The sequence below is a fragment of the Rosenbergiella nectarea genome (assembly GCF_900111105.1).
In the GTDB taxonomy this organism is placed as follows: domain Bacteria; phylum Pseudomonadota; class Gammaproteobacteria; order Enterobacterales; family Enterobacteriaceae; genus Rosenbergiella; species Rosenbergiella nectarea.
Map to the genome: position 1 here is coordinate 2945 of NZ_FOGC01000003.1, position 115343 is coordinate 118287.

Annotated in this window: 113 protein-coding genes, 1 tRNA gene and 7 pseudogenes (1 of these 121 cut by a window edge); 60 read left to right on the forward strand and 61 right to left on the reverse strand. The window is 47.1% G+C overall.

Features of this window, described 5'->3' with window-relative positions; genetic code table 11:
* The 4 genes from BMX14_RS04580 to BMX14_RS04595 form a co-directional block, all read left to right on the forward strand.
* Positions 1–489 (forward strand): S-type pyocin domain-containing protein (locus BMX14_RS04580; RefSeq protein WP_177173083.1); only part of this gene is annotated, 489 nt, incomplete at its 5' end.
* Between the two features lie 60 nt (positions 490–549).
* The gene (locus BMX14_RS04585) at positions 550–696 is read left to right on the forward strand and encodes a CPCC family cysteine-rich protein (protein WP_230527294.1); all 147 of its coding nucleotides are present in this window, start codon (positions 550–552) and stop codon (positions 694–696) included.
* 146 nt (positions 697–842) lie between these two features.
* Positions 843–1154, forward strand: a complete 312-nt coding sequence (locus BMX14_RS04590; protein WP_092673482.1) for a hypothetical protein — start codon at positions 843–845, stop codon at positions 1152–1154.
* A 4-nt stretch (positions 1155–1158) separates the two neighbouring features.
* Positions 1159–1356, forward strand: a complete 198-nt coding sequence (locus tag BMX14_RS04595; RefSeq protein WP_092673484.1) for a CPCC family cysteine-rich protein — start codon at positions 1159–1161, stop codon at positions 1354–1356.
* A gap of 379 nt (positions 1357–1735) precedes the next feature.
* Here BMX14_RS04595 and BMX14_RS16370 read toward each other — a convergent pair.
* From BMX14_RS16370 to BMX14_RS04610, 4 genes and pseudogenes are all read right to left on the reverse strand, one after another.
* Positions 1736–1822: pseudogene (locus BMX14_RS16370) on the reverse strand (tyrosine-type recombinase/integrase); the annotation flags it as partial.
* 180 nt (positions 1823–2002) lie between these two features.
* A tRNA-Asn gene (locus BMX14_RS04600) sits at positions 2003–2078 on the reverse strand.
* A gap of 114 nt (positions 2079–2192) precedes the next feature.
* Positions 2193–2771 (reverse strand): DsbA family protein, encoded by a 579-nt coding sequence (locus BMX14_RS04605; RefSeq protein ID WP_092673487.1) that lies wholly within the window; start codon positions 2769–2771, stop codon positions 2193–2195.
* Positions 2772–2849: 78 nt separating this feature from the next.
* Positions 2850–3611 carry a YciK family oxidoreductase gene (locus BMX14_RS04610; RefSeq protein ID WP_092673490.1) on the reverse strand — a complete coding sequence of 254 codons (762 nt, stop codon included), beginning with the start codon at positions 3609–3611 and terminating at the stop codon, positions 2850–2852.
* A 136-nt stretch (positions 3612–3747) separates the two neighbouring features.
* Between BMX14_RS04610 and sohB the strand changes: the two genes are divergently transcribed.
* The 3 genes from sohB (at position 3748) to cysB (ending at position 8888) form a co-directional block, all read left to right on the forward strand.
* Positions 3748–4791, forward strand: a complete 1044-nt coding sequence (sohB, locus tag BMX14_RS04615) for a protease SohB (protein ID WP_092673493.1) — start codon at positions 3748–3750, stop codon at positions 4789–4791.
* 344 nt (positions 4792–5135) lie between these two features.
* Positions 5136–7733, forward strand: coding sequence for a type I DNA topoisomerase (gene topA / locus BMX14_RS04620; RefSeq protein ID WP_092673496.1), 2598 nt, complete (start codon positions 5136–5138; stop codon positions 7731–7733).
* 180 nt (positions 7734–7913) lie between these two features.
* On the forward strand, positions 7914–8888 hold the full coding sequence (cysB, locus tag BMX14_RS04625; RefSeq protein WP_092673499.1) for an HTH-type transcriptional regulator CysB: 975 nt from the start codon (positions 7914–7916) through the stop codon (positions 8886–8888).
* 366 nt (positions 8889–9254) lie between these two features.
* Here cysB and ribA read toward each other — a convergent pair whose 3' ends face one another.
* Positions 9255–9848 carry a GTP cyclohydrolase II gene (ribA, locus tag BMX14_RS04630; protein WP_092673502.1) on the reverse strand — a complete coding sequence of 198 codons (594 nt, stop codon included), beginning with the start codon at positions 9846–9848 and terminating at the stop codon, positions 9255–9257.
* 126 nt (positions 9849–9974) lie between these two features.
* Between ribA and BMX14_RS04635 the strand changes: the two genes are divergently transcribed.
* From BMX14_RS04635 to yciH, 5 genes are all read left to right on the forward strand, one after another.
* Entirely contained in the window at positions 9975–10691 is a 717-nt protein-coding gene (locus BMX14_RS04635) for a phosphatase PAP2 family protein (protein WP_177173085.1), read from the forward strand.
* Between the two features lie 134 nt (positions 10692–10825).
* Positions 10826–11095, forward strand: a complete 270-nt coding sequence (locus tag BMX14_RS04640) for a LapA family protein (protein ID WP_092673508.1) — start codon at positions 10826–10828, stop codon at positions 11093–11095.
* Between the two features lie 44 nt (positions 11096–11139).
* Positions 11140–12306 carry a lipopolysaccharide assembly protein LapB gene (gene lapB / locus BMX14_RS04645; RefSeq protein WP_092673511.1) on the forward strand — a complete coding sequence of 389 codons (1167 nt, stop codon included), beginning with the start codon at positions 11140–11142 and terminating at the stop codon, positions 12304–12306.
* Positions 12307–12435: 129 nt separating this feature from the next.
* Complete coding sequence (pyrF, locus tag BMX14_RS04650) at positions 12436–13143, forward strand: orotidine-5'-phosphate decarboxylase (RefSeq protein WP_092673513.1); 708 nt, start codon at positions 12436–12438, stop codon at positions 13141–13143.
* Positions 13140–13463 carry a stress response translation initiation inhibitor YciH gene (gene yciH / locus BMX14_RS04655; protein ID WP_092673516.1) on the forward strand — a complete coding sequence of 108 codons (324 nt, stop codon included), beginning with the start codon at positions 13140–13142 and terminating at the stop codon, positions 13461–13463. The genes pyrF and yciH overlap by 4 nt, the downstream gene beginning before the upstream one ends.
* A 39-nt stretch (positions 13464–13502) precedes the next feature.
* On the opposite strand, the gene osmB is transcribed toward yciH, so the two are convergent.
* From osmB to BMX14_RS04700, 9 genes are all read right to left on the reverse strand, one after another.
* Positions 13503–13721: an osmotically-inducible lipoprotein OsmB gene (gene osmB, locus BMX14_RS04660; protein ID WP_092673519.1), complete on the reverse strand. Its 219-nt coding sequence runs from the start codon at positions 13719–13721 to the stop codon at positions 13503–13505.
* A 272-nt stretch (positions 13722–13993) separates the two neighbouring features.
* The gene (locus tag BMX14_RS04665; RefSeq protein WP_092673522.1) at positions 13994–15928 is read right to left on the reverse strand and encodes an exoribonuclease II; all 1935 of its coding nucleotides are present in this window, start codon (positions 15926–15928) and stop codon (positions 13994–13996) included.
* A gap of 146 nt (positions 15929–16074) precedes the next feature.
* Positions 16075–16863, reverse strand: coding sequence for an enoyl-ACP reductase FabI (gene fabI / locus BMX14_RS04670; RefSeq protein ID WP_092673524.1), 789 nt, complete (start codon positions 16861–16863; stop codon positions 16075–16077).
* Between the two features lie 131 nt (positions 16864–16994).
* The gene (gene sapF / locus BMX14_RS04675) at positions 16995–17798 is read right to left on the reverse strand and encodes a putrescine export ABC transporter ATP-binding protein SapF (protein ID WP_092673527.1); all 804 of its coding nucleotides are present in this window, start codon (positions 17796–17798) and stop codon (positions 16995–16997) included.
* A gap of 2 nt (positions 17799–17800) precedes the next feature.
* Positions 17801–18793, reverse strand: a complete 993-nt coding sequence (gene sapD, locus BMX14_RS04680; RefSeq protein WP_092673530.1) for a putrescine export ABC transporter ATP-binding protein SapD — start codon at positions 18791–18793, stop codon at positions 17801–17803.
* On the reverse strand, positions 18794–19684 hold the full coding sequence (gene sapC / locus BMX14_RS04685) for a putrescine export ABC transporter permease SapC (RefSeq protein WP_092673533.1): 891 nt from the start codon (positions 19682–19684) through the stop codon (positions 18794–18796).
* On the reverse strand, positions 19671–20636 hold the full coding sequence (sapB, locus tag BMX14_RS04690; RefSeq protein ID WP_092673536.1) for a putrescine export ABC transporter permease SapB: 966 nt from the start codon (positions 20634–20636) through the stop codon (positions 19671–19673). Before sapB ends, sapC begins: the two co-directional genes overlap by 14 nt.
* Positions 20633–22261 carry an ABC transporter substrate-binding protein SapA gene (gene sapA, locus BMX14_RS04695; protein WP_092673538.1) on the reverse strand — a complete coding sequence of 543 codons (1629 nt, stop codon included), beginning with the start codon at positions 22259–22261 and terminating at the stop codon, positions 20633–20635. The genes sapB and sapA overlap by 4 nt, the downstream gene beginning before the upstream one ends.
* A gap of 251 nt (positions 22262–22512) precedes the next feature.
* Positions 22513–23469 (reverse strand): sigma 54-interacting transcriptional regulator, encoded by a 957-nt coding sequence (locus BMX14_RS04700; protein WP_092673541.1) that lies wholly within the window; start codon positions 23467–23469, stop codon positions 22513–22515.
* Between the two features lie 160 nt (positions 23470–23629).
* Here BMX14_RS04700 and pspA point away from each other — a divergent pair, with 160 nt between their 5' ends.
* The 7 genes from pspA to tyrR all read left to right on the forward strand — a co-directional run bounded on the left by pspA (position 23630) and on the right by tyrR (position 29308).
* The gene (gene pspA / locus BMX14_RS04705; RefSeq protein WP_092673544.1) at positions 23630–24295 is read left to right on the forward strand and encodes a phage shock protein PspA; all 666 of its coding nucleotides are present in this window, start codon (positions 23630–23632) and stop codon (positions 24293–24295) included.
* A 35-nt stretch (positions 24296–24330) separates the two neighbouring features.
* On the forward strand, positions 24331–24558 hold the full coding sequence (gene pspB, locus BMX14_RS04710; RefSeq protein ID WP_092673546.1) for an envelope stress response membrane protein PspB: 228 nt from the start codon (positions 24331–24333) through the stop codon (positions 24556–24558).
* Positions 24555–24917, forward strand: a complete 363-nt coding sequence (pspC, locus tag BMX14_RS04715; protein ID WP_092673549.1) for an envelope stress response membrane protein PspC — start codon at positions 24555–24557, stop codon at positions 24915–24917. Before pspB ends, pspC begins: the two co-directional genes overlap by 4 nt.
* A gap of 39 nt (positions 24918–24956) precedes the next feature.
* Positions 24957–25208, forward strand: a complete 252-nt coding sequence (gene pspD, locus BMX14_RS04720) for a phage shock protein PspD (protein WP_371316057.1) — start codon at positions 24957–24959, stop codon at positions 25206–25208.
* Positions 25189–26580: a YcjX family GTP-binding protein gene (locus BMX14_RS04725; RefSeq protein WP_092673552.1), complete on the forward strand. Its 1392-nt coding sequence runs from the start codon at positions 25189–25191 to the stop codon at positions 26578–26580. Before pspD ends, BMX14_RS04725 begins: the two co-directional genes overlap by 20 nt.
* A complete protein-coding gene (locus tag BMX14_RS04730; protein ID WP_092673555.1) occupies positions 26577–27635 on the forward strand; it encodes a YcjF family protein in 1059 nt (352 codons plus the stop codon). The genes BMX14_RS04725 and BMX14_RS04730 overlap by 4 nt, the downstream gene beginning before the upstream one ends.
* Positions 27636–27745: 110 nt before the next feature.
* Complete coding sequence (gene tyrR / locus BMX14_RS04735) at positions 27746–29308, forward strand: transcriptional regulator TyrR (protein ID WP_092673558.1); 1563 nt, start codon at positions 27746–27748, stop codon at positions 29306–29308.
* A gap of 108 nt (positions 29309–29416) precedes the next feature.
* Here the strand turns inward: tyrR and BMX14_RS04740 are convergent, their stop codons facing one another.
* Entirely contained in the window at positions 29417–29671 is a 255-nt protein-coding gene (locus tag BMX14_RS04740) for a Txe/YoeB family addiction module toxin (protein WP_092673561.1), read from the reverse strand.
* On the reverse strand, positions 29668–29919 hold the full coding sequence (yefM, locus tag BMX14_RS04745; RefSeq protein ID WP_092673564.1) for a YoeB-YefM toxin-antitoxin system antitoxin YefM: 252 nt from the start codon (positions 29917–29919) through the stop codon (positions 29668–29670). Before yefM ends, BMX14_RS04740 begins: the two co-directional genes overlap by 4 nt.
* Before the next feature lie 162 nt (positions 29920–30081).
* On the opposite strand from yefM, the gene BMX14_RS04750 reads away from it, so the two are divergent.
* The 5 genes from BMX14_RS04750 (at position 30082) to BMX14_RS04770 (ending at position 34629) form a co-directional block, all read left to right on the forward strand.
* A complete protein-coding gene (locus BMX14_RS04750) occupies positions 30082–30636 on the forward strand; it encodes a hypothetical protein (RefSeq protein WP_230527296.1) in 555 nt (184 codons plus the stop codon).
* Positions 30637–31003: 367 nt separating this feature from the next.
* Entirely contained in the window at positions 31004–31288 is a 285-nt protein-coding gene (locus BMX14_RS04755; RefSeq protein WP_092673567.1) for a hypothetical protein, read from the forward strand.
* 45 nt (positions 31289–31333) lie between these two features.
* Positions 31334–33058 carry a lipase family alpha/beta hydrolase gene (locus BMX14_RS04760; RefSeq protein WP_177173086.1) on the forward strand — a complete coding sequence of 575 codons (1725 nt, stop codon included), beginning with the start codon at positions 31334–31336 and terminating at the stop codon, positions 33056–33058.
* 95 nt (positions 33059–33153) lie between these two features.
* Positions 33154–34122, forward strand: coding sequence for a T6SS immunity protein Tli4 family protein (locus tag BMX14_RS04765; protein WP_230527298.1), 969 nt, complete (start codon positions 33154–33156; stop codon positions 34120–34122).
* A 183-nt stretch (positions 34123–34305) separates the two neighbouring features.
* On the forward strand, positions 34306–34629 hold the full coding sequence (locus BMX14_RS04770; RefSeq protein ID WP_092673573.1) for a darcynin family protein: 324 nt from the start codon (positions 34306–34308) through the stop codon (positions 34627–34629).
* 528 nt (positions 34630–35157) lie between these two features.
* Here the strand turns inward: BMX14_RS04770 and BMX14_RS04775 are convergent.
* Positions 35158–35607: a GNAT family N-acetyltransferase gene (locus tag BMX14_RS04775; RefSeq protein ID WP_092673576.1), complete on the reverse strand. Its 450-nt coding sequence runs from the start codon at positions 35605–35607 to the stop codon at positions 35158–35160.
* Positions 35608–35798: 191 nt separating this feature from the next.
* A complete protein-coding gene (gene tpx / locus BMX14_RS04780; RefSeq protein ID WP_092673579.1) occupies positions 35799–36302 on the reverse strand; it encodes a thiol peroxidase in 504 nt (167 codons plus the stop codon).
* A gap of 160 nt (positions 36303–36462) precedes the next feature.
* On the opposite strand from tpx, the gene BMX14_RS04785 reads away from it, so the two are divergent.
* Positions 36463–38070 (forward strand): peptide ABC transporter substrate-binding protein, encoded by a 1608-nt coding sequence (locus tag BMX14_RS04785; protein WP_092673582.1) that lies wholly within the window; start codon positions 36463–36465, stop codon positions 38068–38070.
* A gap of 79 nt (positions 38071–38149) precedes the next feature.
* A complete protein-coding gene (gene zntB, locus BMX14_RS04790) occupies positions 38150–39133 on the forward strand; it encodes a zinc transporter ZntB (RefSeq protein ID WP_092673585.1) in 984 nt (327 codons plus the stop codon).
* A gap of 228 nt (positions 39134–39361) precedes the next feature.
* On the opposite strand, the gene ttcA is transcribed toward zntB, so the two are convergent.
* Entirely contained in the window at positions 39362–40300 is a 939-nt protein-coding gene (gene ttcA, locus BMX14_RS04795) for a tRNA 2-thiocytidine(32) synthetase TtcA (protein ID WP_092673588.1), read from the reverse strand.
* Between the two features lie 252 nt (positions 40301–40552).
* On the opposite strand from ttcA, the gene BMX14_RS04800 reads away from it, so the two are divergent.
* Positions 40553–40822 carry a putative hemolysin gene (locus tag BMX14_RS04800; RefSeq protein WP_092673591.1) on the forward strand — a complete coding sequence of 90 codons (270 nt, stop codon included), beginning with the start codon at positions 40553–40555 and terminating at the stop codon, positions 40820–40822.
* A gap of 23 nt (positions 40823–40845) precedes the next feature.
* On the opposite strand, the gene BMX14_RS04805 is transcribed toward BMX14_RS04800, so the two are convergent.
* Positions 40846–41835: a 2-hydroxyacid dehydrogenase gene (locus BMX14_RS04805; RefSeq protein ID WP_092673594.1), complete on the reverse strand. Its 990-nt coding sequence runs from the start codon at positions 41833–41835 to the stop codon at positions 40846–40848.
* 147 nt (positions 41836–41982) lie between these two features.
* Between BMX14_RS04805 and BMX14_RS04810 the strand changes: the two genes are divergently transcribed.
* Both BMX14_RS04810 and BMX14_RS04815 read left to right on the forward strand, forming a co-directional pair.
* Positions 41983–44604 (forward strand): YdbH family protein, encoded by a 2622-nt coding sequence (locus tag BMX14_RS04810; RefSeq protein ID WP_092673597.1) that lies wholly within the window; start codon positions 41983–41985, stop codon positions 44602–44604.
* Positions 44601–44840, forward strand: coding sequence for a YnbE family lipoprotein (locus BMX14_RS04815; protein WP_092673600.1), 240 nt, complete (start codon positions 44601–44603; stop codon positions 44838–44840). The genes BMX14_RS04810 and BMX14_RS04815 overlap by 4 nt, the downstream gene beginning before the upstream one ends.
* A gap of 27 nt (positions 44841–44867) precedes the next feature.
* On the opposite strand, the gene BMX14_RS04820 is transcribed toward BMX14_RS04815, so the two are convergent.
* A complete protein-coding gene (locus BMX14_RS04820; protein WP_092673602.1) occupies positions 44868–45461 on the reverse strand; it encodes an FMN-dependent NADH-azoreductase in 594 nt (197 codons plus the stop codon).
* Positions 45462–45712: 251 nt separating this feature from the next.
* On the opposite strand from BMX14_RS04820, the gene hrpA reads away from it, so the two are divergent.
* Positions 45713–49615, forward strand: coding sequence for an ATP-dependent RNA helicase HrpA (gene hrpA, locus BMX14_RS04825; protein WP_092673605.1), 3903 nt, complete (start codon positions 45713–45715; stop codon positions 49613–49615).
* 13 nt (positions 49616–49628) lie between these two features.
* On the opposite strand, the gene BMX14_RS04830 is transcribed toward hrpA, so the two are convergent.
* The 5 genes from BMX14_RS04830 to rstA form a co-directional block, all read right to left on the reverse strand.
* The gene (locus tag BMX14_RS04830; protein WP_092673607.1) at positions 49629–50441 is read right to left on the reverse strand and encodes a trypsin-like serine peptidase; all 813 of its coding nucleotides are present in this window, start codon (positions 50439–50441) and stop codon (positions 49629–49631) included.
* Between the two features lie 252 nt (positions 50442–50693).
* Positions 50694–51152: an acid resistance repetitive basic protein Asr gene (gene asr, locus BMX14_RS04835; RefSeq protein ID WP_092673610.1), complete on the reverse strand. Its 459-nt coding sequence runs from the start codon at positions 51150–51152 to the stop codon at positions 50694–50696.
* Between the two features lie 125 nt (positions 51153–51277).
* A complete protein-coding gene (locus BMX14_RS04840; RefSeq protein ID WP_092673613.1) occupies positions 51278–52762 on the reverse strand; it encodes a carboxypeptidase M32 in 1485 nt (494 codons plus the stop codon).
* A complete protein-coding gene (gene rstB, locus BMX14_RS04845) occupies positions 52759–54084 on the reverse strand; it encodes a two-component system sensor histidine kinase RstB (RefSeq protein WP_092673616.1) in 1326 nt (441 codons plus the stop codon). The genes BMX14_RS04840 and rstB overlap by 4 nt, the downstream gene beginning before the upstream one ends.
* Complete coding sequence (gene rstA, locus BMX14_RS04850) at positions 54081–54809, reverse strand: two-component system response regulator RstA (protein ID WP_092673619.1); 729 nt, start codon at positions 54807–54809, stop codon at positions 54081–54083. The genes rstB and rstA overlap by 4 nt, the downstream gene beginning before the upstream one ends.
* A 161-nt stretch (positions 54810–54970) precedes the next feature.
* On the opposite strand from rstA, the gene BMX14_RS04855 reads away from it, so the two are divergent.
* Positions 54971–55378 carry a hypothetical protein gene (locus BMX14_RS04855; RefSeq protein WP_092673621.1) on the forward strand — a complete coding sequence of 136 codons (408 nt, stop codon included), beginning with the start codon at positions 54971–54973 and terminating at the stop codon, positions 55376–55378.
* Between the two features lie 39 nt (positions 55379–55417).
* Here the strand turns inward: BMX14_RS04855 and BMX14_RS04860 are convergent, their stop codons facing one another.
* From BMX14_RS04860 to BMX14_RS04885, 6 genes are all read right to left on the reverse strand, one after another.
* Entirely contained in the window at positions 55418–56809 is a 1392-nt protein-coding gene (locus BMX14_RS04860) for a basic amino acid/polyamine antiporter (RefSeq protein ID WP_092673624.1), read from the reverse strand.
* Positions 56810–57019: 210 nt separating this feature from the next.
* On the reverse strand, positions 57020–57973 hold the full coding sequence (ydgH, locus tag BMX14_RS04865; RefSeq protein ID WP_092673627.1) for a DUF1471 family protein YdgH: 954 nt from the start codon (positions 57971–57973) through the stop codon (positions 57020–57022).
* Between the two features lie 169 nt (positions 57974–58142).
* Positions 58143–59063, reverse strand: a complete 921-nt coding sequence (gene uspE / locus BMX14_RS04870) for a universal stress protein UspE (protein WP_092673630.1) — start codon at positions 59061–59063, stop codon at positions 58143–58145.
* Positions 59064–59187: 124 nt separating this feature from the next.
* The gene (locus tag BMX14_RS04875; RefSeq protein WP_092673633.1) at positions 59188–59940 is read right to left on the reverse strand and encodes an FNR family transcription factor; all 753 of its coding nucleotides are present in this window, start codon (positions 59938–59940) and stop codon (positions 59188–59190) included.
* Positions 59941–60333: 393 nt separating this feature from the next.
* Positions 60334–61275 (reverse strand): LysR substrate-binding domain-containing protein, encoded by a 942-nt coding sequence (locus BMX14_RS04880; protein WP_230527300.1) that lies wholly within the window; start codon positions 61273–61275, stop codon positions 60334–60336.
* Positions 61276–61382: 107 nt separating this feature from the next.
* Positions 61383–62585: a sugar transporter gene (locus BMX14_RS04885; protein WP_092674240.1), complete on the reverse strand. Its 1203-nt coding sequence runs from the start codon at positions 62583–62585 to the stop codon at positions 61383–61385.
* Positions 62586–62943: 358 nt separating this feature from the next.
* Between BMX14_RS04885 and bioD the strand changes: the two genes are divergently transcribed.
* Positions 62944–63621, forward strand: coding sequence for a dethiobiotin synthase (gene bioD / locus BMX14_RS04890; RefSeq protein WP_230527302.1), 678 nt, complete (start codon positions 62944–62946; stop codon positions 63619–63621).
* 34 nt (positions 63622–63655) lie between these two features.
* Here the strand turns inward: bioD and BMX14_RS04895 are convergent, their stop codons facing one another.
* From BMX14_RS04895 to ydfG, 3 genes are all read right to left on the reverse strand, one after another.
* Positions 63656–63931 carry a DUF1161 domain-containing protein gene (locus BMX14_RS04895; RefSeq protein ID WP_092673642.1) on the reverse strand — a complete coding sequence of 92 codons (276 nt, stop codon included), beginning with the start codon at positions 63929–63931 and terminating at the stop codon, positions 63656–63658.
* A gap of 15 nt (positions 63932–63946) precedes the next feature.
* Positions 63947–64282: a DUF1283 family protein gene (locus BMX14_RS04900; protein WP_092673644.1), complete on the reverse strand. Its 336-nt coding sequence runs from the start codon at positions 64280–64282 to the stop codon at positions 63947–63949.
* Positions 64283–64361: 79 nt separating this feature from the next.
* Complete coding sequence (ydfG, locus tag BMX14_RS04905; protein ID WP_092673647.1) at positions 64362–65108, reverse strand: bifunctional NADP-dependent 3-hydroxy acid dehydrogenase/3-hydroxypropionate dehydrogenase YdfG; 747 nt, start codon at positions 65106–65108, stop codon at positions 64362–64364.
* A 173-nt stretch (positions 65109–65281) separates the two neighbouring features.
* Between ydfG and guaD the strand changes: the two genes are divergently transcribed.
* A complete protein-coding gene (gene guaD, locus BMX14_RS04910) occupies positions 65282–66598 on the forward strand; it encodes a guanine deaminase (protein WP_092673650.1) in 1317 nt (438 codons plus the stop codon).
* Here the strand turns inward: guaD and hpxO are convergent.
* Positions 66595–67752: an FAD-dependent urate hydroxylase HpxO gene (gene hpxO, locus BMX14_RS04915; RefSeq protein ID WP_092673653.1), complete on the reverse strand. Its 1158-nt coding sequence runs from the start codon at positions 67750–67752 to the stop codon at positions 66595–66597. The two genes, guaD and hpxO, sit on opposite strands and share 4 nt — an antisense overlap.
* 176 nt (positions 67753–67928) lie before the next feature.
* On the opposite strand from hpxO, the gene eco reads away from it, so the two are divergent.
* On the forward strand, positions 67929–68414 hold the full coding sequence (gene eco / locus BMX14_RS04920; protein WP_092673656.1) for a serine protease inhibitor ecotin: 486 nt from the start codon (positions 67929–67931) through the stop codon (positions 68412–68414).
* A gap of 39 nt (positions 68415–68453) precedes the next feature.
* Here eco and BMX14_RS04925 read toward each other — a convergent pair whose 3' ends face one another.
* Both BMX14_RS04925 and BMX14_RS04930 read right to left on the reverse strand, forming a co-directional pair.
* The gene (locus tag BMX14_RS04925) at positions 68454–69650 is read right to left on the reverse strand and encodes a c-type cytochrome (RefSeq protein ID WP_092673659.1); all 1197 of its coding nucleotides are present in this window, start codon (positions 69648–69650) and stop codon (positions 68454–68456) included.
* On the reverse strand, positions 69647–71542 hold the full coding sequence (locus BMX14_RS04930) for an NAD(P)-binding protein (protein ID WP_092673661.1): 1896 nt from the start codon (positions 71540–71542) through the stop codon (positions 69647–69649). The genes BMX14_RS04925 and BMX14_RS04930 overlap by 4 nt, the downstream gene beginning before the upstream one ends.
* Before the next feature lie 287 nt (positions 71543–71829).
* Between BMX14_RS04930 and BMX14_RS04935 the strand changes: the two genes are divergently transcribed.
* Positions 71830–72561: an SDR family NAD(P)-dependent oxidoreductase gene (locus BMX14_RS04935; protein WP_092673664.1), complete on the forward strand. Its 732-nt coding sequence runs from the start codon at positions 71830–71832 to the stop codon at positions 72559–72561.
* Positions 72562–72596: 35 nt separating this feature from the next.
* Here the strand turns inward: BMX14_RS04935 and BMX14_RS04940 are convergent, their stop codons facing one another.
* Positions 72597–73295, reverse strand: coding sequence for an acetolactate decarboxylase (locus tag BMX14_RS04940; RefSeq protein WP_092673667.1), 699 nt, complete (start codon positions 73293–73295; stop codon positions 72597–72599).
* A 608-nt stretch (positions 73296–73903) separates the two neighbouring features.
* Here BMX14_RS04940 and BMX14_RS04945 point away from each other — a divergent pair.
* From BMX14_RS04945 to BMX14_RS17150, 3 genes and pseudogenes are all read left to right on the forward strand, one after another.
* Complete coding sequence (locus BMX14_RS04945) at positions 73904–74362, forward strand: STM2901 family protein (RefSeq protein ID WP_092673670.1); 459 nt, start codon at positions 73904–73906, stop codon at positions 74360–74362.
* The gene (locus BMX14_RS04950) at positions 74356–74649 is read left to right on the forward strand and encodes a DUF1493 family protein (RefSeq protein WP_092673673.1); all 294 of its coding nucleotides are present in this window, start codon (positions 74356–74358) and stop codon (positions 74647–74649) included. The genes BMX14_RS04945 and BMX14_RS04950 overlap by 7 nt, the downstream gene beginning before the upstream one ends.
* Before the next feature lie 35 nt (positions 74650–74684).
* Positions 74685–74840: pseudogene (locus BMX14_RS17150) on the forward strand (STM2901 family protein); the annotation flags it as partial.
* Positions 74841–75732: 892 nt separating this feature from the next.
* Here BMX14_RS17150 and BMX14_RS04955 read toward each other — a convergent pair.
* Both BMX14_RS04955 and BMX14_RS04960 read right to left on the reverse strand, forming a co-directional pair.
* Positions 75733–76104, reverse strand: coding sequence for a hypothetical protein (locus BMX14_RS04955; protein ID WP_092673676.1), 372 nt, complete (start codon positions 76102–76104; stop codon positions 75733–75735).
* 21 nt (positions 76105–76125) lie between these two features.
* A complete protein-coding gene (locus BMX14_RS04960) occupies positions 76126–76524 on the reverse strand; it encodes a hypothetical protein (protein WP_092673679.1) in 399 nt (132 codons plus the stop codon).
* Between the two features lie 402 nt (positions 76525–76926).
* Between BMX14_RS04960 and BMX14_RS16780 the strand changes: the two are divergent.
* A pseudogene (locus BMX14_RS16780) lies at positions 76927–77246 on the forward strand (SDR family oxidoreductase); the annotation flags it as partial.
* Between the two features lie 45 nt (positions 77247–77291).
* Here the strand turns inward: BMX14_RS16780 and yjjJ are convergent.
* The 7 genes from yjjJ to rutR all read right to left on the reverse strand — a co-directional run bounded on the left by yjjJ (position 77292) and on the right by rutR (position 84984).
* A complete protein-coding gene (yjjJ, locus tag BMX14_RS04970) occupies positions 77292–78596 on the reverse strand; it encodes a type II toxin-antitoxin system HipA family toxin YjjJ (RefSeq protein ID WP_092673681.1) in 1305 nt (434 codons plus the stop codon).
* Positions 78597–78659: 63 nt separating this feature from the next.
* Entirely contained in the window at positions 78660–79571 is a 912-nt protein-coding gene (locus BMX14_RS04975; RefSeq protein WP_092674243.1) for a LysR family transcriptional regulator, read from the reverse strand.
* A 98-nt stretch (positions 79572–79669) separates the two neighbouring features.
* Positions 79670–80179 (reverse strand): SRPBCC family protein, encoded by a 510-nt coding sequence (locus tag BMX14_RS04980; protein ID WP_092673684.1) that lies wholly within the window; start codon positions 80177–80179, stop codon positions 79670–79672.
* Positions 80180–80441: 262 nt separating this feature from the next.
* Positions 80442–81491 carry a glycosyltransferase family 9 protein gene (locus tag BMX14_RS04985; RefSeq protein ID WP_092673687.1) on the reverse strand — a complete coding sequence of 350 codons (1050 nt, stop codon included), beginning with the start codon at positions 81489–81491 and terminating at the stop codon, positions 80442–80444.
* Between the two features lie 154 nt (positions 81492–81645).
* Positions 81646–82818 (reverse strand): MFS transporter, encoded by a 1173-nt coding sequence (locus BMX14_RS04990; protein ID WP_092673690.1) that lies wholly within the window; start codon positions 82816–82818, stop codon positions 81646–81648.
* 122 nt (positions 82819–82940) lie between these two features.
* Positions 82941–83969 (reverse strand): NADP-dependent oxidoreductase, encoded by a 1029-nt coding sequence (locus BMX14_RS04995; protein WP_092673693.1) that lies wholly within the window; start codon positions 83967–83969, stop codon positions 82941–82943.
* 382 nt (positions 83970–84351) lie between these two features.
* Positions 84352–84984: an HTH-type transcriptional regulator RutR gene (gene rutR, locus BMX14_RS05000; protein ID WP_230527304.1), complete on the reverse strand. Its 633-nt coding sequence runs from the start codon at positions 84982–84984 to the stop codon at positions 84352–84354.
* A 261-nt stretch (positions 84985–85245) separates the two neighbouring features.
* Between rutR and BMX14_RS05005 the strand changes: the two are divergent.
* Positions 85246–85515: pseudogene (locus tag BMX14_RS05005) on the forward strand (pyrimidine utilization protein A); the annotation flags it as partial.
* A gap of 32 nt (positions 85516–85547) precedes the next feature.
* On the opposite strand, the gene BMX14_RS16550 reads toward BMX14_RS05005, so the two are convergent.
* Together BMX14_RS16550 and BMX14_RS16785 are read right to left on the reverse strand one after the other, a co-directional pair.
* Positions 85548–85781 carry a hypothetical protein gene (locus BMX14_RS16550; RefSeq protein WP_177173087.1) on the reverse strand — a complete coding sequence of 78 codons (234 nt, stop codon included), beginning with the start codon at positions 85779–85781 and terminating at the stop codon, positions 85548–85550.
* A 258-nt stretch (positions 85782–86039) separates the two neighbouring features.
* The gene (locus tag BMX14_RS16785) at positions 86040–86180 is read right to left on the reverse strand and encodes a type 2 periplasmic-binding domain-containing protein (protein WP_230527344.1); all 141 of its coding nucleotides are present in this window, start codon (positions 86178–86180) and stop codon (positions 86040–86042) included.
* Between BMX14_RS16785 and BMX14_RS16790 the strand changes: the two genes are divergently transcribed.
* Both BMX14_RS16790 and BMX14_RS05015 read left to right on the forward strand, forming a co-directional pair.
* Positions 86152–86466, forward strand: coding sequence for a 3-methyl-2-oxobutanoate hydroxymethyltransferase (locus tag BMX14_RS16790; RefSeq protein ID WP_230527306.1), 315 nt, complete (start codon positions 86152–86154; stop codon positions 86464–86466). The two genes, BMX14_RS16785 and BMX14_RS16790, sit on opposite strands and share 29 nt — an antisense overlap.
* Entirely contained in the window at positions 86366–86614 is a 249-nt protein-coding gene (locus tag BMX14_RS05015; protein WP_092673699.1) for a hypothetical protein, read from the forward strand. Before BMX14_RS16790 ends, BMX14_RS05015 begins: the two co-directional genes overlap by 101 nt.
* Before the next feature lie 16 nt (positions 86615–86630).
* Here the strand turns inward: BMX14_RS05015 and BMX14_RS05020 are convergent, their stop codons facing one another.
* Complete coding sequence (locus BMX14_RS05020) at positions 86631–87545, reverse strand: bestrophin family protein (protein ID WP_092673703.1); 915 nt, start codon at positions 87543–87545, stop codon at positions 86631–86633.
* A gap of 101 nt (positions 87546–87646) precedes the next feature.
* Between BMX14_RS05020 and BMX14_RS05025 the strand changes: the two genes are divergently transcribed.
* Both BMX14_RS05025 and BMX14_RS05030 read left to right on the forward strand, forming a co-directional pair.
* Entirely contained in the window at positions 87647–88012 is a 366-nt protein-coding gene (locus BMX14_RS05025; RefSeq protein WP_092673707.1) for a hypothetical protein, read from the forward strand.
* Positions 88009–88542: a helix-turn-helix transcriptional regulator gene (locus tag BMX14_RS05030; protein WP_092673710.1), complete on the forward strand. Its 534-nt coding sequence runs from the start codon at positions 88009–88011 to the stop codon at positions 88540–88542. Before BMX14_RS05025 ends, BMX14_RS05030 begins: the two co-directional genes overlap by 4 nt.
* Before the next feature lie 5 nt (positions 88543–88547).
* Here BMX14_RS05030 and mdlD read toward each other — a convergent pair whose 3' ends face one another.
* The 3 genes and pseudogenes from mdlD to BMX14_RS05045 form a co-directional block, all read right to left on the reverse strand.
* Positions 88548–89852, reverse strand: a complete 1305-nt coding sequence (gene mdlD, locus BMX14_RS05035) for an NAD(P)-dependent benzaldehyde dehydrogenase MdlD (protein WP_092673713.1) — start codon at positions 89850–89852, stop codon at positions 88548–88550.
* A gap of 102 nt (positions 89853–89954) precedes the next feature.
* Positions 89955–90254, reverse strand: coding sequence for a hypothetical protein (locus BMX14_RS05040; protein ID WP_092673716.1), 300 nt, complete (start codon positions 90252–90254; stop codon positions 89955–89957).
* A gap of 186 nt (positions 90255–90440) precedes the next feature.
* Positions 90441–90641, reverse strand: a pseudogene (locus BMX14_RS05045) (TetR/AcrR family transcriptional regulator); the annotation flags it as partial.
* A 7-nt stretch (positions 90642–90648) separates the two neighbouring features.
* On the opposite strand from BMX14_RS05045, the pseudogene BMX14_RS05050 reads away from it, so the two are divergent.
* A pseudogene (locus BMX14_RS05050) lies at positions 90649–90936 on the forward strand (metal ABC transporter solute-binding protein, Zn/Mn family); the annotation flags it as partial.
* On the opposite strand, the gene BMX14_RS05055 reads toward BMX14_RS05050, so the two are convergent.
* Positions 90937–91701 carry an SDR family NAD(P)-dependent oxidoreductase gene (locus BMX14_RS05055; RefSeq protein ID WP_092673721.1) on the reverse strand — a complete coding sequence of 255 codons (765 nt, stop codon included), beginning with the start codon at positions 91699–91701 and terminating at the stop codon, positions 90937–90939. It lies immediately after the preceding pseudogene.
* A 177-nt stretch (positions 91702–91878) separates the two neighbouring features.
* Here BMX14_RS05055 and gloA point away from each other — a divergent pair, with 177 nt between their 5' ends.
* From gloA to BMX14_RS05095, 8 genes are all read left to right on the forward strand, one after another.
* Positions 91879–92406, forward strand: a complete 528-nt coding sequence (gene gloA / locus BMX14_RS05060) for a lactoylglutathione lyase (RefSeq protein WP_092673723.1) — start codon at positions 91879–91881, stop codon at positions 92404–92406.
* Positions 92407–92431: 25 nt separating this feature from the next.
* A complete protein-coding gene (locus BMX14_RS05065; protein WP_092673726.1) occupies positions 92432–93898 on the forward strand; it encodes an aldehyde dehydrogenase family protein in 1467 nt (488 codons plus the stop codon).
* 53 nt (positions 93899–93951) lie between these two features.
* On the forward strand, positions 93952–94848 hold the full coding sequence (locus BMX14_RS05070; protein WP_092673729.1) for an AEC family transporter: 897 nt from the start codon (positions 93952–93954) through the stop codon (positions 94846–94848).
* 17 nt (positions 94849–94865) lie between these two features.
* Positions 94866–95735 (forward strand): LysR family transcriptional regulator, encoded by an 870-nt coding sequence (locus BMX14_RS05075; protein WP_177173088.1) that lies wholly within the window; start codon positions 94866–94868, stop codon positions 95733–95735.
* A 103-nt stretch (positions 95736–95838) separates the two neighbouring features.
* Complete coding sequence (locus tag BMX14_RS05080; protein WP_092673734.1) at positions 95839–96282, forward strand: DUF2231 domain-containing protein; 444 nt, start codon at positions 95839–95841, stop codon at positions 96280–96282.
* Complete coding sequence (locus BMX14_RS05085; protein ID WP_092673737.1) at positions 96279–97583, forward strand: PQQ-dependent sugar dehydrogenase; 1305 nt, start codon at positions 96279–96281, stop codon at positions 97581–97583. Before BMX14_RS05080 ends, BMX14_RS05085 begins: the two co-directional genes overlap by 4 nt.
* A gap of 74 nt (positions 97584–97657) precedes the next feature.
* Positions 97658–98581 (forward strand): glutaminase B, encoded by a 924-nt coding sequence (gene glsB, locus BMX14_RS05090; RefSeq protein ID WP_092673739.1) that lies wholly within the window; start codon positions 97658–97660, stop codon positions 98579–98581.
* Between the two features lie 83 nt (positions 98582–98664).
* Positions 98665–99300, forward strand: coding sequence for a carbonic anhydrase (locus tag BMX14_RS05095; protein WP_092673742.1), 636 nt, complete (start codon positions 98665–98667; stop codon positions 99298–99300).
* A 44-nt stretch (positions 99301–99344) separates the two neighbouring features.
* Here the strand turns inward: BMX14_RS05095 and BMX14_RS05100 are convergent, their stop codons facing one another.
* From BMX14_RS05100 to BMX14_RS05115, 4 genes are read right to left on the reverse strand one after another with little or no spacing between them, the layout of a single operon-like run.
* Positions 99345–99971 carry an alpha/beta hydrolase gene (locus BMX14_RS05100; protein ID WP_092673745.1) on the reverse strand — a complete coding sequence of 209 codons (627 nt, stop codon included), beginning with the start codon at positions 99969–99971 and terminating at the stop codon, positions 99345–99347.
* A 13-nt stretch (positions 99972–99984) separates the two neighbouring features.
* Positions 99985–101613 carry a multidrug ABC transporter permease/ATP-binding protein gene (locus BMX14_RS05105; protein WP_092673748.1) on the reverse strand — a complete coding sequence of 543 codons (1629 nt, stop codon included), beginning with the start codon at positions 101611–101613 and terminating at the stop codon, positions 99985–99987.
* A 49-nt stretch (positions 101614–101662) separates the two neighbouring features.
* Entirely contained in the window at positions 101663–103468 is a 1806-nt protein-coding gene (locus BMX14_RS05110) for a TonB-dependent receptor (RefSeq protein WP_092673751.1), read from the reverse strand.
* A gap of 9 nt (positions 103469–103477) precedes the next feature.
* Entirely contained in the window at positions 103478–103909 is a 432-nt protein-coding gene (locus BMX14_RS05115; RefSeq protein WP_092673754.1) for a TonB-dependent receptor plug domain-containing protein, read from the reverse strand.
* 128 nt (positions 103910–104037) lie between these two features.
* Here BMX14_RS05115 and fhuF point away from each other — a divergent pair, with 128 nt between their 5' ends.
* From fhuF to fhuB, 4 genes are read left to right on the forward strand one after another with little or no spacing between them, the layout of a single operon-like run.
* The gene (gene fhuF, locus BMX14_RS05120; RefSeq protein ID WP_092673757.1) at positions 104038–104712 is read left to right on the forward strand and encodes a siderophore-iron reductase FhuF; all 675 of its coding nucleotides are present in this window, start codon (positions 104038–104040) and stop codon (positions 104710–104712) included.
* Between the two features lie 7 nt (positions 104713–104719).
* Positions 104720–105523, forward strand: coding sequence for an ATP-binding cassette domain-containing protein (locus BMX14_RS05125; RefSeq protein WP_092674246.1), 804 nt, complete (start codon positions 104720–104722; stop codon positions 105521–105523).
* On the forward strand, positions 105513–106415 hold the full coding sequence (locus tag BMX14_RS05130) for an ABC transporter substrate-binding protein (protein ID WP_177173090.1): 903 nt from the start codon (positions 105513–105515) through the stop codon (positions 106413–106415). The genes BMX14_RS05125 and BMX14_RS05130 overlap by 11 nt, the downstream gene beginning before the upstream one ends.
* Complete coding sequence (gene fhuB, locus BMX14_RS05135; RefSeq protein WP_177173091.1) at positions 106408–108333, forward strand: Fe(3+)-hydroxamate ABC transporter permease FhuB; 1926 nt, start codon at positions 106408–106410, stop codon at positions 108331–108333. Before BMX14_RS05130 ends, fhuB begins: the two co-directional genes overlap by 8 nt.
* 40 nt (positions 108334–108373) lie before the next feature.
* On the opposite strand, the gene BMX14_RS05140 is transcribed toward fhuB, so the two are convergent.
* A complete protein-coding gene (locus BMX14_RS05140) occupies positions 108374–109723 on the reverse strand; it encodes a carbohydrate porin (protein WP_230527308.1) in 1350 nt (449 codons plus the stop codon).
* A gap of 231 nt (positions 109724–109954) precedes the next feature.
* On the opposite strand from BMX14_RS05140, the gene BMX14_RS05145 reads away from it, so the two are divergent.
* Together BMX14_RS05145 and mqo are read left to right on the forward strand one after the other, a co-directional pair.
* The gene (locus BMX14_RS05145; protein WP_092673766.1) at positions 109955–110542 is read left to right on the forward strand and encodes an MFS transporter; all 588 of its coding nucleotides are present in this window, start codon (positions 109955–109957) and stop codon (positions 110540–110542) included.
* A gap of 266 nt (positions 110543–110808) precedes the next feature.
* Positions 110809–112449, forward strand: coding sequence for a malate dehydrogenase (quinone) (mqo, locus tag BMX14_RS05150; RefSeq protein ID WP_092673769.1), 1641 nt, complete (start codon positions 110809–110811; stop codon positions 112447–112449).
* A 39-nt stretch (positions 112450–112488) separates the two neighbouring features.
* Here the strand turns inward: mqo and BMX14_RS05155 are convergent.
* Positions 112489–113718 (reverse strand): annotated as a pseudogene (locus tag BMX14_RS05155) (MFS transporter).
* 237 nt (positions 113719–113955) lie between these two features.
* Between BMX14_RS05155 and BMX14_RS05160 the strand changes: the two are divergent.
* Positions 113956–115343 carry the 5' portion of a catalase gene (locus BMX14_RS05160; protein WP_092673772.1) on the forward strand. The gene runs 70 nt beyond the window's last position, so 1388 of the gene's 1458 nt are visible here — the first part of the coding sequence; it begins with the start codon at positions 113956–113958; its stop codon lies beyond the right edge, outside the window.

Consider the following 115343-nt stretch of genomic DNA (forward strand, 5'->3'; position numbering starts at 1 on the left):
AAAGCCTATACGTTTACCACAGAGGAAGATCCACGTATTACCCTCATCTGGACGCCCGACAGTTCAGGTGTCAATGTTCCTACAAATACAGGTAACCCGTACCCAGTCAGGATAACGAACCCGGTCGTAGTGGATCCGCTGCCGGAAGATAGCAGTATTGACGCAACGACCAATCCGGACCCGGAAGAAAAGAATTTTGCGGATTATATTCTTATCTTGTCACTCTCGGATATTCCGCCGATATATGTTTATTTAAGTAAAAGGCCTGAAGATCCAATTTGGACTCTAATAGGGAAAATCACAAAAGTTGAAAATGCATACAACCACAGGAAAAAACATAGCTTAGACTTTCCTGAGTTAGCTAACTCTAAAGAGTATGTTGATGCTACCCATGATTTTGTCAATAATCTTCCAGAAGGGAAAATAACAAAAATAAGAAGTAATGGTGATATTCTTTATATCATTCTGAAAGTAATACTTTGGGGATAAAATCCAAAGATGGTGCACCAAGAACGATGTTTAAACCAACTGACAAGATGGACTACTGGAATGATCAATAATTTATATCCATGCCCGTGCTGCGGAAAATTGGTGTTTGAATCTTTAGGTGAACATGATATTTGTCTTAACTGTAATTGGGAAGATGATCCTTTTCAGTATAAAAACCCAGACCGAAAAGGGGGGGGAATAGAATGAGTCTAAATGAAGCTAGAGAAGCCTATCAACAAGGCAAATTAATTATATAAAAAACATTTACGAAGAACTCTTTTAATGCCAGTTAAAGCATCTCATCAGGAGGTGGTGATTGGTTCAAATGCTGACGTAGCAAGGAAACTTTTGAAATGATGAAAAAATACAGTATTCTAGGAATCGATTTTGATCTTGAACCTATAAATATATTTGATGAATTATCGACTATTGATTTTTCGCAGGGTATAGAATCACAAGTAATGGTCTTAGATGAGGCTTTATTACAATTATCATTTAAGTCTGGGATTATTGTTGATGTTGGTTGGTATCCCGCGTTTGAAAAGAATGGCGAATTTATTATTAATCGAATAGCTAATAGTTGTTGGGAGGCTCCCGAGGATAAATATAGTGTGGGATGGGATAAAAATAAACTAATATCGAAAATTAAAAAAGCAATTGGATGAAATAATGAATCGTTCAGTATATTTATGCCCTTGTTGCCACAAATATGAATTTTCGGATATTAGGAACTATGAAATTTGTCCGGTTTGTAAATGGGAAGATGATCCTGTTCAAGAAGAAGATCAAACTTATGGTGGTGGGGCTAATGTCATGAGTTTGAACGAAGCCCGTAAGGCCTATGCTGAAGGAAATAAAGTCAAATAACATTTAACGCTGATTTGATTGGGCAGCACACAAGGCATGTTGTGCTGCTTGATTCCTAACCATCGAATACCCAGCCAAAGCATACCAACTGTTGCGATCCGTCGCTCACCACTACCACCAATCAATTGATTTAGTAGATCGATAACTAGATATCGATAGCTTTTGACGATTTAAGATTCTTAATCGCTCGATTATTCATTCGTTTTAAGCGAACGATAATTATGATAGCGATAGTTCTAGGCTATCATTTGGTTTTTGTTGATAGATTTAAACGATATGATGAGAGTGGAAAATAATACAATCCTATCAATTATTTAAACAGGCTTTTCGCGGTTATGGTGTGATCCGGCTAGTAATAGGATCTCTTCTAGTTTCAACCGCGAAGAAATTTACCTAAGCCATCAGTCAGCTTGTATTCCTTCTCAAGGGATTTTGCATTTTTTGCTTTAATATCAGTCAGTGACATGAAAACACCCCCTCGATTGTTGGTAAAAGTCAAACCGAACCAGCTTTACCAGCTTTTTACCAACAAAAGGGTGTAGCTTCGAGTGTTTTTTTAATAGACGTGAGTAGACAAGCTTGAAGGGTTAACCAATTGATAGAAAGCAAAAAACCAGACGTCAGTAGACATCTGGTTTCTTTAATTTGGCTCCTCTGACTGGACTCGAACCAGTGACATACGGATTAACAGTCCGCCGTTCTACCGACTGAACTACAGAGGAATCGGGTTAACGCGGCGAATCCTAACGATTCATCGCCGCGATGTCAAAGCCAAAATGATACCCTTGGGTCTGAACGAATAAGAAAACGGCAATTTGTTCAAAAAGTAGTTTAACTTACTGATTAGATTGAGCTAGTCCTAACTTTTTCATCCACTCTTCAACAGAATCTTGACTGCTGATATCAGGTTGCACTAAGCCGTTGACCATAAAGCTGGGTGAAACGTGAATACCATTTTGCCGAGCATATTTCGCCTGACGCTTTACCAAATCTTGCAAATCGGTTTGGTCAAAAATTTCTCGGACATCCACGCCACTGTATGAGACTAGACGCTGTAGGAGTTGTTCGGGTGTGGTATGTAAGTTGGGCCCGCGACAGTGGTCGATAAATTCAAACTCTTCGCGGTGATCGGCCACACTTTGCATAACGGTCTTCACAGCAGACTGACCTTCATTGAGCGTGGATGCCGCAAGGATATAACGGACTATTATTCCTGAAAACATATGCCAAGGCTGCGACTGGAGTCGGATTTTGATTTGTAGCTGTTCCGGTCCAGCCGCGTTAAGGAGCGCAGGAAGTTTATTGAAAGCCAGTGCAGAAAAAGGGCAGGTAGGTTCCAGAAAAACGTCTAAAACTAACTCCCCTTTGCCCCAGGTTAGGCTCTGCTCGCTATGGCGAAACAGTGTATCAGTCATATTGCTTACCTTAGAAGTTTGATCGTTAATGGATCAAGGGTGGCAAAGATAATTCATATTTTCCAGTGAGTTGCTGTATTACTCCGCAGGCCCCGCTTTACGTCCGGGTTGTGCATCGAGGCTTTGCCCGTGAGTCGTAAGACTATCGTCGCCCATTAACCATAAATACAGCGGCATAATGTCACTTGGGGTCTTTAACTTCATACTGTCTTCACTTGGGTAGGCGTTTGCCCGCATCTGGGTACGTGTACCACCCGGATTGATGCAGTTGACTCGAACCTTGGTATTAGCGAGTTCTTCTGCTAAGACTTGCATCATCCCCTCGGTGGCGAATTTGGACATCGCATAAGCTCCCCAACCTTCGCGGCCTTGGCGCCCAACACTTGACGTAGTAAAGATTAACGATGCTTGTTCTGCATTATGTAACAAGGGCATCACTGCTTGCGTAAGATAAAAAACGGCATCGAGATTGACGGTCATCACTTGTTTCCACAAGGTGGCTGGTGTCTCCATCAGAGGTGAAATTCTGCCGAGCATCCCAGCATTGTGTAACACACCGTCCAAGGTGGGCGCCACTAAAGCAATATGCTGTGCTAACTCTTGATAATCATCAGGTTTAGCGGTGGCGAAGTCTATTTTGAAAAGAGAAGGAAACTTGCCGAATTTATGGTGTATCTCGGCACCCACGTGGTCGAGCTTCTGTTGGTTGCGGCCAAGAAGGATGAGCCGGGCGCCGTGACGCGCATAAGTCAGCGCCGCTTCATGTCCAATTCCCTCTGTTGCACCAGTGACAAGTATTGTTCGATTTTTTAAAAGATCGTTGGGTGCTTGATATTGCATAGCGTTTTCCTTAAGCAGAAGAGATGAGCGGTTATGCCGATTCTGTGGCTATGTTACAATTATAGGCGATGACTCACCACGACAGATTATTACAAATAATTAATTTTACCGTCACTTACCCCCAGAGGAGAATAATGTGGGTTTTACAGCAGAATATGGCTTGTTCTTGGCCAAAAGTGTGACCTTGCTTGTGGTCATCGTGGCCCTAGTAATCTTTATTGTGAATCAGCGCGGAAAAACTAAACAGTCTCCCGGTGAATTACTGATTCGTGAACCGGGTAAAGAGTTTGAACAACTGCAAAAACGTCTAGAACTTGCCCTCGTTGATCCCTCAGCACAGAAACAGTGGCGTAAGACAGAAAAACAGAATGAGAAAGCGCGAATAAAAGAAGAGAAAGCGAATGCTAAAGTTGGAGGGGCACCTAGTAAGCCCGTGCTCTTTTTATTAAGTTTTAAAGGAAGTATGGATGCGCATGAAGTGGAAACGCTTCGCAAAGAAGTGTCAGCGGTGCTGTCTGTCGCGAAACCGGGGGATGAAGTCTTACTCAAACTCGAAAGTCCTGGTGGCGTTGTCCATGGTTACGGATTGGCTGCCTCACAACTCCAGCGGATCCGCGATAAGGGTCTTCCCCTCACTGCAGTGGTCGATAAGGTCGCCGCGAGCGGCGGCTATATGATGGCATGTGTCGCAAACCATATTGTGGCGGCGCCTTTTTCTATTATTGGTTCAATTGGGGTTGTGGCGCAAATTCCCAATATTCATCGTTTACTTAAGAAAAATGATATCGATGTCGAGTTGCATACGGCAGGGCAATACAAACGTACTTTGACGATGCTGGGTGAGAACAGTGAAGAGGGTCGTGAAAAATTCCGCCAAGACTTGGACGAAACCCATCAACTATTTAAGTCATTCGTGGCGGAAATGCGGCCAAACTTAGATATCGATAGCGTGGCCACTGGCGAACATTGGTATGGCAAACAGGCTCTCGAGAAAGGCCTCATTGATGAGATTTCGACCAGCGATGCGCTGATCATTAGTAAGATGCAACAATTCCGGTTGTTAAGCATCAGTTACGCGCGTCGTAAGACCCTCCTGGAGCGTTTCACTCAAAGTGGTGCATCGGCATTGGAAAAGGCGATTCTCAAGGTGTGGCAACGGGGTCAAACGCCGTTTCTGTAACAGGTTTTTTTTTCGGTCAAAGCCTCTTTTCGAAGGGGCTTTTTCGTCCCTATTAGGATAATTATCCTGCCTATTTTCTTCTGGGGTTATCCCGCAAGTCGCTAGAATTAATGTTGCGAAACTGATTTTATCAGGTACAGTGTGGCGATTTAGCGTAGCAGACTATTAGGTCTGGTTTTATGATAAAACTAGAAACTAAATTATTTTAATCAGTTGGTTATTTCCCGCTGGGATGCCACAATTGTGCTATATAACATATTCTGTAACAGAATTTAGCGGGTAATGAATATTATCCATCAAAGTTTTTTCACGTTCATTGAACGTTTCTATTAGGTAGATTATTTATGGGTAAAGCACTTGTAATAGTGGAGTCACCTGCAAAGGCCAAAACGATTAATAAATATCTGGGCAGTGGCTACGTTGTCAAATCAAGTGTGGGTCACGTGCGTGACTTACCAACAAGTGGTTCGGCAACAAAAAAAAGTGGGACTACCAGTAAAGCGAAAGGGACTAAAGCGGTTAAAAAGGACGCCACCGAGGCGTTAGTGAATCGTATGGGTGTCGATCCTTGGCATGGCTGGAAAGCAAACTACCAAATCCTACCGGGTAAAGAGAAAGTGGTTGCCGAGCTGCAAGCCCTTGCAAAAGATGCCGACCATATTTACCTCGCAACGGATTTGGACCGTGAAGGGGAAGCCATTGCGTGGCACTTACGAGAAATTATTGGCGGTGATGATAAACGCTTTAGTCGCGTCGTCTTCAATGAGATCACTAAGAACGCGATTCAGCAAGCTTTCGAAAAGCCAGGGCAATTAAATATTGACCGAGTCAATGCCCAACAGGCGCGCCGCTTTATGGACCGCGTTGTAGGCTATATGGTCTCCCCCTTACTGTGGAAAAAAATTGCGCGTGGACTCTCCGCCGGGCGAGTGCAGTCTGTGGCAGTTCGTTTAGTCGTGGAACGCGAGCGTGAAATTAAAGCCTTTGTCCCGCAAGAGTATTGGGAAGTGGACACGAAACTCAACACCCCAAAAGGTGATGAGCTGCTGATGCGTGTCACGCACAAACAAGACAGCGCGTTCCGTCCGACTCACAAAGCTGAAACTGATGCTGCCGTTACATTACTGCAAAAGGCTCGTTTTGAGGTGCTCGATCGTGAAGATAAGCCGACGAGCAGCAAAGCAAGCGCGCCTTTTATTACCTCAACCCTGCAACAAGCGGCCAGTACACGCCTGGGTTACGGTGTGAAAAAGACCATGATGTTGGCGCAGCGTCTGTACGAGGGCGGACACATCACCTATATGCGTACGGACTCAACCAACTTGAGCCAAGACGCCATTATCATGGCACGTGATTACATCCAATCAGAGTTTGGTAATAAGTATTTACCGGAGTCAGCAACCCTCTATTCGAATAAAGAGAATTCCCAAGAAGCGCACGAAGCTATTCGTCCTTCTGATGTGTCAGTCGATGCAGAGCAGCTTAAAGATATGGAAGCTGACGCTTGTAAGCTATACCAACTGATCTGGCGTCAGTTCGTTGCTTGTCAGATGACGCCTGCCCGTTATGATTCGACAACCTTAACGGTTAAAGCGGGAGAATTTTTACTCAAGGCGAAAGGTCGAACATTACGCTTTGATGGCTGGACGAAAGTGATGCCAGCCCTACGTAAAAATGATGAAGATATGACTTTGCCTGTCGTCAAGGTCGGCGACGAGCTAGATTTACAGGAGATCCTACCCCGTCAATTATTCACTAAACCGCCAGCACGCTTCAGCGAAGCCTCTTTGGTTCGTGAATTAGAGAAACGTGGGATTGGCCGCCCGTCTACCTATGCATCCATTATCTCGACTATCCAAGATCGTGGTTATGTGCAGGTAGAGAACCGCCGCTTCTACGCTGAGAAAATGGGTGAAATCGTTACCGATCGCTTGGAAGAAAACTTCCAAGAATTGATGAATTATGATTTTACCGCGCGGATGGAAGATAATCTGGACCAAGTCGCTAATGATCAAGCGGAGTGGAAAGGGGTGCTTGACACTTTCTTCGGTGACTTTAGCCAACAGCTCACGCAAGCGGAGAAAGATCCCGCGGAAGGGGGCATGCAGCCCAACCCGATGGTGCTGACTTCGATCGATTGCCCAACCTGTGAACGGGCAATGGGGATTCGTACCGCAACCACCGGTGTCTTTTTAGGCTGTTCTGGCTACGCTTTACCGCCTAAAGAGCGTTGTAAGCAAACCATTAATCTTATCCCTGAGAGTGAAGTATTAAATATTCTCGAAGGGGATGATGCGGAAACGAATGCCTTACGTGCCCGCCGCCGCTGCGTTAAGTGTGGTACGGCGATGGATAGTTATCTCATCGATGAGAAACGTAAACTGCATGTATGCGGTAATAATCCATCGTGTGATGGGTATGAAGTTGAAGAAGGCGAGTTCCGTATTAAGGGTTATGATGGCCCAATCGTGGAATGTGATAAGTGCGCCAGTGAAATGCACTTAAAATTGGGACGCTTTGGCAAGTATATGGCCTGTACCAATGAAGAGTGTAAAAACACTCGTAAAATTTTACGTAATGGTGAGGTCGCCCCTCCGAAAGAAGATCCTGTACCATTGCCAGAATTGGTTTGTGAAAAATCAGACGCATACTTCGTGTTACGCGATGGTGCCTCAGGTATCTTCCTTGCCGCGAATACTTTCCCTAAATCACGGGAAACCCGTGCGCCGCTTATCGAAGAGTTACAGCGTTTTAAAGCGCGATTACCGCAGAAATTTATATACCTGACCGAAGCGCCAGCAACGGACCCGCAGGGTAATAAAACATTCGTCAGATATAGCCGTAAAACGAAGCAGCAATATATTTCCTCTGAAAAAGAGGGTAAAGCCACGAATTGGACGCTGTTTTACCTTGATGGTCGTTGGCAAGAAGCCAAAAAGTAACTTTAGCATGCACGCCTTTTCAGGGCGTGCATGCCTCTCTAGCCCGCATCACCTCTTAAAACTGTTATAACCAATTATTCTTTCTGAATATAAATAATGTTATCATGGTTATAGAAATTCACTTTCCCCCGCCTCTCTGGGCAGCCTAGCCTCTACCTCGTAGCGTGTTAAGGAAGATTAATGAAATTACAGCAGTTACGTTATATCGTCGAAGTTGTTAACCATAATTTAAACGTTAGTTCGACGGCTGAGGGGCTATACACCTCACAACCCGGCATCAGCAAACAAGTTAGAATGCTTGAAGATGAACTGGGGATTCAAATCTTCTCACGTAGCGGCAAACACCTCACGCAAGTCACACCGGCAGGTCAGGAAATTATTCGTATCGCTCGTGAAGTCTTATCGAAAGTCGACGCGATTAAGTCGGTAGCAGGGGAACACACGTGGCCTGATCAGGGCTCACTATACGTTGCAACGACCCATACCCAAGCCCGTTATGCGCTCCCTGAAACGATCAAAGGCTTTATGCAGAAATACCCACGGGTTTCGTTGCATATGCATCAGGGCTCGCCGACGCAAATTGCGGAGTCAGTTTCAAAAGGGAATGCGGATTTTGCTATCGCGACAGAAGCGCTGCATCTTTATGATGACTTGATTATGTTGCCTTGCTACCACTGGAACCGTTCGATTGTGGTGCCACCTTCACACCCCTTGGCACAGAAGAAAGAGGTCACTATCCAAGAGCTGGCCGAGTATCCGTTGGTGACTTATACCTTTGGCTTTACAGGTCGCTCAGAACTGGACACTGCGTTTAGCCACGCGGGTCTCACCCCAAAAATTGTCTTTACTGCAACGGATGCAGATGTTATCAAAACCTATGTGCGATTAGGGTTGGGCATTGGCGTTATTGCGAGTATGGCGGTCGACCCAATTTCTGACCCTGATTTGGTCGGAATCGATGCTTCCAATATCTTCACCCATAGTACGACGAAGATTGGCTTTCGCAGTAGTAGTTTTCTACGGAGTTATATGTATGACTTTATTCAGCGCTTTGCATCACATTTGACTCGAGATGTCGTTGATACGGCGATTGCCTTACGGTCGAACGATGATATTGAAGCGATGTTTAAGGATATAAAGCTGCCTTTTAAGTAGAGTAGACAGAGTTTGATGTTCCTTCAGAGTCTTAGTCAAGCTTAACTTGATCGTCATCATGGGCAAGTTTCAAATTCTCGCCATACTGCACAGCTTAATAGTGGTTAACCCATAATAGGTAAGAATTATGGAACATCAAACAGAATCACCCGAAGCACATGGCCCGACTCATCGACTCTCGGTTAAGTCCATATGGATTCTGAGTATTGGGTTTTGTGTGGGTTTTTGGGCGTTAGTTGGCTATCTACTTTGGGTGTTTTTACGCTAATGGCTTCTTGAGGGGAAGGTCAAATTAATGAGAACCGAGTTCCTGCTTAAGAACTCAGCCCCATTCATCTCTGCATTTTTATCACAAATCCCCAAGGTTTATGAACGTCCCAGTAAATGGCCTAGCTTGGCTGCTTTAGTATCAAGATAATGACTATTTTTAGGGTTGCGTCCAACCTGAAGCGGGACTCTTTCGGTGATTTTTATTCCGGCCTCACTGAGCACTCTGACCTTTTTGGGGTTATTGGTCAGTAACCGAATTTTATCGACACCCAGCAGAGTCAGCATGTCGGCACAGAAAGAGAAATTACGTTGGTCCGGTGCAAAACCCAACGCCTCATTAGCTTCGACGGTATCATAGCCCTTATCCTGCAGAGCATAGGCTTTGATTTTGTTGATTAACCCTATGCCTCGACCTTCCTGACGATGATAAAGCAAGATCCCACGTCCTTCTTTCGCTATAGCATCTAATGCCGATTCGAGTTGAAATCCACAATCACAACGCAAACTAAACAGAGCATCTCCCGTTAAACATTCGGAATGAATACGTGTGAGAACGGGGGTTTCGCCAGTGATGTCACCAAACACTAGCGCAACATGATCTTTTTGCGTAGAAATTTCTTCAAAGCCGACCATGAGAAACTCGCCCCATTGAGTGGGAAGCTTGGCCTCGGCTACACGTGTTAACTGCATTACATACCTCAGACTTTAATTTATACTCAATATTTTGAAGCTTACCCTTATTCTGCCATAGTCTCAGCATAAGTCTGTAAGATGTCCAAGAAAAAGCACATCAAGATACTATTGTTACGAGGAAATATGATTAAGCAGCTAAAGCAATTAACTGTCGGCGCAATATTGTTATTATTGCCGGCGCTGTTGGCACTGGCTTACGGGTGGCATTGGAAGGGAGAGTATAATACAGTAACCGACTATCCCTTTTATCTGTTTACCCAAACGGTGACGCGGCCATGGGGTATCCTTACCTCTCTAATTCTCGCTTTGGTACTTTACCGTCATACAACATCCTCTTTACGTAATGTGGGAGCCTTACTTTTATTAATCGTTGTCGTGGTGTGGGGCGGGCAGGGGATTAAATCGCTATTGAAACCTTATTTTGCCGAACCACGGCCCTATGTCGTTGCGCTAATGGAAGCAATGCATCAAACACCCGATGACTTTTATCAACATCCGAAGTCAGAGCGTCAACAGCTTGTCCGCCAGGCCGAAACCTTTTGGCCGACATTGCCAAACTGGCAGCAGCGACATTGGCAACATGAAACAGGGTATTCGTTTCCTTCTGGACACAGTTTCTTTGTAGCCAGCTGGTTATTACTCTTCTATAGCTTATTGAGTTTTCGAAAATCTTGGCCAGTGTTAATTATCGTTACGCTGTGGGCATGGGCGGTGATGTGGAGTAGAATGCTGTTGGGCATGCACTGGCCGAGAGACCTGATCGCTTCTGTGGTAATCGCTTGGGGCTTTACGTTCATTGTGTTGGTGGTTCACAACGTCTTATCTCAGCGGCGGTCGTAACCTGGTTTTTTTACCAATTTCGATTGTAAAAGCGTGAATGATCCCCATACTATAAGCAGTAATTGGTAAATTTTTTTTAATTCAATTTGATTAAATAGTTGGTTCGTTGAATCAACGGTTTGAAGGGATGCCAAGTGAAATTCAAATATTTGCTACTATTCATTGTCGTTTTATTCATTTTCATTGTTTCCTTCACGCTTGGAGCAAAAAATGAACAATTAGTGACCTTCAACTTTTTAGTGGCGGAAGGGACATTCAGATTATCGACTTTATTGGCATCTTTGTTCGGTATCGGCTTCCTATTGGGATGGGCGATTTGTGGTCTATTCTGGTTACGTGCCCGTGTTGCCTTAGCTCATGCGAAAAATAAAGTCATCAAACTTGAACAACAGCTCAGTAAGTAGCATTAACGTTATGTGCGATGAACCGCTCTATTTAGGATCAGACGATGCTTGAATTGCTGTTCCTACTATTACCCGTTGCAGCCGCCTATGGGTGGTATATGGGAAGAAGGAGTGCCCAGCAAGGTAAGCAACAAGAGGCCAATCGCCTGTCACGCGAGTATGTGACAGGTGTTAACTTTCTATTGTCAAATCAACAAGATAAAGCAGTTGATCTCTTTCTCGATATGTTGAAAGAAGACGCGACGGACGTCGAAGCCCACTTGACGTTAGGTAATCTCTTTCGTTCTCGTGGTGAAGTCGACCGCGCAATAAGAATTCACCAATCCCTTATGGAAAGCACATCGCTGGACTATGATCAGCGTCTGCTTGCCATGCAACAATTGGGACGAGATTATCTGGCAGCAGGATTCTATGATCGTGCTGAGTCGATGTTCAAGCAGCTGATCAATGAAAATGACTTCAAAGTGAGCTCACTCAAACAGCTCCTATCTATCTACCAGTTAACGAGCGATTGGCAGCAAGCAATCGATATTGCAGAGAAACTGGCCCGGGCCGAAAAATCTCCGCAAGGTAACCATATCGCCCATTTTTACTGTGAATTGGCTCTTCAAGCCATGGCAGGTGACGATTTGGAAAGGGCGTTAACGCTGTTACGCAAAGCCGAATCAGCTGATAAGAACTGCGCGCGCGTTTCGATCATGTTTGGCAGGGTATGGACCGCTAAAGGTGAACCGGTTAACGCAATTCAGGTGTTGCAAAAAGTTCCTGAACAAGACGCTGAAATGATCAGCGAAGTGTTACCGTTAATTAAAGAGTCCTATCAGCGCTTGGGGGATATGAGCCAATGGCGGTTATTCCTAGAACAATGTGTAGAGAAGCATCAGGGAAGTATGGCCGAACTTTATCTGGCAGAAGAGATTGAGTCTCAACAAGGATTAGAGCCCGCTCAACATTTTCTTGAAGCGCAACTGCATTCTATGCCTACGCTGAATGGTTTCCATCGACTTGTGAACTATTATTTAGAAGGCACTCAAGATGGACGTGCTAAAGAAAGCTTAGCCGTACTTCGAGATATGGTAGGGGAACAACTGCGGTTAAAACCTCGCTATCGTTGCCAAAAATGTGGATTTACTGCTCATGCCATTTATTGGCACTGCCCATCCTGTAAAAGTTGGTCGACCGTAAAACCCATGAGGGGATTAGACTCATAAAAAAAACGCGCACTTTAGTTACAACATACTTATAGTGATTTAAGTCACGCCGCACGTTGGCATTGTCACTGGTTTAGTTAAGCAGGTAAAATAACGAAGAAATGGTGCCTATCTACTGTAAGGAATAATATGTCTGTAACGTCACCCGTCATTGTGGCCCTCGACTTCGACAATTTGGATTCAGCCTTGGCCTTGGCTGATCAAATCGACTCGAAAAGTTGTCGTTTAAAAATCGGGAAAGAGATGTTCACACGTTTCGGACCAGAGGTTATTCACGCCTTACATCGTCGTAATTTTGAGCTATTCCTTGATTTGAAGTTCCACGATATTCCCAACACTGTGGCTAAAGCGGTCACTGCCGCTGCAGACCTTGGTGTGTGGATGGTCAATGTTCATGCGGGTGGGGGGGCTCGGATGATGGAAGCCGCTAAGCTTGCATTGGAGTGTTATGGCAGCACAGCACCTCACCTCATCGCGGTAACCGTGTTAACCAGTATGGATCAATCCGACCTGAACGGCTTGGGCATTCAAGATACGCCCTCACAGCATGCCGCAAAATTGGCGCATCTCGCGCAATCATCGGGTCTAGGTGGGGTCGTCTGTTCTGCACAGGAAGCGGTACACTTCAAGCAAGAGTTTGGTAAAGAGTTTCTACTGGTCACACCGGGGATTCGCCCAGTAGGGAGTGAGCAAGGTGATCAGCGCCGCATCATGACGCCAATCGATGCGGTGAATGCCGGAGTAGATTATATGGTGATCGGTCGCCCTATCACGCAGTCAGCAGCGCCGGAGCAGACCTTACAACACATTTTACGTTCTCTGGAGCCCACAGTATGAAAGATGATGCGCCGTTAGTCTATACCACCGATGGGGGACGGATCACCCCAGCCAAAGAAATCGTTGCGCGTCCCAAAGGAGACGGTATTGTGCGACTAAGTCGTCAAACCAGCGGTCGAAAAGGTAAGGGGGTCTGCGTCATTACAGGTCTCGATTTAGAGGATGTCGCACTGCAGCAACTCGCCGCTGAACTGAAGAAAAAATGTGGCTGTGGGGGAACGGTCATTGAAGGAAGTATTGAAATACAGGGTGACAAGCGTGATTTTCTAAAAAGTTATTTGGAAGGTAAAGGTTATCGCGTCAAATTAGCGGGCGGTTGACCCTATCAGAGGAGGCCGGTGCGCGCACCGGCTTCAATATTAATTGCCTGACTGATGGCCTATCACACCACCTAACGCTGCGCCACCGAGCGTCCCCAAGCCGTCACCATGGGTTAATACTGATCCACCAATGGCACCAATCCCTGCCCCAATAGCGGTATTTCTGTTTCTCTTAGACCAGTTAGAGCAACCACTTAACACGGTGACTAATGTCAACGCAATCACTGCTTTGACCATGGTTTTATTATTAAATGTCATAAATTCTCCTTGTGGAATGGTGTTCACACCAGAGGTGTCCATTCAACCAATCAGACTAGTAGTTATGTTGGGTTTTTTATTAGCAAGTATTAAGGATTTTAATTTGCACTCAATCTCTAATATAGGTGAATTCTCTTAAATAGGGCATTATTGACCTTATTTTACAATTAATCACTATTAAAACGTCTTTTGTAGAACAACTGCATCTATTAACCTCTTTTTTGAGCGAAAAAAAACCACCCCTAAGGGTGGTTGTATATCGTATCATGTCACTAGGCAATAGGTCGGGCGACCACTGAGCGAGTCTCCATTCTCACTTCGGCGATCGTCACCTCGATAATATCCGTGACACGATAGCGTTCTTCACCTTTGACCATCGCAGTGCCTAGTTCCTGGCTGCAGACGAGCTCATCACGCACCGAGTGAATGAAGGGTGCAGGGATAAAGGCGACAGCACCGTTATCGACTAAGCGGATGCGCATTCCTCCGCGGCTAATATCGATGATTTCAGCAGTGAATTTTTGATCCGTGCCCGCGAAAGGCTGTAAATAGCGAGCATAGAGCCAATCACCCACATCGCGTTCAGCCATACGATGCTGACGTCGGCGTTCGGACATACGCAAGGTTAAGGCTTCTTCCGGCTTGGTATCTTGTTGATTTAAGATAATTGACTTCAGAAGGCGATGGTTAACCATATCGCCATATTTACGAATAGGAGAGGTCCAGGTGGCATAGGCATCTAGTCCTAACCCAAAATGTGGACCTGCAGAGGTACCAATTTCAGCGAAGGATTGGAAACGACGGATACGGCTGTCCAGGTATTGTGTAGGCTCTTCATCTAAGCGGCGGCGCAATACTTTAAATCCATCAAGTGTCGCGATCGACGAGGCGTCAACCGTAATCCCGTGGTTAGCAAGAATTGCACTCGCTTGCTCAGCGTTTTGTTCGTCGAAGCCGCTATGGAGGTTATAAATACCAAAACCAAGCTGGTCGCGTAATACTTCTCCCGCCACGATATTCGCTGTGATCATCGCCTCTTCAACCATCTTGTTGGCGACTCGGCGTTGCTCGGTAATAATGTCCAACACTTCGCCTTTTTCACCTAATACGAAGCGATAATCAGGGCGGTCACGGAAAACGAGGGCATGAGTCTTACGCCATTGATGGCGTGTGCTGCAGAAGCTTTGTAATAAGGTAATTTGTCGAGCAATGGCTTCACTCTCTGGTTGCCAGTCGCCCGTATTTTCGAGCCAATTTGAAACGTTGTCGTAAACCAGTTTCGCTTTCGATTCGATCCAAGCAGCATAGAATTCAGGCGTGCCGACGATAGCGCCTTCACTATCGATAGTGATATCACAGGCTAATGCTGGGCGTTTTACGTTCGGGCGTAACGAGCATAAATTATCAGAAAGTTCACGCGGTAACATTGGGATATTGAAGCCCGGCAGATAGTTTGTAAAGGCACGTTCTGCTGCAATGTTATCTAAAGGCGTGTTAGGGGCGACCCAGGCTGTCGGATCGGCAATCGCTACCGTCAGACAAAGTTTTTCATCGTCGAGTTGTCGGGTAAATAATGCATCATCCATATCTTCAGTTGATGCACTGTCGATAGTGACGAAATCGAGTGCGGTGAGATCACGACGCTCGAGCGTTTCAGGTTGAAACGCGGGTAAGTCTGCTTCGGGCGCACTTCGACCTAAATTATGACGTGACAGTGTCACCCACCACGGCGCAAGATGATCATCCACGAAGGTAATGAACTCAGTCAGTTCTGCGTAAAATCCACGATCACCTTTGAGCGGATGGCGTTTCATCTCTGCAACGGCCCAATCACCCGCAACAAATTCGTGATTAACATCACGCGCAGGGCGGCACTGGATAGCCTCTTTTAATAAAGGATGGTCAGGAATAATAGATAGCCGATCATCTTTTTTCTGTACTCTTCCCACGAAACGACTGAGGAAAGGTTCAATCAGTTTCTCTGGCTCGGCGCTTTCTTTATCTTTGTTTGTTTGGATCACCGCGCTGATTTTATCGCCGTGCATCACTTTTTTCATCTGTGGCGGGGGGATAAAGTAGCTTTTTGGGCCTTCAACTTCTAAAAAGCCGAACCCTTTATCGGTTCCCTTGACCACACCTTCAACGCGTGGGGTCTGGTCATGCAGTGTCTGTTTTAGCTGCGCCAGCAGCGGATTATCTTGAAGCATAATTTTCAGTCATCTGTGGCTAATTGGCGGCAACCAGTTTTACGCGAATCGGTACGTTGCGGCAAGACATTAATCGCGCAATTAGCGGGTGGGAGTGGAATGACAGGAGGAATTAAGCAGGTACTGAGCGTACCTGCTTAAAGATATTATTTAAGTTCTAATTCGTTCATTGCTGCGATGCTGAAACCGCCGTCAACGTGAACCACTTCACCGGTGATGCCGCCAGCTAAGTCAGAACATAAGAATGCAGCGGAGTTACCCACGTCTTCAATAGTCACGGTACGACGGATAGGTGTTACCGCTTCACAATGAGACAACATCTTACGGAAGTCTTTGATGCCTGATGCTGCCAGAGTACGGATTGGACCCGCAGAGACGGCGTTAACACGTACGCTATCAGGACCCATTGCGTTAGCCATGTAACGAACGTTCGCTTCTAATGAAGCTTTCGCTAAGCCCATAACGTTATAGTTAGGGATCGCACGCTCAGCACCCAGGTAAGAGAGGGTCAATAACGCTGCGTTAGGATTCAGCATTTCACGGCACTCTTTCGCCATGGCAACGAAGCTGTATGCACTGATGTCGTGTGCAATTTTGAACCCTTCGCGGGTCACAGCGTTTACATAGTCGCCGTCTAATTGATCTGCAGGAGCAAAACCGATTGAGTGGACAAAACCGTCAAACTTAGGCCAAGTTTTCGCTAATTCAGCAAACAGCGCCTTGATGCTTTCGTCTTCCGCAACATCACATGGCAGGACGATATCAGAACCGACTTCTTTAGCGAATTCTTCAACACGACCTTTTAGTTTGTCATTTTGGTAGGTGAAAGCCAGTTCTGCGCCTTGTTTGTGCATCGCTTGTGCGATACCCCAAGCGATAGATAACTTACTTGCTACACCTGTAATAAGAATGCGTTTACCTGAAAGAAAACCCATAATATTTATCCCTTAACTATCAGTATTGTTAGCAGATACTGTCTCTGCAAAAAAGTTGGCGCGATTCTAACACGACTTTTCTTCGATAGGCTAATTTGGCGCAATGGGTGGCGAAAGTTTAAGCAAATTGACTAGTCGTTGCGCCATGCATCTGACGTCAATCCACTCCCAAAATGGCTGTTGATTAATTTTCGCGTTAAGTCATGAAGGGGGCAGGCCAATACATCGGCGGTCCCTCCGCGTTCAACCACTTCACCTTCGCGCATCACGATAAGTGAGTCGCTGACATGTTTCATCATGCCGATTTGTTGCGTGACATAAATATAAGACAGCCCATCACGCTCTTGCAATTCCAACATCAAGTTGACTAATTGTGATCGCATCGTCATATCTAAAGAGGTCATGGCCTCATCAGCAATCAAGATCTTGGGTTGTAATATCAGTGCCCGAGCGAGGGCAAGACGCTGACGTTGACCCGGCGCCAGCATATGAGGATATAACCCTGCATGCTCTTTAAGTAATCCGACTTTTTTGAGCGTGGCGATGATATGTTGATAACGCAGCTCATCGGTCAATTCGCTATTTAGTCTGAGGGGCAGATCGAGGATTTGACTGATACGTTGCCGAGGATTCAATGATGCGGTTGGGTCTTGTGAGATCATCCGAATAAGCGGGCTGCGAAAACGATAATCACCATAGACCAAGGGCTGGTTATTGATCAGCATCTCTCCCGAAGTGGGGGCGACCATCCCCGCCAGCATTTTGGCTAAGGTTGATTTACCTGAACCGTTCTCCCCGATGATGGCTAGGGTTTGCCTCTCCTTCAACGTGAAGCTAACGTTTTTCACGGCATCAATCTGTTGAGAGCGAAACAGTCCAGTCTTATATCGAAAGGTTTTGCTCAGATTCCTAACTTCTAATAGGGTTTCTAACATGGTTAACTCTCGATATTAAGCGGGAAATGGCAGGCATATTGATGATGCTTAGTGCCGGTCAACGGGGGGCGTACTATGCATTCTCGTTGGCCATAGGGGCACCGAGGGCCTAACCGACAGCCGAGAGGTAGATGTTCTAAAGAAGGGATTGACCCATTTAGCGTGTTTAAGCGGCTTTTATGCGGAAGCGGCTGTCCGAAGTCAGGCATTGCCCGCATTAATGCCTGGGTATAGGGATGATGGGGCGTGGCGATCAATTCTTTACTCGCGGCGGTTTCCACCGTCTGTCCACAGTACAGTACTTGAATACGATTTGACCACTGGCTCACCGTCCGGAGGTCGTGGCTAATCAATAAGATAGTTGTATTATTATTTTGATTTAAGCGTCTTAATAACCGGAAAATTTGGTCTTGTGTGGTCGATTCCATCGCATTGGTCGGTTCATCCGCAATCAACAATTTTGGTTGACTGGCCAAGGCAATCGCAATCATCACTTTCTGACATTCCCCCTCGGTTAATGCATAGGGATAACTTCGCATTATATCGCGGTGGTCACGAATCCCCACGCGATGCAAAATGTCGATGACGCGCTCTTTACGCCAAGGAAAGAGACGTTTATACCAAGGGCCTTTAAAGGTTTCACTCGGTATGGCTTGTTTCAACTGACGACCAATCGAGGCTGAGGGGTCAAGACAGGCCTGGGGTTCTTGAAAAATCATTGAGATATGACGGCCAATGATTTTACGACGCTCGCGGGGTGATAACCGAAGCAGATCAATATCGCCGAAGCGCATACGATCAGCCGTAATTCGCCAGTTATCGGAAGTCACGCCACAGATCGCTTTGGCGACCAGGCTTTTACCCGAGCCCGATTCACCGACCAGTCCGAGTATTTCGCCTTCGTTCAATAATAGGTTAACGCGGTCAACCGCCTTAATAGGCTTATTATCGTTCACAAATTCAATGGTTAAATTACGAATATCGAGCAGTGGCATCTATTTCACTCCTGCATCAACAGCGCGGCGTACACCTTCACCGAATAGGTTAATCAGTAGGATCGCACCCATAATCGCCGCACCGGGCAGCATAACCGTCCATGGCGCGACATAGATTAACTCTAGCGAATCCCCAAGTATGGTGCCCCATTCGGGTGAAGGCAGTCGAGCGCCCAAACCGAGAAAGCCTAATGCTGAAATATCAAAGATAGCGATTGAGAGGCACCTCGTTATGTCGCTGACTAACACGGGCAAAATATTCGGTAATATTGTCCCTTTTAACAATAAGAACGGGCTGGCGCCATCCATTTTTGCGGCGACGACATAAGCTTCATTCATCTCCTCACGAATCGCCAGATAGAGCGTGCGGATCATTCTCGGGGTGAGGGCAATCCATACCGCCAACATCGCGTGCCCAAGGCTCGGGCCTAGGAACGCCATCACGATAATCGCGATTAATAGTGAGGGGAGCGACAATGCAATGTCTAAGAAGTGATTGATAGTCGCTGAGCGTAATCCCCGGGTCATTCCCGCCAGAATTCCCAGCAAAAAGGCACTTACTGCAGCAAAAACAGTCGCTACTAAAGCGCTACCAATAGTTGGCATCGCCCCCGCTAATAATCGACTTAACAAGTCACGGCCAAGATCGTCGGTCCCTAAAAAGAAAGAGACGTCGCCATAACGAGACCATGAGGGGGGTAATAACTGGTAGCTAATAAACTGTTGGTCTAGCCCATAGGGAGCCAGCAACTGACCAAAAATACAGAGCAAAATTAGGGCGCCGGTCCCATAAAAACCGATCATCGCGGAGGTGTCACGATAGAAAAAATGCCATGCTCGTCGAAATGCGCCAGGAAGCCTCTCCTCCTGATAAATCTTATCGATTGGCATACCATTCCTTATGTTTGAGTGGGTCGATAATGGCACCAAAAATATCGGCCAGCATATTGATGAAAATAACTAAGCTGCCTAGGGTCATTACCCCGGCGGAGATGGCATTATAGTCAGCCTGTCGAACGGCTGTGATCAACCAGCGACCGATCCCCGGCCAGTTAAAAACCGCCTCCGTAATCATCGCTAAGGTTAACAACGTTGAAAATTGTAACCCCAAATGTGGAACGATAGGCGGCAGCGCATTATGAATTACATGGCGGCGTACAACGGTGAAACGTGACAGGCCGCGAATAATGGCCGCTTTGATATAGCCTTGATCAATAATATCCAGCGTACTGTCTCGCATTAAGCGAATTAATTCTGTCATCGGTACGATCGATAACGTGACGACCGGTAAGACTAAATGGCGTAATACGCTCAATAACATCTCATGACGTAACGGAGAGCGAGAGAGCCAAGCGTCGAGTAATGCTGAACCCGTAATCGCCGGGGCAGGATAAAGTAGATTGATGCGACCCGACACCGGAAACCAACCGAGAGAGAGCGAAAATAGCATGGTTAACAATAGGGCGAGCCAGAAGACCGGTAGTGAAAATCCGACTAAGGCGAAACCACTGATCAGTTTATCTTGCCATTTATGACGGTTAAACGCCGCGATGATCCCCAAAGGTAATCCGACCAACGTTGCCAGTATCGCGGCTAATAAACAGAGTTCAAGGGTTGCTGGGAAAACCTCAAGCAATTGCTCACTGACCGACTGCCCATTGATACTGGAGACCCCAAAGTCGAAGTGCAGCAAACCCTGTAGCCAGAAAAAATAGGCGTCGGTGAGCTTCGCCCCTTGTAAAGGGGCATGAGGAGTATAATAGCAGAGACTAAAGCTCACCCACGAAAGCAGCACTAAGGTCACAAGCAGTAAAAACAAGCGACGTGCGATATAGAGGCTCATGGTGTCACACCTTGTGTCGTGTCACGGTACACGCCCGCAAAGGAACTATTTCCAAATGGACTGAGAACCAACCCTTTAATGTCGTAACGATAAGCCTGTAGTCGCAATGATGAGGCCAGAGGCAAAATAGGCAGCTGTTGCGCTAGAATCTGCTGTGCTTGGCGATAATAGTCGATTCTGCCGGATAACTGCTGTGAAAGCAGGGCTAGGTGTAACGTGTCATCAAATTGCTCATCACACCAGTGCGCATAATTTGTGCCAGAGTTAATGCCGGCACAACTTAGCATGGGCCGGAAGAAGCTGTCAGGGTCATTACTGTCGGTACTCCAGCCGCCTAATGTTAAATCATGATTCATTGCCATTAGCTGGTTTTCTTGAAAGCGCCCTTCAACAGGTTGAATGTCAACGTGTACGCCGATTCGCGCTAAGTCGGCTTGAATCAATTCAGCTGTTTTCAATTGGCTCGGATTCCATGGCTCTGACGCAACGGGCACCAACATTTTTAAGTGAAGATCGTTGATGTGCATCTGCTTAAGCAGTTGCTTGGCTTTATCTGGGGCATATTCCGTCACGGTCGACTCGTTGTCGTAGGCCCATGATGCTCTTGGCAGCACTGATGCCGCCGTTTCCGCGGTCCCGTAATAAATCGATGCCATCAAGCGTTCATTATTAATCGCAAGCGATAACGCGCGACGAACATTAACGTTATCAAGTGGGGGACGCAGAGTGTTAAAGGCTAAAAACGCCATGTTCATTCCAGGACGTAGCGTCATTCGCAAACGGGGATCATCTCGCAAGATGGTCAGCTGGCTGGCCGCGGGATACGCGAGTACGTCACATTCGCCGGTCAATAGTTTTGAGAGACGACCCGTGCCACCCGCGCCTAAGTCAATGACTACCTGACGTAAACGGGGGACGCCTTTCCAATAAAAAGGATTACGTTGCAGGCGGATAAATTGACCACTGCGGTATTCGCTTAATTGGTAAGGGCCGGTCCCCACAGGTTGACGATCAAGCGTTTCTTGCTGATGGTCTTGGCTAAGGTGGTGAGCATATTCAGCAGAGAGAATTGGCGCGTAGTGGGTAGCCATATGCCATAAGAAGCTGGCATCGGGATGGACGAGCTTGATCTCCACGGTATGGCTGTCCAATTTTTGGACCGACTGAACACTGTTAGCAAATTGTAGACTATCAAAGTAGGGGTAATGGCCGCCATTGACTTGATGCCAAGGATGATGCGTATCAAACATCCGCGCAAAGCTGAACACCACATCATCGGCATTCATTTTTCGGCTAGGCGTAAACCATGGCGTGTGTTGAAACGCGACATCAGACCTTAGATGAAAAATGAAGGTTGCGCCTTCATCTTTAACTTCCCAGCGCTCAGCAAGAGCAGGAATAAGACGAAAGGTATAAGGATCCACATCTAAAAGTCGGTCATAGAGCTGAGCGGAGAGCGTATCGATCACTACACCGCCACTCGCAAGTTGAGGATTAAAGGTATTCACCTCACCGTTTACACAATAGACGATACCGGTATTGTGAGTTGGAGGGGCCGTGCATATTGCAGGGGTTGCGCATAGCACACCAAAACTGGCGAGCAAAGCTCGTAATATTTTCGTCATAGGGGACTAAATTAATGAACCATTAGGTAATTTTACCCTAAGCCACCACTAAAACCAATCGCGGGGCAATAATGAGGCAATAGGTGCATCATAAAAAAAGAATGAGAAACATTTGCAAATAGAAATGATAATGATTACTATTAATGCATCTGGTGATGACAGGTTATCAGATACGACATTGCTCACATTGCTTCTAGTATTTCTTGCCCGCTGACCGCGGGCTTTTTTTTGCTCCCTGCACGATACCCGCTCTATAGACTGTGTTTTTTTAACAAAGCCCTAAACTGATGATAGGTCAACCCTAAGGCTTTCGCGGCAAGAGTGTGTTGCGGAAATTGTTGTAAACTCGCTTTAACAAAGTCGGCTTCTTGCTGATGTTGCCACTCACGTAAATTACTTGGCAGAGTAGGGCATGAGAGCTGAGAGGCTGGTTGACTCGCAGGTGCTTGAAAAGGGGAAAGGATCACCTCACTCAGGGGCTTGTCTGCTTGCAACGAGCGATAAATTGAGCGTTCAATCACGTTTTTCAGCTCCCGCACATTTCCCGGCCAAGGAGCTGTCAACAATTGTTGTTCAGCGAATTGACTAAAGCCGGGGAAATAGGGTCTGTTGAGCTCACGACACATCTGCATGGCAAAATGGTTAGCCAAAGGCAGGATATCTGCTTGCCGGTTGCGAAGGGGCGGGACGTAAATCACGTCGAATGCGAGACGATCGAGCAGGTCAGCCCGAAATTTGCCTGCGGCAACACGGGCGGGTAAATCTTCGTGAGTCGCACAAATTACCCGAACATCTACCGTCAGGGTCGAAGTCCCCCCCATCCGTTCAATTTCGCCGTACTCAATCGCCCGTAATAACTTTTCCTGTACGACCAACGGAGCGTTGCCGATCTCGTCTAAGAAAAGTGTGCCTTGGTGTGCTCGTTCAAAGCGGCCTTGATGGCGCTTTTGTGCGCCGGTAAAAGCACCGGTCTCGTGTCCAAAGAGCTCCGAGTCCAATAAATTTTCATTCAGCGCGGCGCAGTTGAGGGTAATAAAATTTTCTTGCCAACGGGTAGATAAAAAATGGAGCCGTTGGGCGACCAGTTCTTTACCGCTCCCGCGCTCACCTTGAATGATGACCGGTTTATTGAGAGGCGCGAGTGTGGAGACGTGATCAAGCATATTGAGAAAGTTTTCGGATTCACCGAGTACGCTATCACTGATCATAATTGGTCTATTTCGCTAAAAGTTGGTTAATTTAACCATATTAGAGTAATTCCGTGAAATGTATAATCTTAAATTTATTCTAAATTCAAGGGGTTAACTTTTGGCATGGGATTTGCCTTAGAATATGTGATTACCCCGTTTATTTATAGAGGACTGAGCTATGGGCATTTTTTCACGGTTTACTGATATCATTAATTCCAATATCAATACGCTACTTGAGAAGGCTGAAGATCCCCAAAAGATGGTGCGTTTGATGATCCAAGAGATGGAAGATACGCTGGTTGAGGTTCGAACGCATTCCGCGAAGGCGTTAGCAGAGAAAAAAATGTTGCAACGTCGTATTGATTCGGCTGCCGTCCAGTCTGAAGAGTGGCAACAAAAAGCCGAGTTAGCTGTGCGTAAAGATAAGGACGAACTTGCTCGCGCGGCGCTGATTGAAAAGCAAAAATTGACTCAGTTGTCAGAAAAATTACAAGCAGATGCGGAAATTCTTGATGAAAATCTTAGCAAGATGAAGAATGAAACCGCCGAGCTGGAAACGAAATTGATGGAAACGCGCGCCCGTCAGAAGGCGTTGTCCTTGCGCTACCAAACGGCCTCGACCAGTCGACAAATTCGTCAACATATCGACAGCGGTAAAGTCGAGAAAAATCTGGCGCGTTTCGAATCTTTTGAGCGTCGGATTGATCATATGGAAGCCGAAGCTGAAGTCCTAAAATCAGCCAATACGGCCAGTTTAGATCAGCAATTTTCTGAACTTAGCGCTGACGATGAGATCAGTCAACAACTTGCCAAAATTCGCCAACAAGTCGGCAAGCCTGAATAATGCAGTCTACTAAGTTCGACTAAAAAGGAGTGTTGATGAGCGGATTTTTATTAAGTATACCCTTAACGCTATTTATCGTGTTTATCGCGCCACTATGGCTGTGGCTACACTATAGCAATAAAGGCAAACTCTCCAATAAGCTATCTGTTAAAGATATTGCACACATTGAACAGCTCAAGAAAGATGCGGACCGCATGCAAGAGCGTATTCATGCTTTAGAAGCAATACTTGATGCTGAAAACCCAGAGTGGAGACAATCATGATTAAACTCCCATTTATCAGTGATAAACCCCTTTACCGTAACAGTGAAGAGGGTAAAATTTTAGGGGTCTGTGCAGGAATCGCCGATTACAGTGGACTTCCCGTTAATCTGGTGCGGATTATCGCCGTTCTCTCAACTTTCGGCCTATTTTTTGTGACACTATTACTCTATGTCGCGCTGGGATTTATTTTAGATAAAAAACCGCGTGGTTCCAACGCAGAACCCGCTACACTTTCTATTGATGAGGTATTGAGTCAAGCCGATCAAACGTTGAAAGAGAGCGAGCAGCGTCTGCGTAAGATGGAAGGATATGTGACCTCAGAAACTTTCTCGGTACGCAGTCGTTTTCGTAAGCTTTAAGCCATCTGTTTCATAACAAACGGATTATAAAGTGAGGGTATGATGAACAAACAATGGAAAGACTCAGCAAAACGGCAGGTGAAGCCTGCCTTAAAATCAGTGGGTAAATTTGTACTCATCAATGCTGTTACTTTTGGTCCGGCTGGCGTTGCGGGTTGGGCAGTCAAATCAGTCAGTAAGAAGCCAGTGAGACTGTTCCTCGGCATGGTGTTAGAGCCAATCTTAAGTAAAGTGATGAAAAAAATTTCCGCTAAACTACTGAAAGAGCAGCATGAAAAAACTTCAAAATGAGGTGATCTCATGGGTACAACGCAGCGTAGACCAGCATCTCTGCCTTGCCGTGACAGGGTTGAGTCGAAGTGGTAAAACTGCTTTTATCACCTCGCTAGTGAATCAGTTACTTTCTGTTAATCATGGCGCTCGTTTACCGCTCTTTACCCCAATGCGTGAAGGGCGGATTATTGGGGTGAAACGCGTTCCGCAACGTGACCTTGCTACGCCTAGCTTCAGCTACGATCGGGGACTTTCCCAACTTTATGGACATCCTGCGAGCTGGCCAACGCCTACGCAGGGAGTCAGTAAAATCGAGTTGGTTATCCGCTACCGAACACAGCATGCACTGAAGCGCTATCTCAAAGAAACCTCCTCGCTACACCTTGAAATTATCGATTATCCCGGTGAATGGTTACTCGACCTACCTATGTTGGCACAAAGCTATACACAGTGGTCTGCGCAAATGCGCGAACTGTTAACAGGGCAGCGTGCGGAGTGGGCATCAACTTGGCAGGCTGCTTGTGCGGATTTAGATCCTAATGCGCCGGTCGATGAGTTATTGTTAGCTGAAATTGCCCAGCGTTGGACAGATTACCTTCACCAATGTAAAGCCGAAGGTTACCACTTCATTCAGCCCGGTCGTTTTATCTTGCCCGGCGAAATGGCGGGCGCTCCCGCCCTACAATTTTTCCCTTGGCCATTTGACGAATTCCCTGCACAACATGCCGAGAGCCACAAGGCTTCAACCTTTTCGACGCTAAAGCAGCGCTACGATTTTTACTGCCAACATGTGGTGAAGAAATTTTATAAAGAGTACTTCGTGAAATTTGATCGTCAAATAGTGTTGGTAGACTGCTTACAACCGCTAAATCGAGGGGCTAATGCCTTTAACGATATGCGCCTTGCGCTCACACAACTGATGCAGAGCTTCCACTATGGTCAACGCTCGCTTATCCGTCGACTGTTTTCTCCGGTGATCGATAAACTACTGTTTGCAGCGACTAAAGCGGATCATGTCACAAGTGATCAACACGCCAATATGGTGTCTTTGCTGCGGCAGGTGACCCAAGCGGCTTGGCAGAATGCGGCATTCGAAGGGGTGAAGATTGAATGCTTAGCGTTGAGTTCCATCCAAGCCACCCTCCCGGGCGTGATTGAACACCAGCATCAACAGGTACCGGCATTAAGAGGGCGCCGCCTACCTGACTATCAGCCGGTTTCACTCTATCCGGGCGAAGTGCCGACTCAGTTACCGAGCGCATCATTTTGGCAACAGCAGGGGTTTAGGTTCGAAAACTTCACCCCCTTAGAGATGGATGCTGACAAGCCCTTACCGCATTTACGAATGGATAATGCTTTAGATTTTTTACTGGGAGATAAACTGACATGACGGGCAAGGATGTTAGGCCACGTATCGATTTTGCTGTCACACCGGTGGAACCGAATGAAGAGAAGATTAAAACCGCTCAGCACTTTGATGAACTGCATGCTGAGCAGCATTTTATCGCGCAAGATCTCGATCCTGCGCAAGCGGTGAACGAAGTTGAAGAAATTACCCTTGAACAAAGTTTACGTCCTAAATTGCCGCTCTGGGCGCGCCTTTTGTTGTTAGGGATCCTTATTGTATTAGTCAGTGGCATGGCTCAGTTGGTCCAAACGATAATCACCGCATGGGTTGCCCAACAGTGGTTTACTATCGGTATGGCAACGGCTGGCGTGATGATTGTCTGTGCTGGAATAACGGCGCTGTTGGCCGAGTTTGCTCGACTGCGGCGATTAAAAAAGCAGATGAATATTCATCACCAAGCGCGGAGACTGTTATCCAATCACAGCCATCACCATGCTGTCGCGTTCTGCGAGTCGTTGATTAAGGATGCAGGGCTACCCGCAGAGCATCCGGCGGTAGTGCAATGGCAGATGGCATTGGATCCTTCACTGAGCGATAAAGAAGTCATTACCCTTTATTCAAGCCTTGTCCAACCGACCTTCGATAACCAAGCTCGCCGTTTAATTCGTCAAACGGCTACTCAGTCGGCGATCATGGTTGCCGCAAGCCCCTATGCCTTAGTGGATATGGGGTTAGTGGCTTGGCGCAGCCTACGAATGATTAATCAAATCGCTAAGCTCTACCAGGTTGAGCCTGGCTATTTCGGACGGATAAAACTGCTGCGCGCGTTATTGGTCAATATGGCCATTGCGGGAGCCAGTGAATGGATCCAAGAGAGCAGTATTGATTGGCTTTCACAAGATTTAGCAGCACGTCTTTCTGGGCGTGTCGCCCAGGGCGTGGGAATAGGTTTGCTCACTGCACGCTTGGGTATTAAAACTATGTCGCTCTGCCGACCGATCCCTTGGTTTGAAGGAGAAGCGCCGAAGGTCAGTGAGTTTCGCCGCGGGTTAATCGCCGATCTCGGTGACAAGTTGCGCCAGCGTAAACCGAATTAACCCTCTGTGTATCACTAAGCACAAAAGTGTCAACTTTTCCTGACAGAAATATTCTGCTTCATGTAGTCCTAGCGTATACTTAGGGGATTGAGCTGTTGGGGAGAGTTATCATGCGCTTAGAAGTACAATGCCAAGATCGTCAAGGATTGGTCCACGAACTGTTAAACTTATTAGTTAAACGCAATATTGATCTTTATGGTATCGAGATCGGTGAAAACTATACGGTCTATTTGCGTTTCAGCTCGGTCGATTTCGATGATTTCAGTGGACTCATGGCTGAAATACGAAGAACACCGGGAGTGAGCGATGTTCGCCGTGTGACCTATATGCCTTCTGAACAAGCAAAGCGCGCGTTACATGCGTTGGTCAATAGTTTGCCAGATCCGATACTTTGTACGGATATAAAAGGGCGCATTGAACTGACTAATCCTGCGGCTCAACAGTTATTTTCACTCAATCAGCAAACCCCTGCACACTCATTGACGAGCCTTATTCCGAACCTCGAACTCCCTTCTACCCAGACTAAAAAGTCATTACCTCTTACTCTACAGGGACGCGACTTTCTGGTTGAAGTCTGTCCACTTTTCTTGCCAGATGATGACACGTCACAAGTCCAACAAACCGGTACTTTAGTCATACTCAACTCGGCAACGAAAATCGGCAGAGCAGTTACCCTTACTGATCTTGATACGGAAGGCGCGTTTAATCATATTATCGCAGACAGTCCAAAGATGCGCCAAGTGGTACAGCGCGCAAAGAAACTCGCTATGCATGATGCGCCTTTGCTAATTATTGGGGAAACCGGAACGGGTAAAGATATTATTGCGCGCGCGTGTCATCAACTTAGCCCACGCCATAGTCAGCCGTTTTTAGCCTTGAATTGTGGCTCGATACCCGATGATGTCGCGGAAAGTGAACTTTTTGGCCATGCTGCCGGAGCCTATCCTAATGCGCTGGAAAGCCAAAAAGGCTTTTTTGAACAAGCAGCGGGTGGATCGGTATTCCTCGATGAAATCGGTGAGATGTCGCCGAGTTTGCAAACTAAACTGCTGCGCTTTCTGAATGATGGAACTTTCAGACGAGTAGGGGATGAGCATGAAGTCCACGTTGATGTTCGTGTGATTTGTGCGACCCAAAAAAACTTGCAAGAACTGGTTGACCTCGGCACCTTCCGCGAAGATCTCTTTTATCGCTTAAATGTGTTGTCCTTACAATTACCTGCGTTGCGCGAGCATCCACAAGACCTGATGGCTCTCGCGAGTTTCTTTGTCGCGCGTTTTGCCCATGAGCAGGGGATCGCCGTACCACGATTGGCATCTTCACTGGCTAGCCATCTCTCACGTTATCACTGGCCTGGAAATATCCGCCAGCTGAAAAATTGCCTCTTTGCGGCGATGACGCAATTTGAAGGCGATGAATTACGACCTCAGGATGTGAATCTACCAAGCTATACGACGGACGATGACGTAGATGTATTGCAGTTAGAAGGAACCCTTGACGAGATCAATGGACGATTTGAACGCTCAGTTCTGACCAAGCTCTATGCCAGTTATCCAAGTACGCGCAAATTGGCTAAACGCTTAGGGGTGTCGCACACAGCCATCGCGAATAAACTGCGTGAGTATGGTGTGGGGCAGAAAAGTAGCGACTATAAAGCGTCGAACGAGCGGTAGGTTAACGAGCGAAGACACCCCAGTCTGATGAGAAACGGTCAACTTCCCTTAAGATGAGATGTAGTCTCTGAAACGAAAAAGCCGCCAAGCGGCGGCTTTAAGGGATAATCAGTCGTGATAGCGACAAGATGCTATCAACAGAGAATCATCACTTACAGCGTAAACAAATCGATGTTCTGACGTGATCCTGCGAGACCAAAATCCAGCAAGATTATGCTTTAGTGGCTCTGGCTTACCTTTCCCCTCAAATGGTGTTCTACTGATATCCTTGATAAGTTCATTGATCTTTTTGACGGTCTTTTTATCTGTATCTTGCCAGTAAAGGTAATCTTCCCACGATTCTTCAGACCATATCAGTTTCACTCAATGATATCCCTTTCTACTCCATTGCCATTTTTCAGGCTATCGACTGAATCTATTAGTCGACGGGCATTTTTTGGAGAGCGTAATAAATATGCGGTTTCTTCGAGTGAGTTATATTCCTCAAGAGACATCAATACACATGACTCACCGTTCTGCCGAGTAATCAGAACAGGGGATCTCTCTTCAACGGTCTGAATCATTGTTTCAGAGAGATTCTGCCGAGCTTCACTGTAGCTAATAGCTCTCATTTCCTATACTCCCATAACTCAAATTTGTACAAATCTATGTAGAATTAAATAGGCCATCTGTAGATCGATATTTGACACAAGCCCATCTTACGAGCACTACGAAAAAATTTTAAAAGTTAGACATCTAGAGTTATTCGTCTGTAAAAACATGTGGGTTAACTCATGTATAAGGAACGTAAAGAACCAATGAGAATAAATACAAAAATAACAATGATGGGATTATTGGTGGCATCTCTGAGTGGTTGCAGCGCACAACTCAAACCCATGCTAAAAGACTATAAAGGATCCGATGCAGCCCATATTAGAGTCGCGACAGGTGACAGTATTTATATCTATTTTTACGAAAAACAGTCCAGTGGTTGCTATAAGCAAGTAGAAGAACGCAGGTTAACTGCTGGCTTTTCTGTAATGGGATTCCCCGTAACGGGAAGTAAAAAAATGGGTATGCCTAGCTCAGGGAATTATGGATATCAGCCCACTAATGAGTTTTCCATCAAGCCAAATCAATTAGTGAATATTGTACATTATTGGGTAGATGCCCATGTGAATTACTCTTTCCAAAAATCATCTAGTGAAAGATTTATCCCGCAACAACATCATAATTATGATGTTATTGTCAAAGGAACAGACTATTCAGTTGATCATGTATCTGTCGCTGACCTTGATCCTCAAGCCAAAATTATAGGATGGGAAGGGGAAATCTGTAAAAATAACTGATTATGATGTTATTGCTCATTACATAGCATTTAACATAAGTCCTTCTCACGCGCTCCACTGGCAAGGACTCACCACTAAAACCCGCCGAGCGCGCAAAAATACGGGTTTTATACCCCTAGAACCGGCTGTTTCAGGCTGAATCTGCACAATTAAGCCGACAGACAGCGCAACGGGTTCAGGTTAACCGTGAACTGGACAGTGCTTCTGGCTATATGACCCAAACCGTCAGGCAGTCTGACAGTGCCGCTTTAAATCAGGTTGAGAAAGAACTGAACAAGCCGGGTTAGTGCAGAAAAAACCGGCGACCAATGCGTTGAATGACGTGGTAAGTACCTCGTAGGATGCGGTGTATCCGATACCTTGTGAAATGTCCCACTATACATGGAAATCCTCGATTTATATTGCGCAGACGATGATTGTTGTCATGGCCGGGTGTTTGTGGGGAATGTATTATTTCATCGACAGCGGTTACGCACGGGTTGCCGCGATGCAGCGGATGGAGGCTGTCTGGGAGCAGAAAGCACCTCTCGCCAATATCAGCACCTGCGACGGCAAACCCTATATCCACGTGACAGGTAATAAGTACACCACTGAAAAAGGCGACCGTTTATATATCAGAAAAAGAAAGAGAATAAGCACGTTTTATGCGTGAAGTGTATTATCTGTAAATAAAGGATAAATGAAAAGGAACCCCAATATGACAGAAAAAACTCCCCCCGATACCGACGAATGCCAGCATGTTTCCTATCACAGCCCCCACTGGGATGAATATGGTAGATGTCATTGGAATGATATTCAATTTCAAAAAAAATCGCTTAATGCGAAAGCGAAGTGCATCTTACCGCCAATCAAAATTATTCCGGTCATTTTTTTGCCTGGCGTGATGGGGAGTAATTTAAAATCATCAGGTGGAAAATTTTCAAAAGATGAAATTATTTGGCGCGGAGATAGTGATATTCAGGTTTATCTTGACTGGGCTAGGTTAAATGGAACGCAGCGTAGAGCATTGTTAAATCCCGATGAAACAGTTGTCGATAATGGCGGAGTTATTAATTCGAAAGTGTATTCGTTAATTACGGATGATGGTGCGGGGGATTGTGGAACATTACTTCAGCCGAGAAAAGAACGGGGATGGGGCGAAATACTTAATTTTAGCTATGGAAACTCATTGAGTGTGCTTCAGGGTGCGTTGCTAGATGATTGGCAAAAAGCATTAAAACGCAGTGTCGATGGTAAAAGTCCATTGAGTGAAAACCACAAAGAGAATGGAATTATTCGTCAATTATGCAACAAACCTTTAGGTACCGAAGAGAAAAATGAGGATTTACTCACCGAAGAAGACGTAGATCATTTTTCTCATTTTCTCTATCCCTTGCATGTTTTTGGTTATAACTGGCTGGAAGACAATGCCGTCTCTGCTGGTAAACTGGTTGAGTATATTGATAAAACCCTTCGTTCTTACAGAAGCCAGAGTGGTCACGGTCATGGCCTCGCCATTGAAAAAGTCATTTTAGTCACCCATTCAATGGGGGGATTGGTAGCCCGTTATGCCATGAATCCGCCAGACGATGCAGAATTTCAGGGCTGCCAGGATAAAGTACTCGGGGTGGTTCATGGTGTCATACCGGATTTAGGGTCGCCCGCGGCGTATCGGCGAATGAAAGTCGGTGGAAAACAAGAAGGGCTTGCGGGGATTATTATGGGTAAGTCTGCTGAAGAATTGATGCCGGTATTAGCGCGTGCGGCTGCACCCTTACAGTTATTACCTGCCCCAAACTATACCAGCAATGCCCATGGGATGGGGTGGTTTAGTGTTGAAAAGGGGAATGCCGATAGTAGTGATTTGGTCTTGCCCCAAAAAGGCGACCCGTTTGGGGAGATTTACCTGAATAAAACCTTATGGTGGCGGTTGTATGAGTCCGATATCATTGATAAAGAGGAGTCAGTCAGTCGGGAAAATTGGTTGGCTTATTTTAATTTGATGGATAAACCGGTAAGAAAATTTATTTCATCTTTGAGTAAAGTGGGATATCACCCTAATACCTATGCATTTTATGGGCACACAAAACCGTCTGATGGCTCAGTGAAATGGCATATCACGTCAATCACTTACCCGAAAAACATGCACGACAGTGATAAAACAATCCCAAATAACTACCGTGAAGTGCCTTTGCCGTTTAACCGCTCCCGTCTTTATGAATTAAAATCTTCAAAATCTGCGGGTGATGGTACGGTTCCTGTGGAGTCCTTTAAGACAATCCAGCGTCAAAATGGGCAGTCCATTAAAAGTGTGTTGGCAACGGATGTCGACCATCAAGGCGCTTATGAAGTCGATAAGCTCGAGGATATTCATCAACGCCCTGCGTTAAAATTCACCCTTCGAGCTATCGCTAAAATGGTGCAAGCGGTGCCTTTATGTTGATAAAGACCGCGTTGTGCTCAATCTGCTTTTCTTTAAGCATGATGCTTTTTATTCCGACGTTGTATGCCGCTCCCATGGTTAAAAAGGACACTGTTATGGTTGAATCGTTATTTTCGAAAACAAAACCCCAATGTGCGGGAATTTATGTGGTGGATGTTCCAGCGTCTTTTAATAATGGAACGCATAAAGCCACGTATGATGATTTTGATATCGAAAGTAAATTTATTTACCCACCCGCGTTCAGGCAACGTATTGAATTACGTGAAGAGGCTCTCAGACAACAAAAATCCAGTCAAAAAAATGCCCCTGTATTGAAAGAAGTCATCCGGCTTCCTGATAATCAAGGGGTCATCTTTGATAGGAATATTTCTGGGCAAGATGATTTAGGTCGGATATTAGAAGCTCATGTGTACCTCAATCATATCGCTTTTATTATTACAACTGAAATACTTGATCTTTCATCACCTAAATATATGGAAAGGAAAAAAACATATATTAATGCAGGTTTTACCGAAGCTGAAATGAATGATAAACCCACGAAATTAGCGGCAATGCGTTCGTTGGTTTCGCGATTAAGCGGGCGATTAGACCATGAGATTCCTGCTGATAAAGGATGGTGTATTCCTAATGGGTTTATTGCGGATGATGGAGGTCAACATAAAATAGAGGTCGGGTTTAGTTATGAAAACGACGATTTCCTATTTGGAATCAATGCTAATAATACAATGGTTGATAATAACGATACTCTTTTTGGTCGAAGTGATGCAATTAATGACGCATTGAAAGCATCAAGCATGAAAACCTTAAAAAAATATGCGTCTAGGGTCCATGGTATTCCATTTGAAGCATGGCTTTTTGATGGTGCTAAAAATTATAAACAGAAAACGCAACAGGTCTATGACTTCATTCTCTATGCTAATGAATCTGTTGCCTCAACATCTAAGCTATTAGCAACAATAGGATTAAATAGTAAACGAAAACAAACTCGCTATAGTGAAGCTCAAATGGTTGAAATTTGGGATCGGGTTATTGGCTCGTTACGCTATAAACCCAATGCATTCTAAATTCACGTAGGAGTGATAATTATGTCTCTATCGCTCGGATTTACCATAACATCACTCCTAAGCGAAGTACGCTAATGGAACATTTTCTTAGGAAAGGAAACAATTTAGCATCAGTATTTTCAACAGCTTTTTAGTAACCTAAGAGCTCTTAGGGTGTTTTAGACAAAACCACAGGCATAAAAAATGGTCACTGTATTTGTACTACTAAAAACTACTGTTTCTTGGTTGCGGCTGAGCAGAGATGAGCGCAACGTAATTGCCGATAAAGCACTGAGCAGTGTGCTCGTGAATACCGACGTAACATTGAGAATGTTCGAGGCCGAGGCTTTTACAACTCGCTGTACGGATGTAGCTATGTTTCAAGCTAAGGATATGCAGTCATTTTACTTTGCCATCGAGCGATTACGGGACTCGGTGCTCATTACAGAGCCTTACTTGGAGATGGTAGAGATCATTCCAACCATAGAGGACGGGTTCAAGCTTTTTGAAGAGCAAGCGAGTTCTTAGCGTGTCATCGCTATGATTTAACATAAGCCCTTCTTACGCGCTCCGCTCAAACGCCCTCAGAGCGATACTGGGGCGTAACCTATAAAACTCGCCGTCTTACCCTCTTAAAACGCCGTAGAATCGCTTAGATAAATTCTGAAGCTAGGAATCGTGATGCATCCTACTCACTGGTGGCTGATTTGAACGTAATTCGAGACTGAAACCCACAAGACACTATCCAATAATCTCATCGAAAGTGGTGAACGGACCATAAAATTTTTATTTTCGGTGAAGTGTCGGGATACGTCTCTGACGGGAGTTTTGCGTGATGGCATCAGACGGCGTTAAAATAAAATGTGTCCTGTCGTTTACATTTGGTTTTAGGTTTTGAATAGGATGACTGCAAATTCTGGGAAACCACTGTGTGGCGGGGGAGGTGTTATAAAGGTTCTTACTTATAAATTCCTTAATGAGTAATTCTGTTCTTATTTCGCTAGGTTGGAATACCCTACCACAGTGAATTCATACTAAGTAAACTTGATATTGTCTTCATAAGCATTTAGCAAAACATGCTGCGTCGTCTCGACCTATATAGGGTCCATAATTATCTATGGGTATGTATCCGTTTTTTATGTAGAAATTCACAGCCCTGAGGTTAATATGTCGTGTTTCAAGCCAAATTTGGCGGTATCCCATTTCTTTAGCCCATGTTTCTAAATAAGCCAGTAGAGCACTGCCAATACCTGGAATGCTACGGTCTGAAAACATCCTTTTGAGCTCAGCGATATTTACAGTTAATGGTCTGATTGCTCCGCACCCTATAGCTCTTCTATTCTCATCTCTTGCGAGTATCCATAAGCATCCGCTTTCATCCATTGAACTTACGTTAAAATGGCTTTTACCACTATCGCCAGTAAGAGTCTTCAATTCTAATGAAAGTCTTTCTATTAGATTGAGGGAGTCTGTTGAATGCAGATCAGAGGTTTCAATGGTGATCATGACAAAACCCTTTAGTTGATGTACAAAAAATTATCACTACAGATAGTTTTTTATAAAGAGGGTTGAAATGTTCACCCTTGTGAAAACATTAAACTTTGATATTAACTGATCAAGGTGGAATTCATCGAAAACTATCCCATATATGACCGCATAGCTAATTAGGCCAAGCAGACTTTGCTTGGCCACTAATATTATTTCAAGCTGCTTAGCGCTGCCTCATAATCAGGTTCATGAGCGATTTCAGGAACCAGTTCGCTATAAATCACTTCATCATTTTCGTTCAATACCACGACTGCACGCGCGGTAAGGCCAGCGAGTGGGCCTTCTTCAATATCCACGCCCCATGCTTTTTTAAATTCCGGATGACGGAATGAAGATAACGACGCGACATTATCTAGTCCATCTGCCGCGCAGAAACGAGACTGTGCGAAAGGTAAGTCAGCGGAGATGCAAAGCACCACGGTATTCGCTAATTCTGACGCTAATTGGTTAAATTTACGGACAGAGGCTGCACAGACGCCAGTATCAACGCTTGGGAAAATATTCAGGACTTTGCGTTGACCTGCGTAGGCGCTTAAGCCCACATCCGCGAGATCTTTATTGGTAAGCGTCAATGCGGGGGCTTTGCTACCCGCGCTTGGGAATTGACCTGCGACAGCAATCGGTGAACCTTTAAGCGTAACAGTTTGCGACATAATAGATCCCTTAATCGAATGATATATTCCTAATCAGTAGGAACATTAATGAGTTAACGCTACTTTTATGACATACTTTTGCGGTTTAATCGAGAACTGAAATAAGAATTGGTCCTTTGGACCCTAACAGTGAGTTTACCGAGATTAAGGAATATCGCCTATGCGCCGTCAATTAAGTATTACCACCGCCTGTATCGTCCCGCTCTGTATGCTATGTAGTATGTCAGTCGGCGCGGAGACGTTGGCCACTCACCAAGAAATCGTGCGCCAAATAAAAGATGAGCCAGCCTCACTCGATCCGGCACAGGCCGTAGGACTCCCTGAAATTCCCGTTTTACGTGACTTATTTGAAGGGCTCACTAACCAAGACGAGCAGGGCCATCCTGTACCGGGTGTCGCACTGAACTGGAAAAGTAGCGACCAGAAAGTCTGGCTCTTCACGCTACGTAAAGACGCTAAGTGGTCCAATGGTGACCCGGTCACGGCAAAAGATTTTGTCTACAGCTGGCAGCGGATGGTCGATCCCAGCACTAGTTCGCCTTACGCATGGTTTCCAGCGTTAGCGGCTATTCAGAACGCTGCTGAAATAACTGCCGGTAAAAAACCCTTAGCCAGTTTAGGGGTAGTCGCGGCGGATGACTACCACCTTAGGGTGACTTTGTCGCATCCCGTGGCATGGTTTCCGGTCTTAACCAGTAGTTTCGCACTTTATCCAGTGCCGCAAAAAATCGTTGAGCAGTATGGTAATCAATGGACATTACCGGGGCACCTTGTCGGTAATGGGGCGTATCGACTGGATAAGCATATTGTGAATGAACGTGTGGTGCTAACGCGAAATCCTCAATACTGGGACAATGCACACTCAACCCTGAATAAGGTGACCTTTGTCCCCCTTAGCGATTCCGTCACGGCAACTCATTGGTATCAGGCTAACAATATCGATGTGACCGAGTCTTTCCCTAAAAATCGCTACCAAAGCTTGAAGCAAGCCCTACCTGGTGAAGTCTATACCCCAGCACAACTCGGTACTTATTACTACGCGTTTAATACGCAACAGGGTCCCACCGCTAACGTTAATGTTAGAAAAGCGTTATCTTGGAGTATTGATCGGCAGATTATCACAGAGAAAATCTTAGGCACGGGTGAGAAGGCAGCTTGGCATTTGACCCCAGATATTACTCAGGGTTTTGTCGCGCCAACCTTAGCCTACCAACAACTAAGTCAAGCTGAGCGAAACCGTCAGGCAAAGCTGCTGTTAAACGCCGCGGGTTACGGGCCGACTCACCCGCTAAAACTTAGCATTCTGTACAACACATCCGATAGTAATAAACAGATTGCGATCGCCGTGGCATCGATGTGGAAAAAGAATTTAGGCGCGGAAGTCAGCTTGGTGAATCAAGAGTGGAAAACCTATATCGATAGCCGTAAGCACGGCAATTTCGATGTGATCCGTGCCTCGTGGGTAGGGGATTATAACGAATCCTCTACTTTTCTCTCGTTGTTGACCTCGCAACATACGGGCAATATTTCACGCTTCACGAACAGCGCTTACGATGCTTTATTGGATAAGGCTAGCATGGCAACAACCTCAGCGGCGCGAGAAAAAATTTACACGATGGCAGAACAGATGATCGCCGACAATGCGCCTATCGCACCGATATATCAATACACCAATGGACGATTGATCAAACCTTGGGTTAAAGGCTATCCGATCACTAATCCTGAAGACGTTGTTTACAGCCGACAACTCCGTATAGAAAAGCATTAATGAAATTTTACGTATTAAGTCACGGACGATTCGTGACTTCACCTACACTCGAAAGAAACACGAGAAAAAGGGATCTGTTTTGAGCTCAATCGATATCAGCCAATTGCACGTGCCTGACGCCATCATTGCTTGTCAACTTGATGGCGAGGGGGGAATGTTACCTATTACCTCAGCAGGGGAAGTCGGACCGACCAAACCCTGCTGGGTTCACTTGGATTACTCCTCAACTGTTAGCCGAGATTGGTTACAGTCCACACCACTGATCCCGGATACGGTACGCGATGCATTGGCAGGTGACAGTTTACGTCCGCGTATTAGTCGGCTTGCCGATGGATTTATGTTGGTATTACGCAGCATTAATCATAATGATAATGCGCGTCCCGATCAGTTGGTGGCGGTACGTGTCTTTATAAACGGTGATTTAATTATCACCACGCGTAAGCGCAAAGCGCGTGCCATCGATAGGATCTGGGAGGACTTACAAAATGGGCACGGGGCAGAGAATGCAGGTAATTGGATCGTCGAATTTTGCGATGCCTTGACCGAACAAAGCGGTGAGTTTATCGAGCAATTGTATGACCGTATCATTGCGCTTGAAGATGCGTTACTCGACGGGAAAGTCCCCGCGCGGGGTGAGATGGCACTATTACGTAAACAATTAATTGTAATGAGGCGCTATATGGCGCCTCAGCGTGATGTGTTTGCACGAATTGCCAATGAGAAATTTACCTGGATGGCAGATGAGGACCGACGCTTAATGCAGGACATTGCTGATAGACTAGGGCGTGGATTGGAAGATCTCGATGCCGGTATCGCTCGAACCGCCGTGATCAGTGATGAGATCGATGCGCTGATTGCCGAGTCGATGAACCGCCGCACCTATATCATGTCATTAATGGCAATGGTATTTTTACCCGCAACTTTTCTTACCGGTCTTTTCGGTGTCAATCTGGGGGGAATTCCTGGGGGTAATTGGCACTACGGATTCGCGGTATTCTGTATCATTCTCGCGGCCATTGCGATTGCTGTAACGCTCTGGTTAAAGAGCCGCAAATGGCTCTAGAGAATGTCACACTAAAAGGTGATCTGAATCAAAACGCTAGTGTGTCTGCTGGGGCATACTTCTTCCCGCAGGTGAATGCAACGTCAAGCGATGGACGTTGTGCTCCACATTGTCTTACATTTTGAATTAAAGCATAGCGTAATTGATTCTCATGACCCCGGCACCTAGGCAACTAGGGCCGGTTTTTTTTTATTCAAAAAAAGGAAGGCCATTGCCTTCCTTAATGATCTAGCTAAGCTCGACAATATCGAGTCGGCCTACTGTACGCGGCTCATCGTCGTTATCCTCTGGCTGCCAGCCTGTTGGGGTGGTCGGCAGGGTTTCGCGATCAAAGGCAATGTCTCCACCTTCTACGACCGGACTTCCGTGCGTAACGGCGTCAAAATCGAATAACGCGGTATCAGCCATATGAGAAGGCACAATGTTTTGCATGGCGCTAAACATTGTTTCAATCCGACCAGGGTAACGCTTATCCCAATCACGTAACATATCACCGATGACTTGGCGTTGCAGGTTAGGCTGAGATCCACACAGGTTACAAGGAATAATTGGAAACTGTTTTGCTTCCGAGAAGCGGATGATGTCTTTCTCGCGGCAATAGGCAAGAGGGCGAATAACGATATGTTTGCCATCGTCACTCATCAGTTTGGGTGGCATCCCTTTCATTTTACCGCCGTAAAACATATTCAAGAATAATGTTTGAATAATATCATCGCGGTGATGGCCCAAGGCGATTTTAGTGCAACCTAATTCCGTGGCCGTACGGTACAGGATACCGCGACGCAGACGTGAGCATAATGAACAGGTCGTTTTTCCTTCGGGAATTTTTTCCTTAACGATCGAGTAGGTGTCTTCCTCCACGATCTTATAGTCAACGCCTAGCGACTCAAGGTACTCAGGCAGAATATGGCCAGGGAAGCCGGGTTGTTTCTGATCGAGGTTTACGGCGATCAGGGAAAAATTAATCGGCGCGCTCTTTTGTAAGCTGCGTAGAATCTCGAGCAGGGTGTAGCTGTCTTTACCGCCTGAAAGGCAAACCATGATGCGGTCGCCTTCCTCAATCATAGAAAAATCAGCAATCGCCTCACCGACGTTGCGACGTAAGCGTTTTTGTAATTTATTGAGGTTATATTGCTGTTTACTGGTAATTTCGGGATTGAATGACATTAAGCGAGTACCTGAATCAATAATTCTACGAGAAAGTCGTTGGGCAGTGGTTAAACGGGTCGTGGTTCAACGCGCGGCGAAGTCTAGCATATTTCCGACCTTAATCAGAAGCGTTGCTGCAAAAGTCTTTAAAAATCCTATTTAACCGCTTAATGTTAAATTAAATCGTAAAAAGTTATGTATTAACTCGATTATTCGTGGCAACTCTGACATATTTTCAGGCTCTTGCTTAACGTCCCTGGAGCTTACCGAATGAAAGTTGTTTCCTTACTGATTGCGGGCACCGTAATGTTACTGGCGGGTTGCAGCAGCCACCAGCCTGCAGAACCTGAGCAACAAGCCACCGCTGCCCATATTCAGCCTGTGCATATGTCCTCTATCGCCTCAGATAACTGTGCCATGGCAGGGGGATCGTTAGCTTATACCCGCCAACTTGATGGTAGCCGTGTTGGGATGTGTCAATTAGTGAACGGTAAGCGTTGCAGTGAGACGGCATTAATGAGTGGTAACTGCGCACGCTAGGATTTTTCTTCGCGTGCACGAGGTTACCTCACCGCGTTATCGCAAGGTTGCCCAGAGAATATCTGCGATAGATTAGTCAGTGTTGTCAGGGCAATACTGGAAAGCGCTTCTTGCGTTAAGAAAGCTTGGTGTCCGGTGAACAAAACATTATGACAAGCTGAGAGGCGTCCAAAAATATCATCTTGGATGATTTCATTCGATTTATCTTCAAAAAAGAGATCACATTCGTTCTCATAAACGTCCATCCCTAAAGCGCCGACTTTTCCTTCCTTCAACGCTTCGATCGCGGCGGAAGAGTCGATCAAACTGCCCCGGCTAGTATTGATGATCATGACCCCTTTTTTCATTTTATCGAAGGCGCGAGCATTAAGTAGATGGTGATTATCGGACGTCATCGGACAGTGCAGCGAAATAATGTCTGATCGTTGAAGTAGGTCGTCTAACGTCGTGTAGGTCGTACCACAAGCCTCTGCTTCAGCACTCGGGTAGGGATCGGTTGCCAGTAGCTCCATCCCGAAACCTCGCAAAATACGTAAGGTTGCAAGGCCTATTTTACCTGTCCCAATAATACCAACGGTTTTACCGTACATATTAAAACCGGTTAACCCCTCAAGTGAAAAATTACCTTCACGAGTACGTTGATAAGCACGATGAATACGACGGTTTAAGCACATCATCATCCCGATGGTATGCTCTGCGACCGCTTCGGGGGAGTAAGCCGGAACACGCACTACATCGATCCCTACTCGGTGTGCGCTATTAAGGTCGACATTATCAAACCCAGCACAGCGAAGCGCCACTACACGGACACCAAGACGATGTAATTCCTCCAAAATAGCCCCATCACACTCGTCGTTGACAAACAGGCAGACAGCTTGGTGACCCGCAGCATTTTTGGCCGTTTCCGCAGTTAGCCTAAAGTCAAAAAAACTGAAAGTGTAATTAAACTGTTTATTCACCTCATTGAGTACTGCTTGGTCATAACTCTTCGTACTATAAACCGCAATTTTCATAGTTATTTCTCCATTAGAGACTGGTGATGTTATACTTCGAGCAGTCCGAGTACATTTTGCGCTGTATCATATTTTTGAGAGTAAACTATTAAATTAAATTAATGGGTTAGTGGTAGTTGTTAAAAGCGTTATAAGGGATAAGGAAATATGTCGTTAGCGTTACGCTATATCTTATTTGCTGTGGCAATAGTGGGTGTTGGCCTAATTGGACTTGGGCTATCCATTAATCAATGGTCGACTCTAGCCGTACAGCACTTCTTACCTGAAGGGGTGACGATTGAACGGCAAGGTCGCTTCTCGCTATCGCTGTCACATATTACTTTACCTTCATTTACCCTAAACGCGCAGGGATGCCTACTCGCTCAAGTCTCCACGCCCCGCGTCGCACTTAGCCGTTATCCGTTAAACGTAGCAGTGGATAACCTTACGCTCAACAGTGACTGCTTCAAGCAGTGGCCTTCTAATCCGACTGCTGCCAGTAACCCGCTTAGTCTACGCCAATTACAGCAGCAAATTCCCGGGATTAAGGTTGATATTGCCTCGTTAACGATCACACCTTGGCAAACGTATCAGGGGGCGGTTCATTTTTCCTCTTCGGGTGCCCAACAGCAGCTAAGGTATCACGGGCAAGCGGTCGACGTGGACGCAGAACTTACCGGGCAGATGCTCAACCTTAAGACTGTTAGCATAGCGCACTCGTCATTGAAACAGCCGTTGTATTTATCAGGAAAAATTAGATTAGCCGACACTGTCACTACCGTTCCCGAGCAGGCGAGTGTAACCGGTAAAGTCGTTCTGGCGTCCTATCCTCACCCCCTTAGCGTGACACTGTCACGTAATCAACAGCGCGGCGAGCTGATGATCCAAGACCCCGCGGCTAGGCAACCCCTAATAAACGCACCCTTCACCCTGACACCTGAAGCGTTCCAAATTGAAAAAGGCACGTGGTCGTGGCCGGTACCTCAACAAAATCTGAGTGGCTTCTTCTCGTTTTCCGCTCGAAACTGGCAACAAGGTTTCGAACAGACGTTATTAACAGGGCGCGTCAATGCTCTGACTCAGGGGCGTGGCGGCAAAGGGAACGTGGTGCTGACCCTAGGGCCTGGAAAACTATCGTTAACTGATAATCAATTTCCACTACGCTTAACGGGTACCGCGAAACTGAAAGAGTTACAGTTTTACGCAGGCCTTCCCGCTGCATTAACTGGGGCGCTGCTCAATCCTGCCATCCATTTCCAACCTAAAGCCTTATTACTCATGCGAGGCGAAATTTTACCTGGCTGGGAAGTGGATGAAGCCAGATGGCCGATTGCAGGCGTGCGTCTTACTCAGCAAGGTTTTAGTGGTCTATTGCAAGCCAACTTTATGGTGAGAAACGAGCGGAGTAGTTTCTACCTATTGCATTTAGCCGGTATGGCTGAGAGTTTCTTACCGGACAAGGGGCGTTGGGACTGGCGTTATTGGGGTAAGGGCATGATCCTGCCTCTCACTGCCAATTGGGATGTACAAGGCCGTGGTTTTTGGCATAACGAAGAGATCACGCTGACCTCATTATCGACAGGCTTTGATCAGATCCGTTATGGCAGTATGTTAATGCAAAAACCGCGTATGACACTGGATGAGCCTGCACATTGGGTGACCCAACAAGATAAACCACAGTTTACGGGTCAATTCAATATCACAGCCGATCACACCTTTTTCGGTGAAACCAGCCAGTTACCGGCCGCACAACTTAACGTAAAGGTTAGCGGTACTACCCCCGATCAGTTTGGGTTCAAGGGACAACTGGTCGCGAACCGTATCGGGCCGGTGAAAGTTATCGGCCGGCGAGATAATAGCCGCTGGCTGGGACGAGCCTGGTGGCCAGAACAACCCCTATCGGTATTCCAGCCGTTAGTCGGGCCGACAAAAAGTGTGGCGTTGCGCTCAGGGAAGCTGCGTGCCCAAGCCGCTTTCTCGCTAACAGAAGACAAGGGTTTCCAAGCAGGCGGGCACTGGGTGGTAAACAATGGAAGTATTTGGCTACCCAATTATCAGTTTCATGGCGTGAATTTCTCATTACCGTTCCGTTTCAATGACCATCGCTGGCATTTTGGGTTACGTGAGCCAGTCTCGCTGTCGGTAGAAACTATCGATAATAAATTCCCCATGAGCCATTTAAACCTGAAGCTGAAGGGTAGCTGGCCATGGGATGAACAGAATCCGTTAACGCTTAATGATGCGTCGTTGGATATTTTTGGCGGGACCTTATCCATGGCGCATTTGCGGTTGCCTCAGCATCAAAGCGCATTGCTCGAGATTAAACATCTTGGGATGAGTCAATTAATAACGGCCATCCATCCCAAACAAATCGCGATGTCGGGTAAAATCAGTGGGCAATTACCTTTCTGGCTCGAAAATTCACCGTGGTTGATTGAGAAAGGGTGGATCAAGGATGATAAGGGGTTAACCCTACGCGTAGATAAAGATTTACTGGATCAAATATTAAAAAACAACCTCGCAGCGGGTGCAGCGATTGATTGGCTACGTTATATGGAAATTTCCAAATCTTATGCCACGGTTAACGTCAGTGCTAAAGGGGACATGCTGATGAAATCGCAGATCCATGGTACAAGCCGATTTGATGATAAAAGGCAGCGTGTTAATCTCAATTATCAGCACACTGAAAATATCTTTATGCTTTGGCGCAGTTTAAGTTATGGCGATAATTTACAGTCGTGGCTAGAGGAGCAAACCCGGCTGCCTGCTAATAAGGAAAATGCAAAATGAAATTAGGCATCATCGCACTACTTGGTGTATCGACAACCTTGGTCGGGTGTATTCCCAAAATTGAAGTGGCGGCGCCTAAAGAGCCGATTACGATTAATATGAACGTGAAGGTAGACCACGATATTACGATTAAAGCGGATCCTGAGGTTGAGCGGTTACTTAAGCAGCGGCAAGCAGAAAAAACGCCTGAAAAAATGCAAGTACCGGGTCAGCCCACAACAAAAAGCGCCAATTAAGGCGCTTTGCAGAGGGTTGTAGCTGAATTAGACGATTTGGTTAATCTCGGCTTTAGCGTCCTCAATCGTTTTTGTCGCGACATCAGGCCCGTAAGCAATCCCTTCAGCTAAAATAGTCTGTACATCGGTGATACCAATAAAACCTAAGAACAATGCGAGGTATGGGGTCACTAAATCTGTTGGGGTGTCCTTATGAATCCCCCCACGAGTGGAGAGAACAACGGCTTTTTTACCGGTAATCAATCCTTCAGGACCTGTCTCAGTGTAGCGGAATGTCACGCCAGCCCGAGCAATTAAATCAAAATAAGTCTTTAATTGCGTCGAGATATTGAAGTTATACATGGGGGCGGCCAGCACGATGATGTCATGAGCTTGTAACTCGGCAATTAACTCATCAGAGAGGGCTAAGGCCTGTTGTTGACGGTCAGTCAGCGGAGCCTCGCTTGGGCGTAAGGCACCCACTAATTCACCGTCTAAAACAGGAACAGGGTTAGCCGCGAGATCACGAATTGTGACATTGTCACCTTTTGCTATCGCGTGTTCTGCGTAATAATCCGCCAACAAACTTGATTGTGAATACTCGGCGAGGATGCTGGATTTAAGAACCAATACTTTGCTCATGATATTTCCTTATGAAACGGTAAGTTATTATCACTATAGGGGGTAAGGGCGAGAGAAAAAAGCTAATCTTTTCGATGTCTCTCTTCAAATTTTCTGAATAATTATCTTGGTAATGGCTTGCTGTCTCGCAACGGTTGCCGCCTGCCGTTTGGGGCAGAGTTATGCTATAATCCGGCCACTGCAGGCTATTTTTATTGCCTAACACCCTGTTGATACTCTCCGTTGCTTACTTTTCAAGGTAATACCGTTCTATGTCTAAAACTGAATCGACGACTCTTTCCTCTCTCTGGACGCGCAGCGATCACGTTTCATTTCGTGACCGCCAGCAGTTGCCCCGGCGATTAAGGGGGGTCGACAAGATGACTGGGTCTGAATCACAGCAGGCAGTGATGGCTAAAATTGAGCAAGACCTGGTTGCGGCTGAGCAGCGGCTTGTTGCCCATGACGCCAGCCGTCCAGCAACTATCCATTTTCCAGATAATTTACCGGTTAGCCAAAAACAACAGGCGATCGCCGACGCAATTAACCAACACCAAGTCGTGATTATTGCAGGGGAAACTGGTTCAGGGAAAACGACACAGATCCCTAAAATCTGTCTGGCGCTGGGACGTGGGCGTCAAGGACTCATCGGCCATACACAGCCACGACGCTTAGCGGCACGCACCGTTGCGACTCGAATTGCTGAGGAGCTTGGGACTTCACTGGGTGGGGTTGTGGGTTATCGAGTTCGGTTTACCGATCAAATTTCTGAGCAGACGCATATCAAATTGATGACCGACGGTATTTTACTGGCCGAGATCCAACAAGATAAACGTCTACTGCAGTACGACACGATTATTATTGATGAAGCGCATGAACGCAGTCTTAACATTGATTTCCTCTTAGGCTATTTACGCGAACTACTGCCCAAACGTCCTGACTTAAAAGTTATTATTACTTCAGCGACCATCGACCCAGAGCGTTTTTCTAAACATTTTAATGATGCACCAATCATTGAAGTGTCAGGTCGTACCTATCCTGTCGAGATTCGCTACCGACCGGTCAGTGCCGACAGTAGTGAAGGGGATCGCGATCAACTGCAAGCCATTTTTGACGCGGTGGATGAGCTCTATCGCGAGCCGCCAGGTGACATTCTTATCTTTATGAGCGGAGAGCGTGAGATTCGCGATACCGCCGACGCGCTAGAACGTCAAGGGTTAGCCCATACTGAAATTTTACCGCTCTACGCACGCTTATCGAATAGCGAACAGAACCGAGTGTTTCAGACCCATACCGGCCGACGCATCGTCTTAGCGACCAACGTCGCCGAAACGTCCCTTACGGTACCGGGCATCAAATACGTTATTGATCCCGGTACGGCGAGAATCAGTCGTTACAGTTACCGGACGAAAGTCCAGCGTTTGCCTATTGAGCCAATCTCCCAAGCTTCTGCGAATCAACGTGCGGGGCGCTGTGGTCGGGTCTCCGAAGGGATATGTATCCGTCTGTACGCAGAAGACGACTATCTTTCTCGTCCCGAATTTACCGACCCGGAAATTCTACGGACCAATTTGGCTTCCGTCATTCTGCAAATGACTGCACTAGGCTTAGGTAATATTCAGCACTTTCCGTTTGTTGAAAAGCCGGATAATCGGAATATTCAAGATGGTGTGCGCTTATTAGAAGAGTTGGGAGCCGTCGAGAATACGTCAAACGATGTACAGAAACTGACAGCTTCGGGCCGTCAATTAGCACAATTACCGATCGACCCGCGTTTAGCTAAGATGGTTCTTTCAGCACAACAATTTGGTTGTGTGCGGGAAGCGATGATTATTACTGCCGCGTTATCCATTCAAGATCCTCGAGAGCGACCTGTCGATCGCCAACAGGCCTCTGATGAGAAACATCGCCGATTTGCCGATAAAGAGTCGGATTTCCTGGCGTGGGTGAATTTATGGAATTACGTCCAAGAACAGCAGAAGGCTCTAACCGGTAACCAATTCCGCCGTCAATGTAAAAGTGACTACCTCAATTACCTGCGTATTCGTGAATGGCAAGATATCTACACGCAATTACGTCAAGTTGTTCGCGAACTCGGGTTCTCACTAAACAGCGAACCGGCCCCATACCGCGAGCTGCACAGCGCCTTGTTAAGTGGACTGTTATCGCGTGTAGGCCAGAAAGAGGTCGAAAAGGGCGAGTTTATGGGCTCGCGACAAACGCGCTTTCATCTTTTCCCTGCGTCCAGTTTATTCAAAAAACCACCTAAGTGGGTGATGGTCGCTGAATTGGTGGAAACCAGTAAGTTGTGGGGAAGGATTGCTGCAAAGATCGACCCTGAATGGATTGAACCGTTGGCGACTCACTTAGTGAAACATAGCTACAGTGAACCCCATTGGGAAAAGAAGCAAGGGGCCGTCTTTGCCTTTGAAAAGGTCACCTTATATGGCCTAGCGATTGTTTCGCAGCGTAAAGTCAATTACAGCAAAATCGACCCGGCGATCTGTCGCGAGCTGTTCATTCGTCATGCTCTGGTTGAAGGTGAATGGCAAACCCATCATCGATTCTTTAGTCACAACCAAAGGTTACGGTTAGAGGTCGAGGACCTTGAGCATAAATCTCGTCGACGAGATATTTTAGTCGATGATGAAACATTATTTGCGTTCTACGAACAGCGGATCCCCAGCGATATCGTTTCGGTTCGTCATTTTGATAAGTGGTGGAAAAAGGCTTATCAACAAGACCCTCAACAACTCGATTTCGATAAAACCATGCTGGTCCGTGAGGGCGCGGGGAATATTGATGCCAATGATTATCCCAATAGCTGGCGACAAGGTAACGTGCAATTACCCCTGACGTATCAATTTGAGCCTGGAAAGGATGCCGATGGGGTGACCGTGCATATTCCGCTGCCGCTGCTCAATCAGATCACCGAACAAGGTTTTGATTGGCAGATCCCGGGTCTGCGTAAAACCTTGATTGTGGCGTTGATCAAGTCGTTACCGAAACCGATCCGTCGTAATTTTGTGCCCGCACCAGACTATGCGGAGGCTTTCTTAGGTCGCGTGACGGATTTGAGCTTACCGTTACTCGAATGCTTAGAACGTGAATTCCGGCGGATGAGCGGAGTAACCATCGAACGCGATGCGTGGCAATTAGCACAGGTCCCAGACCATCTTAAAATGACGTTTCGGGTGCTTGACGGCAATAAAAAAACGCTGCAAGAGAGTAAGTCTCTCACAGAACTCCAGCAGCAGTTAAAAGGAAAAGTCCGCGAGACGCTCTCCAAGGTGGCTGATGTTGGCTTAGAAAAGCAGGGCGTGACGGAATGGGACTTTGGTGAACTACCGCAAACGTTTAGCCGCGAGCAAGCGGGCTTTACCTTAAAGGCGTGGCCAGCGCTGGTGGACGAGAAGCAGAGTGTGGCGATAAAGTTATTCGACACCGAAGCGGAACAGCAACAGGCCATGTGGCAAGGACAGCGGCGATTATTACTGCTAAACATCCCATCGCCCATTAAATATCTGCACGAGAAGCTTCCTAACAAAGCGAAGCTCGGTCTTTATTTTAATCCTTATGGTCAAGTCCTACAGCTGATTGATGATTGTATCCACTGTGGGATCGATAAAATTATGGCGGAGCAAGGAGGGTTGGTTTGGGACGAGCAGCACTTCATGGCGTTACGTGAGAAAGTCAAAGCAGAGTTGAACCAGACAGTCGTTGAGATTGCCCAGCAAGTCGAGCAGATCCTTTCCACCGTCTTTGCGATTAACAAACGGCTTAAAGGGCGAGTCGATATGGCGTTAGCACTGGCACTGAGTGACATCAAAGCGCAGCTCTCTCACTTAGTTTACCCTGGGTTCGTGACGCAGAATGGCTGGCGGAAGCTCGCTGATACCTTAAGGTATTTACACGCTATTGAGCGCCGATTAGATAAACTGCCCGTCGATCCACACAGTGACCGCGCACGAATGTTGCGGGTACAGCAGGTCGAGCAGGCCATACAGCGTTATCGGCATAAATTACCTAAGGCTGAACAGCACAACGATAAGGTGATGGCCGCCCGCTGGATGGTCGAAGAGTTAAGGGTGAGCCTTTTTGCCCAACAACTCGGGACCCCTTATCCGGTGTCAGAAAAGCGGATTACGCAATTACTGGAAGAGTCGCCGAGCTGATGCTCGGTAGGGCTTATTGAATATTGTTAGTTAACGCCGGTATTTTGCCGTTGAAGGAGCTTACGGCGATGGCACGATTATCGGCGCGGTTGCGATCTTCCGGTGAAGGCGCCGAGCTTTGCACACCAATAATTTGCCACTGATTATGACTGTTAATCATTAACGGTGAACCGCTATCGCCCGGAAGGGTATCGCATTGGTGCGAGAGTACCGCCGTCTGTGACCATCCGGTGATTTTACAGCCTATATGTGCGAAGAGGTTATCGAGATTATCTGCAGGATAGCCCGCTTGCGTAACGTTATTGTCCACCGCGTTCAAGGCGGTCATTAATTGTTCTCTATCGCCACTAAAAATTGGAATGGGGGTGATAGCTGAGGGGGGATTATGCAAAATAACGACTGCGTAATCTGAGGGCGCGGCCTTCGCCGGGACTATCCAACCTTCGCCCGCCGCTTTCAATTTTCCGGCCAAACCGGGTGCGACTTTGGCATCAATATCGTGGATCTCGTAAACCCAGCCTTTTTTAGTGGTGACAAAACGTAATGCTACAGGGGGATCGAATTTACCAGGTGGCGCTAACAGGCAGTGTCCGGCGGTTAAGGCGACATGAGGGGAAATAAGGGTAGCTGTACAGAGATTACCACTTTCTGTTTCAAGTTGACCGATGGCATCCCAAGGATGGCTTTGCGGTTTATCAATCTCTACACGATGATCTTTGCCGAAAAAGAGTGTTTTAATCTGCGCTGGGCTGGGCGTGTCGTCATCTGCATAGGCCTGAAAGTGACAGCAGAACAGGGCAAAAAAACACAATCTTTTGAAGCGCATAATGTTCTCAACAGCAGCATAGAAAATTTTATAGCGACACTATAGACGTATCAACTAAGAAAAGGGAAGGTAATTGTCACTGAGTGGATGATGTTAGATAAAACAACCCGCAGCCATAATGCCGCAAACAATGACGCTCAGAAGTATAATTTCATAACGGTAGCGGCGCATCATCGACAGACCCCCGTGAAGAAACACCCGGCATAACCGGGTGTTTATCTCACTTTGACACTTGTAACGCTTAAGGCTCACTTATTTTTTAGTGACTTTCTTAGCGTGGTGTTTTTTAGCCGCTTGTGCTTTTTGCGCTGCAGCAGGTTTTGCTTTCTTCGCGTGGTGTTTTTTAGCCGCTTGTGCTTTTTGCGCTGCAGCAGGTTTTACTTTCTTAGTGTGATGCTTTTTAGCTGCTTGTGCTTTTTGCGCTGCAGCAGGTTTTACTTTCTTAGCGTGATGCTTTTTAGCCGCTTGAGCTTTTTGTTCTGCAGCAGGTTTTGCTTTCTTAGCGTGATGCTTTTTAGCCGCTTGAGCTTTTTGCTCTGCAGCAGGTTTTGCTTTCTTAGCATGATGCTTTTTAGCATGGTGCTTGGCAGGGGCTGCAGTCGTTGTCGTCTTAGCAGCAGAAGCTGCTGGGGTAGCTGTAGTGTCCGCAGCGAAAGCTGCTGAAGAGATACCCATAGCCGCGGCAACTACCAGTGCGAAAAGCTTTTTCATTTGAATTTCCTCAATATCACATTATCGGATAGCTCACTGCGGAGCTGGTAGAATCACTATATGAGGAATCCCGAAAACTGTCCGTTGGTGATTGGTATCGGTATGTAACGGTATGTACAACCCGACTACCTACCCAAATAACGGCGCTCCAAGTGCTGCCTAAACCATTTAGGATTCAGCGTTTCCCCCGTGGCCTGTTGCATTAGCGCGTCGACGGAGTATCGGCTGCCTTGACGCCAAATAGCGTGGTTAAGCCAGTCGAAAATAGGCTTCAAATCCCCGAGTGTGATGGCTTCGTCAATGCTCGGGAGTTGTTGCTGGAGGCTATTGAAAAGTTGCGCCGCATACATGGCACCTAGTGTGTAGGTAGGAAAATAGCCAAAGGAACCATCTGTCCAGTGAATATCCTGCATACAACCATTGCGATAATCACCCGCAGTACTTAAGCCAAGGTAACGCTGCATTGTGTCATTCCATAAATCAGGGATATCGCCGACCTCAACCTCACCATTGATCAGTGACCGTTCAATTTCATAACGCAGGATAACATGAGCTGGATAGCTGACCTCGTCTGCATCCACACGTATAAGGCCAGGACTCACGTGCTGGACTTGTTTCACTAAATCGTCAAGGGAAAGGTCAGTGGCGGCCGTTAAATGTTGACAAATGAGAGGGTGCAGACGTTGTAAAAACGCCTTACTACGCCCAAGTTGCATTTCTAAGAATAGACTCTGTGACTCATGAATAGCAGTGGAACGTGCTAGTCCAATAGGTTGGCCTGACCACTGTTTAGGCAGATTTTGTTCATAACGTGCATGGCCAGTTTCGTGAATTACCCCCATCAAGGCACTGAGAAATTCAGTGGTATCATAGCGCGTAGTGATGCGCACATCAGTCGATACTCCACCACAGAAAGGATGGGCGCTGATATCAAGACGACCATGTTCAAAATCAAAGTCCAGCAGTTGCATGACGGACTCAGCTAAGGCTTTTTGCTGTGAAATAGGATAGATACGCTGCGTTGGTAAGGCTGTGCGTGAGGGCTGTTTTGCGACAACTTGTTGGAGAAGATCAGGTAACCATCCGATCAACTCACCAAAAAGCGTATCGAGTCGTTGGCTAGTCATTCCCGGCTCGTAGAGATTAAGGAGTCCATCATAGGGCGAAACGCCAAGTGCTTGCGCCCGGAGTTGTGCCTCTTGGCGGGCGAGTTCGACGACAGGAACGAGGTTGCGCTGAAATCCTTGCCAGTCATTCTCAATGCGCTGCTGACGCCACGCTCGTTCGCAACGACTTCCCGCGAGGGCTTGAGCTTCCACCAGTTCGGTGGGTAATAAGGCAGCATCATTATAATGACGTGAGATTTCGTGAAGATTAGCTTGCTGAACGCTATCTAATGCCTCGTGTTGAGCCTGAGCGATCAACTCCGCCGTGCTGGCTTGCACGAGAATTTCATGATGCATCACACTGAGTTCGGCTAATGCTTCTCCTCGTGCATCACTACCGCCACTTGGCATCATGGTCTGCATATCCCATCCGGCAATAGCAGAGAGGTGATCGAGCCGGGCTAAGCGTTGAAAACGTTCAGTCAGAGCTTGGTAAGCTTTCATAAATTATCCTTGTGCGCAGCGGTAAGCAGTGAAGTATCGGGAGTAAATGAATTAAGGGGCCAACTAAAACGTAAACAGGCTCCCCCCAACGGACTACTTTCTGCCCGAATAGAGCCTTGAAAGGCTTGAGCAATGGAATGGACGATAGCTAAGCCTAAGCCACATCCCCCCGTTGCACGATCACGACTTGGGTCTAGACGGACAAAAGGCTCAAAGATCTTAGCCCGTTGCTCGGCGGGGATCCCCGGTCCATCATCTTCGACTTGTAAATAACCACATTGAGAGTCAAACCACAAACTGATCCGCAATCGTTGATCTGCATAACGTAAGGCATTATTCACCAGATTATCGAGGACACGCTCCATTAAACGATTGTCTGTGGTATGGCACGCGGCTTGTGGTGGTACATCCAGTTGGATCGTTTTATCCGCACGGATCACGCGTAAATCATCAACCCATTCAATCAGCCACTCACGTAGGTCAATCTGTTGTAAGGAGAGGGCGACTTGCGGCCGGTCGAGGCGAGCAAAGGTTAATAACTCTTGGATCAGCGCCTCGAGTTGTCCGATATCACGATTTAAGGCGGTCGATTCCGCCGGCGATAAGTTATCACTCATCGCTAAGCGATAGCGTAAACGCACTAACGGAGTACGCAATTCATGCGCAATCCCATCGATAAGCAATTTTTTACTGGCGACTAAGTCTTTAATATTATCGGCCATCTGATTGAAGGCGACTCCCAGTCGATAGAGACTGGATGTATTCTCGAATTGTGTTCGCGCATCTAAGTCACCCTCACCAAATCGTTGTGCCATCTTTTCTAATTTCAGCATTTCTTGCCAATGTGGACGCATCCAAATAAATACCGGCAAAGCCAATGACATGGCAATGAAGGTTAATAGCAGCAGATCAAGCATACGCATCTGATGGAGAAAAAAGAGATAGGGGATGGGACCGACAGATAAGACATAGTGGCTGCGAGGAATGTGCTGAATAAAGGTATACTGGTCGTCTAAGGCGACAATTTCACCGGCATGTAACCGGCGCATATCAGCCGCCGGTAATTGATAGTTGGTCAGTGGCTCAATATGAAGCTTAAAAGAGAGATTAAGGTCGAGGTTATCAACCGTACTGTTCCAATCTTTAGGGGGGATTTCTCGAAGTTCACTGCGCATTAGCGACAGCGAACTGGCCATAAGATCATTCATTGACTGTCGGCCCGCACGCTCTGCCGTCATCTTATAGACCAGGCCGACTAGCAACGTCATGACGATAAAGCAGACAAATAATAATAGGTAGAATTGAATGAATAATTTTTTCATTCTGAGTCGGCTTCCCACGCTTGCGGGGCAAACAGATACCCTTTATTACGGATCGTCTTGATGCGAAAAGGTTCAGTGGCGCTGTCGTAGAGTTTCTTACGTAAGCGCGAAATTGCCACGTCAATACTCCGGTCCATCCCGTCGTAACTGACCCCCCGCAATGTCTGGAGTAACACATCCCGGTTCAAAATCTGCCCCGCATGACTGGCGAGTTCCCATAATAGGTCAAAATCAGCGGTAGATAGGCCGATAATCTCGCTGTCTAACGTGACTTGGCGGTTCGCCATATCAATGGTGAGTTTGCCAAAAGTAATGACACGGCTTTGACGGGTCGCGCTCGGCCGTTCTTCGGAAGAGGTCGATGGCTGACTTTGACGCAGATGTAAACGCAACCTCGCCAGTAATACTGCAGGGGGGGTGGTTTTAAGGATATAGTCATTTGCGCCAATCTCTAGCGCTAAAATATGATTCATATCGCTGTCTAACGAGGTCAGTAATACGATTGGACCTTGCCATTGAGTGCGCAGATCGCGACAAAGAGACAGTCCATCTTTACCTGGCAACATTATATCGAGCAACACGAGGTCAGGTTTGGCGGCTAAAATCGTCGCTTCTGCGCGGTCACCTCGTGTTTCAATGATCACTTCAATATCATGTTTTTTTAAGTAGGCAGAAATTAATTCGCCGATCTCAATTTCATCTTCAACGTAAACTATTTTATTCATTTTTAACAAAATTCTTTTTTATTTAACAATAAAACAACGTTACTGGAAATTATAGCTACGTTATCACGAAAAAGGCATCTCTTGCTGGTATAATAACGTAATTATATGCGACTATAAGCGCCGCTGAGATATGGTAAAACTGACGAACACTGGGGGATGATGTGCCAACGCCATCGACATCAACAATCAAAAATAATGACTCTATTTCATTTAATTACAGTAGCTTGCTTTTAGCTTCATGTAAGAAGAAATGGCGATTCGTTGATGCGATCTACGGAGTTCTCCCTATCTTTGGCGTAGTGACTCGTAAATCAGCACATAATAAACTGGAAACGGTTGAATATTTCAAAGAATTGGCATTACAAATTATTTCGACTCAAGTCAGCGACGAAATGAATATTGCCCGATTATTAGTTCTTGCCGAACAACAAAATATTAAACATTTTACCATTCAATTACCTTATTCGCTGTCAGACCATCAAATCGCACTTATTCATACGGAGTATCGAAAATCAGTTTCTCTGCATCAAGAAAATGATTTTCTGCATGTTCGCTTTGAGTTCCGCTGAGGGATCAAAGGCCATCCTCGCATGGACAGCCTTAAGCCACTATAACTTACTCAGACTGATTGCCACACCACTAAAGATTATCGCGAAGATTATCACTTTATCTACCGTCCGCAGTTGATAGTGTTGGCGATGTTGCCATCCCGCATAGAGAAAAACTAACAGGCCAGGCGCGTAAAGGGTGAGCGACATCATGAGATGTTCGAGGCCTGACGCGTAGAGTAACCAAATCCCATATAATGTCGCACCAATACCGATTAGCAGTGGTCGATAGCTGCGCATTTGATAACTGATTTTAGCTAAGAACAATCCAACCAACAGATAAGGGACCAGCACCATCTCTGACGCGATGATCAATAACGTACTGTAATCAAGATGAAAGAAAGCTATCGCGATTAAACAGAGTTGAACGCTAATATTGGTCATCCACAGACTGCCAATCGGGGCATCTGCTTGGTTCTGTCTCGCGATGACTTTGGGGAATGCACCGCGTTTGGCCGCGATAAAAGGGATTTCTGCGGCCATAATGGTCCAGCTTAGGTAAGCACCAGAGACCGAGAGAATAATCCCCCCCACGATAATCCAATACCCATAAGGGCCGATCATTGCTACCAGTAACCCGCCCATAGACGGATTTTTCATGGTGGCGAGGGTCTCTCGTGGAATAATCCCGAGTGACAGTATCGTCACCAATAAATAGACAATCAGCGCTGAAATTACGGCGAAAAGTGTTGCCTTACCGATATCATTCTTATTTTTCGCACGCCCGGAGACCACCACAGCGCCTTCTACACCAATGAAGACCCACAGTGTAATGAGCATCGTCTGCTTAACCTGTGACCATACCGGTAGATGTAATTGACTCCCTGAAAAATCAAATGAGAATTGGCGATAGTCGAAATGCATTATCCCGACGACAATAAAGAGGACTAAGGGCACTAGCTTACCGAGGGTAGCAAGCAGGTTTATGCTCGCCGCGGTTTGGACGCCGCGAGTAATAAGTGCGTGAATAATCCATAATAATATTGAGGCCCCTAACATCGATTGCCAGGTGTTGCCGTCTCCGAACACTACGTGTCCGGGGGAGTCAGTGAAGAAACTGAGTGCAGAGAAAACCACGACTAAATACGACACGTTAGCGATCACTGCACAGAGCCAATAGCCCCAAGCAGAGAGGAAACCAATCGTTTTACCGAAGCCATCTTCGGCATAGGTGAAAATCCCGCCATCTAAATCGGGTCGCAAGCGCGAGAGATAAAGCATGGCTGTCGCCAAAAAAAGGATTCCGATACCGGTGATTGACCACCCGATCACTAAGGCTTCAGAACCCGAGACGGCGGCCATATTTTGAGGGAGGCTGAATACACCCGCGCCGAGCATGGAGCTGAGGACTAACGCGGTGAGTGCACCCACACCTATTTTCTTACCGGTCATAAACACCTACTAACTTGCTAAAAAGTCTCGATAAGCCTACTAAAGCAGCAGGTGATGCTAAGAAAAGAAAGCATCACAACATATTTTATGGATCGAGTTAGGGCGCTGATTCTACGAATTGAAGGGTAAGAATGCAATGAGTATAAATGCGAAAAAATGATTATTTATGCACTAGGTAATGAAAAAAAGCACCCTCAGGTGCTTAAGTCGTTATTTGAACAGTTCTGCGGTCACGGTAAGGTTACCGCCACTTTGGTTCTGCCACTGGCGGGTAATATGGTAATACTTCGCGCCTTTATCTGCCGCTCGGCGGGCAATAGCGGTCGACATCTCAGTTGGATTACCGAAATGTGCGGTAAGGGTTACCGTATCGAAAGGGGTCATCTGTGCAGCCGTGATATCGTTCACCTCTTGGATCTTCCCGCCTTGTGGGAGTGAAACGGTATAACGCTTATTGGTCGACGTTCGGGTTTCATAAAAACGCCCAACACTTTCACTGACGGAATTTGAAGAGGCTACGCCTGGAATTTCCACTTTCTTGGCCGCTGCGCCCCCTGCAGCGAGTGCAGCTTTACCGGCTTGAGAGTCGGCTGGAATCGCATCAGGACTTTGTACGACGCGTTGCGGGGCATCGGCTTTATACACATAAGCCGTGACATACTGGTTACCGCCATTGTTCGCAGCAATTTGACGGATAATAAAGAAGGCATCGGCATCCTTCGCTTTTGCCGCACGGGAGATCGCATATTCGACCTGCGGTTGGCTAGGATAAAAGCCTCTAATGCTTACGGTATCGTAAGGCTCTAGACGATAGGCTTCGGCTTTAGGCAACTCTTTAATACCATTAATATAGCGGTATTGAGGATCTTTAGGAGCAGGGGCGGCATCGGGTAGGTAAAGGTCTGCAGTGATCCGCCAGTTCCCCCCATTACTGTTACTGTCGTGTACTGACACAACATAAAATCCGGCTGCACCCGCATCGTCTGCACGTTTCGAGACGGCATTACTCACGTCAAGCAACGAATTAAAGCGGCCTGAGAAATTAATTCTTTTATAGGGTGCCAGAGATGCGGCTTTTTTAGGGCTAAGTTCTTGGGCGGCAAAGGCAGTAGACAGCCCTAGCGAAATAAGCGCTGTAGCGAAAACTGTAGCAGTAAATTTCATAAAACGTCCTTCAGCTTGCACAGAAAAGAAAATTTATTGTTAATTGTTGAAAGCTGATTATTACATGGAAAAGATAAGCTGTCTTAGTCAATTGTTTGACAAATGTCTATAAAAGAGGGGGAGATGGGCAGAGTCGCCTTAATCTTGACGACTCTTCATAGGCAATAGGTTATTCAGGTAAAAGATCAGGGCGCATCACCAACAGATCACAGCGCAGATGGTCGATGACTTGCTCAGCTGTATTGCCCAAGAAAGCGGCCGAAAACCCGGTACGGCCAAATGTCCCTAGTACGACTACACCGGCATTGAGTTGTGCAGCAATTTCAGGGATTACTTCTTCAGGTTCGCCTTGTTCGACATAAGTATGCGCGCTATCAATGGAGAAGGGCTGACGTAGCGCTTTCATAGCCAGTAAATGTTGACCTCTAACTGCATCACTGTAACGTTGTGCATCGAAATCAGGAAGCTCAATGGCAAGATTTACCGGCGTGATGGGATAAGCCCCAACAAGTCGAACCGCAGTTTGGTTTACTTGGGAGGCTAAAGCCTGCGTTTCACGGACCAGTTTTCGATTAAGGTCATCATGCTGTTGGTCGTCGCTGGCCAAATTCACGGCCACAACTGCGGTAGCGTCTTCCGGCCAGGGCTGGTCTTTGACCATCCACACCGGGCAAGGGCTTTTACGTAATATTTGCCAATCTGTGGGAGTGAATATGACGGATTCCAATCGATCGTATTGATGCGCCATTTTTAACACGAGGTCATAATCCCCCGTTTCAATCTCTTGGAGGATGGCATCTTGTTGACGATTGTGCCAAACCACCTTCAGTGCAATATCGACCCCAGACTCGAGATAGACGCGTGCTTGATACTTAAGCCATTCTGTACGTTGCTGGATCATCTCTTGACGCATACTCTCTCTTTCTTCCGTCGCAAGCGCCGTCGTCAGTTCATAGGAGAGGTCATAAATGGCTAAAAATGCGGTAATTTTGCCACCCAGTCGATGATTAAGATACACCGCACGACGAAGAGCGGGTTGGTCATCCTGATCTGGGTCAATGGCCACGAGAATATTTTGATAATGCGTCATATGACAACCCCTCAGTGCATGTAGTTACCTAAGGATAGTCCGGATTTATTGAAAAGGAGGTAAAAAACCGGAACATCATTATTGAGTAACATAGCGTATCCGGTTTCGCTTATCTAGGGTATCTTTACGCGCATTTTTGTGCATGGCCTGCCAGAGCATTCAGCATATCGTGGTTTTCAATAGTAATGTACTTGCCTTTCACAGATAGCATCCCGCTTTTTTGGAAACGACCCAATAACCGACTAATTGTTTCTACGGTGAGTCCCAAATAATTTCCAATATCTCCACGGGTCATTGTCAGTCGGAATTCACGTTGAGAAAACCCCCGTTGACCAAAACGTTGCGAAAGATTCCAAATAAAAGCGGCTAAACGTTCCTCTGCATTCTTTTTAGAAAGTAGCAGGATCATCTCTTGGTCAGCTTTGATTTCGCCACTCATAAGTCGCATGATTTGATGACGAAGAGCAGGCATTTTTCCAGCCAAATCATCCAGTGTATCGAAGGGGATCTCACAAACCATAGAGGTTTCGAGCGCTTGAGCGAAAGAAGGGTGGTGACCTGACGTGATGGCGTCAAAGCCAATGACATCACCCGCAAGATGGAAACCAGTAATTTGCTCATCCCCTTGCTCGGTGATGGTATAGCTTTTTAACGTCCCTGAACGCAGCGCATAGAGGGATTTTAATTCATCGCCAGCTTTGAACAATGATTGCGATTTCTGAATCGGTTTCTTGCGCTCAATAATATTATCGAGCTGATTAAGCTCATGGTTGTTAAGGGTAAAAGGGATACAAAGTTGGTTAATGCTGCAATCCTGGCAATGAATTGAACTGCCATTAACTGGGACGCGTTTGATTAATCTTTTTTCACTCAGCATGATGAATACTCCACATTATTGTCTGGAGATACTCTAACATTTTTCGCGAAGAAAAAAAGGTCTTATCCGCGATCAATTTATCGTTGTTTTTTCACAAAAAAAACTGACATTACTTTTGTTTAAAATCAATAATATAAGCTAATAATAGAAATTATTAAGATTTATACTTTACAAAATAATACATTAGTTACATTGAACTTATAAATGTAATTAATATTAGCAATCTAACGATATGTCGACGAAAAAATGCTTGAAAGCGTCGCTTATCGTGCATTTTATAATCATATTAGTTAGCCTTAGTTATATCTTATTCTTTTTGGTTATTTAATAGTTTTCTATAATCTATGTTTATTCCTAACTATCTAATTTAAATAGATAAAAGATATTTTCCATTCATAAAAAAGTGTTTTCGTTTAAGGTTTGAGATTGTTCTCTGATCGCGGTCTTCAATCTCTCGACAGTAGTATTGAATAAGGCATCAGTAGGCGTGATGATACCGACCGCCTCACCGGGATCGGTGAAAACTAACGGCAGCGGGGAAAGGGCCTGATGCAATAAGTCCTCCCGTACGGCACCAGATGGAACGAACCAGACATAATTGTAGTGGAGAGCTAATTGACGAGCGAGAGAGGTGGAAGACGTTTCGATACGTGTCTCTGGTAATCTGCACGCTTGACTCTCTAAGATCCGTTGAGCAATACGCCAAGGCGCTGTACCTTCAGGAGAAATTACCACCGGCCAGTTCATTGCAGCGGCGAGACTCACATTCCCCTTTAACAGGGGATGAGCAGGATTCACCACTAGCTTGACTTTTTCAGTAAACAGTAGTTCATACTCAAGTCCATCCATAAATTTTTTTTCGGCAAGGCGACCGATACCAAGGTCATATTCGCGCGCACGGAGTGCGGCGAGTAGAACGTTATTATGCAGTGTCGAGACTTGGAGCTGAACGTTGGGATTACGATGATGAAACGCATCGATAATCCTCGGTAAAATTCCCATAGCTACCGTCGTTAACGCGGCTAAGCGGATAACTTGAACGGGGGAGGTTTCCAGTGCAAACAAACTATCCGTGGCATGTTGCAAGGTATTGAGAATTTGTAAAGCATGAGGAAGTAACTGCTGAGCTTCATGGGTGAGTATCACCCCTTGCCCTTGCCGAATGATGATGTCATAGCCACAGAGCTGCTTTAATTCTGCAAGGGTTTTTGATAAAGCAGGCTGGCTGATGGACAGCGTTTTCGCTGCAGCACTGATCGATTTCTGTTGAGCGACCGCTGCCAGCGCGTGAAAATGCCTGAGACGGATTTTTTGATTGAAGCGTTGAATATCCACCAGCCTATCCTGTGTTACAAATTTGTATTTAATCGGTAGGCATAATGTTATGTCAGAAAAAAACCCGCCTGTAAATGCGGGTTTTAGGGTTGCCCTATAGCGCTAACTTATTGGTTAGAGCGCAAGCTTGGGTAGCGTTTTAGACTCCATGCACACCAGAGCAAACTGACCAAGCCGAATATTGCACCGGCGTAACCAATCACTGACAGCCCCAGTGCATTGCTAATTTGTCCCCCTAACAGCGCCCCTGCACCAATACCGATGTTATAAATACCGGACATCAGTGACATGGCGACATCTGTTGCATCGGGTGCGAGCGATAGCACCCTGATTTGTAGAGCCAAATTAATCATCATCATCGCGATCCCCCATACCACACAGAGCGCAATAGTTTCGATGTTGTGACCTGCGGTGACATAGAGGAGCGCCATACATAAGGTGATGAGGAAAATCGCACCAAGCAGAAGCCCTGAGGGGAATTTCTTTCCTAATGCGCTGAATAGTGTGCTACCAAAAATTCCCGCACCACCGAAGAGTAACAGGAGTAGGGTAGTAAAGTTGGCGCTCTGTAAAGCCACCGCTTGGATAAACGGCTCAATATAGCTGTAGGCTGTATAATGTGCAGTCACCACGATGGTTACCAGCAAATAGAGGCAGACCAGCGGTGGGCGACGAAAGAGTTCAGGCACGCTCTTCAACGACCCAGTGTGTTCACTGTGAAGTTTAGGTAGCAGACGGGCAAGCATGATCATCAATATGAATGATGAGACGCCAATTAAGCCAAAGGTCGCACGCCACCCAAGATATTGGCCAATGATCCGTCCAATAGGAACCCCTAATACCATGGCAAGGGCGGTACCCGTTGCTAACATACTGAGTGCTTGCGTTCGCTTACCCATCGGGGCAATGCGGATCACCAACGAGGCGTTAATCGACCAGAAAATCGCATGGGTAATCGCAATGCCGATACGAGAAGCAATTAGGGCATTAAAATCCCAAGCGAACGCCGACAAAACATGGCTGATGGCGAACAGAATAAGTAATACCACCAACAAAAAGCGTCGTTCAATATTACGCGTAACCAACATCAGCGGTAAAGAGAGCAGAGCTACACACCATGCGTAGATAGTCAACATAATCCCGACATCGGCCGTCTTCATCTGGTAAGACGTGGCGATGTCTGAGAGTAAGCCAACCGGCACAAACTCCGTAGTATTGAAGATAAAAGCCGAGATCGCCAGCAAGAGTACTCGCAGCCATGCCACTTTACGCGGGACGGGAGGAATATCCTCTTGAGGGGAGGAAGTCATTGAAGGTTCTACAATCATAGAATTCTTATTTGCCCAAAATTAACGTGATATAGATCACAATATAGTGTCAAGGATGCAGATTCAACATCTACTGTAATCAGTATAATCAATATGTCAGCAGGCGCCATCTTTGACCCTCCCACTACGATAGTGACTCGCGGCAATAAGCAAGGGATTTTAATCTTTTTACGTCCCTATTTTGGGCAATAAAAGGCGACTCTCTCCCTTGCCCATGTCTCAATCCTCAATATTCGCTGAGGTGTTAATCCACATAAACTTTGCGTTAACGCAATTCTCGCTTAAGAAGAACTAATTAGACTAACGCTCTCTCGATTGGCATTTAGGGAAATACATCATAGTGAATAAAGTTTTTATTACGGGGACTGATACTGCCGTAGGAAAGACCGTGGTCTCACTCGCATTATTACAAATGCTCCGACAACAGGATATCGTCTGCGCCGGCTATAAGCCGTTATCGCAAAATGCCCAGCTGACTGAACAGGGTTTACAGTGTGTCGATGCGCAATTACTCCAGCAAGCTTCAACCATCGCCCTGGATTATGACAGGGTTAATCCCTATCCTTTTACGGGAAGTGAGGTCAGCACTGGGGCCATTACCACGGTTAACGAACGACAACTTACCACAGGGATGTCGTTTATTGAGGGGCAGGTCGAGCGGTTAGTTATTGAAGGCACTGGCGGGTGGCATAGCCGAATTAATACTCAGAATCCATTATCTGATTGGGTGATTAAACAAAAAATCCCCGTTATTTTAGTGGTAGGAATAAAATTGGGCTGTATTAACCATGCCATTTTGACGGCAGAATCCATTTTACAGCAGGGTGGGGAGGTAGTGGGGTGGGTAGCGAACCGCATCAATCCCGGTTTAGAAGAGTATCAACAACTCATTACCTTACTCACACAGCACATCGCCGCGCCTAAAATTGGGGAAATCCCCTATATTCCTCATGCCCACCAAAAAGATCTTGCAGCCTATTTTACTACACAGCCGCTGGCCAACTTTTTTACTCGTTAAAAAAAACAGGGCATTACGCCCTGTTAAGATATGATTAAGGTGAAACCGTTGAGGAAGCCGTACCGGAATTATCATCGCCGGTACGCTTGTAGACAATTTTCTGCTGATCGTTCTCACAATGTCCAACGACTAATCCGCCTTGTTGTTCAGCTTGGTCATTAGGAACAACGTCTAATGAAAAGGCCGACTCCGCGACACCGTTTTGGATTATTTTCTGCTGAATGTCCGCTTTTACTGACTCGCATGACGCATAGGATAGCGTTGGGGCCAGCACCATCACCGTCAATAATGTTAAGCCTAATTTTTTCATGACCTCTTCCTTAGATTAAGGTTGAACGGGGCGTCCGGTTTGGCGATCAAGACAACGTAGCGTTGTCGGTTCCCAATAAGCATTGAGGTTAAGACTTTGCTGACAGGCTTCTTTCGTATCGATGGCGCGATCGAGGCGATTGAAGTCCTTTTCGTTGCGCGTATTCATTTTCTTACGGAGTGAACGGGTGTCGTCCCACTGTTCTTTATGCTCGCGAGAAAGCTCATTACTATAGTTGGTGTGGCCATTGTCAATGATAAGGTGCTCTGTCTGAGCCAGCGCCGACGGAGCCACTGAGCCTAAGCAGCTTAGTAGTAACGCTGCGGGTAACATCCTGGTTGCAATCTTCATTGGTTTTACCTTACAGTTAATACGATAACGCTTACCCAATAAGTTTAGCACAATCGCGTCCATTTAAGACGGTGATCGCTTAAGATTTGTCGACACGTAAACCCGCATACGATTGACTTACTGGCATCATTTCAAGGGTATTAATATTGACATGTGCGGGTAGGGTGGCGACCCAATAGACAGCCTCTGTCACATCTTCGGGCGTCAGTGCTTGCGTACCTTGATAAACATTGGCCGCTTTATCGTTATCACCCTTAAAGCGAATAGTTGAAAATTCTGTCCCGCCAACCAATCCTGGCTCGATATTGGTGACACGAACGGCTGTGCCATGCAGGTCGGTCCGCAAATTCAAGCTAAATTGTCGAACGAATGCCTTCGTCGCACCGTATACGTTTCCGCCTTCATAAGGCCAGTTTCCTGCAGTCGAACCAATATTGATGATATGGCCTTTATTACGTTTCACCATGGCAGGCAATACGGCACGAGAGACATACATTACCCCTTTGGTATTGGTATCAACCATGGTTTCCCAATCTTTCGGGTCAGCCTCTTGTGCATGGCCCAGACCCAGCGCTAGGCCAGCATTATTCACGACAACATCTATTTCTTGCCAGGCATTAGGCAGTGACGAAAGTTGCTGCGCTATCGCACTATAATCTCTCACATCAAGTACGAGAGGGTAAAAGTCATCACCCAACTGGTTTTTTAGGGCTTGCAAACGCTCTTCTCGACGCCCAGTACCAATCACTTTGTGGCCCTGTTTGATGAAATGTTTAGTAATCGCTTCACCAAAACCTGATGTGACACCTGTAACTAAAATAATCATGCGTGCTTCCTAAATGAATGAGTGATGAACTTACCATAGCATCCCTTTTCTAAGGCCGCTCTATTTTTGCTTTACAAAATATGGCGATATCGCCAAGGTGATTGGGGCGCTTCCAGGTAGTGGAATTGGCATATGCCTTGCACGACACCGTTTAATTTTAAGAAGGAATTTTCATGCGTTATGCAATCAGAGCGTCTTTTTTCGATTTTACGTCTCGCTTAGACGATGTGACCTTCGCCAGTCAGCATGCTCGCTATATTGAAGACGGGCTGCTACTGATTAATCAAGGAAAAATCGATGCATTGTTCGAGTGGGAAAATCGTGACCAATCCCCTAAGTGGCATGACTACACCTTTTATGATTTGCGCGGTAAGCTCATCATGCCAGGATTCGTTGATACGCATATCCATTTTCCGCAGATTGGTATGGTGGGTTCATGGGGGGAGCAACTGTTAGAGTGGTTAGAAGAGTATACCTTTCCTGCGGAGAGTGAATATCAGGATACAGCTTTTGCCGAACAGATGGCGTCAACATTCCTCGATCAGTGTTTAGAAAACGGCACCACTTCAGCCTTGATCTTTGGGTCGGTGCATCATGGGGCGACGGAGGCGTTATTTGCAGCCGCGGACCAACGAGAAATGCGCATCATCGCGGGCAAGGTCATGATGGATCGTTTCGTGCCAGAAGCCTTGTGTGAGGAGGTATCGGACAGTTATCAGCAAACCAAACAGTTAATCGAGCGCTGGCATAACAAAGGTCGCCTTCATTATGCATTAACCCCAAGGTTTGCACCAACCTCGACACCGGCACTACTGAGTGCGGTCAGTCAGCTGAAACGTGAATACCCAGACGTATGGATACAAACGCATCTCAGTGAAAACCCACAAGAGATTGCCTGGGTTAACGAATTGTTTCCCGAACATCACAATTACCTCGCGGTTTACCACCATTATGCGTTAACCGGCCCCAAAAGTGTGTTTGCGCATTGTCTCCATCTGGAGGAGTCTGAATGGCAATGCTTGGCAGAAACCGGGTCGTCTATCAGCTTTTGTCCCACCTCTAATCTATTCTTAGGTAGCGGTCTATTTAATTTACGCAAGGCGCATCAGCACAAGGTTAACATAGGGATGGGTACCGATATCGGTGCAGGGACCAGTTTCTCGATATTACGTACCTTGTCTGAGGCTTATAAGGTTCAGCAATTACAGCACTATTCCTTGACGGTAGCGGAAGCCTATTATCATGCTACCTTAGGGGGAGCAGTCTCTCTGTCGTTGGATGACAAAATTGGCAGCTTTATGCCCGGCAAAGAGGCCGACTTTATCGTTATCGATTTCGCCGTGACGCCTTTACAGACGCTACGACAATCACGGTGTCGCGATATTTGGGAGCGACTGTTTGTATTGATGACCCTGGGGGATGAGCGAAATATCCGTCAAACCTGGGTAAATGGGCGCTGTGCCTTCCAGCGCCACGAGATGCACGCTTAGCCTAAGGGGCCACCTTCAATCGTTTCGCATAGCCCGGCGAGAATACGTTCGCCGGTCTCCGAGCGTAGTTCCTGGTACCAGGCCTCCGTCTGTTGCGGATTGACGGCATGGGTCACTTCACAACGCTTACGAGCTTTGAGGACTAAATCTCTTGTGCGTACCGTTCGGCGTTGCTGATAACGCTGCAAGCTGTCCTCAATACCCAGTGAGTGACTGGCTAGGATCTCGGCTAACACTACGGCATCCTCGATAGCCGCGCAGCCTCCTTGGCCGATATCTGGAGTCGTACTGTGCGCGGCATCCCCAAGAAGCGCGACGCGACCTTTTACAAACTGATCAAAAGGGTCGATATCGTGGATTTCGACACGATTGGTGGTTGAAACGTCGAGGGTATCGATCAAGGTCTGTACCGCCGGGCACCAACCCGCAAAGTAATTTTTGAGATCTGCTTTTAAGGTTTCTCTGTTTTCAGCTAATCCTAAAGGTAAAGGGACATCGAAAAAGAAGTAAAAACGTTGTTCACTGACCGGCATAAGTGACACGCGTTTGCCTTCACCAACATAGGTTGTCCACTGCGACGCGGGCGCGATCGCTTCATCTACCGCGACTAACCCATTCCAGTTCACATACCCGGCATAGCGTCTCGGAGCCGCTTTCTCTAACACGTAGGGACGCGCAACCGAGTGAGTGCCATCGGCGGCGATAAGAAAATCCCCTTGAGCCTGTGAGCCATCTTCGAAGGTGACTGTGACGCCTTCACTATTTTGATCGATGGCCACAAGTCGCATACCAAACTGAATCCGGCTTTTACCATAGTGGTCAATAAGCATGTTTTGTAATTCGGCTCGTACCACTGGGTAAGGTTTTTCCCCTACACGCTGGACTAAAGGAGCCATACTAAATTGTGTGAGGGGGGAAGCGTTACGATAATCAAAGTACGCCATGGTGCGCATATCGCCACCAATCGCTTTAATTTTTTCACCCATGCCGAGTGCATTCAGACACTTCACCCCATTTGGCCAGATAGAGATGGCTGCGCCGACCGGTTTCATCTCTTTTACCGCTTCGAATACTTGAGTCGAAAACCCTTTTTTCTCAAGGGCTATTGCACTCGACATCCCACCAATACCCGCCCCAATGACAATTGCTTTCATAGTAAACTCCTTGCTAACAGATACTCAGTCTTTGCAACTTTTGTACCAAGAGTGATATTGACGTTTCATTGGTTTCAGCGGTAAATGATTCACTCACGTCGCATCGGGTGAGTGATATGCTTGCACCATAAAGGGACATTGCACTATTGTAGGGACAACACTTAAGGAGACTGATTATGAAAAGAATAAAGTTGGCAGGATGGGTATTGACCGGATTGAGTGGACTCACTGCGATGTCAGTCAGTGCCAGTGAGCCATTGAAGGCTTATCCGGCCACACTACCGGGGTTACACCGTCACGTTATTCAACTCCCAGTATTAACCAACGAAGATGATCAACAAGTTGAATTGCTCATAGGAAAAGAAGAGCAGGTAGACTGTAATGCGACATCGCTTATGGGGACCCTGACGTCTGAAACGGTGCAGGGTTGGGGGTATGACTATTATCAGGTGGACATAAAGCCAGGGCGAATTTCTACCAAGATGGCCTGTATCAATCAAAGACTGCAGAAAAAATTTATCACGTTACCGTTGAACACCTCGCAACGCTTCATCCGCTACAATAGTAAGCTGCCGATTGTGGTCTATGCTCCGCAAGATATAGAGGTTAAGTATCGCGTTTGGCAAGCTAACCCAAAGGTTATGAACGCGGAACAGAAGTAGTGAAGAAGAAGCGCCCTCTGTGAGGGCGCTTTACGCTGATTAATGCGAGGATAAAATAGTGCTCACTTGTGACGCTGTCACTTTATCGTGTTTGCCAGCAAAACGTCCACGCACATAGTTAGTCAACTCTGCTAGCTGTTGATCATCAAGAGTATGATGATAGCCAGGCATTGACCAAGAGAACTGTCCCAAGGTTTGAGGCGTTTTTGCGCCATCAGCAATAACGCGAATTAAACTTGCGGGATTGTCCGCTGTGACTAGCAGGTTATGGTGCAATGACGGAATGACATTAGGCGTACCTTGCCCCTCTTTGCCATGACAGGTAGAGCAATACCGTAGATAGTTTTTATCTGGGTCGGTCATTGAAACCTGTAGTGCTAGAGTTTGCTGATTGCTCTCAATCCGTATCGAGTGTAAATACAGACCGATTGCCTGGGCATCACTGTCGGTTAAATACTGGGTACTGTGTGTGATCACTGAAGACATCGGTCCAGTCACTGCGCTGGTGGCATTATGGCCCGACTTCAGGATTAGGGCGGTCTGTGCGGCGTCGTAAGGGAGTTGACGCAGAGAAGGGGCGTACCATCCTTCGATTTCAGCACCGGAAAGGTAGCTTTTACTCGCGGCCGTTAACCCTTTCTCCTGCATCATCCACCCACGCGGGGTGTGACAAGCACCGCAGTGTCCCGGCCCTTCCACTAACCAGGCCCCACGCTTAAGCGGATCGCTCTGCTCGCTTGAAGGACTACTGTCTACTGGATGAGGCGCGTTAATAGCGTTCCAAATGCGCAATGGCCAGCGTGCGGCGAGATACCAAGGAATGTCATTATCGCGGTTAGGCTGATCGACGGCCTTCACGCCCTGCATAAAATAAGTATAAAGGGGGTGAATATCCTGATCACTTAACTTTGCATAAGCGTTATAAGGCATGGCGGGATAGAGGCGTTGACCATTTTTCGCCACCCCCTCACGCACTGCACGAGAAAATTGAGCTTCGCTGTAATCGCCGATGCCATGTTGCTTATCTGGGCTGATATTAGTGGAATAGAGTGTGCCAATAGGTAATTCAAATTTTACACCACCAGCATAAGGTTTCGCACTGTCTTGAGTATGACATGCCATACAATCGGCTGCTCGTGCCAGATATTCCCCTTGGGAAATGAGATCACTATTCGGAGACGCATAACTCTGCAGAGAAACAAGAAATAAGCCCGCTAATCCTAATTGACGTTTCATGATGTTGCTCCTTGAGGCGCGGATAACTCATTCACTGCTCTCCAGGCTTGGTCAATGGCAGCATGAGCGTAAGGGCTCCAATCGGAATCCGAATTAGCGATGACCACATGACCGAATGGCTGACGGGCAGCCTTGATGGTTTTCTCTGCTTCTTCTTCATCATCGTATAAGGTGTTAACGATGTAAGAATAGCCATGTGCCCAACGATTGACGGTAATGCCCAAAATATCCTGTTGGTGATCAAACCCAGCCTCACCGAGCATTCCTTGAAGCTGTTCACGGATCATCGTCTCAAAGGTACTGAAGGGGGTACCGAGTAACCACGCCCGGCCTTTACGCGACTGTTCGCGGTTAGATAAGCCACTTCCCGGCAGTGTGGGAACATGCACCATATGCAGACAAATTGGCTTATTCGGATCACGGGGATGGCGGTACTCACCCATATCGACTGGGAAGTCGAGTTTTACCATACTAAACGGCGCGGCGGGGGAATACACATCGTGGACCCCCAATTTCTGAAACGCGCGCCATTGGCGGATGACCACATTACAATAGACTAATGGGGCTTTGACATTTTGATGCAGGGCTGTCTTTTGTGCCTCCGGTAATTCCGGCATCAACCAAGGAATAATCATGTTATAACACGCCATGACCACTTTATTAGCGGAGACCTTATGCAGTTCGCCTTGCTCGAAATAGCTGACTTCTGCAAGGTTATCCTGATTGGTCACGTTCACGACTGTACTATTAAGGCGTAACCGCACGGGATGATCGTTGCGATCGAGTTGCGAGTAATCAAATTCCGCTGTCACACAATCATGCATGGTATCGCCGGGCGCGACACTCGGTATTAAGCGGCGTACCATCATCCGTGCGAGACCGGCATTGCCGTCAGGGAAGTGGTAAATATAGGGGTCAGTCAATTCAGCTTGGTCTTCGGGATCGAGTGCGGGGAGTCCCATGGCTTCAAAACCCGGTAGACCACAGAGTTGAGCATCATTACAGGCTGTCGCATCAATCCCAACCGCTTGGAAGTCATTGGTCATTTGTTGGAAATAGGCAATCGCGGTTTGAGATAGGCCGACCTTATCTTTCAGAAAGGTTAAATAACTGTTTTTAGCTAACCAATCTACCTTTTGCTGAGTATCCATACCCGCTAGATAATCTTTAGAGAGGGTATGCAATAGAATCAGTGCTTGGCGATCTTCCGATGAGAGCGGGAAATCATTAATGTAATCGGTAATAGGGCGGCCATTACGACGATTGGGGGGAATATCATCAGCGACTACGCCATCCGGATCGCCACTGACCCGCTTATCTTCACCAAAGTGGGCTTTGTCGAAATAGACCCCACGGCTAAGGTTAAGGTCCGGATAAAAGTTAACGTCAAAATCCTTCGCCATCTGCTGGATATCAACATTCAGTGATTTCAGTAGCGACAAGACGACCGGGCTATAAATATGGGTAGGGGATTGGAATGATTCGCTGCCGCCATAGCCAATGATAGTGCCCTCAGGGGTAGAAAACTCATTACGCTTCGCATGGCCGCCAAAATCGTCGTGGTTATCCAGTAGCAAGATACGCTGGTCTTTCCCCATCTTCTGTTGCCAAAATAGCGCACTGGCCAGACCGCTTAATCCTGCCCCCACAATCAGGAGATCATAGTGTTCTTTCGACGACAATTTTTTAACCGCCGGGATCAGCCCTTCGCGGCCAATTTTATGCGCCATTTCAAAGGATCCCGGATGGTTACCTCGCATTCCCATCAATGCTGGTGGGTAATAGCGGTTATTTTCTGCGGTCATCGCTGCATAAGTGAGTTTAAAGGGTGTTAGACCGGCAGCTAAAGTGATAGCCGTGCCATTTAAAAAATCACGCCGAGTAATAGGCATGTCATTCTCCATTGCTTCTTATTGTAATCGAGTTATTCTGCCGCCAAAGGTACCGATTTTTGCTCTTTTCTTCCATGCTAGTCGATAGTAAACGTGATGCTTAATGCAATTACCCAATATAGAGGTAAGTTTTAAGGTTTTCTGTTCACAGATGCAGCGTTGATAACACGCCGATGAGGTGTGAAGGGCACGTTATCGCCTCCATCGTTCGTTCGAAAATGTTACCCTCAGGGACTTAATGGGTCACTACCAATGACCTATAGCGACACCTGAATGAGGGGTAAACCATGACACGTAAAGTTGCACTGATTACTGGCGGAAGCCGCGGGATTGGCGCAGCCATCGCTCGCCAATTAGCCGAACAAGGATTCGATATTGCCATCTCCTTCGCGCGTAATAAGGCCAAAGCCGATGAAGTCGCGGAGCAAATCACTGCGCTAGGTCGTAAAGTTGCACTAATTCAAGCAGACGGTTCAACGGTTGAAGGCAACCAATTGGTGATCAGGGAGACGGTGAAACAGTTAGGCCGCCTGGATGCCTTGGTATGTAATGCAGGGATCGGCAATCATAAACCTATTACTGAAGTGACCAGCGAGGATATTGACGCGGTGATTAACCTCAATTTACGCGGAATGATGATTGAAACCAGCGAGGCGGTAAAAGTGATGGGTGAGGGCGGCCGTATTGTATTAATGGGCTCAGCTTTCGCAGGACGTGTACCCTTCGGCGGTCTCTCCGTCTACGCGGCGACCAAAGCCGGATTACGTGGATTCGCACAAGGGGTGGCACGTGATCTTGGAAAAAAAGGAATTACTATCAACGTGTTAGAACCCGGCCCGATCGATACCGATCTAAATCCCGCTGATACCGAAGATGCTAAATATTTGAGTAGCTTTGTGGCAACGGGGTCTTATGGCCATGTGAGTGACATCGCCAATGCGGTTGGATTTTTAGTCAGTGAGCAGGCTGGCTATATCACCGGCATCGCGATGCCGGTTGACGGGGGATTACTGGCGTAAACTTTAGGATTAGGCATCTGAGGATGCCTAGTCGGTTATTTCTCCACCTGACCGATAAGCTCATCCACTTTCGCGACGTCGATAGTAAGTGAGGAATAGGCTTCGCTAGTCGGATTACTGATTTCGATAGTCTGTTTGACTTGGTAATCGACTACCGCGTTAGCGGCGGTAAAGGACAGCACATGACCACTGATTTTATGGTCATCACTGAGAAAGTGGAAGTGAAAGCCGGGCACGGAGATCCGTCCAAATAACTCCGGTGTCCAAAAACCAATCAGTTGGCCGGCAATTTCCTTATGCGTATCCACTTGCTGTGCATCCGACATCTCTTTAACGGTGCGAGTTTGCGATTCATCGCGCTGCGGACGGCGAATAACCAGTTCATCAAAGCGGCTCTTCACATTAACGGCTAAGAAAATATTTTTTATCGCCAGCCGTTCTGCTAGGCGCTGATCAAGGTTTTTATCCTGTATATTCGTAGCCTCAAACGAATTTTCCGCCACAAAATCGGTGACTTGTAAAAAGGGAAGGTGGCGATCAGCAAGTTGATGCAGTGATTCGCCCGCCGTCGCCTCCCAGAACTCGCCGTTACAGATCGTGAGTTCGCCGCTGATCCCACAGGAGCACCCTAATCCAAACAGCGTAGGGCTATGGCTGTTTTGGAGTGAAAAATCGCCAGCAAAGTGACCAGACATTAGGGCACCTATAGTGGAATATTGTATAATCTTGCTCATAACATCTCCGATTGATAACGAAGTAAACCGCCATCGACGTTTAGGGTTAACACATTGATATAGCTATTTTTCACTGATTAAGCGTAGTCGTGCTTGCGCAATATCGCTAGGCCGACTTTTATAATCAGCATAGCCTTGCCGGGTGGTATATTTTTTAGGTAAACCAATAATCATACCCGTTCATCATAAAGTATATTATAGCCGACCCTCACAACGATTCGTCTCAGTGGCAAGTGTCAAAGGTGTATATCCGTTTAAAAAGGAAATTAAAGATAAAATTATTACGGGATTAATGAGGTAGGGGATTTCAGCGTATTGTTAGGTCGAACTATCACTAAATGGCTCTCAATAAATAAAACAAGTCATTGCCCAATTAATGAATTTTTATTGCCTTTATTTTCCTTCAGTCCCTGATTTTACGATAGTTATACTTATGGGATCGGCACCAACTGATTGTTGATTATATGACTGATTTATCCAAACTGCTTATTCTTCATAAAAATTATCCTAGATATAATAAGAAGTCGCCGTGGTAAATTACTGTAGTAATAATAAAATGGAGTTATCTTTCCAGGGCATGAAATTATTATTAAAAGGGAGATTTCTGTATGGATACGGTTGAAGAGCTTAATAACACATATTTTTTTGCGGGGCGTCCAAATCTGACTGCCAGCCAGTTACTGTTTGTGATTTTCTGTGAAAACACTGCTAATCAGTTGGGTGTGCAGGGTTTTGGAGCGATAGTATCCATTGTGGCCGGGCTAAATATTTTGCCAGTAAGCGGAAAACTTGCAGGAGCAATACCTGATACATCGATTGCCTCAAAGGGTTCGCGTAAATTATTTGGCAATACACGCTTCCCCAGACCGATTAGACTTTCTTCAGTTATAGGGGGTTATCCACCGTCAACGCTTAGAATCAAAATGGTAAGTAGAATAGGGACTTTTGTTGGCAGAGCCGTTCCTGTTGTTGGTTGGGTTATCCTAGCTTCCGATATATCTCAGATTTCGGCTCGCACGCTAAGAGATTACAACCGTATTGCCAGAGGGGAAGATAAAATATGGTAAATACTATCGAAAAACGGATATATGAGCTAATTGACTCATGGAATGGGATTACGTGGCCAGCACTGAAAGTTCAACCCTTAACAGATGAAACATCACTAAATCACTCAATGAATATGGATCCCATTGAAGCGGCAGAGCTGTTGTTGGAAATTTTTGAAGAATTTAACCTTAACGTTGACGATTTAAATTTTCAGGCTTATTTTGCTAAACATCGAAAAAATGAAAAATCGCTGACCATAAATATGCTTATCGAGTCCGCTAGGGCTGGTCGCTGGCTATATGATTAATATTCAAATGAGTATTTGACCAATTGCGGTGCAAATTAAAAATTATAATGGTTAGAAAGATCAGCACCTTCACTGGTCGGGCTATACCTGTGATAGGCTGGATCATTCTTGCTTCTGATATTTCACAAATAGCATACCGTACCGTCAGAGACTACAACCTCATCGCTAAGGGGGGTGACAAGATATGGTAGATAATGTCGAAGAGCGGATTTATGAGCTTGTTAAACCGTGGAATGGACGTTCATGGCGGAAATTCAGAATACCTCCTTTAACTGGTGAAACAAATTAAAAATTATAATGGTCAGAAAGATCAGTACCTTCATGGTAAAGTCAGGCCATTCATTTACTGCTTGTGAATCTGGTTCATCTGGAAAACAGGGAATATAGCATAATCATCGTTTGTAGCCCGTTGACGCGAACTATCCAACGACGGTTTATGCAAGATTCTCCCTATATGCGTATCGGTGCGCACAATGTATGACGCTATGTTACAGAAGTGTTCTGAGCCATTCCGGTAGAATGGGGTTTACCGGAATTGCGAGGGTTGGTCTTTATACATAGAGTGCATTATGCGAACCACATACTATTTTTTCTTTTGCCACTGAATTATTACTTCTTGGTTATCAATCAAAGAGTACATCCCTGAAATTAACTCCTTTAGTTCTTCTCCAGTATTTTCAATAAATGTCTGAACAAATGCGTGCGTGTCGTTTTTCACCATTTCAATTCCCCTATCCCTAGGGATTCCGAATGATTCATCGTTTGGGTTATTATTTGATTTTATGCAAAGCTCTCTCTGAAGCGAGTGGTACCTAGGCTTGGCTAACGGTTAAAATGTTAGTGTCCCTATATTATCCCCATGTTATAAAAATATTAGTAAAAAGTATTAGTGACAATATTGTGAACGAATTAGTTATATTGATACTTACTCTTTATGGTCAGTTAGTTGCACTTGCTGAGTGCCAGTTAGAAACAAAAGAGAAGGGTAGAGATAAAGGTTAGCCCTCCGCAGGAGAGCCATGCGGCTAGAGCCATGCGGCTAGAGCTGACCTTTAATAAAAGAGTGACAAACGAATTTAAATATTAGTCTTTAAACTTATCTAAATCGAACTTTACATTATCCTTTATTGTTGAGATTGAGTTGCTATCCTTACCATTCTTAATGGATAGTAATGTTTTTAATATTTCTTTCTGTATATCTGCCTGAGTAAAAGCGATGACCTTCGTTTCATAGGTCGTGAATGTTTCAATCATCAGAAGGATAATGCATACTGCAATAACAACTCGAATTTCATTTCCCGTAACGTTATAGAGTAATGGTGTTACAGCTTGAATGCTACGAATAAATTCAAAACATTCGTCACTTGCGATAAAAAATAGTAATCCAGTTAGAATGAGTATATTGAAAGCTAGAAAGAGTTTAGCTAGGTTTTTGGCGAGAAAATGACTATTCACAATGCATCCTTTTTATACTATTTAATTTGAACCATTCACAATACAAGACGTTCCCATTTCATCACCGCCCCAAAGAGCAATAGTAGGTTCGCCAGCATCCATTCCTTGTGTGCTCATATCAAGAGCAACTATATAAAATGTTTTATCATCGACATCAAACTCATAATTAACTAAAGGCGCTCCACTGGTCTGATAAACGGATTGTTCAATATCTTCAATACGCTTAGTTGAAATAACCTTACCGTAGTGAAGTAGCTTAGCCGTGCCAGTGCTACCCGTATAACTCAAAAATCGACTTTTCGTACCTGTTCCATTAAGTTGAATCGTCCAACCGTTGTGGCAAACAATTTCATCTGCATGACTCATAAAAGGTATACATAATGATGCACATAATGAGAGAAGTTTAATGCGTTTATTCATTGCTTATTATCATCCTATTTGTATCAGAATTCAGCGCATAATCAGACCTAAGGCCGCAAGACATTTCAACTGTTATGCGTACCGCTACCTTGGTACGCATAATGTATATTATGTTAAATTGCATTTTAGGTGCTGTTTTAACGTGTACTTCGTTACGTCATCTTTTTGACCGTCTCGATTCCGTCCCCTTCATGTCATCAATACCAATTGGTCTTCAATGAAGTCTATCGTTGGAACTCACACTAAGTTCAATACCTGATAGCACTAATTCTAGGTAAGCTGTCATAAGTTAAGATCATACCTAGATATCAAAGCCATATCACTCTTATTACTTTTCATGTCATCGAAACTGCTATCGAAATGGGCCTTCAACCCAAAGTTTTGCTTAGAGAACCGCGTAAAGTCAGGTCCGATTGGTTTGATTACAATAATGATGATAAAAATAGACTCGTTATGCTGCAAGGCGATCGACGTCATTCAGGTGCATCCTAGGATGGAGTGATTTCGCGTAAATTGATGGCTCAGGTCTTAGTTAAACCTTTAACGTACGATGCTGCGAAGAATAAAAGATTTGAGTTGATGGCAGAAAGAGGCAAGGCCCAACAATAGTCACTCAATTATTTACCGAACTACTGATAGATAATCCACAAAAAAATGATGGCGTTTTAGACGTAGATAATACGCCTCTGTGTTATAAGCCTGAAAATATCATCACTGATTGAGTTCTATTTTCAGACGAATAAGCCACCATTTTTACTTGCCTCCCCCTACCCCAGTCGCTCGATACGTTGTCGGGCATCCGCCAAATGCGATCCCAACGCATCGAGGCAAGGCGCAAAGTTCTCTGAAAATTTATCACACGCGAGAACGAGACGATAAAATTCTTCAGCCATCTGTAGCGCTAGGTGCCAACACTGTTCATCGATAACGTCGAGTAAACTCGCCGGACGCAACGTATTCACCCTTTCGCCCCCCGATTTTGGCGCAAAGCCCATCGGTAACATATCGTAAGCTGGCGCTAACGGGTAAGGCCGACCCTGATCACTGATAAACGATAAATTACCATGGTGCATATCGGTATTACCGATCAATACGCCGAATGCCCAGAGCTTTGCCGCTTCTTGTACCGCCTCGGCGATAACATGCTGCTGAGCCGCTAGCAATTTAACTAAGCTTGGCCAAGGTTCTCGGGCTTTGCCTATAAACTCCGCCTCTAACGCGCGCAATGAAAAAATGCCAATTCGACCCAATGCATTCTGTCGGTCAAAACGAGGAATTTCTAGAAAACGTTGGCAACCGAAATCAAGTACGGTTGTTTCAACGCCTAGCACCTGTAAGGCTAAATGCTCTGCCAATAATAAGTCACGCCAACGTTCGCTGACGGGATTATCTTCCAGTGCGGTAAACTTCACGAGAACATGACCGGTGGTACTGAACGTGCAAAATTTAGGTTGTTCTCCCCCTGCAGACGAGCCGGGCACTTCACCCGAACTGGAGGATAGAGCCATTTGCGGGTAATGCAGCTCTCGGTCTATCAGTGTCGGGCTTGGCATCGCTAAAAATTGCGCTTTCGCCCTTTCACCAATCAATAAGTTACCTACGCTATCATGCCCATGAGTCAATAAGGCTCTGATCACCTCGTCGTCTTGCCAATTTTCCGGATTCGATGATAAGCCCAATTCCGATGAAAAGGCACCAGCAAACGCACGGCCAAGATAGCCCTGCGGCCGCATATCAAATAGCCACCATGGCAGGCCATCACTATGGTGGACGACACCATCGGTCTGACACATCACAAATCCTTGGGGATAGACCGGGATCAGATCGCCCAATAATTTAATTTTACCTGCTTCGGAAATCCGATATATCGGCGCTATACTAAAACCGCGATAAGGGTGTTTTAGTGCATAATGAATAGAAGGTCCCGCGCCTATTCTAATAATATCGCTTTCCATATTTTTCAACGCCCGCGAGAGCGTTGGCTGACTAACACTAATTTTTTCAGTGAGTTGCTTAACCGTCATCGGCGATTTTTGAAGATGTAAACGTATGGCTTCCGTACGGTTTATCATCGCCCCGCTCCCGATTGAATAGATATATGAATAGCTTTTTGAATAGATAATTTAGCACATGGGTCATGCAATGTCACCTTGTTGGCTGACCTCGACGCATAACGCACGTAGCCAACGATGAGCAGGATCCTGATGGCGACGTGCGTGCCATGCCATACTTTTGGTAAAGCCCGGTACACTCAGCGGCATCGGGATAATCACTAAGTCATGCGTGACACTGGCTAAGCGTTTGGGAAGCACCGCAATCATTTTGGTGAGGCGTAATATCTCAGGCACGGCATGAAAGCTATTCACGGAAACGCCAACACGACGCTGAAGGTTAATTTCGGCAAGTTTCTCATCGGTCGGACCGCTGAACTGTCCCTCGGTTGACACTAAGACATGTTCATAGTGACAAAATTGCTCAAGCGTCATTGATAAACTTTGCGCAATTGGATGCGATCGGTGTGCGACACAGACGTACTCTTCTTGATAAAGGCTCCGACTATGCAATTCCTCAGCGGTCGTTTCTGGTGTCAGTAAGGCAAGGTCGACCTCTCCTCGAGAAAGCTGTTGCGTCACTTGATCGTCAATAATTGGCCGTATGGCAATATTGATGCCGGGTGCACGGGTTTTCAATACCGCAATCAACGGGATTAGCACCGCGCTGAGGGCGTAGTCCGTAGCGGCAAGTGTAAAGGTGAGTGTCGCATTAAGGGGATCGAAGTGCGGCGGATTTAATAATTGCGTAATATCCCGCAGGATCTGCGTGACCGGGCCGGCTAGCTCCTCTGCCCGTGCGGTCGGCATCATACCGTCTGGCGTTCGTACAAACAGCGGATCGCTAAAATGCTCGCGCAGTTTTACCAACATGCCACTGACCGCCGGTTGGCTAATGGCTAGGCGATGCGCTGCGCGAGTCACACTGCGTTCTTCGAGCAACGCACCGAGTGCTTTAAGCAGATTCAGATCTAAGCTGCGGAGTTCATTTTTCATCTCTGACACTGACCCTTTAAAATCCTTATCGACTAAGGCTAAAGGCAGTGAACGCATTTGTCGAGTTGCGACGCCTATCTCAGCGCTAGAATTAGGATTTATTTTTTTGCCGTGTTCACCAATCCCACCAGCCAGTCTTGATGACCGTTGATCATCGGATTTGGCGTGGCGGTCGCTAACGCTTTGGCAGGCTCTCCATTTTGAGTTTCTTGGGTAAGGATCCGCACGCGGCCTTGACTCAAGTCTTCCACTAGCCAAGCATGTAGCACATCTAGACGTTCGGCGCTCCCTTCTTCTCCTACCCAACCATGCCACGATATACGTCCAGGCTCTCCGGCATTGGGTGCAACATATTCAGTGACCTGTGATTCGACATAAAAGCCAAAGGTGTCAAAATAAAAACGACAGTCTGCGAATAAGGTCTTACTGTCAGAGTCATGGAGACCTGGGTTAGCGGCGTTGGCGTAGTAGCTTGGCCATAATGAAGGCGTAATTAATAGCGGCCAAATATCAGCCGTGCTCAGTCCCGCAACAATAACCTCATTTGAACAGAAATTATCGCTAAAACCAGGTAAGAATTTTTCAGGCCAATGAATTGCATTTTGCATCGTAGTGATCTCTTTAAACGTGATATCAGATGACGAAAGGATGTCAAAACCCGAGGAAAAAGAACAATCAGCATTGCTGATAGCGACTATTAGCGCTGCTGATTGTGATGAGTGGACGAATGATTAATGCGAAGGCCTCTGTGAAGTAACGCTATCGCATAGGGCAGCAAGTGGGCATCAGTCATGCTATCGGTAACTCACTTCGAGGTGGGTAACCGATAGCTTAGCGCTTTTGTTTATTTACTGTCGAAGAAAATGGAATTTATGCTGCGATACGGGTGATGAGCCGTTGAAGTTTTTCGCTAAACTCAATTGCATGAAAATCGCTAATCTCTCTCCCCACGACCACTGTTTCAGCTAGGGTCTGCATCGGCGGCCAGCGTGTTTTAAAATTAGCGTAAACGGCTAAAACGGGTACTTGGTAAGCACTGGCCATATGGACGATAGACGTGTCGGGAGAAATCGTTAAAAAGGCATTACGCACCACCGCGGCGCTGCGAAGGATGGAAGGCTCGAGCGATAAGCGATGGACATTTTGCCATTCGGCCACCCGTTTTTTAGCCTGTTCACTCATTTTCGGACTATGCACAATCACGATGGGTAAGCGAGTGACCTGTTGAATCAGCGCAAGTAGCTGATCAGCTGCCTCGGGCAAAAACGTACGTTCTGCCACGCTCCCCTCGAGATTTAATGCGATATAAGGACCCAGCGCATTGAGTTCAGACTCAACCTCCTGCGACGTCGCTTCGGGAATGGGTAATTCGAAACCGGCATTCACGACAGGAAACCCTGCTTCGCGCATTAAAATAGACCAGGTCATTGGCACTGGCGCGCGAAATTTCTGATCCATACGGGAGGCCACACGACAATAAGGGGAAAAACAGCGCATCTCCAGGCCTACGGCTTGTAAATTAGTTCTCGCACGCAGGGTTTTCACAAACAATAGCGTTTTCAGATTCTTTTTACGCATCGCTTCAATACAGAGATCGGGGACACCGTGTTCGGCACGGATCTGTTTGGCTAACGCCTTAATCTCTTGGTAGCGAGCGACATCTTGAAATTGGGTAGTAATCACTGTTAAACGAGTATTGTTGAGGCTCAAGGCCTCGAACACGTGATAATTAAGCGTAGAAGCGATGATAATAAGATGCGCAACCTGCTGCTTTTCTAATGACCGGATCAGGGGATAAGTCGCCATGGCATCGCCGATTTGATCCGGGATGTGTAACACTACGGTTTGAACGGTGTTGGCAATCAACGGCTGCGTGCTGTAGTCGAAAAAACTACAGGCTAACTTTCTTAAAATGGACATTTTTTATGCTACCAAGCTATATCATTTATATTTTTAGTATCGGAATTATATAATTGACCGTAGAAAGCATAAATTGTTCAAAATACTGGATAGCGACCTTATATTTGAAAAATTCTCATCGATAGTAAGGTGAGGGACCTCCCTCACCTTACACCTATGACTGATGCGTGCCGGTATGTCTGGGCATGACAAAGCCTATTAAACCGGCAGTTATTAACATAAGTCCGCCGCAGAGCGTTATCGGGGCGAGGATCCCTTGACTATCAAGTAATACCCCACCCAATGCAGCCCCTAAGGTATTCGCAAACTGAATCACCGCCACTTGCACGGCTCCGGCATTTTCGGCTTGGTGAGCCAGGTTACGCGCGATCCAGGTAGACCATGCGACAGGAATTAATCCGAAGGTGAATCCCCACACAATAATAATTAGCGACGCCACCCATGGGATGTGGCCAAAGAAAATAAATAAGCCTGTGCAGACAAAGAGAGTGGTAGGCGCGAGAAATAAAGTGTGGATTAAGTGCTTTTTTAAGACGATAGCGGAGCAGGAAGTACCAATAAAATTGGCGATCCCAAAGCCTAAAAATATCAGTGTCAGTTGATTAACGTCAAGTTTAGAAACGGTCGCCAAAAGTGGGCGAATGTAAGTAAAGAAAGAGAACTGCCCACAGAAAGTGAGAAATATGGCTAACATCGCCACCTTGACACCCGTTTGCTTGAAAATCCTCAGCATGGGTTCTTTTTCAACTGACGTAGCGTGCATTGCGGGTAATACTTTTACTAACCACAGACTACAAACCCCTCCCAGCATTGCCGCACCAATAAATACATTTCGCCAGCCGATAAGATTGCCGAGGAAACTGCCAATGGGAGCCGCAATGACCATTGCAATAGATACCCCGCCGAAGACCACAGAAAGTGCTTTGGCTAGCGCGTGAGGAGGCACAAGTTTCATCGTCACCGAAGCCGCTAGCGCCCAAAACCCCCCTAATGCAACGCCGAGCACGACCCGTCCCCCTAACAGCAAATAAAAGTTGGTGGAGAGCGCGACGATGAGACTGGAGATCGAAAGTAATACCGCAAAGGCAATGACCACATAACGGCGATCGCTATTTTTTATCAATGACGTAATGATAACACTGGCGAACATGGCCACTAACGCGGTAACTGTCACGGTTTGCCCCGCTGTTCCCTCACTAATATGGAGATCCGCCGCCATCGGCGTCAGTAAGCTTACGGGTAAAAACTCTGCGGTAATTAGACAGGCTACACAAAAGGCAATAGCAAAGACTGCCGGCCAGTTTGGTCTATGCGACGAGTGAGACATTCAGTTTCCTAATTATAAAAATTCGGTGAGCGGGTAAAGGAGGTAATAGAAAAAATTTTTGCTGTGTAAAGTGAGCCGGCGCAACGATTCACTGCGACGGCTTAAGCTAATAAAATAAGAAATTAAGAAAGTTTTATCACCACCTTACCGAAGTTCTCGCCACGCAACACCTTGTTCAATGCAGCCGGTGCCTGGTCAAGACCCTTTATCACCTGCTCACGGTAATGGATTTCACCGTTTTCGACCCAAGGCGTCATGACCGACAGGAAATCCGAGTAGTGATCTGCATAGTCAGCAAAAATAATAAAGCCTTGCAGTAAAATACGCTTCTTAATTAACTGCGTCAGGATATAAGGCGTTTTATCGGGGCCATCCGCAAGCTCTGCGTGATTATAATACGAGACTGCACCACAGACCGGGACGCGAGCCCGCGGATTCAAGCGAGGAAATACCGCGTCGAATACTTTGCCGCCAACATTTTCAAAGTAGATATCGATCCCTTTTGGGCAGACGGATGCTAATCGTTGCTCGAAATCTTCGGTATGATGATCGATACAGTGATCAAAGCCTAACACCTCTACCGCATGGCGGCACTTTTCAGCTCCCCCCGCGACACCCACGACGTGGCACCCGAAGCGTTTCGCAAGTTGGCCCACTGTTGCGCCAACAGGGCCAGTAGCCGCCGCCACCACTAGCGTTTCACCTGCCTGCGGTTTACCGATATCGGTCAATCCCATATAGGCGGTAAAACCCGGCATCCCCAGTATTCCTAAAGCATAAGAAGGGTGTGCGAGCGCGTGATCGAGCTTAACTACCTCTTCTGGCTTGGCGAGCGAGTAGTTTTGCCAGCCTCCCTGAGACAATACCCAATCGCCCTCTTCGAAGCCTGCCACCGTGGAGTGCACAACTTGAGACACCGTTCCGCCTACCATCACATCACCAAGCGGTACCGGCGGTGCGTAGGATTCACTGTCATCCATTCTACCGCGCATATAGGGGTCGAGAGAGAGGTACTCTGTACGAAGCAGCAATTCTCCTTGTTTAGGCGTAGGACATTCACCTGTAACCCAGGTGAAACACTGCTCAGTGGGCTCGCCGCTCGGGCGTTGACTAAGCTGCCAGCCCTGATAGGGATGTTCTGCAGTGGACATCATGACTCCTTAACAATTTTGATGATTGTCACTGAAGCCTAGCTAACTTTCAACCTAGCCGCTAGCGTCATCGCTTAACCTTTGATGCGACAGAGGCCGATATGCCCGGCACTAAGCGTCGAGGCTGATTTGGGGAGTGGCGACAATGGCGTTTAACACACCACCCCTGATACTTCGGAATTTGCCAGGCGCTGGATAATCTCTATCGACAGGGACTGTTCAAAGCCATTAGTGTCAGTAACTGCTTGTCGTATTGACGACCTTTAACACCGATACGTCCAAGGTTAATATAGAGACCTTGGACCCTATTAAGTCGTTGATCGCTAACCATGCGGATTCAGAACGTATTACGTTTATTGGCACACGCCGTTTCGTTACCTAACTAACGGGCGATACCTTGTATGATGATCTTTTTCACATTGTCGAAGGTTTGCTGGAAAAAAGCGGGATCATCGAGTGTTTTCCCGCTGATGGCAGCAACTTGTACGCCAAAATCAGCATAATGTTGAGTGGTTGCCCACAAGGTAAAGAGTAAATGCAGCGGGTCGATCGGGGCAAGCTGTCCCGCATCGATCCAGCCCTGAATAATCGACGATTTCTCGTCGACTAACTGTTTTAAGGCGGTGTGGAGGGTTTGCGTGAGTAATGGCGCCCCCTGCAACATTTCTAAGCAGAAGAGTTTCGAGGCTTGCGGGTGATCCCGCGACACGGTCAACTTAAGCAGAATATAGTGCTCAATGGCGGTTATCGCATCCTGCTCCGCCGCAAAGGCTTTTAACGGGGCGAGCCATACTTCTAATAAATCTTCCAGTAGTGCGATATACAAGGTTTCTTTCGACGGGAAATAGTAGAGAAGGTTTGTTTTTGAGACGTCAGCACTTTCCGCGACCCGTTCTAAAGAAGTGCCATGTAACCCATATTGTGAAAAGAGGGGTAATGCCGCAGAGAGAATGGTCCGGCGTTTTTGATTGGCGGCGCGTGAACGCCGCGAAGGACTGGCCTTGGTCTCACTCACTGACACTCTCCTTTCTTCAATATTCTCGGCTGAACGACTGACCGCGCCGCCCTTGCCCATAACTGTTTAACGATTGTGCACCAGATGGTCTGCTGTTGTTCATTTGCTCTACTGCTTAGCAGTATAAAGGATTAACTCCCTCATCAATAAAGATTTTTTAAAGTTGGCACACTGCTTGCAAATTCTCTGTGTGCCAGACCGCTTTCACTGGTTCGCCCAACACTGCATGCTCTATCGACTATTTTGAGAGAGGTGGCAAAGATGAAAATTGGTGTCTTTATTCCAATCGGCAATTACGGTTGGCGTTTTCTCAGAAAACGTCCCGCAATATAAACCGACCTTCGAGCTGAATAAAACTATCGTTAAACGGGCTGAGCATAACCTTTCGAGTTTGCATTATCGATGATTAAATTACGAGAATTCGGCGGTAAAACCGAATTTTGGGACCATAATCTCGAATCTTCCACGCTAAGGGCTGGACTCGCAGCGGTAACGGCGCGGATAAGACTCTACGCCACGGCGGCAACTTTAGGGGGACGCTTGGAAAAGGAAAATATCCTACACTAAGACATTTTGGCAACTGGGCGTGTCGAAATCAGCAATGGGTAAGAGTATTCAGCGGCTTGAGCATAGCCTCGGGATCCCGCTAAAATGCTGCCGAATGCATACCTCGCCATCATTCCTGATGCCCCACATCCTGCTTTTGCCGTAAATTTTAATGCCATTTGGATGAGGAGGCAGCAGAACTGGCGAGCCACTTCGGCTGTGAAGTTGATTTCATTGAAGGGACGGGGCACCTGATCCCGCTGGAAAAACCCCTTGAGCTTGCCCGGTCTGTGTATAAATGGCTACAGACATCGGGACTTTAGGCTGATGGCTTCGCGAGCATTTCGCCGGCCCGGAAGATCTTCTCCCGCAGCCACAGATGTGCCACGTTGCATGTATCGCGTTTATTCCAGCAAAGGTTGGACATTCAAAGGGTTTGTCAGTCCCGAAAAATGCACGGAAGAGTCAATTTTGGATACTGCTGCAATGAGGTCAGTTTTCGCCAGAACCTACGGCAGGGTAAGCCAGTGCGGTATGATTACCGCAAAATTACGGTTCAGTCGTTGTTCAGCGAGTAGATTGTCGACGAAGCGCACATCGGCAGAAGAAGTAGCCACGTGGATGTGGCCTATTTCAAGAAATCTATTCATATCGAGATCTCTTGACGCCAGATTTTCTGTACCGGTGATCGGAATTGGTGCAGGTCCAGACACGTATGGTCAGGTGCTTTTTCTGCATGATATGCTCGGGATAAGTCTTACGGGACTCACCCTACATTTGTCCGCAACTTCATGTCGAGACAGCACAGTATCCAGAGTGCCATTGAGAGCTGTGTGTGGCGGTAACAGCCGGCAAGCAATATACAAGCTCAGCCGTGTATGCTCTGTCCCGCCTTGGTCAGATTACCCTACCCTTGGTGATTTGTTCGAAAGATGACCTATTGGTCCCTTGGATGTGCTCCGAACAGCTGGCAGCAGGATTAATTAATACTCGTTTTTCTTTAGTAGACTATGGGGGGCATGCCATGACAGTGACCGACCCTATCCCCTTTGCTGTGCAACGTATTCAATGGTTAGAAGCGTGACAACGTCACTTACCTACTACGTAAGATTATAATATCGATCAACCTGTTTTAACGGCGGTAAGGGTGTTTGTTCGGTCATTTCTAGAAGATTGCGCTCGATACCCGTGCAAATGGCATCGAGCGCAAGGTGATTAGCGCCCTCGCCAAAAGGATGTTCCATCTCTTCCGCCACCGCATCCCATGATAAAAAGGTATAGGAGATAAAAACAGAAACAAAGGGCGTAAGCCAGTGTAGGTCGGCAACCAGCGCCAAGGGTAATAACGTGCAGAAAAGGTAGACGGTGCGTTGTAAGATTAAAGAGTAGGCAAAAGGCACCGGTGTATTGGTAATACGCTCACAACCACCTAGACAACGGGATAACTCATTGAGATTCTCGTCGATATTACGGTATTGAAGTTCGGTTACTTTCCCCTGACGCAGCAGATTGGCGTACAACTGCCCCACCTGCAACAGCAGCATATTCGCCATTGACTGTTTATTCAGTATGCCGTCAGCCTCTGAAGGGTCGATTGAGCGCTGTAAATCCTGCCGCGCGGAGCTGCCGCGTAAACTGTGATTAAGCGTCCAGGCGTAGGCAATCAGCAACTTTGCGGCTAATTTTGGGCTTTGCGCCTCATTTACGGCACAGAGTGTTTGACGGATCAGACTACGACTCGTAATCATCATGGAACCCCAAATTTTTCTGGCTTCAAGGTAACGGCTGTAACTGGCGTTGTTGCGAAATCCCAAAAAGATAGCGATAGCAATGCCTAATAAACTGAATGGTGGTAACGTCAGATGAGCACTGTGCTGGCCAAGCCACGGATAGAGTGCTAAGGCAATCAGCGACATACCGAGATTAAGCAGTAAACGGAATAGAATTTGCGGCATCACCGAGCCATGCCAGGTAAAAAGACGAACAAACCAATGTTGTGGGGGACGAACGATCATCACGGGTTCCTAACACTTAAGAATAGCTAAAGTCTAGCGCTAGCAGCCCTAGCGCTTATCCTTTATGACTGTACAATGAGCTTAACTGATAGAGGGCTTGCATGAAATCGAAAGATCTCGCGAAGTTTCTCGCGGAAAGTTATGGACTTCAGTTTCTTAAACCCTCAACCGTTACCTTAAGCGACGAGAGCGAGTTCTGTACCATTCAGACCCCAAGTGCGGTATTTTCCCGATTTGATGGTTTCAAGGACACGCTGACTGCCCATCCCCATCAAGCAGCTTCCGATCAAGTAATATTCAAATTAGTGACCGACGGCGAGATCCATATCGCCAATCGGTTCGGAGAAATTTCACTCCCCCACGGTTCACTCTCGTTAATGCCTTGGCATAGCCAATTTGAAGAGGTGTTTACCCTGCCCACTTCACTCTATGTTATCGGTTGTGATCGCCGCAAGTCTTGCCGATGACCCGCCAAAATGGTGGCTACTCGACACAGCTTGGTGCGGAAGAGTTCCACTACTTACGCACCCTGATCGACCATTATGTGGCCCAAGCACCGCAGGTTACGCCGATGATGTCAACGGTTGGCAGCCAGATGATCATAGCCTCTCTCGGCGAGGTGCTGTTGAACAGCGAGACCCTGACGCGTAGCAGGAAAGCGTCGAAATTACGTAATGTCTTGGCGATTAAAAGCTATATCAGCCGGCACTTGCATGAAAGCCAGTTGACTGGGCAGATGATCGCTGACCATACTCGCTTAAGCGTGAATTATATGAACCGGTTGTTAGCGGAGGAAGGTTTATCGTTAATGAAGCTCGTCTGGCAATTGCGGTTTGAAGAGTCTCGCCGCTTATTACAAAAGCCCTTGGCGAATAATCTCCAGCTTGCAGAAATTGCTTGGCAATGCGGTTTCAGTAGTCAATCCCACTTCTCACAAGCGTTTCGCCGCTATTTTGGTATGACGCCCAAAGAAATGCGGGCGCAGCGCCCGCACTGAGGGTGTTAGGCTTTCACGGTGCGAACAGATCGCTTGTGTGAGTAAATATCAAAACTGGGTTTACCATGATATTTCCCCATGCCCGATGGGCCAATGCCGCCAAAAGGTAACTGTGGGCACATGGCGTGAGTCAACATATCGTTGATCTGCGCGTCCCCAGACTGAATAGTCGTAATAAAGTCTAGCGCAGCCTGCTCATTTCGGCTAAAGGCATAAATGGCCAGTGGCTTTTCATGGTGAGTAATAATCTTCTCACGCACAGTCGCCAGATCGGTATAGCTCAGGATCGGCAAGATTGGGCCAAAGATCTCATCCTGCATTAACGCATCGTCCCACTCGACATCGGTAACGACGGTTGCGGCGAACTGACGACTCTGTTCATCATACTCTCCCCCGGCAATCACTTTACCTTTAGTCTCTTTGAGGTAGCCAGCCAGTTTCTCAATCTGTTTGGTATTGACGAGTTTACCAACACTTTTACCCTGATAATCGGCAGCAATCTTCGTTAATAATTTGTCGACAACGTGTTGCTTAATCGCCTCCGGCACCAGCAGATAATCAGGGGCAACACAGGTTTGGCCACTGTTTAAATATTTAGTATAGGTAAGGCGTTCGATAAGCAGGTCAATGTCAGCATCCTCGAACACTACCACCGGACATTTGCCACCGAGTTCTAATACCACCGGCGCTAAATGGTCTGCGGCTGCCTTCATAATAATTTTGCCGACATTTGGGCTACCGGTGAAAAAGAAGAAATCAAAAGGCTTAGCCAGTAAGATTTCGTTCTCTTTACGCCCGCCTTCGATAACTGTCACGATCTCTGGGTCGAAACTTTCTTCAATCACTTTCTTAATAATCGCTGAGGTTGCTGGCGTCGATTCTGAGGGTTTAAGAATGGCGGTATTCCCTGCGGCGATTGCGCCAACCAAGGGTGTGAGGGTTAAGTTAAACGGATAGTTAAACGGGCCAATAATATAGGTTAAGCCGTAAGGCTCGGCACGTATCCGCCCTTCTGATCCGGCGAAGTGACCGGATAAAGGGAAAACGTCGTCCTGCGCCCAGGTCGTCAGGTTCTCTAGCATTACATCAATCTCATCTGTCACAGCGCCAATCTCCGCCATATCCACCACTTCAGGAGTTTTGCCGAGATCACTGTCGAGGGCCTGATAGATCGCTTCTTTATTATTCAAGATGGCTTGTTTAAAACGGCGTAAATTCGCTAAGCGACCGTCGATATCGGTCGTTTTACCGGTTAAAAATGCTTTTTTTTGTGCCACAAAGGCTTGGTCGATCACAGCTTGAATAGTCATTACGTCCTCTCTTGGTCTTAAAATAAGTACAGCAGTCTTAGGTTCAGACCGGTATCTTTTTTGTAGCAGCTTTCACATCGAAGTCATGAATAAGCTGGGTACTCACTTGAAATGGCCGACGAATAGTTGATGGTACTCGATACGCGCTTGTTGGCTAGCCGTCTTAGTTTGATTATAGTCGCCATCCAGATGTTGACGACCCCCGGTGTAGAGCGCGTAACCGATCGCCATGTTTTGGGTGCGGGTAAAATCGTAGCGCAAATTGGTTTGCCGTTCATAGGTGGGATGCTGCTTGAGGGTTTGGTTACCGTTACCTGCATCATTATTGTGCCCATAGAAAACGCTATCGCCGGTATTCACATCCACGGCATGGCCATAACTGCTAAAGAGGGAGGCCGCCATTAATAGACTGGCGCGGGTAAAGGTATTATAGCGGTCAGTTTGGATATCGAAAATTATTGTACGTTAAGGTTATTTTTTGTACCTCTGAGCTATGTAAAGCTTGACCACTTTGACAGGCAGCTTTGAGCGAGAAGCGGACATTTGCGATTCGAACGCTATCGTTATGACTGAACATGTTTGGCAATATTTCAATAATTTTGACATTAGCTCAAAAAACATAGGCAGGTCGCGGCTAAAAGAGAAGGATGCGTTTATAGCCTTGCGCGCGATTAAACCGTCGATAAAGGCAAAAAGAATAATCGTGACTTCCTCAAGATTAATGTCCGGGCGAAACTCTCCCGCTGCAATACCCTCCGCGATAATTCCTACAATACTTTGCCGCATGATGGTATGTTACGGTGTCACGTTTAATGCGCCGCTTGGATTATCGACTGAATCGGAAGCCTCTGCCCAGCAGGTTGGCGCGTTGATAACAGAGCTTAAGCAGCGTCATATCAAGCACTACTTTACAGAGAATCAGACCGACCCACGTTTGGTGACCCAAATCGCCCACGCCAGTGGTGCGACCCCCGGCGGTGGGCTGTACCCCGAGGCCCTGTCAACACAACAGTGCCCTGCTGCCAGCTACTTGCTGGCTTTTAAATATAATACCCAGCAGCTGTTAGCGAGTAAGCGCGAATAATTAGGCTTGGCGGGGTTGTCCGTTTGAGGCATGGATCCCGCCATCGACCGGTAAATTCACTCCAGTAATGTAACTGGCTTGATCACTGGCTAGAAACAGCACCGCATGCGCAATATCTTCTGACTGTCCGGGACGTTGCAACGGTGTGCGGTCTTTGAATTTATCGAGGGCTTTGGTGTCTGAGGTGATCCCTGAGGTCATCTCGGTTTCCGTCATGCCAGGGCAAACCGCGTTGACTCTGACGCCATGTTGACCGTAGTCCATCGCCAGAGAGCGTGTGAAGTTACTGATCGCTCCTTTGGAGGCATTATAGAAACTCATCCCCCAATCGCCGCCGAGACCGGATACAGAAGAGATATTAACGATATTACCTTTCTGTTTTAAGATGCCGGGAACAAAGGCGCGCACCATATAAAATACGCCATTCAAGTTAGTGCCCATCTGTTTATCCCAATCATCGATAGATAATTCATGAGCAAGTCCTTGCACGACTACGCCAGCGTTATTCACCAGAATATCAACATTCCCCCACTTCTGCTCGACATGCGCGGCTAACGCGGTGACAGCATGCGGGTCAGCAACGTCAGTCGGGGCAATTAATACTTGCTCGGTGGGTAGCTCTGCAGCGACGTTATTCAATTTTTCTGCCGTTCTGCCTACCAGTACGACTTTCGCGCCCTCGTTCACGAATGCCTTAGCGGTTGCTGCACCCATACCGGAACCTGCGCCGGTTACCACGACAACTTTGTTAGTAAAACGAGACATTATGCGCTCCTTATCGGTGAAATACCCCAAAAGTGTGGCACAGAATCCTTGAAACGCAATGTCTATTATTTCACAAAAAGTGAAATGCTTTTCTCAAGATCTGTCACTTTCGTAAAATGAGATCCTGTCCTAAGCTTTTGGTCAATAGATTCTTATCGACTTAATCAAGGAGTCACCATGGCTTTAGCGACATTGTTAGAAAAATTCTCTTATGACTCTGCGCCAAGTACTGATTCGGCGGGATATCAGTTTAATCACACTATGATCAGAGTGAAAAGTTTGCAGGCGTCGGTGGATTTTTACTGCAACGTGCTCGGCTTCGTACCGGTCTACGAGCAAGTCAATGATGATGCGGCGTTCACCATCGTTTACCTAATCCGCGCGCCGCTCTCTGCTATCCCCGATAATGATGAAGCGCGCAAAGAGTGGGTGCTCAGTCAAACGGGCGTATTGGAATTGACCTATAACTACGGAACCGAAACTCAGCCCGACTTCCACTACCACAATGGCAACGATGAACCACAAGGTTTTGGCCATATCTGTGTGTCAGTGCCCGATGTGCAGGCCGCTTGCGAACGCTTTGAAAAGCTCAATGTGGCGTTCCAAAAGCGCCTTAGCGATGGTCGTATGAAACATATCGCCTTCATCAAGGATCCCGACGGCTATTGGATCGAAATTTTACAGCCGACGCCACTTAACGCATAACCTTGACGGACTTTTAGGAGAAATTATGTCATCCGATTTTAAAAAATTACTGCCAGAAAATGCCGCTCATTTTATTAATAACGCGTGGGTAGACTGTAAAACTACTGACGACGTGCTCAATCCCGCGACAGGCGAAATCATTGCTAAAGTCGCGATGGGGAGCAAAGCCGACGCCGATAAAGCGATTAGCGCTGCAAAACAGGCCCAAAAACAGTGGGCCGCGCTACCACAGCCGCAACGAGCGGATTATCTCCACGCTTTCGCGCAACAACTCGAAAAACATAAAAAAGTGCTCGCCACACTGCTGACTACCGAACAGGGTAAGCCCCTGACTGAGTCAATTGGCGAAGTCGAAATGGCGATAACAATGCTACGTTACTATGCGGGATTCGGTTTGAAGCGCACTGGCCATGTTCTTGCCTCCAACCATCCGCAACAGCAAGCTATCACCAAGGAAGCGCCTTTGGGTGTGGTTGCCGCCATTATTCCGTGGAACTTCCCACTCGCCATTTTTGCGCGTAAAACGGCTCCCGCGCTGGTTGCGGGGAATACCATCGTTGTGAAACCTAGCGAGAACACCCCGCTTTGTTCGTTAGCGCTCGCGACACTGAGCAAAGCGGCGGGTATTCCTGATGGTGTCATTAACGTACTGTGTGGCGAAGGCAGTAAAGTGGGCGATGCACTGGTAAAACACCCAGATGTCCAACTGGTGACGATGACCGGCTCTACCCGTGCCGGGAAAATTATTGCCAAGAACGCCGCCGAAAAAGTGATCCCTGTCTCTCTGGAACTGGGTGGTAAAGCGCCGTTTATCGTCTTGGCGGATGCCGATATCGAAAAAGCGGCACAGGACGCCATTGATGCGCGTATGGCCAACTGCGGACAAGTGTGTATCTGTAACGAACGTACCTACGTGCAACGTGACGTTTATGACAGGTTTATGAAGGCGCTCAAGAAAGCGGCAGATAAAGTCGTCGTTGGCGATCCGATGGCGTCTAAAACCACGATGGGGCCGAAAGTCTCCGCGGCAGAAAAATCTCACGTCGACGAGCTGTTAGCGAAAAGCCAACAAGAAGGCGGAACTATCTTCTGGCAGGGTAAAGTGCCCGACGAGGCTAAATTTAAAGGGGGTAACTGGGTTGCACCGACTATCGTCACCGATCTCCCTGCTAATGCGACTATCCTGAAAGAAGAGGCCTTCGGCCCTATTCTGCCAGTGGTGGTGTTCGATAGCATCGATGACGTTATCGCGCTCGCCAACGATTGTGAATACGGATTGAGTTCTTATCTGTACACGCGTGATCTGCAGAGTGCGATGCAAATTAGCGATGCCCTAGAATATGGCGAAGTCTATATTAACCGTTACGGCCCAGAAGAAGTGAATGGCTTCCACGCCGGTTGGAAGTTATCCGGGATTGGTGGTGATGATGGTGAACATGGTTATCAACTCTATGTGAAACAGAAAACTGTCTATCTCAATTATCAGTCTTAAGCCTTTTACCGGTGCTTCGGCACCGGTTGTCCCTCACCCGTTCGGTCCTTACCATGAATCCTTTACTCATTATCTGCCTTATAATGGGCATCGCTGCACGTCGCTACCTCTCATTTCCTGAGCAGTTGGTCCCCTCTATCAATTGGTGGTTGATAACCGTCGCGCTGCCCTGTCTCATTTTAACGTTAATCCCTCACACCACGATTAATCGCGAATCTTTAGTACCGGTTGCCGGCATGTGGTGCGTTTTCCTCGGGGCAGTAGCGGTTGCCGTGATTATAGGGAGGATATTGTCTTGGCCGCGGGCGGTGACGGGTGTCGTGGCGTTGGTGGCGGGGATAGGTAATACTTCGTTTATGGGCTATCCCATCGTACAAAGTTATTATGGTGCCGCAGGCCTGCAAATAGCGGTTATTGCCGATCAAGTCGGGAGCTTTATTATTTTATCCACCTTTGGGGTGGTCGTCATGGCGCTCTGTTCTGGCCAGACACCGACAGTCAAAATGATTGCCCAGAGAGTGATCACCTTCCCGCCTTTTATCGCCCTCTGCGTGAGTCTGGCGATTAAGCCATTAGGCGGGTTACCTGACTTTATCGCGGCACCTTTCAGCCAGATTGGCGCAACCTTGACGCCATTAGCGTTATTCTGCGTCGGATTACAAATAGCACTACGTCCGCCCCGCGGGGCGATTTCACCGCTGATCACGGGGGTGATCTGGAAACTACTCGTCGCACCGTTAGCCGTTTGGGGCATGGTCCTGTTAAGTGGAGCCTCGACATTGACTCAACAGGTGACGGTAATTGAAGGCGCGATGTCTCCGATGATTGCGGCGGCAATCATGGCACAACGTGCGGGGTTACAACCTGTTTTAGCGAATGCCATCCAAGGATATGCTATTTTACTTTCTTTCATTACGATACCAATTTGGCACATACTGTTGTCATGGTAAGAAGTAGGAGAGTCGATATGTTGTTGAAACTGCCTCAATTGCGTATTTTCTGTGCATTGGTTGAAACAGGGAGTGTGGTGCAGGCCGCGAAGAAAATGCATTGTGTTCCATCTAATATTTCAACGCGTATCCGCGAATTAGAAGAAAGTCTTAGTGTAGCGTTGGTTAATCGCGATAAACAACGATTAACCCTAACGCCAGAAGGTCGTGCGTTTTATCCTCAAGCACAGCAGTTACTCAAGCAGAGCGAGGAGTGCCTGCACTTCTTCAAACCTGAATCGTTAAAGGGCCATTTGCGTCTCGGCGCGTTGGATGTTGCCTTGAACAGTCGCTTGCAGCAGATAATGGTAGGCTTTATGCAACATTATCCTGATGTGACAGTGTCACTATCTAGTCACTCATCCCTCCCCTTAATGGACCGCTTGCTCGCGGGTGAAGTGGACATGGTGGTCGTAGACGGGCCAGTTGAGCACCCGGTATTAAAGAGTCGACTGTTTGGGCCAGAGAGTTTATGTCTAGTCACCCATTGTGCGACGATGGAATCCTTTATCGAACAAGTTTCCACCCTGACACTGTATACCTTTGGCGAACACTGCTTCTATCATGTTCTTATCGAAGATTGGCTTGCGACCCAACAATTGGAATCGCGCCAACAGTGCGATATAGAGTCTTATTCTGTGATTTTAGGCGCGATTCGGCAGCAATTAGGCTTTACCGTGATGCCGCAGAGTTTTATTCAGAATAATGACGAGGTAAAAGGACTCTATTGCTATCCACTCGATACCCTTTCCTCCTGCGATATCTATTTAGTCTGGCACCGTTACTCCGCTTCTCCCGTTGAGAAGGCATTTCTCTCTATGGTTGACGAGGTTATTCCAGCGGAATAAAGCTTAGGGATAAATCAAAATCGCCAACTTTGTTAAAAAGGTTGTTAATTTGTAAATTATTGACCATGCTCAATAGACTGTCTTTGACGTTTAGGAGCGTGCTATGCCTTCTGTGACTCAACCTCGCTCACCTTCGCGGTTAGCGATTTTTTTCGTTAATTTACTCGAACCCGCCGCTTATGGTGCCTTTGTTGCAGGATTTTTCTTCGATATTATCTACTACATGACTCAAGAGATCTTCTGGGTTAAGGGAGCAAGTTGGCTTAATTTCTTCGGACTACTTTTAGCGATAATCCCTCGCCTTATTAACCTCTATCAAGTCTGGATTTCCCGTTCAGTCTCGCGGCCATTAGCCGCTCGTCGGAGTTTTTGGCTAAATGCCTTAGCGATTGTCGTGGCGATAGTTAATGCATTTGTACACAGCCGCGATGCATGGGGCGTCATGCCTGCGGGGCTTATACTGTCTGGCGTCACCGTGGCATTTCTGGTCCTCACGGTGGTGAACCACGCGCTGAGCACGCCTCGTTATCAGGAGGAGATGTTATGATTAATCGTCAATTTAGCGCCCTTTTGCTCTGCACACTGTTAGCAGGATGCGATAACAGTGATTCAACCACTGTCGCTGAACAAATTGGCCCACATCCTAAGCTCGATAAACCCAGTGCGTTTCTGTTACCTCCGATTAGCGTACCGTCAAAAGTCGATTGGGCGCAGGGGCAAACTCCACGCCCTGCGGCGGGCTTAAAAATTGAGAGTATTGCTCAAGGTTTAGCCCATCCACGGATGGTCTATCAACTGCCCAATAATGATATTTTGGTCGCAGAATCCAATGCGCCAAGCAGTGAAGCGGTAACCACGCCTAAACAATTGATTTCGGGTCTGGTGAAAAAAGATTCAGGTAAAGGGGGCAAAGGTGGGAACCGCATTACGCTGCTGCGTAAGGATGCCCAAGGTCATTGGCAACAATATCCCTTTATCCAGAACCTCAACTCGCCTTTCGGTATGGTGCTCATTGGCCAGTCGCTCTATATCGCCGATGCCGACGCCCTACTGGTCTTCCCCTACCAACCCGGCGATCTGAAAATAGATTCTGCTCGCGGTAAGCGCCTTGCTGACTTACCTTCGACGATCAATCATCACTGGACCAAATCGTTAACCGCCTCGCCAGAGGGTAAACACCTCTACGTTGGCGTCGGATCTAACAGCAATATCACTGAAAATGGGCTGGAAGCCGAGTACCGTCGCGCCGCTATTTTGGAGGTCGATCCACATAGTGGTGCAAGCCGAATTTACGCCGATGGCCTTCGCAACCCGACAGGCGTGGCGTTTGATCCTACTACGAAAAAATTATGGACCATCGTTAATGAGCGCGATGAAATCGGCGCAAACTTAGTCCCTGATTATCTCACCCAAGTAAAAGAAGGTGCGTTCTACGGTTGGCCCTACAGCTATTATGGCCAACATGTTGATCGCAGAGTACAGCCCCCTGCTCCCGATAAAGTGGCCAGTGCGGTCGCACCGGATTATGCCTTGAGTTCTCACGTTGCCCCGCTAGGAATGCAGTTTGCACAAGGCAGCCGCCTGCCTGGTTTTGCCTCTGAAGGACTATTTATCAGCGAACATGGGAGTTGGAACCGTAAGCCGCTAAATGGCTATCGTGTGAGTTATGTGCAATTCTCACAAGGTAAACCCGTGGGTCAACCTAAGACGGTGGTGGATGGCTTTGTCTCTGATGATCAGCAAACGATCTTTGGAGCGCCTGTTGGCTTAACCCTTGATAATCAAGGCGCATTAATCATTGCCGACGATGTTGGAAACCACGTGTGGCGAGTGAGTGCCGCACCATGATTTAAGCTTGCAATTACTAGGTGGGCATCGCATCATGCTCACCTTTTTATTAGTGTTAGTGTTGGGAGCGAGTCGTGCCGCGTTTAGATAATGCTTTTCTTGAATCAATCCTTGACGAGGTCCGTCCATTATTACGGCAAGGTCAGGTTGCCTCTTATATCCCTGCGCTCGCTCAAGTTCCTGCAGATCAATTAGGTGTCGCGGTCTGTACCCACGATGGGCAGTTGTTAACTGCCGGGGATGCCTCTCAACGTTTTTCTATCCAATCGATATCCAAAGTGCTCTCGTTAACCGTGGCGATGACCCGTTATTCAGAGCAAGACCTTTGGCAGCGGGTGGGAAAAGATCCTTCTGGTCAACCGTTTAACTCACTAGTACAGCTTGAAATGGAACAGGGTATTCCACGTAATCCCTTTATCAATGCCGGGGCGCTAGTGGTCTGCGATATGCTACAAAGCCGCTTATCGGCCCCGCGTCAGCAGATGTTAACCTTGGTTCGTCGATTAAGTGGCGTCGAAGATATTCATTATGACCGCCAGGTCGCCAGCTCTGAACTTGCTCATTCGGCCCGTAACGCGGCCATTGCTTGGCTGATGAAGTCTTTCGATAACTTCCATAACGATGTGAATACGGTGCTGGAAAACTATTTTCATTACTGCGCGTTATCGATGAATTGTGAGGAGTTAGCTCGTTGCTTCCGCTATTTGATTTCACCCGAGTTATGTAAGGTTTTGTTTAGACAGGAACTTAATCATCGACAAGTTAGTCATATCAATGCCTTAATGATGACAAGCGGGATGTATAATGCCGCGGGTGAATTTGCCTGGCGAGTGGGGTTACCTGCAAAATCAGGCGTCGGTGGTGGGATTGTTGCCATCGTGCCAGGAAAAATGAGTATTGCCGTGTGGTCACCTGCCCTTGACCAGTTCGGTAATTCATTAGCCGGTACGGCGGTGTTGGAACATATTTCAGACCGATTGGCTTTCTCAGTTTTTTAACACAGACTTTTGTGGTTAAGCACGCGATATCCTTAATGAAAGGTATCGTTTTTCCTTAATACCTGCACCTATGTGGAATAAGTATGAAAACAATTATTGATGGCTTCTTGAATTTCCAGAAAGACATTTACCCTGAAAGAAAAGAACTTTTTCGTAGTCTTGCTTCAAGTCAGAAACCGAAAGCGCTTTTCATCTCCTGTTCTGATAGCCGCTTGGTCCCTGAGTTAGTCACACAACAGGAACCTGGGCAGTTATTTGTTATCCGTAATGCCGGTAATATCGTTCCTTCGTTTGGACCAGAACCGGGTGGGGTATCTGCCACTATCGAGTATGCTGTCATGGCGCTTGGTGTGACGGATATTATTATTTGTGGTCACTCAAACTGTGGCGCAATGTCGGCCATTGCGAGCTGCGCCTGCTTAGATTCTATGCCTGCTGTCGAACATTGGTTGCGTTACGCCGATGCGGCGAAAGCGGTTGTAGAAAAACATGAGTATGCCTCGCCTGAAGATAAACTCAACGCGATGGTCCGTGAAAACGTTATAGCTCAGCTTAATAATATCAAAACCCACCCTTCTGTGGCGGTCGCACTACGCAATAAAAAAATCAACCTTCATGGTTGGGTCTATGATATTGAAACAGGTCAGATTAATGCATTAGATCAGCATGGTGAGCACTTCGTGAGCTTGGCGGATAACCCTGAGACCTTCTTCGAATAATGCTAGGCCCCAAGCCTGCGATTGCGGACTTGGGGCAATAAAACTTACTCTTCTTCTTCTTCCTCTTCTTCCCAACCGAATCGCTCGATTAAGAACTGCGTCGCCGCCTCGACACCCGCGGCAGAGATGCTGTGTACTAATTCTGGTTCAATCATGACGTGACAGGAAAATCCTAATCGATTGAGTGTGACTTGCGCATCGAGTGTCTCTTGGGCCGGCACCACTTCATCCCCCTCGCCATGGATCAACAAGACTTCGGCTGTCGTAGCCTGAGCTTGTGCAGGCGTTTCAATTAATTGGCCCGAAAATCCAACAACCCCCACAATGTTATAGTGGCTGCGCAGCAAGATATCGAGTGCAATCATCGTGCCTTGAGAGAAACCGACCAGTACAATCTGATCCTGTGTCGCATCGATTTGATGCTGTTGCATAATGGTGTTAAGGATTTCATCAATAGCGCGACGCGCATCGTTCAAGCGTGGTTGACGATTTTGTGGCGTAATGTTTGCCAAGCTGAACCATTGATACCCCATTCCTGCTTCGCAGAGTTCGGGGGCATTGGGCGAGGCATAACAAAGGCCAGGCAAGGAGCCAGCCCAGAATTCACCCAGCCCTTTCAAATCGTTACCATCACTGCCATAACCGTGTAATAAGATGACTAATTTTTTCATTAAAAACCCTTCATTAAGATTGCGAGATCACGGCGCGAGCGGCCTGGCGGCTCTCTTCGGCACTCAATAAACGCAGGTGACCTTGTTGCATTTCATATACCCGATCGGCGACATCAAAATAGTCGTCATCGTGACTGATAATCAGTAATGTTTTCCCGAGTTGTTTCAACCAAGGGAGTAGTTCGCGATAGAAGTAGCGCCTAAACTGCGGGTCTTGTTCTGCGGCCCACTCGTCCAAGAATAGGATATCGCGTTTCTCAGCCATGGCAAGCAGCAGCGCTACGCGTTTGCTTTGTCCCGCCGACAATGACAAGGTGCTGAGCTGATGGTTATCAACAGTGATTTTATTATTAAGCTGCAGACGCATTAACCATTCTGCGGCTAAGGCATGGTCGGCCTCACTAGGCTCAAGAAATACGGTTTCGAAAAGATAGGGTTTGGTGAACACGACCGAAAATAGAGACATCAGGCTTTTGGCGTTAATCGCTTGGCCATCGCAATAGGCATGGCCCTGCGCCATGGGATAAAGCCCGGTAAGCAGTAAACTCAGCGTTGATTTACCTGACCCGTTGGTACCAATAATAAACACCGTCTCGCCACGTGTAACGGTCATCGACAGCGGTCCCACTTCAAATCCTTTATCTGGGTATTGCCAAGTAATGTTATCCCAACGCAGTTGTTGCCAGGTGTCTTTTACCTTTTGCGTTTTCCCTTCCTTAGGCAGAGACTTTTCCGGTAGCAGTTCATTAATCTTCTTATACGCCAACTCACCCGACAGTAAGGTGGGGTAAGCGCCAATAGCCTGTAATAGCGGGGTGCGCATAAAAAGAATCGTTAAGGAGAAAGAGGTGGCCACCGCCATTGATATCCACCCTTGTGACTCGGCCAGTAAAAATATCACCCCGATTAAGCCGAGCATCATAATATTCGACCAGTTAATCGCCGAAAGATGGTAACTGTCGGCCTTGATAATATTTTGCTTATACCCCATTGCCGCGGCCTGATAATGGGTGTCATAGAAGTGTTTAGCCCGTGCAGGATTCAATGCCAGCTCTTTTCTACCTTGGATCACGACCTGGAATGAGGATTGTAAGTCGCTTTCATAGCCTCTGACTTTATCAATATGCTGATACACCTTGCTTACCATCTTATAACCGAGCGTAAAGGTGACGACTAACCAGCCTATCGTAATCAGCAACACAGGGACGGAAAGATAGCCCAGATAACCCATCGCGACTAAAGCGAGAACGATACCTTGGATCAACTCTGGCAGCCTGACAAAGGCTAACGTGATATTACGAATATCCGGGCCCAACAACGCGAGTAACTCCCCTTCGCCCTTAGCTTCTAGGGTAGCGATCGGGGTATTCATCATCTGCCACACCATCGCCGATCGTTTGCGCCAAATAAATTGGTGACCCAGCGTTGTTAGGCACCACTGCGCCCCAAGGGTAGTCGCTAATAATAAGAGCAACAGGCCCAGCATTTTACTAATCCCCAACGCCAGAGACTGTTCGGCCAAAAGTCCATGGTTGATCCATGAGATAATCGCGATCCCTAATCCGGCACTCAGCAAATTAAGTAAGATAATGGCGATAAAGGCCAGCGTATGCTGGCGAAGAATGGTTTTCAGTAGTTGCATAATTAACTTAACGTAGTCCTCGGGAGTCACCTCCCGAGTTGGTGATGCCTTAAAAATCGAGGCTCATAGAGAGTGTGTAAGTGCGTGGATCACCTTGTGTCAGATAACCATTATTGGTCCCGACGGTGTCCCAATATTTTTCGTTAGTCACGTTTTCAACTCCAGCCCGCCAAGTAATAGCACTAACCGTAGCCGACTGGATCGGCATTTGATACTGCACACCGATATCAAGACGCGTCCAACTTGGGATACGCAAGGTGTTCGAGCTATCAACATACTGGCGGCTGGTATGGAGTAAATTGCCCTGTACCATCAAGCTTTCAACCCGTGGAATATCCCATTCGGTACCCAAGGTCCATTGGTTACGCGGTACACCCACCGCATCCTTGCCATCATAACTGACCCAACGCTTATTTTCATCTCCGTTGGCGCTAGGCATTTTCGGACGCAGCCAAGTGGAGCCTGCATTGATACGCCAGCCTAAGACAGGTTCACCAAAGACATTGACCTCTACCCCTTGATTGCGCTGTTCACCGGCAAGACGGTAAACGTTATCACTGCCGGTTAAGCCAACCTGACGGCGCATATCAAATAGGCCAATATTCCCGCCGTAACGTCCCTTTTCGACTTTGAGCCCCACCTCGTTTTGTCGGGTACGGCCAAGTCCCACAATATAACCGGAGTTAAGCGTGGTCGACGGCGCGGTACCTGATGCCTGTAACCCTTCAATATGGTTAGCATAGAGCGATAACCACTCTGAGGCTTTAAAGACAACGCCATACACCGGCGACCAACGATGGGCTTTTAGCGCCGCATTCTTATCTTCGACGCCTTGATAACTGTAGTTTTTGACATCTATATGTTGGTAGCGAGCCCCTGCTATATGTTGGTAGCGAGCCCCTGCGGTGACCCGCACCCGATCCTGCCAAAAACCTAAGGTATCGGAAAGCGCGACGCTATTATTGATATTTTTACTGCGGATATGGGGGTTAGCCATATTTCCGTCAGAATAGGCCGTAGCGGGAGAGGATTGCGGACGAGGATCATAAATCGTGCCGAAATCTTGTGCAGTCGACATCGTATAAGCACTGGCACTGCGATTATAGATCCCGGAATAATTGATATTCAGCTGATGGCTAATAGGACCCGTAGTCACTTTACCCCGCAGCCCGACCAATCCACTGGTGGTATCTGACTTGTAATGTGTCGTTAAACGGGTCACGGTCGAACGTCCTGCCATATCGCTGACTAGGGGCGCGCCGCTTGCCGACCATTCATTATTATGACTGCTGCCGATAGCGCTGTAAGCGACCCACTGATCGTTGAGGTGATAATCGTTTTTCATCATCACATAACGACTTTCCAAGTCGGCATAGTTCCAGGCTGTACTGTAATTGGTACGATTATTAGGTACGCTTGGTACGCTAGGCAGTGTGATAACATTGTTCAATGTGTTGAGGCGGATCCCGACGCGACCATGATGAATGGTCGATTTGGTATAGCCCATGTCCAAAGAGCTTTCTAGCTTATCGCCATGGTAGTCCAACCCTAAGAAAGCCCCGGTAGTACGGTCACGTTCTTTGCGGATCTCTGTTTCGCCTTCACGATTCACTACGTTGGCTCTCACCCCAAATTGCTCATTATCACCGAAGCGGCGTCCGATATCCGTGCTAACCCCTGCTTGGCCTCGACCGGTGTAATCGACACTGACACGTTGTGTAGGCTGTGAATCTGCGCGTTTAGGTTCGATATTGACATTACCGCCAACACCACTGCCCGCAGCGGGCACGCCATTTAAGAAGGCGCTTGAGCCTTTGATGACCTCTACGCGCTCGACCGCTTCGAGAGGCAGAATTTGACGCGGTCAAATACCATAGAGCCCACCCAGGGCAATATCATCCGCTGATAAATCAAATCCACGAATGCGAAAGCCTTGGGAGAAATTACCATACCCCCTGACGTTCTGGACTGAGGCATCATTTTTCATGACATCGGCGAGGTTTCTCGCTTGCTGATGTTCGATTAATTTTGAGGTGTACCCCACCACGTTAAAGGGGACGTCTAGCGCTTTTTGTTCTCCCAACGCCCCCAATCGTCCACCGTTAGCAATGTTACCATCGAGGAAAGCCGGGATCAGGTGTTGGCCATTAGCATTATCTGTGGCCGTAGGTTTCGCTGTAACGACGAGCGTATCGGGGGAAGTGTCCGCATGAACGTAACACGTAATTGGGAGTAGGCTCAGAGAAATAGCCTGCGCAAGGTGTTTTTGACGGTGGGTAGGTAACCAGAGGGACATAAAAAATCCAATTATCAGGAGGTTATGATTAATTATAAAATAGCGACAAACAAAATGCAGACAATACTAATGCAAATATCACTCATTTGCATTAGTATTGAGAAATTTACTGTTGTGCGGGAGCTAACATGTCTAGAGCAGCCTCCATCGCCAAGGCACTCCCTAATGAGTACCCCTTGGCTACCCTGCGCTCTTGCGAAAGTTTTCGGGCCTTACTCCCAAGAGAACGGAGTTCCTATCGGTCGCCTCAACAATTAGCATGGCTATCCAAATGGTCGCAGTGGTTCTTCGCCGGGACACTATTACCTTGGGGCGAACAATTATTGGTGGAACAGCGCGCTTATCCCCTGTGGCTAGGGTTTGGACGTTTTTCGCTCAATAGCCAAGGATTTCCCGATCCGATCTCGGTCAGCCACCTTTCACTCGCGGCACCATGCGACATCGCACAACAACAAGCCATTACTCAGCTCGTCTCTGGGTTTATCTCTCCAGTCTGCTCGACCCTCGCGGCGGTTGCGGGTCATCCCTTAGCACTATTCTGGAGTAACGCGGCAGTGCGCTTACATCAAAGTATGCGGAGCGCGGAACAAAAACAGGTCTCAAGTCACCTTTTACAAGACATTTTTACTGCGACACACCTGACTAATGGCGAGCGAAACCACCTTTATCAGCCATTCATTACACTTGATCAGGCACACATGCCCGCGATAAGGCAACGCCGTCATTGCTGTATGCGCTTTCATTTGGACAAAGAGTTGTGTCCCTCTTGCCCACTTGACCGTTGCCCAACCTCAAAACTTTAATGGAAAGATTGTGAACAACGTAAGACATAGCGTATCGACGCCGCTATTTGAGCTACGCGGTGCAGCGGTACAGATTGCGGGGCGACAAATTTTACAGCCTGTTACTCATACCTTCAGTCCCGGCCGTGTAACAGGGCTAATTGGCCACAATGGTTCGGGTAAGTCGACACTACTCAATTTACTCAGCCGTCAAAATGCTCGTCACACCGGTGACATTCTCTGGCAGGAGCGACCTGTTGCGGACTGGCCATCGCGCGAATTTGCTCGTCATGTCGCGTATTTACCGCAGCAATTACCGCCAGCTGAAGGGTTGACGGTAAAAGAATTAGTGACCTTAGGCCGCTATGCTTGGCACGGTGCGTTAAAGCGGGTAAGTGCCGAAGACGTGGCATCGGTCGAGGAGGCAATCCGGAGTGTCGATTTGGACTGGGCGAGTGAGCACCTTGTCGAGCAACTCTCCGGGGGGGAACGGCAGCGTGCCTGGCTTGCTATGTGCGTGGTACAAGCGAGTCACTGCCTATTGTTGGATGAGCCGACCTCAGCGCTAGACATTGCTCATCAAAAAGAGGTATTACAGGTTATTCATGACCTTTCTCGCCACCGCAGTCTTACCGTGATCATGGTGCTGCACGATATTAATATGGCTGCACGGTTCTGTGACGAGTTCGTTGCCCTAAGACAAGGGCAAACTGTGTTCAAAGGCGATGCTCAAGCCTTAATGACGGCTGAACAACTCTCAGCGATTTATCATGTCCCGATGGGGGTCACCCATCCTGACCCCAGGTTACCGCCTATTAGCTATGTCAAATAACCGAACTCTCTTCACGCGGCGGCGTTTACTGCAATACGGTCTCGGCGTTGGTGTAGCCTCGATCCTTTCCCCATCGCTACGTGCGGCGGCCCCGCCGCAACCTCGTATCGCCGCGTTAGATTGGACGGCTGTCGAACTCATCGACGCAGTGGGATTACAGCCGTTTGCCGTCAGTGATATCCCTAGCTATCGGCAGTGGGTTGTGACACCGTCACTTACTGTTACGACGGTAGAATTAGGTCTGCGTAATGAGCCTAATCTGGAACTTTTAGCTCAACTACGCCCTGATATCATCATCTTGCCGCACTACTCCCCCTTACCGGAAGCCACGCTGCAACAATTTGGTGAGGTCATCCGTTATCCCTTTACCCTGCCCGGTAAAAGAATCCTTACTGTAGCGCGTGACAACTTGCAACAGCTAGGACGCCACCTTGGTCGCGAAGCGTTCGCGCAACGCACCTTGACGCATTGGCAGGAGAATATGACAGCCGCCCGCCAATTGCTGGCTCCATGGCGGGGTAAGCGTATTTTATTGTATAGCTTCTTGAGTCCACGCCAAGTCTTAGTGATGTCTCCGAGTAGCCTATTTGGTGAAGTGTTGGCCTATTTAGGGCTGCAGTGTGCGTGGCAAGGTAGCGCGAATATGTGGGGGAGCGCTGTGATCGGGGTTGAACAACTCTATCCCGTCGACACGGATATCGCGATTGAATTTATGCATGGTGAGCGCGGGGCTACGCGTGCTGTGCCGCAATCGGGCCTATGGCAAAAAATGCCCTTTATGCAACAGCATAACCACTATCAGGTTGAGGGAGCATGGATGTACGGCGGTCTTCATGCGGCATTACATTTTACTGAGCAACTTATTCATTTATCAGGACAATGGCATGACTAAACTTCGAGCGGGGCTTGCGTTCACCCTGCTACCTTTATTTACCGCCCTGATGATTGGATGGAATATCCAACATTTATTCTCGAGTACCGCCACACAACCGGGCATGGCCGCACTGCTTTGGTCACAGAGCTATTTGCCACGAATAATCGTTGCGGCATTGGCTGGCGCGGCATTAGGGCTTTGTGGGATGTTAGCGCAGCTGGTGTTAAAAAATCCTCTTGCAGAGCCTGCGACGCTGGGTATCGCTTCCGGTGCCCAGCTGGGCACAACCCTAGCATTATTTGCCGGGGTTTCCCCCTGGATCACTCAAAGCTTCGCGCTGGCGGGTGGCTTTATCACCACAGCAATCATCTATGCCTTAAGCCGCCACCGCGGGATGTCGCCATTGACTCTGCTATTAACAGGGATGGTTGTGGGGCTTTTCTGTTCTGTATTACAAAATGGGCTGGTGTTATTCCATCACGAACAGATGCAATCACTGTTTATCTGGAACAGCGGCAATTTAGCGCAGAACGACTGGTCGGTGGTGTCACAATTATGCCCTATTCTGGTGGGCATTACTGTATTGGTATTACTCAGCACACGTGCCCTCGCCTTACTTAAACTGTCCGACGAGGTGGTCGATAGCTTGGGCGGTAATAGCCGACTGTATCGTTTATTTACCTTAGGCATGATGGCGTTACTGGCCGCCTGGACAGTGAGCCAAGTCGGATTGATCAGTTTTATCGGTCTATTTGCCCCCCAAATTACCCGTCTGTTCCCGCGCCTATCCTTTAAAAAGAGTATGCTGCTGGGGATGGCGTTTGGTGCAGGATTGTTACTATTTTGTGACCAATTAGCCCTTTTCGCAGAGGCCATTAATTGGCAGATCAGCGCCGGAAATCTCACTGCGATTATGGGTATTCCGGTGATGTTACTGATCATCGTCAAGGCACGTTTCCCTCAGCCGCCAGCCTTAGGCGGTACTGCTTCCAAAGTCCTACTATTACCTAAGGCAATTAAGGTCTTACTGATAGTCGCGTTGCTTGGCGTATTCTTCTTGGCGTTTACCCTCACCCATAGTCCGCAAGGCTGGCAGATCAGTGTCAGCGATCCCTACAATTTGCGCTGGCCAAGAATGGTAATGGCGATAGGCTGTGGAGGACTACTCGCCAGCGCGGGAGTGATCTTACAACGGTTAACCAATAACCCACTGGCCAGTCCGGAAGTGTTGGGGATAAACAGCGGTGCTGCCTGTGCAGTCGTGCTATTACTGGTGTTGATGCCTAATGCGAGCGGTCTCTTATTATTTTCCGTGGCGGCGCTGGGGGCGATGATAAGCTTAGGGATAATCATCCTGTTTGCCATCAATGCGAGTGATCAGACACCTAAAATTCTGCTCGTCGGGACTGCGTTAGGGGCCTTCTCTTTAGCGCTGATCACCCTATTTCTAGCCTCTGGTGCGCCGAATAGTGGTGTGATTATCAGCTGGTTATCAGGCTCTACTTGGGGAGCCACACCGGAAAAAGCCTTAGCTTCCCTAGTCGCCTTGTTATTAAGCCTACCGATCAGTTTGCTTTTTACACGTTGGTTAACCTTGCTGCCTTTAGGCAGAACAGTCGCGTCGTCACGCGGTTTATCGTTACGCGGGAGCACCACGCTATTAATTATTTGGTGTGCGACATTGAGCGCTGGGGCAACGCTGTTACTGGGACCGATGAGCTTTGTCGGGCTATTAGCGCCGCAAATTGCGCGATATTTAGGAATTTATCGTTTCGGCAACGCCCTTTGGATCAGTGTGGTCTGCGGTGCGCTATTAATGTTAGCAGCCGATTTTATCGGCAGAATGATCATGTGGCCATTTCAAGTTCCTGCTGGCATTGTGGCCGTTATCTTGGGCGCGCCAGGCTTATTATGGTTACTGTATCGTAAACGCTAACGGCAAAAGAGCTAGCCCAGTTTGAAGGGCTAGCCCACGATTAGAACGTCACAGTGGTCTTAAGACCCATTACCCACGCATCAGGAGTATCGCTGACCGCTCCTGAGTTATGCCAATATTGCAGGCTTGGCTGCAGTTGAAACCACGGCGTCAGCTGGAAACGATAGAACAGCTCAGCATTGGTGGCTGAACTCGCTGTGGGCCAGTAGCCTGATAAATTGTTGAGATCAGCTGCGTGTTGTTTCTGTTGTTGATCTCGGTTGGCCCAACTCCCGACTTTGACATAACTCACCCCCAATCCAACCCAATCGTTGGGTCTTGCATCGAATATTCCACGATAACGAGCGGAGACTGATCCTACGACAGGCAAACGAATGGTACGCTTATCGCCCAGTCCTAAGCTGGCCGATAGGCTCATACCACGAAGCGGATCGTTAGAATGGCGAGTCACTTGTTGATTGGCGGCTGCCCACAGATAATAGGAGTTGTGTGTTTTGGCATAGCCATTTGGGTCACTGGCCCCCCAATATTGACTCGTCCCCCGCGCTAAGTGCGTTTGCTCCGCATTAGTCCAGCTTAGACCCAATGTGTAGATGCCGGGTAACTGATTGACGCGAGTTCTCCACTCAGCTTCAACAGGAAGTATGACCCCCTTACTGTGCTGCGTAGAGACACTCCAAGCATGACCGCGACTCGCGGCCTGTGAGTTTTGTTCCATCAGCGCAACCTTTAACGTCAGTTCAGGCGTGGCTTTCCATTCCAGATTTGTCCCCCAGGTGTGAACATTCCAGTTATTCCAGATCATGGAATAGGCAGATTTACCGCCACACAGTGATAACATTTGAAAATCACACGGAATACCTTGGTCGAAGACTTGCACTTTATTCATGAGACCTGCGCGCCAGAAGAGATCGCCGCCGAAAAAGCTTCTACCGGCAGTTAACCAGCCCAAACGGGTAATTGATTGGCCGCCCCAGCTCTCTTGCGCCAAGTCGGTCATGGGTACCGACTTATCTTGCAGGCGTTGCATGGCTAAGTTCTGGTTATGATTACGATTCACGATGTTTCCTTCAATGACCGCCCCGGGGATCCCGGTTAAGGTTTCGAGATTCTGCGTGAAAGTGAAAGCGAACTGATCGATGTAAGCTGTTTTATGGCGCGAGTCGGCACCGCCATGTAAATTACTCGCCGTTTGCGATAAATAACCAAGATTGAAATTGAACCCCTCTTGGGTTAATCGGGGCCTCAAACCAAGCATATCACCGAGTAAACCCTGTTCTGGCGGAGGTTCAAACCCTAATGCTGTCGGGGTAAAGGGAGCAGCGAAGAGTGAGGTTGAGACAGACATACCGGCGACAAATAACCAACCGTATAGCGGTTTAGCATCCATGCATTTTCTCCAAGTCCTTCATGGACTCTCTGATATAGAATTCGGGTTATTTCAACCCAGTGAAAGACAACTTTCTTTTATCGGAATGACCCCGCTATAGCAATAAATAATCACTCTTCTTTTTAGTACTTTTGACAAAGATCACCTTTGGTGAATGCAAAGTTCCCCAAGCTACTACACCCTGACTCTTAACTAAGAAATTTTCCGTTTTACTCAGACAATGGCAGCTTAATGAACGCTTGGCAGAAAAATTTAGTCTCACTGTGGCTGGTATGTTTCATTACTGGGCTCGGTACCAGTCAATTGCTCCCTTTTCTGCCACTCTATATTTCTCAGTTGGGACATTACACAACCGAGCAGCTTACCCTCTGGTCGGGTGTTGCCTTCAGTATGACGTTTCTGGTTTCAGCGATAGTCTCACCACTACGGGGAAAAATAGCAGATAAACGTGGGCGTAAACTGATGCTAATTCGTGCCACGGTCGGGATGGCTATCGCCATCGTCTGCCAGGGGTTGGCGCAATCGGTATGGCAGCTGTGTCTGTTTCGCGGCATCATGGGCTTAGCCTCTGGATATATTCCTAACGCAATGGCCTTGATTGCTGGCCAAGCGCCTAAGGGCCGCAGCGGATTTGCATCAAGTATGTTGTCGACGGCGCAGATCAGTGGGTTTCTTTGCGGTCCACTACTCGGCGCTGTGACCTCATCATTATTTGGGATGGAATGGGTCTATACTTTCTCTGCACTGATAAGATTCGTTAATGTGTTGGTTTTTTTCCGTATCTTGCAACGGACAGCGATTCCTAAGTCGATCGAGTAAGTTCTACCATTTTGCTTAATTTTCGGAGAAAACCGGCTTAGGTACCGATTTCAAATATGTCAGTTTATTCAATAAGTTTACAATTTCATGAGTTTTAGGCGTGGATTTCTGTGAGGAAAATAACTCAATAACCCTCCGATAAGTCATGATATTTTTTCAATATGACTCAGAGCACTTAGAAAATAATGTTTAATTTTTATTAACAATTATGAATAAATTGTTTAAAATCGGTCACACTATTGGTGAGTTTCTTATCAGGGTTTGTTATGCAACACATTAAAAAGACGGTATTCAGTTTATCGCTGATCGCCGCGTCATTATTCACCCACACGGCACAAGCACGCACCGAAAATACTGATGTACTATTGATCGGTGGCGGCATCATGAGCGCATCGCTAGGCACTTGGTTACATGAGCTACAACCAGAATGGAAACAGACCATGGTTGAACGCCTCGATGGTGTAGCTGAAGAGTCTTCTAATGGTTGGAATAACGCGGGGACTGGCCACTCTGCTAACATGGAACTTAACTACACGCCTCAGCGTGAAGATGGATCCATCAATATTTCGAAAGCGATCGATATTAATGAAGCTTTTATGATTTCCCGGCAGTTTTGGGCGTCTCAGGTACAGTTAGGGACCCTGCAACAACCGCGCAGCTTTATCAATTCGACGCCGCATATGAGCTTTGTTTGGGGTGAAAAGAACGTCGATTATTTAACGCGTCGCTACGAGGCGTTACAAAAAAGTCCACTATTCCAAGGCATGAAGTTCTCGACTGACCAACAACAGATCAAGAAGTGGGCACCATTAATTATCGACGGTCGTGATCCTGCTCAGAAAGTCGCGGCAACTTGGACACCGCTAGGAACAGACGTTAACTACGGCGAAATTACGCGTCAATTAGTCGGCAATCTTCAAAAGCAACCAGGCTTCACCTTAGAGCTTTCTACGCAAGTGACCGAGTTTACCCGTCAAGATGATAACTCTTGGCTAGTCACGGTCGAAAACCGTACCACCGGTGAGAAACACAGCATCCATGCAAAATATGTATTCATCGGTGCAGGCGGCGCGTCACTGAAATTATTACAAAAATCCGGTATTTCAGAAGCAGAGAATTACGGAGGATTCCCTGTCGGAGGGTCATTCTTAGTGACAGAAAACCCTGCGATCACTGCTCAGCATACTGCCAAAGTATACGGACAAGCCTCTGTGGGTGCACCACCGATGTCGGTCCCACATTTGGATACGCGTTATTTAGACGGTAAAAAAGTCGTACTGTTTGGACCATTCGCCACTTTCTCGACCAAATACTTGAAAAATGGCTCATTGTTAGATCTGTTTAGTGCGACCACAACCCATAACGTAATGCCGATGGCGCATGTTGGCGTAGACAACCTCGATTTGGTGAAATACTTAATCGGTCAAGTCATGTTGTCTGATGAAGATCGTTTCAATGCTTTAAAAGAGTACTTCCCAGAGGCTAAACAGTCTGATTGGAAACTGTGGCAAGCGGGACAACGTGTGCAAATTGTTAAAAAAGATGCTGACAAAGGTGGCGTCTTGAAACTGGGCACCGAGATTGTGACGGATCAGCAGAAGACGATTGCTGCCTTATTGGGCGCCTCACCGGGTGCGTCAACCGCAGCCCCAATCATGTTAAATGTGATTGAGAAATTATTCCCACAACAGGTGAAAACACCGCAATGGCAAGCCCGTATCAAACAAGTGGTGCCAAGCTACGGTCAGAAACTGAATAACGATCCGGCCTTAGCACAACAAGTCTGGGATCATACTGCTGAAGTGTTACAGTTAACGCCTCCACCTCGTATTCAGATGTCTGCACCGGCGAGTGCTCAAGCCCCTACCTCGACGACGACTACACCTAATCAGGGTATGGCGCTGTAAACCTCAACCCCTTCAATCGGTCGATTGAAGGGGTTATCTCTACTCGGCAGACTGAGTTAATTGTTGACGTTGACGTAAACTCGGGAAAAACTTCATCCATATCGCCACAATAACCAAGGTCCCAACGCCCCCCACTACCGCTGCAGGAACCGTTCCTAACACACTGGCCAATACACCGGTTTCGAATTCGCCAAACTGATTGGACGTATTGATAAAGATCGAATTGACCGCATTAACTCTGCCCCGCATTGCATCGGGAGTATCCAGTTGAATCATCGCCCCTCTTATTACCATACTCACCATATCAAAACCGCCAAGCGCGACCAGTGCCAGCAAGGACAACACAATATTATGAGAAAGTGCGAAGACTAATGTCGCTACCCCAAAACCGGCCACACAGCCAAACATAATCAAGCCAGTATGGCGAGTGAATACCCGACGGCTGATCCAAACCCCGGTTAATAGGGCACCTACCGAAGGCGCAGCCCGCAATGCCCCCAGCCCCCAGGGGCCGGTGTGCAAAATGTCCTGAGCAAAGATAGGTAACAACGCAGTGACTCCACCGAGTAATACGGCGAAAAGATCTAAAGAGATGACGCCTAAAACATCCTTTCGCTCGAAGATGAAATGCAATCCTGCAAACAGATTTTTCATTGTCATCGGTAGGCGTGTCAGTGCGACAGGAATATAGCGGACGGTCGCGATCATGACTAATGCAAGAAGATAGCTGAGTGCCGCCACCCCATAAGCCGCCTCCGGTGAATAGACATACAGTAGACCGCCCACCATTGGACCTGCAATGACCATCGCTTCGCGGAAAACTTGGTTAGTGGCCATTGCCTTGGAGAGCAGCTCAGCCGGTAACAACGCAGGCAATAGCGAGGTATTGGCCGGTCCTTCTACCGCTTTAGCAATAGAGAACAGCGCCACCAAGGCTAATAACGCTGGGGTGGATAACCATAACAATAGCGGCAGTGCAATAAGCCCCACCACCGAGAGAAACTCGATGACCTGTCCGGTAACGATCAATGTTTTGCGATTATATTGATCAGCAAGGTGTCCTGCAGGAAGCGCTAATAACACCGAAGGTAAAAATTACATCAGCCCGATCATCCCCAGCATAAAGGCACTATGGGTGATGGCATAAATTTGCCAACTGACAGCTAAGGAAACAATTTGGAAACTGAGTGATGAACAGGTTTGTGCAATCAGGTATTGCCGAAAGCCACGGTGACTAAAGGGGGATAATTGAGACGCTGCGGAATTCAAGTCTTGGCTCCAAGCTAAGCATGCTGATAATAAGGATGATAAGGATGATAAGGATGATAAGGATGATAAGGATGATAAGGATGATAAGGATGATAAGGATGATAAGCATATCACGAACTTTGCTGGGCAAATGAATACCCTTTCTGCCGATTGTCGATAAAAAAAATGTCGCATTAACAGATCTTTGTCTACGCTTAAAGTGAGCAATGTAAAAAATAAAAAATCATGAGGACAGTGATGAGCGATCAAAAAAGAAACATAACAACCACCGATGCCGGTATTCCTGTTGCCAGCGACGAACACTCTTTAACCGTCGGCCCTGATGGCCCGATTGTATTACACGACCATTATCTTATTGAGCAAATGGCGAACTTCAACCGCGAGCGCATTCCGGAGCGTCAACCCCATGCTAAGGGTAGTGGCGCGTTCGGGCATTTCGAGGTAACCGAAGACGTCAGTCAATACACTAAAGCCGCCCTCTTCCAACCAGGCGTTAAAACCGATGTATTGATGCGTTTTTCCACGGTAGCGGGCGAACGCGGTAGTCCAGACACCTGGCGTGATCCACGCGGCTTTTCGATCAAATTTTATACTACCGAAGGTAACTACGATATGGTCGGCAATAATACGCCGGTCTTCTTCGTGCGTGACCCAATGAAATTCCAGCATTTTATCCGATCACAAAAGCGTCGTGCCGATAACAATCTGCGTGATAACGATATGCAATGGGACTTCTGGACACTCTCCCCTGAGTCCGCTCACCAAGTCACTTGGTTAATGAGCGACCGTGGCATTCCTAAGAGCTGGCGTCATATGAACGGATACTCTAGCCATACCTATATGTGGGTGAATGCCGAAGGCGAAAAATTCTGGGTCAAATACCACTTTAAAACCGACCAAGGCGTCGAGTGCCTCACGCAGGATGAGGCGGATAAGTTAGCGGGTGCAGACGGTGACTTCCACGTTCGTGATCTCTATAACGCGATTTCAGAGGGTAATAACCCTAGCTGGACGCTGTATATGCAGATTATGCCGTTCGCCGACGCTGATGACTATCGCTTTAACCCATTCGACTTAACCAAAGTGTGGCCGCATAAAGATTATCCGCTGATTAAGGTGGGTAAGCTTACCTTAGATCACAACCCAACCGATAATCATGCGCAAATCGAGCAAGCGGCATTCGAACCGAACAACTTAGTGCCAGGTATCGGTCTAAGTCCTGATAAAATGCTGATGGGTCGTATTTTCGCCTACGCCGACGCACACCGTGCGCGTTTAGGGGTTAACTATAAGCAGATCCCGGTAAACAGCCCGCGTTGTCCAGTGAATAGCTATAGCAAAGATGGCGCAATGCGTATGCAGCCCGTCAGCGACCCAGTATATGCCCCGAATAGTAAGGGGGGACCGGCTGCTGATGGCGAACGTTATCCTACCGACTCTACGTGGTCCGCGCAGGGTGAACAGCTCCGTGCGCCTTATTCGTTGCATGCCGAAGATGATGATTACGGACAGGCAAACGCACTGGTTAATCAGGTACTGGACGACGCCGGCCGCGATCGCTTAGTGAATAACGTGGCAGGTCACCTACTCAATGGTGTGAAAGAGCCAGTGCTCTCCCGTGCCTT

Bases quoted from the DNA above. Each gene is read 5' to 3' on its own strand.
- BMX14_RS04585 (WP_230527294.1), top strand. From the start codon at position 550: ATGATCAATAATTTATATCCATGCCCGTGCTGCGGAAAATTGGTGTTT.
- BMX14_RS04590 (WP_092673482.1), top strand. From the start codon at position 843: ATGATGAAAAAATACAGTATTCTAGGAATCGATTTTGATCTTGAACCT.
- BMX14_RS04595 (WP_092673484.1), top strand. From the start codon at position 1,159: ATGAATCGTTCAGTATATTTATGCCCTTGTTGCCACAAATATGAATTT.
- BMX14_RS04605 (WP_092673487.1), bottom strand. From the start codon at position 2,771: ATGACTGATACACTGTTTCGCCATAGCGAGCAGAGCCTAACCTGGGGC.
- BMX14_RS04610 (WP_092673490.1), bottom strand. From the start codon at position 3,611: ATGCAATATCAAGCACCCAACGATCTTTTAAAAAATCGAACAATACTT.
- topA (WP_092673496.1), top strand. From the start codon at position 5,136: ATGGGTAAAGCACTTGTAATAGTGGAGTCACCTGCAAAGGCCAAAACG.
- cysB (WP_092673499.1), top strand. From the start codon at position 7,914: ATGAAATTACAGCAGTTACGTTATATCGTCGAAGTTGTTAACCATAAT.
- ribA (WP_092673502.1), bottom strand. From the start codon at position 9,848: ATGCAGTTAACACGTGTAGCCGAGGCCAAGCTTCCCACTCAATGGGGC.
- BMX14_RS04635 (WP_177173085.1), top strand. From the start codon at position 9,975: ATGATTAAGCAGCTAAAGCAATTAACTGTCGGCGCAATATTGTTATTA.
- lapB (WP_092673511.1), top strand. From the start codon at position 11,140: ATGCTTGAATTGCTGTTCCTACTATTACCCGTTGCAGCCGCCTATGGG.
- pyrF (WP_092673513.1), top strand. From the start codon at position 12,436: ATGTCTGTAACGTCACCCGTCATTGTGGCCCTCGACTTCGACAATTTG.
- yciH (WP_092673516.1), top strand. From the start codon at position 13,140: ATGAAAGATGATGCGCCGTTAGTCTATACCACCGATGGGGGACGGATC.
- osmB (WP_092673519.1), bottom strand. From the start codon at position 13,721: ATGACATTTAATAATAAAACCATGGTCAAAGCAGTGATTGCGTTGACA.
- BMX14_RS04665 (WP_092673522.1), bottom strand. From the start codon at position 15,928: ATGCTTCAAGATAATCCGCTGCTGGCGCAGCTAAAACAGACACTGCAT.
- fabI (WP_092673524.1), bottom strand. From the start codon at position 16,863: ATGGGTTTTCTTTCAGGTAAACGCATTCTTATTACAGGTGTAGCAAGT.
- sapF (WP_092673527.1), bottom strand. From the start codon at position 17,798: ATGTTAGAAACCCTATTAGAAGTTAGGAATCTGAGCAAAACCTTTCGA.
- sapD (WP_092673530.1), bottom strand. From the start codon at position 18,793: ATGCCACTGCTCGATATTCGTAATTTAACCATTGAATTTGTGAACGAT.
- sapC (WP_092673533.1), bottom strand. From the start codon at position 19,684: ATGCCAATCGATAAGATTTATCAGGAGGAGAGGCTTCCTGGCGCATTT.
- sapB (WP_092673536.1), bottom strand. From the start codon at position 20,636: ATGAGCCTCTATATCGCACGTCGCTTGTTTTTACTGCTTGTGACCTTA.
- sapA (WP_092673538.1), bottom strand. From the start codon at position 22,261: ATGACGAAAATATTACGAGCTTTGCTCGCCAGTTTTGGTGTGCTATGC.
- BMX14_RS04700 (WP_092673541.1), bottom strand. From the start codon at position 23,469: ATGATCAGTGATAGCGTACTCGGTGAATCCGAAAACTTTCTCAATATG.
- pspA (WP_092673544.1), top strand. From the start codon at position 23,630: ATGGGCATTTTTTCACGGTTTACTGATATCATTAATTCCAATATCAAT.
- pspB (WP_092673546.1), top strand. From the start codon at position 24,331: ATGAGCGGATTTTTATTAAGTATACCCTTAACGCTATTTATCGTGTTT.
- pspC (WP_092673549.1), top strand. From the start codon at position 24,555: ATGATTAAACTCCCATTTATCAGTGATAAACCCCTTTACCGTAACAGT.
- pspD (WP_371316057.1), top strand. From the start codon at position 24,957: ATGATGAACAAACAATGGAAAGACTCAGCAAAACGGCAGGTGAAGCCT.
- BMX14_RS04725 (WP_092673552.1), top strand. From the start codon at position 25,189: ATGAAAAAACTTCAAAATGAGGTGATCTCATGGGTACAACGCAGCGTA.
- BMX14_RS04730 (WP_092673555.1), top strand. From the start codon at position 26,577: ATGACGGGCAAGGATGTTAGGCCACGTATCGATTTTGCTGTCACACCG.
- tyrR (WP_092673558.1), top strand. From the start codon at position 27,746: ATGCGCTTAGAAGTACAATGCCAAGATCGTCAAGGATTGGTCCACGAA.
- yefM (WP_092673564.1), bottom strand. From the start codon at position 29,919: ATGAGAGCTATTAGCTACAGTGAAGCTCGGCAGAATCTCTCTGAAACA.
- BMX14_RS04750 (WP_230527296.1), top strand. From the start codon at position 30,082: ATGTATAAGGAACGTAAAGAACCAATGAGAATAAATACAAAAATAACA.
- BMX14_RS04755 (WP_092673567.1), top strand. From the start codon at position 31,004: ATGTCCCACTATACATGGAAATCCTCGATTTATATTGCGCAGACGATG.
- BMX14_RS04760 (WP_177173086.1), top strand. From the start codon at position 31,334: ATGACAGAAAAAACTCCCCCCGATACCGACGAATGCCAGCATGTTTCC.
- BMX14_RS04765 (WP_230527298.1), top strand. From the start codon at position 33,154: ATGGTTGAATCGTTATTTTCGAAAACAAAACCCCAATGTGCGGGAATT.
- BMX14_RS04770 (WP_092673573.1), top strand. From the start codon at position 34,306: ATGGTCACTGTATTTGTACTACTAAAAACTACTGTTTCTTGGTTGCGG.
- BMX14_RS04775 (WP_092673576.1), bottom strand. From the start codon at position 35,607: ATGATCACCATTGAAACCTCTGATCTGCATTCAACAGACTCCCTCAAT.
- tpx (WP_092673579.1), bottom strand. From the start codon at position 36,302: ATGTCGCAAACTGTTACGCTTAAAGGTTCACCGATTGCTGTCGCAGGT.
- BMX14_RS04785 (WP_092673582.1), top strand. From the start codon at position 36,463: ATGCGCCGTCAATTAAGTATTACCACCGCCTGTATCGTCCCGCTCTGT.
- ttcA (WP_092673588.1), bottom strand. From the start codon at position 40,300: ATGTCATTCAATCCCGAAATTACCAGTAAACAGCAATATAACCTCAAT.
- BMX14_RS04800 (WP_092673591.1), top strand. From the start codon at position 40,553: ATGAAAGTTGTTTCCTTACTGATTGCGGGCACCGTAATGTTACTGGCG.
- BMX14_RS04805 (WP_092673594.1), bottom strand. From the start codon at position 41,835: ATGAAAATTGCGGTTTATAGTACGAAGAGTTATGACCAAGCAGTACTC.
- BMX14_RS04810 (WP_092673597.1), top strand. From the start codon at position 41,983: ATGTCGTTAGCGTTACGCTATATCTTATTTGCTGTGGCAATAGTGGGT.
- BMX14_RS04815 (WP_092673600.1), top strand. From the start codon at position 44,601: ATGAAATTAGGCATCATCGCACTACTTGGTGTATCGACAACCTTGGTC.
- BMX14_RS04820 (WP_092673602.1), bottom strand. From the start codon at position 45,461: ATGAGCAAAGTATTGGTTCTTAAATCCAGCATCCTCGCCGAGTATTCA.
- hrpA (WP_092673605.1), top strand. From the start codon at position 45,713: ATGTCTAAAACTGAATCGACGACTCTTTCCTCTCTCTGGACGCGCAGC.
- BMX14_RS04830 (WP_092673607.1), bottom strand. From the start codon at position 50,441: ATGCGCTTCAAAAGATTGTGTTTTTTTGCCCTGTTCTGCTGTCACTTT.
- asr (WP_092673610.1), bottom strand. From the start codon at position 51,152: ATGAAAAAGCTTTTCGCACTGGTAGTTGCCGCGGCTATGGGTATCTCT.
- BMX14_RS04840 (WP_092673613.1), bottom strand. From the start codon at position 52,762: ATGAAAGCTTACCAAGCTCTGACTGAACGTTTTCAACGCTTAGCCCGG.
- rstB (WP_092673616.1), bottom strand. From the start codon at position 54,084: ATGAAAAAATTATTCATTCAATTCTACCTATTATTATTTGTCTGCTTT.
- rstA (WP_092673619.1), bottom strand. From the start codon at position 54,809: ATGAATAAAATAGTTTACGTTGAAGATGAAATTGAGATCGGCGAATTA.
- BMX14_RS04860 (WP_092673624.1), bottom strand. From the start codon at position 56,809: ATGACCGGTAAGAAAATAGGTGTGGGTGCACTCACCGCGTTAGTCCTC.
- ydgH (WP_092673627.1), bottom strand. From the start codon at position 57,973: ATGAAATTTACTGCTACAGTTTTCGCTACAGCGCTTATTTCGCTAGGG.
- uspE (WP_092673630.1), bottom strand. From the start codon at position 59,063: ATGACGCATTATCAAAATATTCTCGTGGCCATTGACCCAGATCAGGAT.
- BMX14_RS04875 (WP_092673633.1), bottom strand. From the start codon at position 59,940: ATGCTGAGTGAAAAAAGATTAATCAAACGCGTCCCAGTTAATGGCAGT.
- BMX14_RS04885 (WP_092674240.1), bottom strand. From the start codon at position 62,585: ATGACTTCCTCCCCTCAAGAGGATATTCCTCCCGTCCCGCGTAAAGTG.
- BMX14_RS04895 (WP_092673642.1), bottom strand. From the start codon at position 63,931: ATGAAAAAATTAGGCTTAACATTATTGACGGTGATGGTGCTGGCCCCA.
- BMX14_RS04900 (WP_092673644.1), bottom strand. From the start codon at position 64,282: ATGAAGATTGCAACCAGGATGTTACCCGCAGCGTTACTACTAAGCTGC.
- ydfG (WP_092673647.1), bottom strand. From the start codon at position 65,108: ATGATTATTTTAGTTACAGGTGTCACATCAGGTTTTGGTGAAGCGATT.
- guaD (WP_092673650.1), top strand. From the start codon at position 65,282: ATGCGTTATGCAATCAGAGCGTCTTTTTTCGATTTTACGTCTCGCTTA.
- hpxO (WP_092673653.1), bottom strand. From the start codon at position 67,752: ATGAAAGCAATTGTCATTGGGGCGGGTATTGGTGGGATGTCGAGTGCA.
- eco (WP_092673656.1), top strand. From the start codon at position 67,929: ATGAAAAGAATAAAGTTGGCAGGATGGGTATTGACCGGATTGAGTGGA.
- BMX14_RS04925 (WP_092673659.1), bottom strand. From the start codon at position 69,650: ATGAAACGTCAATTAGGATTAGCGGGCTTATTTCTTGTTTCTCTGCAG.
- BMX14_RS04930 (WP_092673661.1), bottom strand. From the start codon at position 71,542: ATGCCTATTACTCGGCGTGATTTTTTAAATGGCACGGCTATCACTTTA.
- BMX14_RS04935 (WP_092673664.1), top strand. From the start codon at position 71,830: ATGACACGTAAAGTTGCACTGATTACTGGCGGAAGCCGCGGGATTGGC.
- BMX14_RS04940 (WP_092673667.1), bottom strand. From the start codon at position 73,295: ATGAGCAAGATTATACAATATTCCACTATAGGTGCCCTAATGTCTGGT.
- BMX14_RS04945 (WP_092673670.1), top strand. From the start codon at position 73,904: ATGGATACGGTTGAAGAGCTTAATAACACATATTTTTTTGCGGGGCGT.
- BMX14_RS04950 (WP_092673673.1), top strand. From the start codon at position 74,356: ATGGTAAATACTATCGAAAAACGGATATATGAGCTAATTGACTCATGG.
- BMX14_RS04960 (WP_092673679.1), bottom strand. From the start codon at position 76,524: ATGAATAAACGCATTAAACTTCTCTCATTATGTGCATCATTATGTATA.
- yjjJ (WP_092673681.1), bottom strand. From the start codon at position 78,596: ATGATAAACCGTACGGAAGCCATACGTTTACATCTTCAAAAATCGCCG.
- BMX14_RS04975 (WP_092674243.1), bottom strand. From the start codon at position 79,571: ATGAAAAATGAACTCCGCAGCTTAGATCTGAATCTGCTTAAAGCACTC.
- BMX14_RS04980 (WP_092673684.1), bottom strand. From the start codon at position 80,179: ATGCAAAATGCAATTCATTGGCCTGAAAAATTCTTACCTGGTTTTAGC.
- BMX14_RS04985 (WP_092673687.1), bottom strand. From the start codon at position 81,491: ATGTCCATTTTAAGAAAGTTAGCCTGTAGTTTTTTCGACTACAGCACG.
- BMX14_RS04990 (WP_092673690.1), bottom strand. From the start codon at position 82,818: ATGTCTCACTCGTCGCATAGACCAAACTGGCCGGCAGTCTTTGCTATT.
- BMX14_RS04995 (WP_092673693.1), bottom strand. From the start codon at position 83,969: ATGTCCACTGCAGAACATCCCTATCAGGGCTGGCAGCTTAGTCAACGC.
- BMX14_RS16790 (WP_230527306.1), top strand. From the start codon at position 86,152: ATGTGGCCTATTTCAAGAAATCTATTCATATCGAGATCTCTTGACGCC.
- BMX14_RS16785 (WP_230527344.1), bottom strand. From the start codon at position 86,180: ATGAATAGATTTCTTGAAATAGGCCACATCCACGTGGCTACTTCTTCT.
- BMX14_RS05020 (WP_092673703.1), bottom strand. From the start codon at position 87,545: ATGATCGTTCGTCCCCCACAACATTGGTTTGTTCGTCTTTTTACCTGG.
- BMX14_RS05025 (WP_092673707.1), top strand. From the start codon at position 87,647: ATGAAATCGAAAGATCTCGCGAAGTTTCTCGCGGAAAGTTATGGACTT.
- BMX14_RS05030 (WP_092673710.1), top strand. From the start codon at position 88,009: ATGACCCGCCAAAATGGTGGCTACTCGACACAGCTTGGTGCGGAAGAG.
- mdlD (WP_092673713.1), bottom strand. From the start codon at position 89,852: ATGACTATTCAAGCTGTGATCGACCAAGCCTTTGTGGCACAAAAAAAA.
- BMX14_RS05040 (WP_092673716.1), bottom strand. From the start codon at position 90,254: ATGGCGGCCTCCCTCTTTAGCAGTTATGGCCATGCCGTGGATGTGAAT.
- BMX14_RS05055 (WP_092673721.1), bottom strand. From the start codon at position 91,701: ATGTCTCGTTTTACTAACAAAGTTGTCGTGGTAACCGGCGCAGGTTCC.
- gloA (WP_092673723.1), top strand. From the start codon at position 91,879: ATGGCTTTAGCGACATTGTTAGAAAAATTCTCTTATGACTCTGCGCCA.
- BMX14_RS05065 (WP_092673726.1), top strand. From the start codon at position 92,432: ATGTCATCCGATTTTAAAAAATTACTGCCAGAAAATGCCGCTCATTTT.
- BMX14_RS05070 (WP_092673729.1), top strand. From the start codon at position 93,952: ATGAATCCTTTACTCATTATCTGCCTTATAATGGGCATCGCTGCACGT.
- BMX14_RS05075 (WP_177173088.1), top strand. From the start codon at position 94,866: ATGTTGTTGAAACTGCCTCAATTGCGTATTTTCTGTGCATTGGTTGAA.
- BMX14_RS05080 (WP_092673734.1), top strand. From the start codon at position 95,839: ATGCCTTCTGTGACTCAACCTCGCTCACCTTCGCGGTTAGCGATTTTT.
- BMX14_RS05085 (WP_092673737.1), top strand. From the start codon at position 96,279: ATGATTAATCGTCAATTTAGCGCCCTTTTGCTCTGCACACTGTTAGCA.
- BMX14_RS05095 (WP_092673742.1), top strand. From the start codon at position 98,665: ATGAAAACAATTATTGATGGCTTCTTGAATTTCCAGAAAGACATTTAC.
- BMX14_RS05100 (WP_092673745.1), bottom strand. From the start codon at position 99,971: ATGAAAAAATTAGTCATCTTATTACACGGTTATGGCAGTGATGGTAAC.
- BMX14_RS05105 (WP_092673748.1), bottom strand. From the start codon at position 101,613: ATGCAACTACTGAAAACCATTCTTCGCCAGCATACGCTGGCCTTTATC.
- BMX14_RS05115 (WP_092673754.1), bottom strand. From the start codon at position 103,909: ATGTCCCTCTGGTTACCTACCCACCGTCAAAAACACCTTGCGCAGGCT.
- fhuF (WP_092673757.1), top strand. From the start codon at position 104,038: ATGTCTAGAGCAGCCTCCATCGCCAAGGCACTCCCTAATGAGTACCCC.
- BMX14_RS05130 (WP_177173090.1), top strand. From the start codon at position 105,513: ATGTCAAATAACCGAACTCTCTTCACGCGGCGGCGTTTACTGCAATAC.
- fhuB (WP_177173091.1), top strand. From the start codon at position 106,408: ATGACTAAACTTCGAGCGGGGCTTGCGTTCACCCTGCTACCTTTATTT.
- BMX14_RS05140 (WP_230527308.1), bottom strand. From the start codon at position 109,723: ATGGATGCTAAACCGCTATACGGTTGGTTATTTGTCGCCGGTATGTCT.
- BMX14_RS05145 (WP_092673766.1), top strand. From the start codon at position 109,955: ATGAACGCTTGGCAGAAAAATTTAGTCTCACTGTGGCTGGTATGTTTC.
- mqo (WP_092673769.1), top strand. From the start codon at position 110,809: ATGCAACACATTAAAAAGACGGTATTCAGTTTATCGCTGATCGCCGCG.